Source organism: Mesorhizobium sp. M0618, from assembly GCF_040320765.1.
Lineage (GTDB): Bacteria > Pseudomonadota > Alphaproteobacteria > Rhizobiales > Rhizobiaceae > Mesorhizobium.
On record NZ_JAMYQH010000002.1, the window covers coordinates 173,015 to 285,525 of the forward strand.

104 protein-coding genes, 1 tRNA gene and 2 pseudogenes (2 of these 107 running past the window's edge) are annotated in these 112,511 nt (G+C 63.4%); 43 read left to right on the top strand and 64 right to left on the bottom strand.

The window, feature by feature from the left end; genetic code table 11:
- Positions 1 to 1,107: the 3' portion of an NADP-dependent malic enzyme gene (locus NKJ04_RS02940; RefSeq protein WP_023811643.1), read on the top strand. It extends 1,173 nt beyond the left edge of the window; the window shows 1,107 of its 2,280 coding nt (coding positions 1,174-2,280); its start codon lies off the left edge, out of view; the stop codon is at positions 1,105 to 1,107.
- A 33-nt stretch (positions 1,108 to 1,140) separates the two neighbouring features.
- Here the strand turns inward: NKJ04_RS02940 and NKJ04_RS02945 are convergent, their stop codons facing one another.
- Together NKJ04_RS02945 and NKJ04_RS02950 are read right to left on the bottom strand one after the other, a co-directional pair.
- A complete protein-coding gene (locus tag NKJ04_RS02945; RefSeq protein ID WP_352673429.1) occupies positions 1,141 to 1,842 on the bottom strand; it encodes an antitoxin Xre/MbcA/ParS-like domain-containing protein in 702 nt (233 codons plus the stop codon).
- A 337-nt stretch (positions 1,843 to 2,179) separates the two neighbouring features.
- Positions 2,180 to 3,172: an adenosine kinase gene (locus NKJ04_RS02950; protein ID WP_352673431.1), complete on the bottom strand. Its 993-nt coding sequence runs from the start codon at positions 3,170 to 3,172 to the stop codon at positions 2,180 to 2,182.
- 228 nt (positions 3,173 to 3,400) lie between these two features.
- Between NKJ04_RS02950 and NKJ04_RS02955 the strand changes: the two genes are divergently transcribed.
- Entirely contained in the window at positions 3,401 to 4,333 is a 933-nt protein-coding gene (locus NKJ04_RS02955) for a DMT family transporter (protein WP_352551090.1), read from the top strand.
- Positions 4,334 to 4,503: 170 nt separating this feature from the next.
- Positions 4,504 to 5,214 carry a sulfate transporter family protein gene (locus NKJ04_RS02960; RefSeq protein ID WP_352673434.1) on the top strand — a complete coding sequence of 237 codons (711 nt, stop codon included), beginning with the start codon at positions 4,504 to 4,506 and terminating at the stop codon, positions 5,212 to 5,214.
- Between the two features lie 9 nt (positions 5,215 to 5,223).
- Here NKJ04_RS02960 and NKJ04_RS02965 read toward each other — a convergent pair whose 3' ends face one another.
- The 6 genes from NKJ04_RS02965 to NKJ04_RS02990 all read right to left on the bottom strand — a co-directional run bounded on the left by NKJ04_RS02965 (position 5,224) and on the right by NKJ04_RS02990 (position 9,949).
- Positions 5,224 to 6,222 (bottom strand): proline racemase family protein, encoded by a 999-nt coding sequence (locus NKJ04_RS02965; RefSeq protein WP_352673436.1) that lies wholly within the window; start codon positions 6,220 to 6,222, stop codon positions 5,224 to 5,226.
- The gene (locus NKJ04_RS02970; protein ID WP_128304822.1) at positions 6,219 to 7,022 is read right to left on the bottom strand and encodes an isocitrate lyase/PEP mutase family protein; all 804 of its coding nucleotides are present in this window, start codon (positions 7,020 to 7,022) and stop codon (positions 6,219 to 6,221) included. Before NKJ04_RS02970 ends, NKJ04_RS02965 begins: the two co-directional genes overlap by 4 nt.
- Before the next feature lie 80 nt (positions 7,023 to 7,102).
- Positions 7,103 to 7,957 carry a hypothetical protein gene (locus tag NKJ04_RS02975; RefSeq protein ID WP_352673439.1) on the bottom strand — a complete coding sequence of 285 codons (855 nt, stop codon included), beginning with the start codon at positions 7,955 to 7,957 and terminating at the stop codon, positions 7,103 to 7,105.
- A gap of 72 nt (positions 7,958 to 8,029) precedes the next feature.
- A complete protein-coding gene (locus tag NKJ04_RS02980) occupies positions 8,030 to 8,692 on the bottom strand; it encodes an HAD family hydrolase (protein WP_352673442.1) in 663 nt (220 codons plus the stop codon).
- The gene (gene dut / locus NKJ04_RS02985; protein ID WP_352673445.1) at positions 8,692 to 9,177 is read right to left on the bottom strand and encodes a dUTP diphosphatase; all 486 of its coding nucleotides are present in this window, start codon (positions 9,175 to 9,177) and stop codon (positions 8,692 to 8,694) included. The genes NKJ04_RS02980 and dut overlap by 1 nt, the downstream gene beginning before the upstream one ends.
- Before the next feature lie 301 nt (positions 9,178 to 9,478).
- A complete protein-coding gene (locus NKJ04_RS02990; RefSeq protein WP_023811653.1) occupies positions 9,479 to 9,949 on the bottom strand; it encodes an Lrp/AsnC family transcriptional regulator in 471 nt (156 codons plus the stop codon).
- Positions 9,950 to 10,063: 114 nt separating this feature from the next.
- On the opposite strand from NKJ04_RS02990, the gene NKJ04_RS02995 reads away from it, so the two are divergent.
- The 3 genes from NKJ04_RS02995 (at position 10,064) to NKJ04_RS03005 (ending at position 12,829) form a co-directional block, all read left to right on the top strand.
- Entirely contained in the window at positions 10,064 to 10,312 is a 249-nt protein-coding gene (locus NKJ04_RS02995) for a DUF6356 family protein (protein WP_023811654.1), read from the top strand.
- A gap of 15 nt (positions 10,313 to 10,327) precedes the next feature.
- Positions 10,328 to 11,128, top strand: a complete 801-nt coding sequence (locus NKJ04_RS03000; protein ID WP_023811655.1) for a class II glutamine amidotransferase — start codon at positions 10,328 to 10,330, stop codon at positions 11,126 to 11,128.
- Positions 11,129 to 11,455: 327 nt separating this feature from the next.
- Positions 11,456 to 12,829: an amidase gene (locus NKJ04_RS03005; RefSeq protein ID WP_352673449.1), complete on the top strand. Its 1,374-nt coding sequence runs from the start codon at positions 11,456 to 11,458 to the stop codon at positions 12,827 to 12,829.
- On the opposite strand, the pseudogene NKJ04_RS03010 reads toward NKJ04_RS03005, so the two are convergent.
- A pseudogene (locus NKJ04_RS03010) lies at positions 12,823 to 13,895 on the bottom strand (NAD(P)/FAD-dependent oxidoreductase). The gene NKJ04_RS03005 and the pseudogene NKJ04_RS03010 sit on opposite strands and share 7 nt — an antisense overlap.
- Before the next feature lie 236 nt (positions 13,896 to 14,131).
- Here NKJ04_RS03010 and NKJ04_RS03015 point away from each other — a divergent pair.
- Entirely contained in the window at positions 14,132 to 15,724 is a 1,593-nt protein-coding gene (locus NKJ04_RS03015; protein WP_023811658.1) for a peptide chain release factor 3, read from the top strand.
- A gap of 83 nt (positions 15,725 to 15,807) precedes the next feature.
- Here NKJ04_RS03015 and NKJ04_RS03020 read toward each other — a convergent pair whose 3' ends face one another.
- From NKJ04_RS03020 to NKJ04_RS03030, 3 genes are all read right to left on the bottom strand, one after another.
- Entirely contained in the window at positions 15,808 to 16,278 is a 471-nt protein-coding gene (locus tag NKJ04_RS03020) for a VOC family protein (protein WP_352673451.1), read from the bottom strand.
- A gap of 33 nt (positions 16,279 to 16,311) precedes the next feature.
- Positions 16,312 to 16,839 carry an SRPBCC family protein gene (locus NKJ04_RS03025; protein ID WP_352673454.1) on the bottom strand — a complete coding sequence of 176 codons (528 nt, stop codon included), beginning with the start codon at positions 16,837 to 16,839 and terminating at the stop codon, positions 16,312 to 16,314.
- Positions 16,840 to 16,911: 72 nt separating this feature from the next.
- Positions 16,912 to 17,256: an ArsR/SmtB family transcription factor gene (locus tag NKJ04_RS03030; protein ID WP_352673456.1), complete on the bottom strand. Its 345-nt coding sequence runs from the start codon at positions 17,254 to 17,256 to the stop codon at positions 16,912 to 16,914.
- Between the two features lie 197 nt (positions 17,257 to 17,453).
- Here NKJ04_RS03030 and ilvD point away from each other — a divergent pair, with 197 nt between their 5' ends.
- On the top strand, positions 17,454 to 19,298 hold the full coding sequence (ilvD, locus tag NKJ04_RS03035; protein WP_023811662.1) for a dihydroxy-acid dehydratase: 1,845 nt from the start codon (positions 17,454 to 17,456) through the stop codon (positions 19,296 to 19,298).
- A gap of 158 nt (positions 19,299 to 19,456) precedes the next feature.
- On the opposite strand, the gene NKJ04_RS03040 is transcribed toward ilvD, so the two are convergent.
- Positions 19,457 to 21,211, bottom strand: coding sequence for an ABC transporter ATP-binding protein (locus NKJ04_RS03040; protein ID WP_128363991.1), 1,755 nt, complete (start codon positions 21,209 to 21,211; stop codon positions 19,457 to 19,459).
- A 169-nt stretch (positions 21,212 to 21,380) separates the two neighbouring features.
- On the opposite strand from NKJ04_RS03040, the gene NKJ04_RS03045 reads away from it, so the two are divergent.
- On the top strand, positions 21,381 to 22,661 hold the full coding sequence (locus NKJ04_RS03045) for an amidohydrolase family protein (RefSeq protein ID WP_352673458.1): 1,281 nt from the start codon (positions 21,381 to 21,383) through the stop codon (positions 22,659 to 22,661).
- A 106-nt stretch (positions 22,662 to 22,767) separates the two neighbouring features.
- Entirely contained in the window at positions 22,768 to 23,691 is a 924-nt protein-coding gene (locus NKJ04_RS03050) for a DMT family transporter (protein ID WP_023811665.1), read from the top strand.
- Positions 23,692 to 23,696: 5 nt separating this feature from the next.
- Here NKJ04_RS03050 and NKJ04_RS03055 read toward each other — a convergent pair.
- Positions 23,697 to 24,599, bottom strand: a pseudogene (locus NKJ04_RS03055) (phosphotransferase).
- Positions 24,600 to 24,700: 101 nt separating this feature from the next.
- Here NKJ04_RS03055 and NKJ04_RS03060 point away from each other — a divergent pair.
- Positions 24,701 to 25,333, top strand: coding sequence for a class I SAM-dependent DNA methyltransferase (locus NKJ04_RS03060; protein ID WP_164893001.1), 633 nt, complete (start codon positions 24,701 to 24,703; stop codon positions 25,331 to 25,333).
- Between the two features lies 1 nt (position 25,334).
- Here the strand turns inward: NKJ04_RS03060 and NKJ04_RS03065 are convergent, their stop codons facing one another.
- Complete coding sequence (locus NKJ04_RS03065; protein ID WP_352673461.1) at positions 25,335 to 27,788, bottom strand: GcvT family protein; 2,454 nt, start codon at positions 27,786 to 27,788, stop codon at positions 25,335 to 25,337.
- Complete coding sequence (locus NKJ04_RS03070) at positions 27,785 to 28,672, bottom strand: phosphotransferase family protein (protein ID WP_128304831.1); 888 nt, start codon at positions 28,670 to 28,672, stop codon at positions 27,785 to 27,787. Before NKJ04_RS03070 ends, NKJ04_RS03065 begins: the two co-directional genes overlap by 4 nt.
- Positions 28,673 to 29,075: 403 nt before the next feature.
- Here NKJ04_RS03070 and NKJ04_RS03075 point away from each other — a divergent pair, with 403 nt between their 5' ends.
- Positions 29,076 to 29,852 (top strand): DeoR/GlpR family DNA-binding transcription regulator, encoded by a 777-nt coding sequence (locus NKJ04_RS03075; RefSeq protein WP_127290028.1) that lies wholly within the window; start codon positions 29,076 to 29,078, stop codon positions 29,850 to 29,852.
- On the opposite strand, the gene NKJ04_RS03080 is transcribed toward NKJ04_RS03075, so the two are convergent.
- Positions 29,849 to 30,748, bottom strand: coding sequence for an NAD(P)/FAD-dependent oxidoreductase (locus NKJ04_RS03080; protein ID WP_352673463.1), 900 nt, complete (start codon positions 30,746 to 30,748; stop codon positions 29,849 to 29,851). The genes NKJ04_RS03075 and NKJ04_RS03080 overlap by 4 nt on opposite strands.
- Positions 30,738 to 31,187, bottom strand: a complete 450-nt coding sequence (locus tag NKJ04_RS03085; RefSeq protein WP_352580147.1) for an RrF2 family transcriptional regulator — start codon at positions 31,185 to 31,187, stop codon at positions 30,738 to 30,740. The genes NKJ04_RS03080 and NKJ04_RS03085 overlap by 11 nt, the downstream gene beginning before the upstream one ends.
- Positions 31,188 to 31,275: 88 nt before the next feature.
- Here NKJ04_RS03085 and NKJ04_RS03090 point away from each other — a divergent pair, with 88 nt between their 5' ends.
- The 6 genes from NKJ04_RS03090 to NKJ04_RS03115 all read left to right on the top strand — a co-directional run bounded on the left by NKJ04_RS03090 (position 31,276) and on the right by NKJ04_RS03115 (position 38,284).
- Entirely contained in the window at positions 31,276 to 32,187 is a 912-nt protein-coding gene (locus NKJ04_RS03090) for a LysR family transcriptional regulator (RefSeq protein ID WP_023811673.1), read from the top strand.
- Between the two features lie 219 nt (positions 32,188 to 32,406).
- Positions 32,407 to 33,561, top strand: a complete 1,155-nt coding sequence (locus tag NKJ04_RS03095; protein ID WP_352673466.1) for an ABC transporter substrate-binding protein — start codon at positions 32,407 to 32,409, stop codon at positions 33,559 to 33,561.
- A 172-nt stretch (positions 33,562 to 33,733) separates the two neighbouring features.
- Positions 33,734 to 34,744 carry an ABC transporter ATP-binding protein gene (locus NKJ04_RS03100; RefSeq protein WP_352673468.1) on the top strand — a complete coding sequence of 337 codons (1,011 nt, stop codon included), beginning with the start codon at positions 33,734 to 33,736 and terminating at the stop codon, positions 34,742 to 34,744.
- A 223-nt stretch (positions 34,745 to 34,967) separates the two neighbouring features.
- Entirely contained in the window at positions 34,968 to 35,933 is a 966-nt protein-coding gene (locus tag NKJ04_RS03105) for an ABC transporter permease (protein ID WP_023811677.1), read from the top strand.
- Positions 35,923 to 36,738, top strand: a complete 816-nt coding sequence (locus NKJ04_RS03110) for an ABC transporter permease (RefSeq protein WP_352673471.1) — start codon at positions 35,923 to 35,925, stop codon at positions 36,736 to 36,738. Before NKJ04_RS03105 ends, NKJ04_RS03110 begins: the two co-directional genes overlap by 11 nt.
- A 118-nt stretch (positions 36,739 to 36,856) precedes the next feature.
- Positions 36,857 to 38,284: a gamma-aminobutyraldehyde dehydrogenase gene (locus NKJ04_RS03115; RefSeq protein WP_352673473.1), complete on the top strand. Its 1,428-nt coding sequence runs from the start codon at positions 36,857 to 36,859 to the stop codon at positions 38,282 to 38,284.
- A gap of 124 nt (positions 38,285 to 38,408) precedes the next feature.
- Here the strand turns inward: NKJ04_RS03115 and NKJ04_RS03120 are convergent, their stop codons facing one another.
- The 11 genes from NKJ04_RS03120 to NKJ04_RS03170 all read right to left on the bottom strand — a co-directional run bounded on the left by NKJ04_RS03120 (position 38,409) and on the right by NKJ04_RS03170 (position 48,930).
- The gene (locus tag NKJ04_RS03120) at positions 38,409 to 38,723 is read right to left on the bottom strand and encodes a hypothetical protein (RefSeq protein ID WP_352551054.1); all 315 of its coding nucleotides are present in this window, start codon (positions 38,721 to 38,723) and stop codon (positions 38,409 to 38,411) included.
- 54 nt (positions 38,724 to 38,777) lie between these two features.
- Positions 38,778 to 39,140 carry a nuclear transport factor 2 family protein gene (locus NKJ04_RS03125; protein WP_352610811.1) on the bottom strand — a complete coding sequence of 121 codons (363 nt, stop codon included), beginning with the start codon at positions 39,138 to 39,140 and terminating at the stop codon, positions 38,778 to 38,780.
- Between the two features lie 77 nt (positions 39,141 to 39,217).
- On the bottom strand, positions 39,218 to 39,697 hold the full coding sequence (locus NKJ04_RS03130; protein WP_352673476.1) for a carboxymuconolactone decarboxylase family protein: 480 nt from the start codon (positions 39,695 to 39,697) through the stop codon (positions 39,218 to 39,220).
- A 108-nt stretch (positions 39,698 to 39,805) separates the two neighbouring features.
- Positions 39,806 to 41,359, bottom strand: coding sequence for an alpha/beta fold hydrolase (locus tag NKJ04_RS03135; protein ID WP_352673478.1), 1,554 nt, complete (start codon positions 41,357 to 41,359; stop codon positions 39,806 to 39,808).
- 112 nt (positions 41,360 to 41,471) lie between these two features.
- A complete protein-coding gene (locus NKJ04_RS03140; protein ID WP_023811684.1) occupies positions 41,472 to 41,783 on the bottom strand; it encodes a formate dehydrogenase subunit delta in 312 nt (103 codons plus the stop codon).
- A complete protein-coding gene (gene fdhD / locus NKJ04_RS03145) occupies positions 41,773 to 42,600 on the bottom strand; it encodes a formate dehydrogenase accessory sulfurtransferase FdhD (protein ID WP_352673481.1) in 828 nt (275 codons plus the stop codon). The genes NKJ04_RS03140 and fdhD overlap by 11 nt, the downstream gene beginning before the upstream one ends.
- Positions 42,600 to 42,800: a thioredoxin domain-containing protein gene (locus NKJ04_RS03150; RefSeq protein ID WP_155930580.1), complete on the bottom strand. Its 201-nt coding sequence runs from the start codon at positions 42,798 to 42,800 to the stop codon at positions 42,600 to 42,602. The genes fdhD and NKJ04_RS03150 overlap by 1 nt, the downstream gene beginning before the upstream one ends.
- Before the next feature lie 84 nt (positions 42,801 to 42,884).
- Complete coding sequence (gene fdhF, locus NKJ04_RS03155) at positions 42,885 to 45,797, bottom strand: formate dehydrogenase subunit alpha (RefSeq protein ID WP_352673483.1); 2,913 nt, start codon at positions 45,795 to 45,797, stop codon at positions 42,885 to 42,887.
- Between the two features lie 10 nt (positions 45,798 to 45,807).
- Positions 45,808 to 47,364, bottom strand: coding sequence for a formate dehydrogenase beta subunit (locus NKJ04_RS03160; RefSeq protein WP_352673485.1), 1,557 nt, complete (start codon positions 47,362 to 47,364; stop codon positions 45,808 to 45,810).
- Positions 47,361 to 47,840: a formate dehydrogenase subunit gamma gene (locus tag NKJ04_RS03165; RefSeq protein WP_023811689.1), complete on the bottom strand. Its 480-nt coding sequence runs from the start codon at positions 47,838 to 47,840 to the stop codon at positions 47,361 to 47,363. Before NKJ04_RS03165 ends, NKJ04_RS03160 begins: the two co-directional genes overlap by 4 nt.
- A gap of 175 nt (positions 47,841 to 48,015) precedes the next feature.
- Positions 48,016 to 48,930: a LysR family transcriptional regulator gene (locus NKJ04_RS03170; protein ID WP_023811690.1), complete on the bottom strand. Its 915-nt coding sequence runs from the start codon at positions 48,928 to 48,930 to the stop codon at positions 48,016 to 48,018.
- Positions 48,931 to 49,081: 151 nt separating this feature from the next.
- Between NKJ04_RS03170 and NKJ04_RS03175 the strand changes: the two genes are divergently transcribed.
- Together NKJ04_RS03175 and NKJ04_RS03180 are read left to right on the top strand one after the other, a co-directional pair.
- On the top strand, positions 49,082 to 49,723 hold the full coding sequence (locus NKJ04_RS03175) for a DUF47 domain-containing protein (RefSeq protein ID WP_023811691.1): 642 nt from the start codon (positions 49,082 to 49,084) through the stop codon (positions 49,721 to 49,723).
- 3 nt (positions 49,724 to 49,726) lie between these two features.
- Positions 49,727 to 50,731: an inorganic phosphate transporter gene (locus tag NKJ04_RS03180; RefSeq protein WP_023811692.1), complete on the top strand. Its 1,005-nt coding sequence runs from the start codon at positions 49,727 to 49,729 to the stop codon at positions 50,729 to 50,731.
- A gap of 11 nt (positions 50,732 to 50,742) precedes the next feature.
- Here the strand turns inward: NKJ04_RS03180 and NKJ04_RS03185 are convergent, their stop codons facing one another.
- On the bottom strand, positions 50,743 to 51,120 hold the full coding sequence (locus NKJ04_RS03185) for a VOC family protein (RefSeq protein ID WP_023811693.1): 378 nt from the start codon (positions 51,118 to 51,120) through the stop codon (positions 50,743 to 50,745).
- Positions 51,121 to 51,388: 268 nt separating this feature from the next.
- Here NKJ04_RS03185 and NKJ04_RS03190 point away from each other — a divergent pair, with 268 nt between their 5' ends.
- Positions 51,389 to 52,570 carry an Mrp/NBP35 family ATP-binding protein gene (locus NKJ04_RS03190; protein ID WP_128304844.1) on the top strand — a complete coding sequence of 394 codons (1,182 nt, stop codon included), beginning with the start codon at positions 51,389 to 51,391 and terminating at the stop codon, positions 52,568 to 52,570.
- A gap of 15 nt (positions 52,571 to 52,585) precedes the next feature.
- Here NKJ04_RS03190 and NKJ04_RS03195 read toward each other — a convergent pair whose 3' ends face one another.
- On the bottom strand, positions 52,586 to 53,035 hold the full coding sequence (locus tag NKJ04_RS03195; RefSeq protein WP_352673489.1) for an SRPBCC family protein: 450 nt from the start codon (positions 53,033 to 53,035) through the stop codon (positions 52,586 to 52,588).
- Positions 53,036 to 53,181: 146 nt separating this feature from the next.
- Here NKJ04_RS03195 and NKJ04_RS03200 point away from each other — a divergent pair, with 146 nt between their 5' ends.
- The 4 genes from NKJ04_RS03200 (at position 53,182) to NKJ04_RS03215 (ending at position 57,882) form a co-directional block, all read left to right on the top strand.
- On the top strand, positions 53,182 to 54,987 hold the full coding sequence (locus NKJ04_RS03200) for an IlvD/Edd family dehydratase (RefSeq protein ID WP_023811496.1): 1,806 nt from the start codon (positions 53,182 to 53,184) through the stop codon (positions 54,985 to 54,987).
- 228 nt (positions 54,988 to 55,215) lie between these two features.
- Complete coding sequence (locus tag NKJ04_RS03205; RefSeq protein ID WP_127290063.1) at positions 55,216 to 56,034, top strand: chromate resistance protein ChrB domain-containing protein; 819 nt, start codon at positions 55,216 to 55,218, stop codon at positions 56,032 to 56,034.
- Positions 56,031 to 57,419 (top strand): chromate efflux transporter, encoded by a 1,389-nt coding sequence (gene chrA / locus NKJ04_RS03210; RefSeq protein WP_352673491.1) that lies wholly within the window; start codon positions 56,031 to 56,033, stop codon positions 57,417 to 57,419. The genes NKJ04_RS03205 and chrA overlap by 4 nt, the downstream gene beginning before the upstream one ends.
- Positions 57,420 to 57,483: 64 nt before the next feature.
- On the top strand, positions 57,484 to 57,882 hold the full coding sequence (locus tag NKJ04_RS03215) for a hypothetical protein (RefSeq protein WP_352673493.1): 399 nt from the start codon (positions 57,484 to 57,486) through the stop codon (positions 57,880 to 57,882).
- A 46-nt stretch (positions 57,883 to 57,928) separates the two neighbouring features.
- Here the strand turns inward: NKJ04_RS03215 and NKJ04_RS03220 are convergent, their stop codons facing one another.
- The 3 genes from NKJ04_RS03220 to pdxR all read right to left on the bottom strand — a co-directional run bounded on the left by NKJ04_RS03220 (position 57,929) and on the right by pdxR (position 62,545).
- The gene (locus tag NKJ04_RS03220; protein WP_352673495.1) at positions 57,929 to 59,158 is read right to left on the bottom strand and encodes an aromatic ring-hydroxylating oxygenase subunit alpha; all 1,230 of its coding nucleotides are present in this window, start codon (positions 59,156 to 59,158) and stop codon (positions 57,929 to 57,931) included.
- A gap of 115 nt (positions 59,159 to 59,273) precedes the next feature.
- Positions 59,274 to 60,863, bottom strand: coding sequence for a trimethylamine methyltransferase family protein (locus tag NKJ04_RS03225; protein ID WP_128287521.1), 1,590 nt, complete (start codon positions 60,861 to 60,863; stop codon positions 59,274 to 59,276).
- 188 nt (positions 60,864 to 61,051) lie between these two features.
- The gene (pdxR, locus tag NKJ04_RS03230; RefSeq protein ID WP_023811490.1) at positions 61,052 to 62,545 is read right to left on the bottom strand and encodes a MocR-like pyridoxine biosynthesis transcription factor PdxR; all 1,494 of its coding nucleotides are present in this window, start codon (positions 62,543 to 62,545) and stop codon (positions 61,052 to 61,054) included.
- Between the two features lie 270 nt (positions 62,546 to 62,815).
- On the opposite strand from pdxR, the gene pgi reads away from it, so the two are divergent.
- The 4 genes from pgi (at position 62,816) to NKJ04_RS03250 (ending at position 67,236) form a co-directional block, all read left to right on the top strand.
- Entirely contained in the window at positions 62,816 to 64,465 is a 1,650-nt protein-coding gene (gene pgi / locus NKJ04_RS03235) for a glucose-6-phosphate isomerase (RefSeq protein WP_502897884.1), read from the top strand.
- A gap of 5 nt (positions 64,466 to 64,470) precedes the next feature.
- On the top strand, positions 64,471 to 65,193 hold the full coding sequence (locus NKJ04_RS03240; protein ID WP_352551039.1) for an HAD family hydrolase: 723 nt from the start codon (positions 64,471 to 64,473) through the stop codon (positions 65,191 to 65,193).
- A 197-nt stretch (positions 65,194 to 65,390) separates the two neighbouring features.
- Positions 65,391 to 66,146, top strand: coding sequence for a DUF8608 domain-containing protein (locus NKJ04_RS03245; protein ID WP_352673499.1), 756 nt, complete (start codon positions 65,391 to 65,393; stop codon positions 66,144 to 66,146).
- 1 nt (position 66,147) lies between these two features.
- Positions 66,148 to 67,236, top strand: a complete 1,089-nt coding sequence (locus NKJ04_RS03250; protein WP_352673501.1) for a DUF4062 domain-containing protein — start codon at positions 66,148 to 66,150, stop codon at positions 67,234 to 67,236.
- 108 nt (positions 67,237 to 67,344) lie between these two features.
- Here the strand turns inward: NKJ04_RS03250 and NKJ04_RS03255 are convergent, their stop codons facing one another.
- The gene (locus tag NKJ04_RS03255; RefSeq protein WP_352673503.1) at positions 67,345 to 68,013 is read right to left on the bottom strand and encodes a class I SAM-dependent methyltransferase; all 669 of its coding nucleotides are present in this window, start codon (positions 68,011 to 68,013) and stop codon (positions 67,345 to 67,347) included.
- Between the two features lie 85 nt (positions 68,014 to 68,098).
- Positions 68,099 to 70,105 (bottom strand): long-chain fatty acid--CoA ligase, encoded by a 2,007-nt coding sequence (locus NKJ04_RS03260; protein WP_352673505.1) that lies wholly within the window; start codon positions 70,103 to 70,105, stop codon positions 68,099 to 68,101.
- Positions 70,106 to 70,559: 454 nt separating this feature from the next.
- Between NKJ04_RS03260 and NKJ04_RS03265 the strand changes: the two genes are divergently transcribed.
- From NKJ04_RS03265 to NKJ04_RS03285, 5 genes are all read left to right on the top strand, one after another.
- On the top strand, positions 70,560 to 72,152 hold the full coding sequence (locus tag NKJ04_RS03265; RefSeq protein WP_027039653.1) for an ABC transporter substrate-binding protein: 1,593 nt from the start codon (positions 70,560 to 70,562) through the stop codon (positions 72,150 to 72,152).
- A 50-nt stretch (positions 72,153 to 72,202) separates the two neighbouring features.
- The gene (locus tag NKJ04_RS03270; protein WP_023811485.1) at positions 72,203 to 73,210 is read left to right on the top strand and encodes an ABC transporter permease subunit; all 1,008 of its coding nucleotides are present in this window, start codon (positions 72,203 to 72,205) and stop codon (positions 73,208 to 73,210) included.
- A 70-nt stretch (positions 73,211 to 73,280) separates the two neighbouring features.
- Positions 73,281 to 74,135, top strand: coding sequence for an ABC transporter permease subunit (locus NKJ04_RS03275; RefSeq protein ID WP_224618710.1), 855 nt, complete (start codon positions 73,281 to 73,283; stop codon positions 74,133 to 74,135).
- 2 nt (positions 74,136 to 74,137) lie between these two features.
- Complete coding sequence (locus tag NKJ04_RS03280; protein ID WP_352673619.1) at positions 74,138 to 74,992, top strand: ABC transporter ATP-binding protein; 855 nt, start codon at positions 74,138 to 74,140, stop codon at positions 74,990 to 74,992.
- Positions 74,992 to 75,822, top strand: coding sequence for a dipeptide ABC transporter ATP-binding protein (locus NKJ04_RS03285; RefSeq protein ID WP_352673507.1), 831 nt, complete (start codon positions 74,992 to 74,994; stop codon positions 75,820 to 75,822). Before NKJ04_RS03280 ends, NKJ04_RS03285 begins: the two co-directional genes overlap by 1 nt.
- A 33-nt stretch (positions 75,823 to 75,855) precedes the next feature.
- Here NKJ04_RS03285 and NKJ04_RS03290 read toward each other — a convergent pair whose 3' ends face one another.
- From NKJ04_RS03290 to NKJ04_RS03305, 4 genes are all read right to left on the bottom strand, one after another.
- Positions 75,856 to 77,130, bottom strand: a complete 1,275-nt coding sequence (locus tag NKJ04_RS03290; RefSeq protein ID WP_352673509.1) for a cysteine desulfurase-like protein — start codon at positions 77,128 to 77,130, stop codon at positions 75,856 to 75,858.
- Between the two features lie 46 nt (positions 77,131 to 77,176).
- Positions 77,177 to 77,851 carry an amino acid ABC transporter permease gene (locus NKJ04_RS03295; RefSeq protein ID WP_023811481.1) on the bottom strand — a complete coding sequence of 225 codons (675 nt, stop codon included), beginning with the start codon at positions 77,849 to 77,851 and terminating at the stop codon, positions 77,177 to 77,179.
- 152 nt (positions 77,852 to 78,003) lie between these two features.
- Positions 78,004 to 78,801 (bottom strand): ABC transporter substrate-binding protein, encoded by a 798-nt coding sequence (locus tag NKJ04_RS03300; RefSeq protein WP_023811480.1) that lies wholly within the window; start codon positions 78,799 to 78,801, stop codon positions 78,004 to 78,006.
- Between the two features lie 78 nt (positions 78,802 to 78,879).
- Positions 78,880 to 79,197, bottom strand: coding sequence for a hypothetical protein (locus NKJ04_RS03305; protein ID WP_164893002.1), 318 nt, complete (start codon positions 79,195 to 79,197; stop codon positions 78,880 to 78,882).
- A 112-nt stretch (positions 79,198 to 79,309) separates the two neighbouring features.
- On the opposite strand from NKJ04_RS03305, the gene NKJ04_RS03310 reads away from it, so the two are divergent.
- On the top strand, positions 79,310 to 80,401 hold the full coding sequence (locus NKJ04_RS03310; RefSeq protein WP_023811479.1) for an LLM class flavin-dependent oxidoreductase: 1,092 nt from the start codon (positions 79,310 to 79,312) through the stop codon (positions 80,399 to 80,401).
- A 284-nt stretch (positions 80,402 to 80,685) separates the two neighbouring features.
- Here NKJ04_RS03310 and NKJ04_RS03315 read toward each other — a convergent pair whose 3' ends face one another.
- The 13 genes from NKJ04_RS03315 to NKJ04_RS03375 all read right to left on the bottom strand — a co-directional run bounded on the left by NKJ04_RS03315 (position 80,686) and on the right by NKJ04_RS03375 (position 94,834).
- Positions 80,686 to 81,081, bottom strand: coding sequence for a RidA family protein (locus NKJ04_RS03315; RefSeq protein WP_023811478.1), 396 nt, complete (start codon positions 81,079 to 81,081; stop codon positions 80,686 to 80,688).
- Positions 81,082 to 81,145: 64 nt separating this feature from the next.
- Complete coding sequence (locus NKJ04_RS03320) at positions 81,146 to 82,294, bottom strand: acyl-CoA dehydrogenase family protein (protein ID WP_352673511.1); 1,149 nt, start codon at positions 82,292 to 82,294, stop codon at positions 81,146 to 81,148.
- A 210-nt stretch (positions 82,295 to 82,504) separates the two neighbouring features.
- A complete protein-coding gene (locus tag NKJ04_RS03325) occupies positions 82,505 to 83,317 on the bottom strand; it encodes an enoyl-CoA hydratase family protein (RefSeq protein WP_352439696.1) in 813 nt (270 codons plus the stop codon).
- The gene (locus NKJ04_RS03330; protein ID WP_023811475.1) at positions 83,314 to 83,784 is read right to left on the bottom strand and encodes a MarR family winged helix-turn-helix transcriptional regulator; all 471 of its coding nucleotides are present in this window, start codon (positions 83,782 to 83,784) and stop codon (positions 83,314 to 83,316) included. The genes NKJ04_RS03325 and NKJ04_RS03330 overlap by 4 nt, the downstream gene beginning before the upstream one ends.
- Positions 83,778 to 84,536: an SDR family NAD(P)-dependent oxidoreductase gene (locus NKJ04_RS03335; protein ID WP_352439695.1), complete on the bottom strand. Its 759-nt coding sequence runs from the start codon at positions 84,534 to 84,536 to the stop codon at positions 83,778 to 83,780. The genes NKJ04_RS03330 and NKJ04_RS03335 overlap by 7 nt, the downstream gene beginning before the upstream one ends.
- Before the next feature lie 196 nt (positions 84,537 to 84,732).
- Positions 84,733 to 87,027, bottom strand: a complete 2,295-nt coding sequence (locus NKJ04_RS03340) for a bifunctional salicylyl-CoA 5-hydroxylase/oxidoreductase (RefSeq protein WP_352631101.1) — start codon at positions 87,025 to 87,027, stop codon at positions 84,733 to 84,735.
- 141 nt (positions 87,028 to 87,168) lie between these two features.
- Positions 87,169 to 87,768: a VOC family protein gene (locus NKJ04_RS03345; RefSeq protein WP_352551021.1), complete on the bottom strand. Its 600-nt coding sequence runs from the start codon at positions 87,766 to 87,768 to the stop codon at positions 87,169 to 87,171.
- Positions 87,769 to 87,845: 77 nt separating this feature from the next.
- Positions 87,846 to 88,682 (bottom strand): ATP-binding cassette domain-containing protein, encoded by an 837-nt coding sequence (locus NKJ04_RS03350; RefSeq protein WP_128305666.1) that lies wholly within the window; start codon positions 88,680 to 88,682, stop codon positions 87,846 to 87,848.
- The gene (locus NKJ04_RS03355; RefSeq protein WP_352551017.1) at positions 88,675 to 89,553 is read right to left on the bottom strand and encodes an ABC transporter ATP-binding protein; all 879 of its coding nucleotides are present in this window, start codon (positions 89,551 to 89,553) and stop codon (positions 88,675 to 88,677) included. The genes NKJ04_RS03350 and NKJ04_RS03355 overlap by 8 nt, the downstream gene beginning before the upstream one ends.
- Positions 89,550 to 90,398 carry an ABC transporter permease gene (locus NKJ04_RS03360; RefSeq protein WP_352673512.1) on the bottom strand — a complete coding sequence of 283 codons (849 nt, stop codon included), beginning with the start codon at positions 90,396 to 90,398 and terminating at the stop codon, positions 89,550 to 89,552. Before NKJ04_RS03360 ends, NKJ04_RS03355 begins: the two co-directional genes overlap by 4 nt.
- The gene (locus tag NKJ04_RS03365) at positions 90,391 to 91,398 is read right to left on the bottom strand and encodes an ABC transporter permease (RefSeq protein WP_352673513.1); all 1,008 of its coding nucleotides are present in this window, start codon (positions 91,396 to 91,398) and stop codon (positions 90,391 to 90,393) included. The genes NKJ04_RS03360 and NKJ04_RS03365 overlap by 8 nt, the downstream gene beginning before the upstream one ends.
- Before the next feature lie 220 nt (positions 91,399 to 91,618).
- A complete protein-coding gene (locus NKJ04_RS03370) occupies positions 91,619 to 93,148 on the bottom strand; it encodes an ABC transporter substrate-binding protein (RefSeq protein ID WP_352673514.1) in 1,530 nt (509 codons plus the stop codon).
- Between the two features lie 111 nt (positions 93,149 to 93,259).
- Positions 93,260 to 94,834, bottom strand: coding sequence for a phytoene desaturase family protein (locus NKJ04_RS03375; RefSeq protein WP_352673515.1), 1,575 nt, complete (start codon positions 94,832 to 94,834; stop codon positions 93,260 to 93,262).
- Between the two features lie 119 nt (positions 94,835 to 94,953).
- On the opposite strand from NKJ04_RS03375, the gene NKJ04_RS03380 reads away from it, so the two are divergent.
- From NKJ04_RS03380 to NKJ04_RS03400, 5 genes are read left to right on the top strand one after another with little or no spacing between them, the layout of a single operon-like run.
- Positions 94,954 to 95,745 (top strand): cyclase family protein, encoded by a 792-nt coding sequence (locus NKJ04_RS03380; RefSeq protein ID WP_256745904.1) that lies wholly within the window; start codon positions 94,954 to 94,956, stop codon positions 95,743 to 95,745.
- Positions 95,746 to 95,760: 15 nt separating this feature from the next.
- Positions 95,761 to 97,332: a phytoene desaturase family protein gene (locus NKJ04_RS03385; RefSeq protein ID WP_352673517.1), complete on the top strand. Its 1,572-nt coding sequence runs from the start codon at positions 95,761 to 95,763 to the stop codon at positions 97,330 to 97,332.
- Positions 97,332 to 97,814, top strand: a complete 483-nt coding sequence (locus NKJ04_RS03390; RefSeq protein WP_023811464.1) for a MarR family winged helix-turn-helix transcriptional regulator — start codon at positions 97,332 to 97,334, stop codon at positions 97,812 to 97,814. Before NKJ04_RS03385 ends, NKJ04_RS03390 begins: the two co-directional genes overlap by 1 nt.
- A gap of 44 nt (positions 97,815 to 97,858) precedes the next feature.
- Positions 97,859 to 100,012: a thiamine pyrophosphate-dependent enzyme gene (locus NKJ04_RS03395; RefSeq protein WP_352673518.1), complete on the top strand. Its 2,154-nt coding sequence runs from the start codon at positions 97,859 to 97,861 to the stop codon at positions 100,010 to 100,012.
- The gene (locus NKJ04_RS03400) at positions 100,005 to 101,585 is read left to right on the top strand and encodes an indolepyruvate oxidoreductase subunit beta family protein (protein ID WP_352673520.1); all 1,581 of its coding nucleotides are present in this window, start codon (positions 100,005 to 100,007) and stop codon (positions 101,583 to 101,585) included. Before NKJ04_RS03395 ends, NKJ04_RS03400 begins: the two co-directional genes overlap by 8 nt.
- A 4-nt stretch (positions 101,586 to 101,589) precedes the next feature.
- Here NKJ04_RS03400 and NKJ04_RS03405 read toward each other — a convergent pair whose 3' ends face one another.
- The 9 genes from NKJ04_RS03405 to NKJ04_RS03445 all read right to left on the bottom strand — a co-directional run bounded on the left by NKJ04_RS03405 (position 101,590) and on the right by NKJ04_RS03445 (position 106,463).
- The gene (locus NKJ04_RS03405) at positions 101,590 to 103,194 is read right to left on the bottom strand and encodes a sulfatase-like hydrolase/transferase (protein ID WP_352673521.1); all 1,605 of its coding nucleotides are present in this window, start codon (positions 103,192 to 103,194) and stop codon (positions 101,590 to 101,592) included.
- 9 nt (positions 103,195 to 103,203) lie between these two features.
- The gene (locus NKJ04_RS03410) at positions 103,204 to 103,326 is read right to left on the bottom strand and encodes a hypothetical protein (RefSeq protein WP_352673522.1); all 123 of its coding nucleotides are present in this window, start codon (positions 103,324 to 103,326) and stop codon (positions 103,204 to 103,206) included.
- 161 nt (positions 103,327 to 103,487) lie between these two features.
- Entirely contained in the window at positions 103,488 to 103,775 is a 288-nt protein-coding gene (locus tag NKJ04_RS03415) for a GCG_CRPN prefix-to-repeats domain-containing protein (protein ID WP_023811460.1), read from the bottom strand.
- 112 nt (positions 103,776 to 103,887) lie between these two features.
- Positions 103,888 to 104,349, bottom strand: coding sequence for a periplasmic heavy metal sensor (locus NKJ04_RS03420; RefSeq protein ID WP_023811459.1), 462 nt, complete (start codon positions 104,347 to 104,349; stop codon positions 103,888 to 103,890).
- Positions 104,346 to 104,798 (bottom strand): hypothetical protein, encoded by a 453-nt coding sequence (locus tag NKJ04_RS03425; RefSeq protein WP_352673524.1) that lies wholly within the window; start codon positions 104,796 to 104,798, stop codon positions 104,346 to 104,348. Before NKJ04_RS03425 ends, NKJ04_RS03420 begins: the two co-directional genes overlap by 4 nt.
- Positions 104,799 to 104,884: 86 nt before the next feature.
- Positions 104,885 to 105,427, bottom strand: a complete 543-nt coding sequence (locus tag NKJ04_RS03430; RefSeq protein ID WP_352673525.1) for an RNA polymerase sigma factor — start codon at positions 105,425 to 105,427, stop codon at positions 104,885 to 104,887.
- 45 nt (positions 105,428 to 105,472) lie between these two features.
- Positions 105,473 to 105,904 carry an EF-hand domain-containing protein gene (locus NKJ04_RS03435; RefSeq protein WP_023811456.1) on the bottom strand — a complete coding sequence of 144 codons (432 nt, stop codon included), beginning with the start codon at positions 105,902 to 105,904 and terminating at the stop codon, positions 105,473 to 105,475.
- 163 nt (positions 105,905 to 106,067) lie between these two features.
- Positions 106,068 to 106,256: a YodC family protein gene (locus NKJ04_RS03440; RefSeq protein ID WP_023811455.1), complete on the bottom strand. Its 189-nt coding sequence runs from the start codon at positions 106,254 to 106,256 to the stop codon at positions 106,068 to 106,070.
- Positions 106,257 to 106,387: 131 nt separating this feature from the next.
- Positions 106,388 to 106,463, bottom strand: a tRNA-Thr gene (locus NKJ04_RS03445).
- 330 nt (positions 106,464 to 106,793) lie between these two features.
- On the opposite strand from NKJ04_RS03445, the gene NKJ04_RS03450 reads away from it, so the two are divergent.
- Positions 106,794 to 107,933, top strand: coding sequence for a hypothetical protein (locus NKJ04_RS03450; RefSeq protein ID WP_352673526.1), 1,140 nt, complete (start codon positions 106,794 to 106,796; stop codon positions 107,931 to 107,933).
- 14 nt (positions 107,934 to 107,947) lie between these two features.
- Here the strand turns inward: NKJ04_RS03450 and NKJ04_RS03455 are convergent, their stop codons facing one another.
- Both NKJ04_RS03455 and NKJ04_RS03460 read right to left on the bottom strand, forming a co-directional pair.
- Positions 107,948 to 109,549 carry a cisplatin damage response ATP-dependent DNA ligase gene (locus NKJ04_RS03455; protein ID WP_352673527.1) on the bottom strand — a complete coding sequence of 534 codons (1,602 nt, stop codon included), beginning with the start codon at positions 109,547 to 109,549 and terminating at the stop codon, positions 107,948 to 107,950.
- A 235-nt stretch (positions 109,550 to 109,784) separates the two neighbouring features.
- The gene (locus NKJ04_RS03460) at positions 109,785 to 110,795 is read right to left on the bottom strand and encodes a ligase-associated DNA damage response exonuclease (RefSeq protein WP_352673528.1); all 1,011 of its coding nucleotides are present in this window, start codon (positions 110,793 to 110,795) and stop codon (positions 109,785 to 109,787) included.
- 106 nt (positions 110,796 to 110,901) lie between these two features.
- On the opposite strand from NKJ04_RS03460, the gene NKJ04_RS03465 reads away from it, so the two are divergent.
- The gene (locus NKJ04_RS03465) at positions 110,902 to 111,819 is read left to right on the top strand and encodes a class I SAM-dependent DNA methyltransferase (RefSeq protein WP_352673529.1); all 918 of its coding nucleotides are present in this window, start codon (positions 110,902 to 110,904) and stop codon (positions 111,817 to 111,819) included.
- Between the two features lie 364 nt (positions 111,820 to 112,183).
- Positions 112,184 to 112,511 carry the 5' portion of a hypothetical protein gene (locus NKJ04_RS03470; protein ID WP_023811449.1) on the top strand. It continues 35 nt past the right edge of the window, so 328 of the gene's 363 nt are visible here — the first part of the coding sequence; it begins with the start codon at positions 112,184 to 112,186; its stop codon lies beyond the right edge, outside the window.

A 112,511-nucleotide genomic window follows, 5' to 3' on the forward strand; every position in this document is an offset into this window, starting at 1 on the left:
GACCCGCGCCTGATCTCGGCCATCCCGATTGCGGTGGCCAAGGCGGCGATGGATTCCGGCGTCGCCCGCAAGCCGATCCTCGATCTCGACCGTTATGCGCAGGAGCTGTCGGCCCGCCGCGACCCGATCGCCTCGACCCTGCAGCGCATCTACGACCGCGTGCGGCGCCAGCCCAAGCGCATCGTCTTCGCCGAGGGCGAAGAGGAGCAGGTCATGCGCGCCGCCGTCTCCTATGTGAATCAGCGGCTCGGCACCGCCATCCTGCTCGGACGCGACGACGTCATCAAGGAAAACGCCAAGCACGCCGGCATCGACCTCAACAAGCAAGGCATCGAGATCATCAATGCAAGGCTGTCGCGCCGCAACGGCATCTACACCGACTATCTCTACGAGCGCATGCAGCGCAAAGGCTTCCTGTTCCGCGACTGCCAGCGGCTGATCAACAACGACCGCAACCATTTTGCCGCCTGCATGGTGGCGCTGGGCGACGCCGACGGCATCGTGACGGGTGTGACCCGCAACTATTCGACCGCACTCGACGACATCCGCCGCGTCATCGACGCCAAGCCCGGCCACCGCGTCATCGGCGTGTCGATCGTGCTGGCGCGAGGCAAGACCGTGCTGGTCGCCGACACCGCCGTGCACGACATGCCCAATGCCGAGCAGATCGCCGACATCGCCGAGGAGGCCGCAGGCTTTGCCCGCCGCATGGGCTATGAGCCACGCCTTGCCATGCTCGCCTATTCCACCTTCGGCCATCCGCAGGGCGAGCGCTCCGAACGCGTCCAGGAAGCCGTGCGTATCCTCGACAAGCGCCGCGTCGATTTCGAATATGACGGCGAAATGGCCGCCGACGTGGCGCTCAATGCGCGGGCCATGGCGCAATATCCGTTCATAAGGCTGACCGGCCCGGCCAATGTGCTGATCATGCCGGCGTTCCACTCGGCTTCGATCTCGACCAAGATGCTGCAGGAACTCGGCGGCTCCACAGTCATCGGTCCTCTGCTGGTCGGCCTGAACAAGCCGGTTCAGATCGTGTCGCTCAACGCCAAGGACAGCGATATCGTCAACATGGCGGCGATCGCGGCGTATACGGCGGGGACTTGAGGGGCGAGCCTGAGCGGTGAGGTCGCAAGGCGTTCAGCGCGGCGCGAATACGCGCGCGGCCTCAACGACCTCGTCGACCTGATCCTGCCGCAGCAAGTCGATAGGGACGCGTCCGTCGAGCTGCGCCGAGGGCCGCGTCAGCCACAGCCATGCGAGCCTTGGATTGGTGATCAGCGACAGCACGTCGCGAATGCCTGCAACCGGCCGGCCGTCGACGAACTGCGCCAGCGGGAAGACATGTTTGCGGCCGCCCTTGCGCAAGGCGATGACCTCACCCCGTCTCTGCCAACGGTGCAGGGTCGAGCGGGCGATGCGCAAATGCTCTTCCAGATAGGTCGAGCCGGCGACGCGGCCCGCCCAGTCCTCGATCAGCATCGATTCGAGATCGTCGGACTTTGGCAGCGAGGGGGGCTCGACATCGGTCAACGGGGTCATCGGCGGATTGATCACGCCGGCAATACCGGCTTCGCTGCGGCGCGCGGCTTCCGCCGCCAGCGCGCGCACGAATTTCGAGGCCAGGCCGGGCAGGTCGGCATGGATGGCGTCGATGGCGCGCTGGTGCTTCGGCGACAGCAAGGTGACGGCGGACGCTATGCTGCCGGCGATCTTGCCGACCGAGACCATGGTTGGCTTGTTGATGGCCTCATCATAGTGGGCAAGCGCGCGTTCGACCTCCTCCGCGACCATCTCCGCGAAGTCGTCCTGCCTGAGGGCCTGGATCTGAAATCTGTTCATGCATCTGTCTTCCGGGCCGCGCTCCCCTCAGCTGCGGCCGATTGTTGAATCTCTAGAGCGGAAAGCGGAAATCGCGGCGGCAACGAATCCGGCCGCCCGACAGCATGCTGTCTAGCATTTCTTGACACCCCAACGGACTGAGGGCGCACCGAAATGTCAGTCGCGGGACGCCCGGATTGCGTGTAGGTGCGATGTATGACAGCCGCGCGACGGTGAGAAGCGGTCCGCGCAGCGGACGAAAAGCCAATTGCTTGGCTTTTCGAGCTTCGAACGCCCTGAGCCTGCGAAGGGCAGCGGCGCGACCGGCCGCCTACGGCACAAGCGCCGGGCTTTAGGGTTACAGTAACCCCGCCTGCTCGGCCTCGCGACGCAAATTCTGCCGCGGCCTGGGGCCGATCTGCTGGATCACCAATCCGGCCGCCAGTGAGCCAAGGTCGCCGCAGGTCTGCAGGTCGCGGCCTTGCGTGTAACCATGCAGGAAGCCGGCGGCATAGAGATCGCCGGCGCCTGTCGTGTCGACCAGTTCCTTGATGGCGGTCGCCTTGATGACCACGGTCTCGTCGCCGCGCACGATCACCGAGCCTTTTTCCGAGCGGGTGACGGCGGCGATCCTGCAATCCTTGCGGATTTGCGCCAGCGCCTCGTCGAACGACGACGTCTGGTAGAGCGACTTGATCTCGTGGCTGTTGGCAAATACGATGTCGACCGTGCCCGAACGCATCAGGTCGAGGAATTCGTCGCGGTAGCGGTCGACGCAGAACGAATCCGACAGCGTCATCGACACTTCGCGACCTGCCGCGTGCGCCAGCCTCGCCGTCTGGCGGATTGCTTCCTTGGCGCGCGGCGGGTCCCACAGATAGCCTTCGAAATAGGTGACCTTGGCGCCGGAGGCCTTGTCGGCCTCGACGTCCTCCGGTCCAAGCTCGACGCAGGCGCCGAGATAGGTGTTCATCGAGCGCTCGCCGTCGGGGGTGACGAAGATCATCGAGCGCGCCGTCGGCGGCTCGCCCTTGAGCGGCCTGGTGTCGAAGGCGACGCCCTGCGCATGGATGTCGTGGGCATAGATTTCGCCCAGCGCATCGTTGGAGACCTTGCCGAAGAAGGCGGCGCGGCCGCCGAAGCTGGCGACACCGGCCGCCGTGTTGCCGGCACTGCCGCCGGACGCCTCGATCGCCGGACCCATGCGGCTGTAGAGCAGTTCGGCGCGTTGTGTGTCGATGAGGTTCATCGCGCCCTTGATGATGCCGTTGGTCTCGAGGAATTCCTCGTCGCACTGGGCGATGATGTCGACAATGGCATTGCCGATGCAAAGCACGTCATAATCCGGCATCAAAATCTCCGCCAAAACCCGAGCCGGCTTCTTGCCACGCCGGTCCGGCGCGGGTCTAGCGATTTGAAACCGGTTTGCCTAGGGCGTGAGACGCAACTTTGGCGGAACAGGCAAAAGGCGCATCAGCCGGGAGGCGCTATGACAATTCGACCGTGGCCGAAGCATTTCGTCGCCGCACCGCCTACAAGCCTGGTTCAGCCGATCCCGTTTCGAAGGCGAGCCAGCCCCATGTCTACAAAGAAGATCTCGACAAAGAACGAGCCTGCAAAGAACGACATGACCACCGACCTGACACTGCTCGTCGTGCTGGCAGTGCTCTGGGGCGCCTCCTACACCTTCATCAAGATCGGCGTCGAAACCATCCCGCCGGTCACCTTCATAGCCGCCCGCACCCTGATCGCCGGCGGTATCCTGTTCGCCATCATCCGCTGGCGCGGGCTCGCCATGCCGGGCGATGCGGCAAGCTGGCGCCGCTTTGCCTTCCAGGCATGCCTCAACAGCGTCATACCATTCACCCTGATCGCCGCCGCCGAACGTTCGGTCGACGCCGGCCTCGCCACGATCCTGAATGCAACTTCGCCGATCTTCACCTTCCTTTTGACCGCGCTCATCACCCGCCACGAGCCGGTCACCCTACGCAAACTGATTGGCGTCGGCGCCGGCATTGCCGGCATCTGCCTCATCATCGGCACCGAGGCGCTGGGTGGCCTCGGTCACGAGCTGTGGGCGCAGTTGGCAATCGTCGCGGCAACAATCTGCTATGCGGGTGCGGCCATTTTCGGCCGTGGTTTCAAGGGCCTCGACCCAATGCTGCCTGCCGCCGGTTCCATGCTGTGCGGCGCCGTCATACTCGTGCCCCTCAGCCTTGTGTTCGACCAGCCATGGACGCTGGCGCCCTCGACCGCGTCGATCCTGGCCCTGCTCGGCCTGTCGGTGTTTTCGACGGCGCTGGCCTTCGTCATCTATTTCCGCCTCATCCACACGCTGGGTTCGGTCGGCACCACCTCGCAGGCCTATCTGCGCGTACCGATCGGCGTCGGCATCGGCGCTCTCTTCCTCGGCGAAAGCCTTGGTTCGACGGCATGGCTGGGCATGGGTTTCGTCGTGGCCGGGGTCGCTGCCATGACCATCCCGATTCGAAAGCCGGCGTTTGCGCGGTAGAGCAATTCCAGGAAAAGTGTGAAGCGGTTTTCCCGGGAAAAGCGCATAGCGCTTTCCCTTGGGAATTGCGTCAAAGCAAAGAACCAGCCCGCTTGTGCTCATGGCCTGCGCTGCCTATCTCGGAAGCATCCGCCTTTTAGGCGGCGTCCGCTAACCGGGGGTGTGACAAGGTGATTTTCGACGCTGCCCGCACTGCGGCCCTCGAGCTGCTCTCGCCTCCCTTTCGGGCCGTGTTCCTCAAGACATTGGGTCTGACGCTGCTGGCGCTTGTCGCCTTGTGGTTCGGCCTGACCAGCCTCGTCGAGTGGCTCGCCCTGCCGTGGCTGCAGACGCTGTTGCCCGGCATACCGTCCTGGGCCGGCTGGCTGGGTGGCATCATCGCCGCGATAGCGCTTGCCTTCGGCATGGCGCTGCTCATCGCGCCGGTGACGGCTGTTGTCGCCGGCCTGTTCCTCGACGATATCGCCGAAGTGGTCGAGCGCACCGACTATCCCGGCGATCCGACCGGCCGCGCCATGCCGGCGCTGCGCTCGCTGGTGCTGTCGGCGCGATTCCTCGGCGTCGTCATTCTTGGCAACATCGTCGCCCTGCTGCTTCTCTTGGTGCCGGGCGTCAACATCGCCGCCTTCTTCATCGTCAATGGCTATCTGCTCGGGCGCGAGTTTTTCGAATTCGCCGCCATGCGCTTTCGCGGGGAAGACGAGGCCAGGGTCTTGCGCAGGCACTATGCCGGCACGGTGTTTCTCGCCGGGCTGCTCATCGCGGCTTTCCTCGCCGTGCCGTTGCTCAACCTGCTGACGCCGCTGTTCGCCGCCGCCATGATGGTGCATCTGCACAAGGCGATCTCGATGCGGGAAGCGGCTCGCTCCTCGCGCCACTGAGCATTTTCTTCAGAGCAACAGGAATCCGCGTCCGAGCTCGTCGTCCGCTTCGACGATAAACTCAGTCCTGCCACTATAATAGGCGCGGCCGCCGACGCGGGCGATGATCGCCTCATGCGGGCCAGCCTTCGCCGTCCGCACCACGGCTCCCGAAAAACGCGAGCCGGCAATGCTTTCGAATGTGCGCGTCTGTCCGATCGCGATCTCGCCCTTGGCATGCATGGCCGCCAACCGCGCGGTGACGCCCGAGCCGGTCGGCGAGCGGTCGACTTCGGCTTCGGCGAAGACGCAGATGTTCTTGGTCACCTCGCCGGAAAACGCGTCGCGGCCGTCCGTCAGGATGGTGCCGTAGAGGAAGGCGAGGTCGGCATGGTCGGGATGCGACAGCGGCAACTTGGCCTTGAGCCTGTTCGTCAGCGTCGTCGCCGCATCGACGAAATCGCGCACCCGACTGCTGCCGAATTCAAGCCCGAACTGGTGGCAATCGGCCAGAGCGTAGAAGGCACCGCCATAGGCGATGTCGAAGCCGATCCTGCCATAGCCCGGCAGCTCTATCGTCTGGCCGCCGGCGAACAGGAAGGCTGGCACGCTTTCGAACGACACCGCGCCGGCCTTGCCGTCCCTGACCTCGACCGAGGCGACGACCAGCCCGCACGGGGCCTCGATGTTGACTGTCGTGATTGGTTCCTGTTTCGCCACCAATCCCTCATCTACGGCGTAGCGGCCGAGCGCGACGATGGCGTGCCCGCACATCGTCGAGTAACCCTCATTGTGCATGAACAGCACGGCGAGGTCGGCGCCGGGCAGGTCCGGCTCGACCAGCAAGGCGCCATACATGTCGTAATGGCCGCGCGGCTCGAACATCAGGATTTTCCTGAGATGATCGAGATGGTCGCGCACATAGGCGCGCTTTTCCAGGATCGTGCCCTTGGGAATACCGGGATAGCCGCCGGTGACGATCCTCAGCGGCTCGCCGCCGGTATGCATATCGACCACGGCCAGCGTCATGCGACGGGCTTCGTGAAGAGGGCCTGCAATTTGCCGAACGGCATGGCGGCGCGGGTGAAGCCGAAGGTGCCGTCCTGCTGGATCTCGCGTGCCGCCGTTTCCAGCATGCCATAGGCGAAATTGGTCAGCCACGGCCCGAGCGAGATGCGCTTGACGCCGGCCATGGCGAGGTCGGCGATGGTGAAGCCAGGCTTTGCCATGACATTGACCGGCTTGCTGACCGCCGAGCAGAGCGTGCGGATCATCTCGACGTCGCCGATGCCTGGCGCATAGAGCACGTCGGCGCCGGCCTTCTCGAACGCCTGCAGCCGCTTGATGGTGTCGTCGAGGTCGGACTTGCCCCACAGGAAATTCTCAGCCCGTGCCGTGAAGACGAAATCGCGCTTCAGCGCCCGCGCCGCCTCCACCGCCGCCGCAACGCGCTCGACGGCATGCGCGAAATCATAGATCGGCTTGTCGGGATCGCCGGTGTGGTCTTCGATCGAGCAGCCGGCAAGACCGGCCGCTTCGGCCGCGAAGATGGTTTCGGCGGCCTGCTCGGCGCTGTCGCCCTTGCCTTTCTCGAGGTCGGCCGAGACCGGCAGGCTGGTCGCCCCCGACACCTCGCGGCAATGGTGGATCATCTGGTCGAAGGTCACCGCGCCGTCCGGCAAGCCGCGCGAAAAGGCAAAGCCGGCGCTGGTTGTCGCCAGCGCCGTGAAGCCGAACGAGCCGAGCAGCTTCGTCGTGCCGATATCCCAGGGATTGGGCATGACGAAGGTCGAGGCATGCAGGTCGCGGAAGATCTTGCCCTTGTCCATGGTAGTACCCCCATCATATGCGGTGTGGCTAAGTGGATTTTATCCTGCCCCATTTGGCCGGGCAAACGAATGCGGTTGGTTCAGAAGCGTTTGGCGTTCTCTCCTGCCAATTTGTCCAGCGTGTCGGAATCCTTGATGTAGTGCGATGTCTTCTTGTCCCAGTGATAGATGACGGAAATCGCGTGGGACTCTGGTCGGGGCGGAGTGTCGTCGCAGCTTTCGCCGTTGAGCACCGTGGCATCGGTCACCGTCACTTTGATGGCAGCATAGGACTTCCCCTCCGCGATGGCCTGAAAAGCTACATCCTGCTTGCGGCTGTAGGCGCACAGGTTTTCGTCGAACGTATAGATCATGTCGATCAGTTCGAATTTGTCGTCGCGGACCATGATCAGCGGCGTGATCACATAGTTCTGGCTCGAGTTGAAATGCGCGCTCATGGTGATCAGGACGTCATCGTTGGCGCTGACCGAAAGCTTGCCCGGTTCGCGGAAGTAGGTGCCGCGGTCGAGCGCGACATTGACGGCGTCGAGCAATTTTGGCTTGGCCGTGACGTCGTAGAGCGCCAGCATCGCATAGCCTTCGGCGCTGTCGGGAGAGTCACCGAGGTCGAACAGCATGGCCAGCCGGTCCTTGCCGCCGGCCTTGATCGCAAGCACCGCGGCATTGGAAAAGCCCGAAGTTTCGGGCGGCGAACCGCCGCCGTCTGGTCGCTCGATATGTCGCATCTCGATCGGTAACCCGCCCCTGTAGAAGCCGTCCTGGTCCGCGGCGAGATCTGGAATGACCATCCTCGCGAGGTCGAGATAGGTGGCATCCGTGCGGCCGGGCAAAGCACTGCCGAGTTCCGGGAAGCCGACGGCTTGCGCGCCGGCCGCAGTCCACAAAAACGGCAGCAGCGTCAAGGTAAGGAAGAAGCGGAACAGGGCGGGTTTCATGCGTGGCCTCGAATTGGCGGGGCCAAGCTAGCACGGACGATCGAGGCGTACAGCCGCGGGCTGAAGATCAGCTTAGTGGATCGGCACCAGCCCGGCCAGCTCGCGCATGTCGTCGAACAGGATGCCGCCGGCCTGGATCAGGCCAGCGCGGTCGGAATAGGGATCGGCATGATAGGAAAACACCCGCATGCCGGCGGCGATCCCGGCCTGCGTGCCGGCGACGCTGTCCTCGATGACGATGCAGTCGGCGGGCGCGAAGCCCATGGTCTTGGCCGCATGCAGGAACAGGTCCGGGAACGGCTTGCCACGGCTGACCATGGTCGAGGAAAACATCGCGTGCTCGAACAGCGGCAACAGCCCGGTCTGGCCGAGCGTGATGTGCATCTTCGACACCCGGGCCGAAGTGGCGACGCAATAGGCGATGCCGGCTGAACGCACGGCTTCGACAAACTCGCGGACGTAAGGGATCGCCTCGACGCCATGGGCGAACAGGTCCGGCAGGCCGGCATTCCAGCGATCGACGAAATCGACGCCGAGCCTGACGCTGGTCTCTGCTTCGATCTCTTTCTGCACCGACGCCATGCTGCGGCCGGAGAAATTCTTGCGGCAATATTCGAAGCTTGTCGGATAGCCGGCAGCGGTCAGCCATTCGGCGAGGCGCCGATTGGCGAGGTTCTCGGTGTCGACCAGGATCCCGTCGCAGTCGAAGATGACAAGTTTAGGCAGTTCAGGCATCAGGCGGTGCCGGTCGACCCGAACCCGCCCGCGCCGCGCGCCGTGCCGCCAGCTAGGTTGCGCTCTTCCACGGCGGCTTGCGTCACCGCGGCAAAAACGATCTGGGCGATGCGCATGCCGCGCGTCACCGCGAAGTCCTCGTCGCCGAGATTGATCAGCAGCACCTTGACTTCGCCGCGATAATCGCTGTCGATGGTGCCGGGCGTGTTGAGGACGGTCAGGCCGTGCTTGAAAGCAAGTCCGGAGCGTGGCCGCACCTGGCCCTCCATGCCTTCGGGAATTTCCAGGATCAGCCCGGTCGGCACCAAAGTTCGCTTGCCAGGCAGGATCAGCAGCGGCCGGTCGTCGGGCACGGCGGCGCGCAGATCCATGCCGGCAGCACCGGTGCTTTCATAAGCAGGAAGGGGAAGTCCTTCAGCATGCGGCAACCTGACGAAGCCGACGGCCGGACCGATGACGGAGGGAGTTTGAAGGGCTGCGCGCATAAAATCGATCCTATCGGCGCGAACGGCGATTCGGTCAACTCGACTGTACCGCTATCAACGGCTTTCTTTTGGGCGGCACTGTGACCACCCAACGCTTCGTCATCCACGGGCGAAGCAAGGAGCGAAGCGACGCAGCGCAGACCATAGGATCCATGCCGCGACTTTAAAGCGTTGCTGCGGTGCAGAATTCTGCTCCGCTGCACTCCTCGGCCAAGGTCACGGCATGGATCCTCGGGTCTTCGCGACGGAGCTTCGCTCCTGCTCCGCCCGTGGATGACGAAGTTGGGAGGCTTCAGCTAATCTACCTCAGTTCCATCGGAACGACGGTGGTCTCCTTGATCTCCTCCATCACGAAGGAAGCGGAGACATCAGACAGCGCTACCTTGGCGATCAGTCGCTGGTAGAGCCGGTCGTAGGCCTTCACGTCGGCGACGCGGGCGCGCAAGACATAGTCGAGGTCGCCCGACATGCGGTAGACGCCGGTGATCTCGGGAAAGCCGGTCACTGCCGCGCGGAATTTCTGCAGCCACTCCGGGTCGTGGTTGGACGTGCGGATCAGGATGAAGACGGAAAGGCCAAGTCCGAGCTTTTCGGCATCGACCAGCGCCACGCGGCCGGTGATGACGCCATCCTCCTCCAGCCGCTTCACCCGGCGCCAGCAGGCATTGCGCGACAGCGCCACCCGTTCCGACAGCTGGTCGACCGACAGCGTGCCGTCGCGTTGCAATTCGGCAAGCAATTTCCGGTCGATTTCGTCGATTTCCAACGCCATGTGGGATGTTTGTCCCATCAACGGGTCAAATACAAGGATATTTTGAGACCGATGAACCGGCGAAGCGTGTCAGGATACTCATATCAGGAACTTCAAGCGCTGAAGGGGACCAGCATGTCGGTCGCAAGGATTTTCACCTCTCATCCGGCCAAGGTCGGCGAAACCTATTTCACTCATATGGCCTTTGCCGGCTGGTTCTCGTCGCGGCTGCTGATGGCGGCTGGCGCCGCGCTCGTTCACGCTTTCTTGCCATTTCTGTTTGAGACTACCGCCAGCCGAATCGTTCGTGAGCTTTACGAGCGGACGCACAACAGAGGCACACACGCGATCAAGGAGCCTGCGGCTCTTATGGATCGCGCCTAGAGGGCGACAGAAGCGATGTGCCGGTGGGCGGCCTATCTCGGTGAAGCAGTCTTTCTCGAAGACATGCTCACCGCGCCCTGTCACTCGCTGATCGCCCAGAGCCATTGCGCACAGGAAGCGAAATCGCCGACCAATGGTGACGGTTTTGGCCTTGCCTGGTATGGCGACCGCCCGGAGCCGGGTCTCTACCGAGACATCCTGCCGGCATGGTCGGATCCCAATCTGAAGAGCCTGTGCCGGCAGATCAAATCCGGCCTGTTCCTCGCCCATGTGCGGGCGTCCACCGGCGGCGCCACCAGCCGCATGAATTGCCATCCGTTCATCTCCAGCTCTTGGTCGTTCATGCACAACGGCCAGATCGGCGGCTTCGAAAAAATCCGCCGCGCGCTGGAGAATTCGCTGTCCGACGCTGTCTTCGACCAGCGCGAAGGCACCACCGATTCCGAATTGTTTTTCCTGCTGATGATCGACGAGGGATTGACCGGCGATCCGCAAGGCGCCGTCTCCCGCGCCACCAGCCGCGTGCTCGAAGCCTCGCGCCGCGCCGGCCTCGAACCGGCGCTGAAACTCACCGCCGCCTTCTCCGACGGGCAGGCGCTGCATGCGGTGCGCTACGCCACCGACGCTCACGCACCGACGCTCTACACGTCTGTCCTGCGCAAGGGCGGCGGCCGCTGCATCGTTTCCGAGCCGTTCGACCGCGAGGGCGGCGACTGGCAGGCGATCCCGCCGTCGAGTTTTGTGACGATCACTGGCGATGGCATGGTCATTCGCCCTTTCGCACCCGCATCGGCCAGGCTGGCACTGGCCGTCTAGTTGCAAAAGTGCGGCAACGCCGCGGGACAGCCCCCCTCTGTCCTGCCGGACATCTCCCCCACACGGGGGGAGATTGGCACCTGCGACTGCCGCGCTATTCCTTGCAACGTCCGAGATTGGCGAAAGCTGTCGTGACATCCAATCTCCCCACCTGTGGGGGAGATGTCCGGCAGGACAGAGGGGGGCGCCGTAGAGTGCAGACTTGGACAGTCCAGTCTGCACAATTTCGATCAAACGCAGCCAATCCTCGAATGCTCAACTCCATTTGAAGCAGCGCCGCTGTCCGCCATCCGATCAGGCGAACGCGGCCAAGCCGGAGCATTGTCAATGGACCTCGTCTTTTCCTCAACCATCGAGCTGGCCACTGCCATCGCCGCGCGGAAGATCTCCGCCGTCGAGGCACTCGACGCGCATCTGGCGCAGATCGATGCGCACAACGATGCGGTCAACGCCGTCATCTCGCTCGACAGGGAAGGGGCTCGCGAGTGCGCCAAGAAGGCCGACGCGGCCCAGGCGCGCGGCGAGGCCCTCGGCCCGTTGCACGGCGTACCGTTCACGCTGAAGGACACGCACGAAACAGCAGGCATGAAGACCACGGTCGGCTTTCCGCCCTTTGCCGACTATGTCGCCAAACAGAACAGTCCGGTCGTCGCCCGCTTGCGTGCGGCTGGCGGCGTGCTGATGGCCAAGACCAATGTCGCGACCATGCTTTCGGACTGGCAGTCGAACAATCCGCTGTTTGGTCGCACCAGCAATCCCTGGAATCTCCAGCGCACGGCGGGCGGTTCCAGCGGCGGCGCGGCGGCTGCACTTTGCTCGGGGATGACGCCGTTCGATGTCGGCACCGACATGCAGGACTCAATCCGGCTGCCGGCCAGTTTCTGCGGTGTCTATGGCCTGAAGCCGACGGAGCACCGCGTCTCGCTGGCCGGCGTCTTTCCCGATCCCGGCGGTACTGCGCGCAGCGTGCGGCTGATGTCCTGCCTTGGGCCGCTGGCGCGCAGTGTGGAAGATTTGGCGCTGATCTATCAAATCATTGCCGGTCCTAATGGAAGCGACACCGATCTTGCGCCGGTGCCGGTCGAGGATATGCCAAGCCTCGACCTCAAGACATTGCGCATTGCCTTCGCGCCGTTCTTTCCCGGGTTTCCAGTGGCGGGCGACGTCAGCGCCGCGGTCGAAAGTCTCGCAAGGCAGTTACAATCCGCAGGAGCGGTCGTCGAAGAAGCAAAACTGCCGAAACTCGACCTGCATGACGATCTGGAGCAGGGCGGCGCGCTGATCGGCATGATGCTGGAGGCCGCTCAGCCTGAGCCGCCGGAGGAACCGACACCGGTCTCGCGCTGGTTCGAGGCACTCGCCCGCCGCGACAAATCCATTCTCGCCTGGGACCGGTTTTTCGAGGCCTACGACGCGTTGATCTGCCCGGTCGCCATGACCACCGCCTTCCCGCATTGCGAGCCGGGCACGCCGATCAAGGTCGACGGCAAGGAGCAGAGCTACTGGATGCTGCCGGCCTATGGCGCCGTGTTCAACTACAGCGGCCATCCAGCGCTTTCCATGCCGTGCGGACTGGACAGCACCGGCCTGCCGATCGGCCTGCAACTGGTCGGCAAACGCTGGTCGGAGTCACGGCTGCTCGGCATCGCCAAGGCAATCGAACCCCTGACCGGCGGCTTTCGCCGTCCGCCCGCCTATTGAGCGAAGCGCGACAATCCATAAGGCGCAAGCAGCAGGTCGCGCTCGCCGTCGAGGATTTCCCGGGCGGCGAACAGGCCGACGGCCGGCGCCAGCGTGATGCCGGAATGCATGACCGCGACATAGACACCGTCCATGCCCACCGCGCGGCCGATGATCGGAAAGCCGTCGATCGGCGTCGGCCGGTAGCCGACCGTGTGGAAATCGAGTTCCAACCCGTCGCTGTCGCGCAGCATGGCTTTCATGGCCGCAAACAGCGCGTGGGCGGTGGCTTCGGCATTCATACCGGATCGGCGCCGCCAAAATCCGAGCCGGCGATGATGCGGCCTTCCGCCGTCTGGCGCATGTGCAGCCGCTCGGCCAGAACCAGACCGTTGAGCAGCTTTTTGTAAGGCCGTGAGTGGACGATCAGGCCGGGCGGCGTTTCGATCGGCAGGTTGATCCCGGCGGTCGCGGCGATCTCCGGCGAGCCGACGCCGGCCGCGACCACCACCTCGTCTGATGCAATCAATCCGTGCGAAGTGTCGACACCGGTGATCCTGCCGCCGGTCTGGACCAGGGCCGTCACCGTGCTGGAGATGGTCTTCGCGCCATGTCGCTTCGCGTCTGCCAATAGGGCATGGGCGGCGGCCACGGGCTCTGCGACACCTTCCTCAGCCACATGCAGGGCAAAGTCGGGAAGCTCGGCGAGATTGGGCTCGATGCGCGCGGCACCGGCGCGGTCGACGCGTTCGATGCCGTAGCCCCAGGCGGAATGCTCCGTGGCGTAGATTTCCATGTCGGTGGCCGACAGATCCCAGCACAGGCCACCGCACCAGCTGAGCGGCAGGCCGGGTAGGTCCTGCGCCAGCCGCGACCATTCGGCCATCGCGCGGGTGCGCAGCCGGAAATAGGGCTCCGGATTGCCCCAGCTGGCATTGATCCAGGCAAACGAGTTTGGGGTGGCGATTCCACCGACGGGGCTGTCGGAAATGACCGTGACCTGTGCTCCCGCCTTGCTCAGATGCCAGGCGATGCAGGCGCCGATGATGCCGGCGCCGATGACGATCACTTGTTTCGCCGCAGTCATGCTTGCTCCTCTGCCTCGCCATCCGGAGGGATGTTCGTCCAGTGCCATCCCGGCAGCCGCTTGCCAACATCGCGCAGCGCAAAATATGCGGCAATGCACTGGCCGGAGCCACAGCACGGCTGAGCTGTATGCTCTGACGGTGAGGCGGCGATCAGCAGCTTCCGAGCCGCCGGACCGGTCGACAGGCCGGCACTGCGCTGCTAGAAGCCCGGCCTGTCACACGGAAATCCCAGAGAATGCCCGAAGCAATAGAAGAAGAAGTGGCGCGCCGCCGCACCTTCGCGATCATCGCGCACCCGGACGCCGGCAAGACGACGCTCACCGAAAAGCTGCTGCTGTTCGGCGGCGCTATCCAGCTTGCCGGCGAGGTCAAAGCCAAGAAGGACAAGATCCAGACCCGCTCCGACTGGATGAAGATCGAGCGTGAGCGCGGCATCTCGGTCGTCACCTCGGTGATGACCTTCGAGTATGAAGACAATGTCTTCAACCTGCTCGACACGCCCGGCCACGAGGATTTCGCCGACGACACCTACCGCACGCTGTCGGCGGTCGACTCGGCGGTCATGGTCATCGATGCCGCCAAGGGCATCGAGCCGCGCACACTGAAGCTGTTCGAAGTCTGCCGGCTGCGCGACATTCCGATCATCACCTTCATCAACAAGATGGACCGCGAAAGCCGCGATCCGTTCGAGATTTTGGACGAGATCGAGCAGAAGCTGGCGCTGGATACTGCCCCCGTCACCTGGCCGATCGGCCGCGGCAAGAATTTTGCCGGCACCTATCATCTGGCGCTGAATGCCGTGCGCAGGGGCGACGCGGAGAAAGAACGCACGCCGGTTAATGGTCCCGATTCCAACCGCGTTGCTGGCCTTTTGCCAGAAAACGAACGCGAAGCCTTCATCGAGGAACTGGAGCTCGCGCGGGAAGCGTGCAGACCCCTTGATATAGAAGCCTTCCGAGAGGGCCATCTGACGCCGGTCTATTTCGGCTCGGCGCTGCGCAATTATGGCGTGCGCGACCTGATCGAGGCGCTTGGCGCTTTTGGACCGCCGCCGCGCGCGCAGGAGGCCGACACCCGCAAGGTCGAGGCAACCGAGGAGAAGATGACGTCCTTCGTCTTCAAGATACAGGCCAACATGGATCCCAACCACCGCGACCGCATTGCCTTCGTCCGCGTCTGTTCGGGCAAGCTCGAGCGCGGCATGAAGGCCAAGCTGGTGCGTACGGGAAAGCCTATGTCGCTGTCGGCGCCGCAATTCTTCTTTGCCCGCACCCGCGTCACCGCCGACGAGGCGTTCGCCGGCGATGTCGTCGGCATTCCCAACCACGGCACGCTGCGTATTGGCGATACGCTGACCGAGGGCGAGGAAATCCTGTTCCGCGGCGTGCCGAATTTCGCACCGGAAATCCTGCGCCGCGTTCGCCTCGGCGACGCGATGAAAGCGAAAAAACTCAAGGAAGCGCTGCACCAGATGGCCGAAGAGGGCGTCGTGCAGCTGTTTTCGCCGGAGGACGGCTCGCCTGCCATCGTCGGCGTCGTCGGCGCCCTGCAGCTCGACGTGTTGAAGGAGCGGCTGAACTTCGAATACACGCTGCCGGTCGAATTCGAGATGTCGCGGTTTTCGGTCTGCCGCTGGATCTCGGCCGACGACAAGGCCGAGGTCCTGCGCTTCATCGAGGCGCATCGCGGCGACATCGCCCGCGACCTCGACAACGATCCGGTGTTCCTGGCCCAGCACGCCTTTTCGCTGAACTACGAAGCGGAACGCTGGAAGGCGATCAAGTTTGCCACGATCAAGGATTATCAGGTCCGCGACAAGGCGGCGTAAGTCGCGCTTTTTCCTTCTCCCCGTTTACGGGGAGAAGATGCCCGAAGGGCGGATGAGGGCGGCGCCGGCGTTGAAGGTTTCGCTCAGCCTTTGGCCGCTTCTTCGATCTTGGCGATGTCGATCTTGCCCATCTGCATCATCGCCGACATCACCCGGCCGGCCTTCGCCCGGTCCGCATCCCCGAGCAGCCTGGGCAATTGCTCCGGCACGACCTGCCAGGAAACGCCGAATCTGTCCTTCAGCCAGCTGCAACGGCCGGGTTCGCCACCGCCTTCGGTGAGTTTGCTCCAGAAATGGTCGACTTCAGCCTGCGTCTTGCAGTCGATCGACAGCGACATGGCCTCTGTGAATTTGTATTGGGGGCCGCCATTGAGCGCCTGGAACTGCACGCCGTCGAGTTCGAATGAGGCCACCAACACCTTGCCTTCCTGGGCGTGGCCCTGTGGCCAGCGCGTGACGCTCAACACCTTGGAATTCTTGAAGATCGATACGTAGTGGTTCATGGCCTCTTCGGCCTGGCCGCCGAACCACAGGAAGGTGGTGATCTTTTGCATTGTCTGTCTCCTTGGCATTTCTTTGGGGAAGGGTCAGGCGGCGCCCTTAGCGGCGTCCTGGAGTGAAAAAAGATAGGCGTCGAGCTGGGCGTAGCTGTTGGCCATGCCGCTGGTCATGCCGGTGCCGAGAGCGCCGTCACGGGCTGTTTGCGAAGCGTAGAGCACCGTCTGCGTTAAAAGGGTTTTGCCGGTCTGATCGGTAAAGGTCACCGTTCCGATCGTTTCGCCACCGGTCCAGTCCTCGTCGAACAGTTCGGTTGCGACGATCCGGCTCGGCCGTACGATTTCGCGATTGGCGCCGCTCATACCCATACTGCGACCGTCGCGGTGCTGCCAGACATAACGCGTCGCGCCGCCGACTCTGAGGTCGATCTCGCAGACCGTCAGACGCCAGCCGTCCGGGCCGTGCAGCCAGCCCTTCAGCAGCTCCGGCACCGTCCAGCAGTCGAAGACCATCGGCCGTGGCGCCGCGAAGAGGCGGGTGATCTGGATCTCACGGTCGCTGGGCGTGGTCACTGTCAAGGTGGCGACGGTTGAGCCGGGAAGAATTGTGGTGCTCACGATGATCCTCCTTATGTTGTCCAAGGATGGCCGGCCGGCCGGCGATCCGACACAGGTCCCGATTTTTTCCGGCTATTGGTCTGCCTCGCCGGGAGCTTTTTCGGCTTGCATGGCGCCCAACAGGGCGTCGAGGCGCTGGAAATTGCCTTCCCAGATTTTGCGATAACGCTCCAGCCAGTCATTGGCCTCGGCCAGCGGCTCGACTTCCAGCCGGCATGGCCGGCGCTGCGCGTCGCGGCCACGAGAGATCAGCCCAGCGTTTTCCAGCACCTTGAGATGCTTGGAAATCGACGGTTGGCTCATCGCGAAGGGTTCGGCGAGCTCCATGACCGAAGCTTCGCCCTGGATGAGCCGCGCAAGGATGGCGCGCCGTGTTGGATCGGCGAGCGCGGCAAAGGTAGCGTCCAGCTGGTTCATCTGTCATCCATAGCCAATAAGGTATATACCCATTTGGCTATATACAGGTGAATGACCCTCGTCAACCAAGTTGCGCCTTGCGTTCTGGCGCATTGCAAAATTGTGGCCAGACCGGGCTTGCACGTCTATAACGCCTGCGGTCCGAATTCAGCTCCGCCGCGCCATGCCTGGCTGTGGCCAGCCACCAAGGAAAAAACATGCCTGCCTATCGCTCCCGCACCACCACCCATGGCCGCAACATGGCCGGCGCTCGCGGCCTCTGGCGCGCCACCGGCATGAAGGACAGCGATTTCGGCAAGCCGATCATCGCGGTGGTCAACTCCTTCACCCAGTTCGTGCCGGGCCATGTCCATCTCAAGGATCTCGGCCAGTTGGTCGCGCGCGAGATCGAGAAGGCCGGCGGCGTCGCCAAGGAATTCAACACCATCGCCGTCGACGACGGCATCGCCATGGGCCATGACGGCATGCTCTATTCGCTACCGTCGCGCGAGCTGATCGCCGATTCCGTCGAATACATGGTCAACGCTCACTGTGCCGACGCCATGGTCTGCATCTCCAATTGCGACAAGATCACGCCCGGCATGCTGATGGCATCGTTGCGCCTCAACATCCCTACCGTCTTCGTTTCCGGCGGTCCGATGGAAGCTGGCAAGGTGGTGCTCGCCGGCAAGACGCAGGCTCTCGACCTGGTCGATGCCATGGTGGCGGCGGCCGACGACAGAATTTCCGACGAGGACGTCAAGGTCATCGAGCGCTCGGCCTGCCCGACCTGCGGCTCCTGCTCGGGCATGTTCACCGCCAATTCGATGAATTGCCTGACCGAGGCGCTGGGCCTTTCATTGCCCGGCAACGGCTCGACGCTGGCCACGCATGCCGACCGCAAGCGGCTGTTCGTCGAGGCCGGCCACCTGATCGTCGATCTCGCCCAGCGCTATTACGAGCAGGACGACGAAACCGCGCTGCCACGCAACATCGCCTCCAAAGGTGCGTTCGAGAACGCCATGACGCTCGACATCGCCATGGGTGGCTCGACCAACACCGTGCTGCACATTCTCGCCGCCGCGCATGAGGGCGAAATCGATTTCGATCAGGACGACATCGACGCGCTGTCGCGCAAGGTGCCGGTGCTGTGCAAGGTTGCTCCGGCCAAGTCCGACGTGCACATGGAAGACGTGCACCGCGCCGGCGGCATCATGGCCATCCTCGGCCAGCTCGACAATGCCGGCCTGCTCAACCGCGACCTGCCGACGGTGCACACGCGAACGCTGGGCGAAGCGCTCGACCATTGGGATATTTCCCGCACGACCAGCCAGAGTGTGCGCGATTTCTTCCTCGCCGCCCCTGGTGGCGTGCCGACACAGGTCGCTTTCAGCCAGGACCGCCGCTGGGACGAACTCGATCTCGACCGCGAGAAAGGCGTCATCCGCTCGACCGAACATCCCTTTTCCAAGGATGGCGGCCTCGCCGTGCTGAAAGGCAATCTGGCTCTCGACGGCTGCATCGTGAAGACGGCCGGCGTCGATGAATCGATCCTGAAGTTCACCGGCCCGGCCCGCGTGTTCGAGAGCCAGGATTCGAGCGTGAAGGCGATCCTCTCCAACGAGATCAAGGCCGGCGACGTCGTCGTCATCCGCTATGAGGGACCGCGCGGCGGCCCAGGCATGCAGGAAATGCTCTACCCGACCAGCTATCTGAAGTCGAAAGGGCTCGGCAAGGCCTGCGCTCTGGTCACCGACGGCCGCTTCTCCGGCGGCACGTCGGGCCTGTCGATCGGCCACGCATCGCCGGAAGCCGCCGAAGGCGGGCTAATCGGGCTGGTGCAGGAGGGCGATACGATCGAGATCGACATCCCGAACCGCAGCATCCGCCTTGCTGTCGATGACGCGGAGCTCGCTGCGCGCCGGGCGGCGATGGAGGCCAGGGGCGCCCTGGCCTGGAAGCCAGAGGAAAAGCGCAAGCGCAAGGTGACGACCGCCTTGCGCGCCTATGCCGCGATGGCGACCAGCGCGGCCAAGGGGGCTGTCAGGTTCGTGCCGGAATAAGGTTCGCGCCCAGGCCCCCTCATCCGGCCGCTACGCGGCCTCTTCTCCCCGCTAGGGAGAAGAGGCTGGCGCCGGCGCTGACGATCTCTTCTCCCCTCGGGGAGAAGGTGGCCCGAAGGGCCGGATGAGGGCGCCTGGCTCCAACATCCGGAACACCATCAGGGCATCAACTGATACTCATAAAGCTTCTGGTAGAGCCCGCCCTGCTTGAGCAAGGTCTTGTGCGGGCCGCTTTCCACCACCTTGCCGGCTTCGAGCACCACGATCGTGTCAGCCTGGTGCACGGTCGACAGACGGTGCGCGATAACGATCGTCGTGCGGCCTTCCGTCAATTGCTGCAGCGCGTCGCGGAACAGTGCTTCCGATTCGGCGTCGAGCGCGCTGGTCGCTTCGTCCAGAAGCAGGATCTCGGCATTGCGCAGCATGGCGCGTGCGATCGAGATCCGTTGGCGTTGGCCGCCCGATAGCAGGCCGCCATTCTCGCCGACATCCGTCTCGTAGCCTTTCGCCTGCGCGCTGATGAAGTCATGGGCGTTGGCCGCCTTGGCGGCGGCGATCACCTCTTCGTCGGTCGCACCCTCGCGCCCAAGCCGGATGTTGTGCATGATGGTGCCGGCAAACAGGAACGTGTCCTGGCTGACATAGGCGATCTTTTCCCGCAGCGATGCGAGCGTCGCATGGGAAATATCCTGACCATCGAACAGCACCTTGCCGCTCTTCGGGTCGTACATGCGCATGATCAGGTTTAGAATCGTCGACTTGCCGCCGCCGGAAGGCCCGACCAGCGCCGTCATCTTGCCGGGCGCAAGCGTCAGATCGAACCTGTCCAGCACCGGCGGCCCGTTCTGATAAGCGAAGTCGACGGCGTCGAACCGGATCTCGCCCGGTCCGGCCAGAAGCGGCTTCGCGTCCGGCTTCTCGACCAGAGTCAGCGGCTGGTCGGCGAGCTCGAACATCATGCGCACGCCGACAATGCCGCTTTCCAGCGATATGCGCACGCGCGCAAGGCGCTTTGCCGGCTCATAGGCGAACAGGAGCGCCCCGATGAAGGCCATGATGTTTCCAGGCATCTGGCCGCCTTGCAAGACCAGGAAGCCGCTGACGAAGATGGCCCCGGCAATTGCCAGTCCGGCCAGCGTCTCCATCACCGGGCTTGTCGCAGCCTCCAGCGTCGCGATGTTGTTGGCCCGGTTCTCGACGTCCGACACGGCCTTGTACATGCGGTTGCGCATTGCGCCTTCGAGGTTGAAGGATTTGACGACGCGCACGCCGATTGCCGTTTCCTGCATCACCTGCACGATCTGGCCGACCGAGCGAAACTCCATCGCGGCGAACTTGCGAACACGTTTGAGGATGCGGTTGACCCCGTAGATAGCCAAGGGGCCGACGACAAAGCAGATTATGGACAAGGCTGGCTGCTGCCAGACCATGACTCCTACCAGGACAACCAGCGACAACAGGTCGCGCACATAGGACGTGACAACGAGGTCGAGCACGTTGCGCGCAGCCTGCGCATTGTTGGTCATGCGTGTGATCAGGTCGGACGACGAGGTCGAATGGTAGAATTCGATGCCTTGCGCCAGGATGCGGTCGTAGATCTTGCGCTGGCGATCGGCGATAATGGCGTTGCCGACCCGGCTCATGAAATAAGCCTGGATGAAGTTGGCGAGACCCTTGAGAATGAAGATCGTGGCGACCCCCGCCGCAATCAGGTTGACGCGGTCAATCCGCTTGAAGACCACGAATTCGTCGGTGATCTCTTTGAGAATCCAGGCGCTGGCGCCGGTCGTGGCGGCCACCACAAGCATCGACAAGATCGCGGCGCCGTAGCCAAACCTGTGCTGGTAAAAGGATTCCCGGATCAACCTCGCAACGAGGCGCTGGTTTTCCGTCGAGCGGAAGAAACGAAACAAACGGCGGATCCTTGAAACCGGGACAACGAAGGCGGCTTATAGAGGGAGTTGCGGCCGGATGGAACCATCCGCGGCCGCCGCGGACAAACCGCTGTTGCAAGCGGCATCGACGGGATGCGATTTTCAGCCTCGGCTATATCAGATGATTCTTTTGACGGGATGACGACAGATGGATTTCGACCTTATCGTTCGCGGCGGCACGCTGCCTGATGGCAGGGTTGCCGACATAGGCATCAGCGGTGAGACGATCGCGGCGATCGAGCCCGTTATGCAGGGTTCCGCGCGAACCGAGATCGACGCCCGTGGCAATCTGGTCTCGCCGCCCTTCGTCGATCCGCATTTCCACATGGACGCGACGCTCTCATACGGCATTCCGCGCATCAACGCGTCGGGTACGCTGCTCGAAGGCATTTCGCTATGGGGCGAGTTGAAGCCGCTTTTGACGCATGAGGCGGTGCGTGATCGCGCATTGGCCTATTGCGACTGGGCGGTGTCGATGGGCCTGCTCGCAATCCGCACCCATGTCGATGTCTGCGATGACAGGCTGCTGGCGGTCGAGGCGCTGCTCGAGGTCAAGAAGACGGTCGCCCCCTATATCGACCTGCAACTGGTCGCCTTCCCGCAGGACGGGTTCTACCGCTCGCCGACGGCACGTGAGAACACCATCCGCGCATTGGACATGGGCGTCGACATTGTCGGCGGCATCCCCCATTTCGAGCGCACCATGGCCGACGGCACGCGTTCGGTAACGGAGCTGTGCGAGATCGCGGCCAAACGCGGCCTGATGGTCGACCTGCATTGCGACGAGACCGACGACCCGCTGTCGCGTCACATCGAACAGCTTGCCTATGAGACGCAGCGCCTTGGTCTGCAAAACAGGGTGGCCGGCTCGCATCTCACATCGATGCATTCGATGGACAATTACTACGTCTCGAAGCTGCTGCCGCTGATCGCCGAGGCCGGCGTCTCGGTCATTCCCAATCCGCTGATCAACATCATGCTGCAGGGCCGCCACGACACCTTCCCGAAGCGCCGCGGCCTGACTCGGGTCAAGGAGATGCTGGCGCTCGGCATTCGCGTCGGCTGGGGCCAGGATTGCGTGCTCGATCCCTGGTATTCGCTTGGCACCGCCGACATGCTCGATGTCGCCTTCATGGGTCTGCACGTTGCTCAGATGTCGAGCCCGGCCGAGATGGCGCGCTGCTTCGACATGGTCACCAACGTCAATGCCGCGATCATGGGCCTCGATCATCTCGGCCTGGCGGTCGGCAAGCGCGCCAGCCTTGTCGTCCTCGATGCCGGCAATCCGGTCGAAGCCCTGCGCTTGCGCGCCGAGCGCCTGTGCGTCATCGCCAGGGGCAAGGTGGTGGCGGAGCGGACGAAGCAGGAGACCAGGCTGTCCATCGACGGAAGGCCGGGAATGGTGAACCGGCGGCACATATCCGCCTAGATACAGCCGATTCCTGGCACTGGTCTTACCCATTGCCCGAATTCTCCTCGTCAAAGCCGCCGCTTCCGTCTACGACGCGGCTTACTAGGGAGGAATCGGGATCGGCATGACGCAGCCCGTGGCGCAGAATTCGACGATCAGGAATGTGCTTCTGGCCGGCATTCTGCTGATGCTGGCCGGCGACTTCCTGTTTGCGCTGAACGACGCCATGGGCAAGTGGCTGGTCGCCAGCTTCTCCGTCGGTCAGGTGGTGCTGATCCGCTCCATCGGCGCCTTTTTCGTGCTTGGCCCGATGATTGCCCATCAAGGCACGGCCAAGCTGTTTCGCATGGAACGCCTGGAGCTGCAGCTGCTGCGCGTTGTCATGACCACGCTCGACACCGCGCTCTTTTATGCCGCCGTGGTCTATCTGCCGCTTGCCGATGTCATGAGTTTCTACATGGCCGGGCCGATCTACGTTGCGGCGCTCTCGCACCTCTTGCTTGGCGAAAAGGTCGGTTGGCGCCGCTGGATGGCGATCCTGCTCGGCTTCTGCGGCGTTTTGATCATGCTGAAACCGTCCTCGGCGGCGTTCTCGCTGTCGTCGGGCTTTGCGCTGGTGGGCAGCATCTCCTTCGCCTTCGCCATCATCCTCAACCGCCGGCTGCGCGGCACCAGCGACACCAATCTGGTGACATGGCAGACTATCGGCACGCTGCTGGTCGGGGGTGTGCTGACCATCGGCGCCTGGCAGACGCCGTCGGCGCTCGATCTCGGCGCCATGCTGCTGCTCGGCATCGTCTCCTGCGGCGCGCATCTGATGATCACCAGGGCGCTCAAGCTGGCGCCGGCTTCGACATTGGCGCCGCTGCACTACACGCTGCTGCTGTGGGCGGTGGTGTTCGGACTGGCATTCTTCGGCGACGTGCCAGGCCCGCGCATACTGATCGGCTCGGGCATCGTCGTTCTGGCCGGCCTGTTCATCTTCCACCGCCAGAAAGTGGTCGAGACTGCGGTGCCGCCCGAAAACGTGCCGAAGGGCGTGAATTAGTAGGCTCAGCCCTGACGTATCGCCGCCAGGTGCCGTGAAAACTCCGTCGTCTCCATCAGCGCCTTGCAGCGCGCGAACCGACCGTCGGCATAGGCGCGAAAATCATCGACCGGATTGTTGTTGGCGAGCTGGATCAGCCCCCACAGCGTCCACAACAGGTCGCACATCGCCTTGTAGATGACGACGCGGCCGCGCTCCGCCGGCTTGGCCTCGCCGCCGAAATAGGCGCGCATCATCTCCTCATCCTGCCCCGTGTCGAATTTGCCTTCCACGCTGAGGTCGCCAAGGTCCCAGAGTGGGTCATTCATGCCCGAATACTCCCAGTCGACGATCCACATCCGCTCGCCGGTATCGAGAAAGTTCTCGCACAGCGGATCGCAGTGGCAGGCAACGAGCGGCAGCGGATAGGCGGCCAGCGCCGAGCGCACGCTCTCGGCGTCGCGCACCACGTCATGATAACCGGCGGGCAGGGCGACCTCCTTGGTGGACAGCACCTTGAGGTAATCGTCGATCATCGCGAACAATTCGAAGCGGAAGGGAAACACCGCGCCTGAATCGTGCAGCTTGCGAAAGGCCTCGCCGGCGCGGGCCGGACTGCCCGGACGTGTCCGGAATTTCTCCGGCGACACCGTTTCGGCGCCGGCGATGTAGCGTGTCACCATCACCCCGGTGCCGGGGTCGACATGCAGCACCTCGGGACTGACCCCTGCCTTTGCCGCTTCGCGTGCAGCCACTGCTTCGTTGGCCCGGTTGATCTATTCCTCGGTGCCCTTGCCGGGAATGCGCAGGCAGAAGTCGCCGGCCTTGAAGACGAGGTTGGTGAGGCCGCCCAGCCGTTCCAGCGGCCCGCTGTAGCCGGCCAGCATGGGAATGGCGTCCAGTGCCGCACGCGCCTCGTCAGTCACCATGCCTGCGCCCCCACGCCGTTATTTGTCGCAGCGACGGTTCCACAATTTTCGCGCTTTGGCTATCATCACTGCGAGATCAAAAATTGGCGGACTGGATAAAAGTGGCGGACAGCAAACATCATGGCGCGCTCGGCGCGGCCTACGCGGCAAAGCGGCCCGAAGAGGTGGCCGCACTCTATGATCGCTGGTCGGAAACCTATGACGCCGACATGTCGGCCGCCGGCTATCGCCATCCGACGATCTGCCTTGCCTTGCTGGCCCGCCATCTGCCGCGCGGTTCAGCACCGCTGCTCGATGCCGGGGCCGGCACCGGGCTCATCGGCGAATGGCTTGATATTGCTGGTTACCCGCAAGTCGAGGCACTCGATATTTCACAAGGCATGCTGGATCAGGCGGCCCGCAAGGGCGTCTATTCCGCGCTCCATTGCCTGGCGCTCGGCGGTCATCTGCCCTTTGCCGATGATGCCTATGCCGGGATCATCTCGGCCGGCGTCTTCACCTCGGGCCATGTCGGCGTCGAGGGGCTGGACGAGCTAATCCGCATCTGCCGCCCGGGCGGCGTGATCGTGCTGACGGTCAAGAACACGCTGTGGGATGCCGGCTTTGCCACGCGTGTCGGCGAGATCGAGGCGCAAGGCCTCGTCACCCGCGTCGAGGAAACGCGCCCTTACGTCTCCATGCCGGGCGAAGCCGACACCGTGCCCAGCCGCGGTCTCGCACTGCGCGTGACCTGACCTACGCTTTGACCCTGGCGCCTGCCGGGTCGTACATCGGCTCGAGATGGATCTTGGCCGGTGTCCTCTCCATCGCAACCACCAGTTCATAGTCGCCCGAGACCAGAAAATCGTCGCTCACCCCGTCGGCGTTGCGCACATAGCCGTAGCCGATGGTCTTGCCCAGCGTGTAGCCATAACCACCGCTGCTGAGATAACCGACCGGATCGCCATTGCGCAGTATGGTTTCGCGACCGAGCAGCACGATCTCGGGGTCGTCGACCGTGAAGCTGGCAAAGCGTTTCTTCAGTGCCGCGCCGCTGGTCTTCTCCAGCGCGCGCCGTCCAACGAAATCGGTGTTCTTGCGCAGCTTGACCGCCCAACCGAGCCCGGCTTCCTGCGGCGTGTCGTTGGGGGTGATGTCGGAGCCCCAGGCGCGATAGCCTTTTTCCAGCCTTAGCGATTCCAGCGCCCGATAGCCGACCGGGCGGATGTCATGCTTCTCGCCTGCCGCCAGCAGCGCGTCGAAGACTTCGCCGGTGGCCGCGATCGGCACATGCAGTTCCCAGCCGAGTTCGCCGACATAGGTGACGCGCAGCGCCCGAACCGTGTGGCCGGCGATGGCAATCTCATGCACATGGCCGAACGGGAAGCCGGCATTCGACACGTCGGCTCCGGTCGCCGCCGAGAGCACGTCGCGCGCCCGAGGACCCATCAGCGACAGCGTGCCGAAATCCTCGGTGACGTCGACAAGCCTGGCGTCGAGCCCTTCGCCGATATGATCGCTGATCCATGAGAAATCATGCGTGCGGAAACCTGTGCCGGTGACGATGTAGAATTTCTCCTCGGCCAGCCTCGCCACAGTGAGATCAGCCTCGATACCGCCGCGCGTGTTGAGAAGCTGCGTGTAGGTCAGCCGGCCGACCGGTTTGCTGACGTCGTTGGCGCAGATCCAGTCCAGCGCCTTCAGCGCATCGGGCCCGCTCAACTCGTATTTGGCGAAAGACGATTGATCGAATATGCCAACCTTTTCGCGCACATGACGGTGTTCGTCGCCGACCGCCGCGAACCAGTTCTGCTGGCCCATCGAATAGATGTCCTGCGGCTCGACGCCTTCGGGCGCGAACCAGTTCGGCCGCTCCCAGCCGAGCTTCGAGCCGAACACAGCATTTTGCTGTTTCAGCCTGTCGTAGAGCGGCGAGAGGATACGGGGCCTCCCGCTGGCATACTCCTCATGCGGGAAGCCGATCGTATAGTGCTTGCCATAGGCCTCCAGCGTGCGGTCGCGGACCCACTGACGGTCGCGGTGCAGGTTGGAAAAGCGCCTGATGTCGACCACCCAAAGGTCGAGCGGTGCTTCGCCGTCGACCACCCACTGCGCCAGCACCCAGCCGGCGCCGCCGCCCGAGGCGATGCCGAAGGCGTTGAAGCCGGCGCCGACGAACATGTTGGCACATTCGGGCGCTGTGCCGAGAATGAAATTGCCGTCCGGCGTAAAACTCTCCGGCCCGTTGATCATCTGCTTGACGCCGACGGTTTCCAGCGCCGGCACGCGCGCGATCGCTTGGCTCATGTGCTGCTCGAAATGGTCGTAGTCGTCGTCGAACAGCCTGAACTCCCAATCATTGGGTACGTCGCCGCCGGGGAGACCAGTCGCCCAGGCCTGCGGGTTCGGCTCATAGCCGCCCATCACCAGCCCGCCGACTTCCTCCTTGAAATAGGTGCGTCGGTCAGGGTCGCGGATGGTCGGCGCGTCGGTCGCCAGACCGTCGATCTTCTCGGTGATGATGTACTGGTGCTTCACCGGCTGAAGCGGCACGTTGATGCCGGCCATGGCCCCCACTTGCCGCGCCCATTGGCCCGCACAGTTGACCACCTTGTCGCAGGCGATGTCGCCCTTGCTGGTCTTCACCGCCGTGATGCGGCCGTCCTTCATTTCGAAGCCGGTGACACGGACATCCTCGAACAGTTTGGCGCCATGCATGCGCGCGCCCTTGGCCAGCGACTGCGTGATGTCGGAGGGGCTCGCCTGGCCATCGGTCGGCAGCCAGGAGGCGCCGACGAGATCGCCGGTCTCCAGCAGCGGCCACATTCTTTTCACCTCGTCCGGCGACAGCAATTGCATGTCCATGCCGAAGCTTTTTGCTGTTGTCGCCAGCCTTTTGTACTCCGTCCAGCGGTCGGCATTGGTGGCGAGCCTGAGGCAGCCGGTCATCTTCCAGCCGGTGGCGAGACCGGTCTCGGCCTCCAGTCCCTTGTAGAGGTCGACGGAGTATTTCAGCACGCGGGTGATAGACGCCGACGAGCGCAATTGCCCGACAAGGCCGGCCGCATGCCAGGTCGAACCCGAGGTCAGCTTGCCCTGCTCCAGCAGCACCACGTCAGCCTTATGGTCGCGCGCCAGATGATAGGCCGTCGAACAGCCGATGATGCCGCCGCCGATGACGACGATGGCGGCCTGGCTCGGCAATGTCATGATTTCTGTATCCCGTATTTTGTCCGGTAGTTTTCAAGTGCCGCGTCGAGCCGGACGAGGTTTTCCTCGGTGTAGGCGACGTAGTCGATGCCTGGCGCGTCGAGATAGAGCTCGGAGACCATGCTCCACATCGCCTCGCGCAGCAGCGAGGCGCATTGCATGGCCGCGTGCGAACGGCGGATCGCATCGTCCGGCTCCTTCATGAAGTAGGCTGTCAGGAAGGCGAAGGATTCCTCGTCGCTCATGCCGGCGTTGGAGGCGGCGCCTGCGAGGTCGAACATCGCCGTGTTGAAACCGGCATATTCGAAGTCGATCAGCCACAGCCTGTTGCCGTCATCGAGAATGTTGGCCGGCAGCAGATCATTGTGGCCAAAGACGATCGGCAGCAGCTTCTGCGCGCGCTCCAGTTCGTCGGCCAGTGTCAAAAGGCGCGGCAAGTCGCTGCGCTTGCGGCTCCCGCCCTCTTCAAGCGTGCGCGCATAGTCGCGGATGACATGGAACACCCAGAACATGAAGCCGGCGCCGGAAACGTGATTGGGCATCTCCCGGTGGAAGGCGCGCATCAGAGCCGCGACGCGGCCGAGATTGGCGCGCACGTCTTCCGCCAGATAGGTTTTCGCACCGAGAAATTCCGTTACCAGTATGCCCGGTTCGGCATGGTGGACGGCTGGCGCGAAACCGGCGGCATGCGCCGCCCGCGCGGTCATAACCTCGCGCTCGCGAAAGACATGGTGGAACGGATAGTCCTTGCCGAAGCGCACGACATGTCGTCCGGCCGCGTCCGTGACCACATAATTCGCGTTGCTCAGGCCGCCGGGCAGCGGTGCGATCTCGATGCCACCGGTCCAGCAGGGCAGGGCGCGGATGCGATCTTCGGCGGTCACGGAATCATCCCTGGTTTGCTGGGCTTCGACAAGGCGCCGTGAACAGCGCAACGACGGCGGGGAGAAACGTAAATACTCTCGTCGGTGCGGGACGCCAGGATCGGTATCCCGCACCGCACCGACGAGCCCCTTGGCCAGGTTTTTGAGCCCGGCATCCGCCCCCGCGGATCTGAAAATTCCTTGTACAGGCACGTTCCAAACGGCCTGACCACTGAGTTGCGTCTCTGCCCCCAGTCGCAGATCTAAAGCCTGTTGATGTCTTTGATTTCACGCCCCGGTTGCCCGCTTGTCAATCAAAAGGTGTGACTTTTTTTGGGTATTTTGCCCGAAAGCATAAGGTAGTTCCTTTAAAAGCACTTGAATTACCTTAGAATCGGTCAGGAGCATCAGTTCGGGAAACCAGATGGCCCAGTCCAAACGACACGGCGAGATCCTGCGTCTCCTGCAGGAAGAGGGCACCGTCACCATCGCCAGTCTGGCCGACCGGCTGGGCGTGTCGCTCGAGACAGTGCGCCGCGACGTCAAGCCACTGACTGGTGATGGCTCTGTCCTCAAGATGCATGGCGCCATCGGCCTGCCGTCGATGATCGGCGAAGCGCCGTTCGAGCGGCGTATGCGTGAGAACGCCGACGCCAAGCGCGTCATTGCCCGCATGGTCGCCGCCACCATACGCGACGGCGAATCGATCATGCTCGACACCGGCACGACGACCTCGTTCCTTGCGCGTGAACTGCTTGGCCACCGGCGCCTGACGGTCGTCACCAATTCCTCGGATATTGCCCGCACCCTGGCCACCATCAACGGCAACAAGGTCTATATGGCGGGCGGCGAGCTGCGCAGCGATTCCGGCGCTGCTTTCGGCGCCTCGGCAATCGATTTTGTCAGTCGTTTTTCGGTCAGCCACGCCATCATTTCCACCGGCGGCGTCGACGCGGTGATGGGCGTCATGGATTTTGATCTGGATGAGGCCGAGTTCGCCCGCATGGTGCTGTCGCGCGGCCAGCGGTCCCTGGTTATCACCGATCACTCGAAATTCGGCCGTCTTGGTCTGGTCCAGGTCTGCGGCTTCGACAGCTTTTCCGAACTCGCCACCGATCGCTCGCCGCCGCACGACCTGGCCGCCGCCCTTGCGCAGGCCGGCGCGCGGCTTAGCATCGCCGACGAGGAAGCCGGGTTTTAGCCAAACACCAGCGACTGGTGGGCGCAGACGCCCGCAAAGGTGCCAGCCGATACCGCAAAGGCGATGTTGTGCATCGAACGTGCCGCGTCGCCGGCGGCGTAGACGCCGGGCACGGTCGTCTGCTGCCTGTCATCGACGGTGATTATCGGACCGAGAAGGCCTTCGGTGAAGCCGCAGCCGAGCTGTTCAGCCAGCGGGCTGGCCATGGTGTTGCGCGGCGCGGTGAACATCGCCCTGACGCCGGCCTTTCGGCTATCGTCGAGGTGGACGATCAACCCGCCGGAGCCGTCTTCCCGCAGCTCGGCAACGCTGGTGGGCTCAAACCGCACCTTTCGGCTCTCCAGCGCGCGCATCTGCTCTGTGTCAGGCTCGAACAGGCCGTTGCCGAACAGCGTGACATCGCCCCAATCGGCGATCAATTGCGCCTGATGCAGGGACATCGGGCCGGTTGCGAGCACGCCGAGCGGCCCGCCGGAAACCTCGTAGCCGTGGCAATAGGGGCAGTGCAGCACTTTTCTGCCCCAGAGCTCGGCAAGACCGGCAACCGCCGGCAGGATATCGCGCACCCCGGTGGCCAGCACCAGCCGTGTGGCGCCGAATGTCTCGCCGCCGTCGGTGGCGATTTCGAAATCGCTGCTGTCAGCAGCAACGGCCTTGTCCGCACGCCTGTCGACAACCCTGGCTGTCGGATAGGCCAGCAGCTGCCGCCTTGCGTCATCCAGGATTGCGCCGGGCGCGCGCCCGTCATGTCCGAGGAAGCCGTGCGAATGCTCGGCAAAGCGGTTGCGCGGCTGGCCGGCGTCGATCACCAGCACCTTGCGTCCTGCGCGCGCCACCTGGATGGCGGCGGACAGGCCGGCAAAGCTGCCGCCGACGACGGCAAGATCATACTGCATGGCTGGAGACTCCAATGAGGTCAAAACGGCGGCGGAAATCGGCGGTCAGGTCGGCCAGCGTGATGCGGCTCAGTTTCTCCGCCAGCAGCTTTTCGGCGGCGATGCGAAAATCGTCGAGCACGGCGATCACCGCCTGCTCGACGAGGCAGCCGGGGCTTTCCGGCTCGGTGCTGAACGGCAGCAGCGTCTCGCCAAGGGCGACGCTGATCTCGGCCAAGGATATTTTCTCGGGCGCCCGCCCGAGCAGCCAGCCGCCACCGTGCCCGCGCGACGAGATGACGATGCCGGCATCGCGCAAGCCTGCGATGGTGCGACGGACCACAACCGGATTGGTGTGGATGAAGGTGGCAAGCTGCTCGGAGGTCAGCGCCTGTTCGGGCTTCTCGGCCATGTGGACGAGAATGTGCAAGGTCGAGGACAGTCGGCTGTTGCGCTTCATGTAACTTAGTTAGTTACGATTGGCGAAGCCGTCAAGTGTTCGCCGGTTGCCACTTCCCAGCATCGCGTCCGCCGTGTTTAGTCCGGCCATGGCTTTCACCATCCGCCAGTTGCAGTTCTTCATCGCCGTCGCCGAGCAAGGCACGGTCTCGGGCGCCGCGCAGAACCTGTCGATCTCGCAATCGTCGGTCACCGAAGCGATCAAGGAGCTCGAAAGCGATCTCGGCGTCGAACTGTTCGAACGCCATCCGCGTGGCCTCAACATCACCCACAAGGGCCACCAGTTCCTGCGCCACGCGACGAAGATTCTCGCGGACGTTTCCGACGCGCGCCGCTCTTTCTCGGGCGAGCAGACGGTGGCGGCCGGCCGGCTGCAGCTCGGCGTCACCTCACTGGTCGCCGGCTATGTGCTGTCGGATCTGCTCGCCCGCTACCGCCGCGCCTATCCCGGCGTCGAGGTCTCTGCCATCGAGGACAATGGCGATTATCTCGAACACCTCCTGATCGGCGGCAAGCTCGACATTGCCGTCATGGTCACCTCCAATTTGCGCGACCGCACCGCGTTGCAGTCGGAAATCCTCGAAGTCTCGGCCTATCGGCTGTGGCTGCCGCTCGGTCATCCGCTCGTCGGCGCCGACATCATCGGCATTGGCGACATTGCCTCCGAAACGCTGATCATGCTGACCGTCGACGAGATCGAGGAGAATACCGGCAAGCTGCTGACGGCGATCGGCGCCAAGCCGCATGTCGCCTTCCGCACCCGTTCCGTGGAGGCCGTGCGCAGTCTGGTCGCCACCGGCGCCGGTGTGGCGCTGCTGCCCGACCTCGTCTACCGGCCCTGGTCGCTGGAAGGCGACCGCATCGAATCGCGCGACATTTCCGGCTCCTTGCCGGTGGTCCAGGTCGGCATGGTCTGGCGGCGCGGCTCCGGTCTGCCGCAGGCGGCGCGCGATTTCATCGGCCTTGCCCAGTCGCAACGGACGGTCCGCCAGCGTCCCTGAGAGATCGACTGCCCACCTATCGGAAAAACCGATATCGCCCTTCTGATAAATGAATTTGCGAAACCGGAGTTTTCAAAGCACTTTCGGTCCAGGGACCAAAGCCGCCATCAGAGCGGCATCAAGCCCAACGGACGAACTGACAGTTTTCAGTCCGCGCGTGACCCCTAGCGAAGACCGAAACCGGCTTTCAGGGTCAGGCGCCTAAATGGGAGATCGACAATGAATTCATTCCTGAAGTCATGCACTGCTCTGACGGTCGCGCTGACCTTTTCCGGTCAGGCCGTCGCTCAGGTCAAGGAACTTGGCAAGGGCGAAGGCCAGGTCAACATCGTTGCCTGGCCGGGCTATATCGAGCGCGGCGAAACCGACAAGGGCTATGACTGGGTGACCTCCTTCGAGAAGGAGACCGGCTGCAAGGTCAACGTCAAGACCGCCAACACCTCCGACGAGATGGTCTCGCTGATGAATGAGGGCGGCTTCGACCTCGTCACCGCTTCGGGCGATGCCTCGCTGCGCCTCGTTGCCGGCAAGCGCGTGCAGCCGATCAACACCGATCTCATCCCGAGCTGGAAGACCGTCGACGAGCGCCTCAAGGACGCGCCGTGGTTCACCGTTGGCGGCGCCCACTACGGCGTTCCCTACCAGTGGGGTCCGAACGTCCTCATGTACAACACCGACGTGTTCAAGGAGGCTCCCAAGAGCTGGAACATCGTCTTCGAGGAAATGAAGCTGCCGGACGGCAAGTCCAACAAGGGCCGCGTCCAGGCCTATGACGGGCCGATCCACATTGCGGACGCTGCCAACTATCTGATGTTCCACAAGCCGGAACTCGGCATCAAGGACCCTTATGAACTGAACGAGGACCAGTACAAGGCGGCACTCGACCTGCTGCGCGTCCAGCGCACGCTGGTCGGCCGCTACTGGCATGATGCCGCCATTCAGGTCGATGATTTCCAGAATGAAGGCGTCGTCGCTTCCGGCTCGTGGCCTTTCCAGGTCAACACGCTGGTCGCCGCCAAGAAGCCGATCGCTTCCACCATCCCGGAGGAGGGCGCGACCGGTTGGGCCGACACCACGATGATGGAAGCCGACTCGGCCAATCCCAACTGCGCCTATATGTGGATGGAACATTCGCTGTCGCCCAAGGTGCAGGGCGATGTATCGGCCTGGTTCGGTTCGCTGCCGGTCGTGCCTGCCGCCTGCAAGGGCAACGAGCTGTTGACCGACGAAGGCTGCAAGACCAACGGCTACGAGAATTTCGACAAGATCAAGTTCTGGAAGACGCCGGTGTCGAAATGCGCCACCCAGAACGACCAGTGCGTGCCCTACTACCGCTGGGTGTCGGACTATATCGGCGTCATCGGCGGGCGGTGATTTTTCTTACCCTCCCTCTCGTGGGGAGGGTCGACGCATAGCGTCGGGGTGGGGTCGGCTCGGCGTTTTTCGAGGCACCCCCACCCGCGGCTTCGCCGCGACCTCTCCATAAGGGGGGAGGTAGGACGTCGCGCGACATCAGCACACCAAACCGGCAACGGACTGACAGCCCATGACCTCCGCCGTCTCCTTCCAGAAAGCCTCGCGCCATTTCGGCAGCGTGCGCGCCGTCGACGCGGTCGATCTCGATATCGCGCCGGGGGAATTCTTCGCCATGCTCGGGCCGTCCGGTTCCGGCAAGACCACTTGCCTGCGCCTCATCGCCGGCTTCGAGCAGCCGACATCGGGCTCGATCTCGATCTTCGGCGAACGCGCCGAGGGCGTTCCGCCCTATCGTCGCAACGTCAACACCGTGTTCCAGGACTATGCGCTGTTCCCGCATCTGAACGTGCTCGACAATGTTGCCTATGGTCTCATGGTCAAGGGCGTGGGCAAGGCTCAGCGGCACAAGGCGGCGGAAGAGGCGCTGTCGCTGGTGCGGCTGCCCGGCTATGGCGCTCGCCGTCCCGGCCAGCTTTCCGGCGGCCAGCGCCAGCGCGTGGCACTGGCCCGTGCGCTGGTCAACCAGCCAAAGGTGCTGTTGCTCGACGAGCCGCTCGGCGCGCTCGACCTCAAATTGCGCGAGAACATGCAGGAGGAGCTGAAGTCGCTGCAGAAGGCGCTCGGCATCACCTTCGTCTTCGTCACCCACGACCAGGGCGAAGCGCTGTCGATGGCCGACCGCGTCGCCGTCTTCAACGACGGCAAGATCATGCAGATCGGCACGCCGGAGGATATCTACCAGCGGCCGAAGACGCGTTTTGTTGCCGATTTCGTCGGCTCCTCCAACGTGCTGCCGCCGGATTTCGTCCAACGCTATTCCGGCCAGAATCGTTGGGGCAGTCTGCGCCCTGAATCCATTCGCGTCGGCCGCGCGGCCAGCGGGGGCACAAGTGGTGAAGGCGTGTCCGCCCGCCTCGTCTCGACCAACTATCTCGGCGCCACGACAAAATTGGCGCTCGACGCCGACGGCCTGCGACTGCACGCCATCGTGCCGGCCGGCACGGCCTTGCCGGCAGAAGGCGAGGCGGTGGTGCTGACCTTCAACCGCGAGCATCTGCACCTGATGGATGAGCCTGCATGATGGAGGTTTGCGCATTGCACCCCCCTCTGTCCTGCCGGACATCTCCCCCGCAAGGGGGGAGATTGGCTGTTACCACTGGCTTCGCCAGCTTCCAACGCTGCAGAGCCGGTGAGGCGGACAAGCTGCTGATCTCCCCCCTTGCGGGGGAGATGTCCGGCAGGACAGAGGGGGGTGTGAAGGATCTCGGCCTCTCATACATCCTCCATGAGTACAGAGCTCCATCATGACGACCGCCGCGCTCAGCTCCAATCCCGCGCCCGCCATCCTGCCGGGCAGCGGCGGCCTGCGTGGCGCGCTGTCGGACCTTTTCTGGCGCAAGCCGAAGGTCCTGCTGTTGCTCATGCTGCTGCCGCCGGTGCTTTGGCTGGGCATCGTCTATATCGGCTCGCTGTTTGCGCTCCTGGCGCAGAGCTTTTTCTCCATCGACGAGTTTTCCGGTCTCATCAACCGTGAGTTCACGCTCAAGACCTATGGTGACCTGTTCCAGGCCGCCAATCTCGATATCATCCTGCGCACGGTGACGATGGCGGCTCTGGTCACGCTGGCCTCGGCCGTCATCGCTTTCCCCATCGCCTACTACGCGGCGCGCTATGCGCGCGGTCGCTGGAAGGCCTTGTTCTATCTCGGCATCATGCTGCCGCTGTGGTCGAGCTATCTGGTCAAGATCTACGCCTGGAAGCTCATCCTGGCCAAGGAAGGCATCCTCACCTGGCTCCTCGCCAAGCTGCATTTATTGTGGGTGCTCGACGCCTGGCTGTCGCTGCCGATCGTCGGCGGCAATTCGCTGTCGGTATCGTTCACCGGCACCTTCATCGTCTTCGTCTATGTCTGGCTACCGTTCATGATCCTGCCGGTACAGGCGGCGCTCGAGCGCGTGCCCGGCAATCTCGTCGAGGCCTCGTCCGATTTGGGCGCTTCGCCCGGCCAGACCTTCCGCAACGTGCTGTTCCCGCTGGCGCTGCCCGGCATCGTCGCCGGTTCGATCTTCACCTTCTCGCTGACGCTCGGCGACTATATCATTCCGCAGATCATCGGCACCTCGCGGCTGTTCATCGGCCAAGCCGTCTATTCGCAGCAAGGCACCGCCGGCAACATCCCGCTCGCCGCCGCCTTCACCGTGGTGCCGATCGTCATCATGGGCTTCTATCTCTGGGGCGCCAAGCGCATGGGGGCCTTCGATGCGCTCTGATGGTTCCCAGTCGGCGCCGCTCGGCCTGAAGATCGCCGCCGCCTGCGGCCTGCTGTTCCTGCATCTGCCGATCCTGCTGATCTTCGTCTATGCCTTCACCACCGAGGAGAAGAGCTTTGTCTGGCCACCCCCCGGCCTGACGACGCAATGGTTCGCCGTCACCTGGAACCGGCCGGATGTCTGGCAGGCATTGTCGCTGTCGGTCAGGGTTGCCGCGATCTCGACGGCGATCGCGCTCGTCCTCGGCACGCTCTGTTCGGCGGCGGTTTCGCGGACAAAATTCTTCGGCCGCGAAACCATCTCGCTGCTGGTCATCCTGCCGATCGCGCTGCCCGGCATCATCACCGGCATCGCGCTGCGCTCGGCCTTTTCGCTGGCAGATATCCCGTTCTCGTTCTGGACGATCGTGCTCGGCCACGCCACCTTCTGCGTCGTCGTCGTCTACAACAATGCCGTCGCCCGCTTTCGCCGCACCTCCGGATCGATGATCGAGGCGTCGATGGATCTCGGCGCCGACGGTTTTCAGACCTTCCGGCATGTCGTGCTGCCCAACATCGCCACGGCACTCCTTGCCGGCGGCATGCTGGCCTTCGCTTTGTCCTTCGACGAGGTCATCGTCACCACCTTCACCGCCGGCCAGCAGCAGACGCTGCCGATCTGGATGCTGGAAGAGCTTATCCGTCCGCGCCAGCGCCCGGTCACCAATGTCGTGGCCATGGTCGTGGTGCTGGCGACGCTGCTGCCGATCCTTGCCGCCTATTACCTGACCCGCGACGGCGACCAGATCGCTGGAAGCGGCAAATGAGAGTGGTGAATAGTGAATAGTGAATAGCGAATAGTGAATAGAAAAACACACGGAGGAGATCACTCCCTGCCGTTGCCTAGCACCACTCACCATTCACCATCTGACCAAGGAGAACCCAATGGACACCCAGATGCTGATCGGCTCGAAATTCGAGAAGGGCACCGAAACCGAGGAACCGATCCTCAATCCAAAGACCGGGGCGACCATCCTCAACCTGCCCGAAGCCAGCCCGGCACAGATCGAGGCGGCGGTGGCCGCCGCCGAACAAGCGTTCGTCTTGTGGTCGCGCACCACGCCGGCGCAGCGCTCGGGCTATCTCCTGAAGATCGCCGACCGCATCGAGGCATCCGCGAAGGAGTTTGCCACGCTCGAGGCGCTGAATTGCGGCAAGCCGATCAATGCCGTGCTCAATGACGAGATTCCGGCCATCGTCGATTGTTACCGCTTCTTTGCCGGTGCGGTCCGCTCAATGCCGGGCGTCGTCGCGGGCGAATATCTGCCCGGCCACACCTCGATGGTCCGCCGAGACGCGATCGGCATCGTTGCGTCCATCGCGCCGTGGAACTATCCGCTGATGATGATGGCCTGGAAGTTGGCGCCGGCAATCGCCGGCGGCAACACCGTCGTCTTCAAGCCTTCCGAGCAGACACCGCTGACGGCGCTGAAGCTGGCAAAAATCCTTGCGGAAATCCTGCCGGAAGGCGTGGTCAATGTCGTGCTCGGCCGCGGCGACAGCGTCGGCAACACGCTGATCAACCATCCCAGGGTCAACATGATTTCGATCACCGGCGATGTCGCCACCGGCAAGAAGGTGCTGCAGGCAGCTGCCAAGTCGGTCAAGCGCACGCATCTCGAACTCGGCGGCAAGGCGCCGGTGATCGTCTTCGACGACGCCGATCTTGGCGCCGTGGTCAACGGGCTGCGCGCCTTCGGCTATTACAATGCCGGCCAGGACTGCACCGCCGCCTGCCGCATCTACGCCGGCAGGAAGATCTACGACAAGCTCGTCGCCGATCTCTCCTCGGCCGTCTCGACCATCAAGTACAACCGTCCCGACGACACCGAAAACGAGATCGGCCCGCTGATCTCCCGCCGCCAGCGCGACCGCGTCTCCAGCTTCGTCGAGCGCGCCTCGGAACTGAACCACATCGAGATCACCACCGGCGGCAAGCCGGGCGAGGGTTCCGGCTTCTACTACCAGCCGACAGTCGTTGCCGGCGCGCTGCAGGAAGACGAAATCGTGCGCCGCGAAGTGTTCGGCCCGGTCGTCTCGGTTACTCGTTTTTCGGAGGTCGACGAGGCGGTGAACTGGGCCAATGACAGCGACTACGGCCTCGCATCCTCAGTATGGACCAAGGATGTCTCGCGCGCCATGGCGACGGCCGCCCGCCTGCAATATGGCTGCACCTGGATCAACACCCACTTCATGCTGACCAACGAGATGCCGCATGGCGGGCTGAAGCAGTCCGGCTACGGCAAGGACATGTCGCTCTATGCGCTGGAGGACTACACCGCCGTGCGGCATGTGATGGTGGCGCATGGTTGAGAAGTGGTCCGCGTAGCAAACGAAAAGCCAATTGCTTGGCTTTTCGAGCTTCGAACGCCCTGCGCCTGCGAAGGGCCGGGCGTGGCTATTTTCTCTTCTCCCCGTTTTACGGGGAGAAGAGTCGCTACTCCACAACGCGATAAATATTCCATAGGCTGGTGCCCGACACGACATAGGGCTCGATCTCCTTGCCCCATTTCGCGTGCGCGTCGATCTTGCCGATCTTGGCGAAGAACGCCTCCAACTGGGCCAGGTTTTCGACCTGGTGATGGGACTCGACCGTCGCCTCCCGCGCGCCGATAGAACCGGTCATGATCTGGAACTCCAGCTCGGCGAGGCCGACCTGCGAGCCGATCTCGCGTTCCCATTTCTTCAACAGGTCGAGCACGGTCTGCTTGTGTCCGAATTTGGCGTCGATCTGCCATCTGGCGCTGAACATCGTCTTCTCCTCCAGCTTTGCGGCCCAGGCCGCGGTTGATCCACCGGCTGTTGCCTACTCGTCCCAGGCCTGCACGACGGTCTGCCTTGCGATCCGCCCGTCCTTCAGCTCCAGCATCGCCGCGCAGAACACCTTGGTGCCGTCCGGATAGGCGCAGGCCTGGGTGAAGGCGAGACTGTCGCCGTCGGCGATGGTGGTATCGACCTTGTGGGTCATCGCGCGGCTGCAGATGTCGTCCCAGAATGTGGTGATCGCGGCGCGTCCGCGGATCTCGCGCGGCTTGCTCGGCGGGTTGTTGCGGTCGATCACCCGCACCAGCGCGTCTTCGGCATAAAAGCTCGACAGCATCTTGCCGTCACGGGTTTCGATGGCCTTCTTGATCGCCGCGCCATCCACTGTTTGGGTCTTGGTCAGCATGTCATTCTCCATTGGCCCGTCTTCCGGGCGGTTGATGGTCGAAGTGCTGCCCGGCGCTTGTCGCCAGGCAGTGGTTTTTACTGCGACTTCGCCTTGACGGCCGCGAACACGTCGTCGGCCTGCTTCTTGAAGGTCGTCAGATCGACCTGGCTGCCGTTGAGCATCGTCGACCAGTGGCGCACGATCGCGGACATCGCCACCGCCTCCTTGATCTCCTCGTCGCTGGCGCCGTTGAGCTTGGCCGCCTCGGTGTGGAAGTAGATGCAATACTGGCACGGGATCTGCGCCGCGACGGCGAGGCCCAAAAGTTCCTTGGTCTTGCCGTCAAGCGCCGTCTTCGGGTTGAGCTGCACGCCCTTGATCTCGGCCCAGGCGCCGGCGACGGCCACATCCGGCAACGTCTTGAACATGTCCGGCACCGAGCCGAGCGTCGCCTCAATGTCCTTGTAGGTCGCCGCCGCGGACGCATCCTCGGCCTTTGCCGGAGCGATGGCGAACAGCGCTCCAATGCCTGCCGCTATCACAAGCGATTTGAGTGTTTGGTTCGACGTCAGCATTTCCTCCTCCGTTCGCAGCACCTTTCCGGCGACATCCGCCTGGCCTGCATGGGAGAATTGATAGCGCCTAGCCGCCCTTGGCCGCTTCGCCCGAAAGCGCCATGGCTCTCATGGCCCGTGCGGGCCAGGGTGCCTGACTGAGAACGCCGCCGCCGCCGCCCGCGACGGCAGGTCCAGCTTGAGCAGTATGTTGGCGACATGGCGCTTGACCGTATGTTCGCTCAGCCTCAATTCGGCGGCGATCGCGGCATTGCTCTTGCCATCGGCGACGAGGCTCACCACCTGGCTTTCGCGCGCCGTTAATGCGGCCGGCTCGGCAGCCTTGGGTTTGGGCCGGCCGGCGGGTTCCAGATGTTGTTCGGACGTCGCATGGACCAGCGCCAGCGGCTCCTCCAACTCGTCGACGCTGACGCGCCCGGCGTCGGTGAAATGCAGGCCCGACCCAGCCGCCAGGTCGGCGATCAGACGCGACGCGATAATGTCGCCGCGGCCGGCATGGGCGGCCAGTTGCATCGCCACCCGCGCCGTCATCCCAACGGGCGGACCGCGCACTTCGATCTCGCCGACATGCGCCCCTTGCGCGCTTGCCACGCCGATTTCCTGCGCCGCCTCGCGCAGCGCCGCCGCGCAGCGTATGGCGCGTGCCGGGCCGTCGAAGCGCGAAATCATCAACTCGCCATGCAGGCCCGCCGAACGCCCGCCATGGCGCCCGACCAGCAGCCGCCAGGTTTCCTGGAAGCGCTGGCTGCGTTCGCTCCACATGCGGTCGCCGAGTCGAGCCGTGTCGTAGATACGTGTCACCAGAAGTGCCGCCAGCACGCGGTCCACTTCGCCCACGGCGCGCTCGCCGGTCAGGAATTCCTCTATCAGGTCGGCCACCCCTTCGACATCGCCGGTCCAGATCGGATGGTCGCGTCCGGGAATCTCGACGAGCCGGGCACCGGGGATCTTCTGTGCAAGGAAGCGGCTGGCATCGGGGTCGACCCGCGCATCGTTGCGGCGATGTATCACAAGCGTCGGCGCGCTGATCACGCTCAGGATATGGCGGATGTCGACGTCGGCGTTCATGCGCGCCAGCGCCGCCGCCGAAGTCGGGCTCGCCGATAATCGTTCGAAACGTGCCCACCACTGAGCGAAATGCGCGTCGTCGACCCGGCTCGGCGCGAAATGGGGCAGCGTGGCGCCGGTGCCCCAGGCTGTCTCCGCCATCTCGATGAAAGCGTCGAGGCGTTCGCGCGACATCACCCATTTGCGGAAATGCGCATAGCCGCCATAGAGCGCCAGAGCTCGCGTCCGCTCCGGATAGGTGGCGGCGAACAGCATCGCCATCGGCGCGCCTTCGGAGGAGCCGAGCAGCGCTGCACGGCCGCTGCCGGCGGCGTCCATAACCGCGCGCACATCGTCCATCCGCGTTTCGAGACTGGGCAGGTTATGCGCGTCGACGCGGTCGGAAAGACCGGTGCCGCGCTTGTCGAACAGGATCAGCCGCGAGAATGCCGAAAGCCGCTTCAAGAGCCTGGTATAGCCCTCGTCTTCCCAGTGCAGGTCGAGGTTGGAAATGAAACCCGGCACGAAGACGAGATCGAACGATCCCTGCCCGACCACCTGATAGGCGATCCGCACATCGCCGCTACGGGCGTATCGCGTCTCGATCGGCCTCACGAGATTTCCACCCCGGCCTGACGATTTCTGGTCGTCAAACCATAGCAGAACAGCGCAGATTGCGGCAGCTAAACTTTAGCGATGGAGAATATAAGCCGGCGCGGCTTGGCGACTATTCCTGCGAGGCGGCGACATCGGCAGGGGAGGGCTCGAGTCCGAGTTTGAGGTCGGCCGCAGCCGGCGTGATCGGCCGCCTGATCCTGGCGGAGGCGGCCACCACCAACTCGTTGAAGTTCCCGGTGCCGTCGTCCAGCATTTCGAAGAACTGCCGCCGCATCCTCGGCTCCCAGAACTTGTTGATGTGCTCGGCGACGCCGGCAATGCCTTCCTCGCGCGGCTTGGAATGGAAGAAATCGGCGATCTGGTTTGCCATGCGCACCAGCTTCTCGGCGGTGCTCATAATGTGTTCTTCGTCATGCGACATGCTTGGCAACTCCGCAAACCACCCGGTCGGGGTGGGTGAAAATATCAAAATCGTCGCCGCGAACCAGCGCCACCAGCGTCATGCCGGCCTCTTGCGCCGTGCGGATGGCAAGTGCGGTCGGCGCCGAGACGGCGATGATGAAGGCCGAGCCGATAGAAGCCGTCTTCTGCACCATTTCAACCGAAACCCTGGATGTCACCACGACAGCACCGGATGCGCCGTCGATGCGGGCTTTGGCCAGCGCGCCGGCCAGCTTGTCGAGCGCATTGTGACGGCCGACATCTTCGCGCGCCATGACGATGCCCTTGCCAGGTACATAGAAGCCGGCGGCGTGCACGGCTCCGGTCTCGGTGTGCAGCGGCTGCACTTTCGACAGAAGCTTGACCGAACGGACAATGTCGTCGGCATCAAGCGTAAGCTTTGAAGCACCAACCGCATCGAGCGAGCGCATTGCTTCCTCGATCGATTCGATGCCGCAGAGCCCGCAGCCGACCGGGCCGGCGAGCCTTCGCCGCCGCGCTTCAAAACGAGTGTTGGCTCGGTCCTTCAGCCGGATCTGGATGTCGATGCCGGCGCCATGGTCCTCGACCTCGATCGCTTCGATCTCATCCGGTAACGAGATGATGCCTTCGGTCAGCGAGAAGCCGAGCGCGAAATCCTCGAAGTCGGCCGGGCTCGCCATCATCACGGCGTGGGTGGTGCCGGCAAAGGAGAACGCCACCGGCGTCTCTTCCGGCACCATGCGGTCGGCAGCAGCCGTGCCGCTGGCGCGATGCGCCAAGCGGGAAATTTGGCTGAGAGGCTGGCGGGTACGCATCAGGTTCGCTTCATCCAAACAGGCGCCAATTCGGGAACATCATGGGCAATGGCTTCAAACGCCTCGTAGTGTCCGTTGCCCATTATCTTGCCGACGATGCTCCGAAGCTTTTCGAAATCCTCTTTGGCAGCATGTCCCTGAATATCACTTAGGAAGCGATCCAGATCGGCGCCTTGCTTCTCACAAAGGCGAAGGAGCATTTCGTAGGCTTCCTTTCGAGTCACCTTTGTTCCTCCGTCATTGCAACGTCGCCTTCATTTTATCGAAAGCGAGGTTCCCAAAAGCTATTCCGCCGCTTCCAGCTTCGCGATGCGCCGGCTCTGCTTGGCCTGCTCGTCATAGTCGCGCTGCCATTCCGACGGTCCGTTGGAGGCGCCGACCTGCACCGCCGTCACCTTGTATTCCGGACAGTTCGTCGCCCAGTCCGAGAAGTCGGTGGTGATGACGTTGGCCTGCGTGTCCGGATGGTGGAACGTCGTGTAGACCACACCGGGCGACACCCGGTCGGTGATCAGCGCGCGCAGCGTCGTTTCGCCCGAGCGGCTCGTCAGCCGGACCCAGTCGCCGTCGCGCAAGCCGCGGTTCTCGGCATCGTGCGGGTGGATCTCTAGCCGGTCCTCCGAGTGCCACATGCTGTTGTCGGTGCGCCTGGTCTGCGCGCCGACATTGTACTGGCTGAGGATGCGGCCGGTGGTGAGCAGCAGCGGGAAGCGTGGCCCGGTCCGTTCGTCCGTCGCCACATATTCGGTGCGGATGAACTTGCCCTTGCCGCGCACGAACCCGTCGATATGCATGATCGGGGTGCCGAGCGGCGCCTTCTCGTTGCAGGGCCATTGCACGGATCCGACGCGGTCGAGCAACTCGAAGGAGACGCCGGCAAAGCTCGGCGTCGTCATCGCGATCTCGTCCATGATCTGCGAGGGATGCTCATAGTTCCAGTCCAGCCCGATGGCGCGGGCAAGCTCCTGCGTCGCCTCCCAATCGGCGTAGCGCGCCTTCGGCTCAAGAACCTTGCGCACCATGTTGATGCGGCGCTCGGCGTTGGTGAAGGTGCCGTCTTTCTCCAGGAAGGTCGAGCCCGGCAGGAAGACATGCGCATAGTTCGCGGTCTCGTTGAGGAACAGGTCGTGCACGACGACGCATTCCATCGCGGCAAGGCCGGCGGCGACATGCTTGGTGTCGGGATCGGACTGAAGAATGTCCTCGCCCTGGATGTAGATGCCCTTGAAGCTGCCGTCGACGGCGGCGTCCAGCATGTTGGGGATGCGCAGGCCGGGTTCGTCGTCCAGCTTCACGCCCCACAAGGTCTCATAGATATCGCGCACGGCTTCGCCGGAGATGTGGCGGTATCCCGGCAGTTCGTGCGGGAAGGAGCCCATGTCGCACGAGCCCTGCACATTGTTCTGGCCGCGCAGCGGATTCACGCCGACGCCGGGCCGGCCGATATTGCCGGTGGCCATGGCGAGATTGGCGATTGCCATCACAGTGGTCGAACCCTGGCTGTGTTCCGTCACGCCGAGGCCGTAATAGATCGCACCGTTGCCACCGGTGGCGTAGAGGCGGGCGGCCCCCCGGATCAGCTCGGGATCGACGCCGGACAATTTGCCGACGGTTTCGGGGCTGTTTTCCGGCAAGGCGACGAACGATGCCCAATCCTGGAACTCCGTCCAGTCGCAGCGTTCGCGGATGAAGGCTTCGTCGAACAGGCCCTCGGTGACGATCACATGCGCCAGCGCCGTCAGCACAGCCACATTGGTGCCGGGCTTCAGCGGCAGGTGGTAATCCGCTTCGATATGGGCCGACTTGACCATCTCGGTGCGGCGCGGATCGAGCACGATCAGCTTGGCGCCCTGGCGCAGCCGCTTCTTCAGCCGCGAGGCGAACACCGGGTGGGCGGAAGCCGGATTGGCGCCGATGATGACGGCGACGTCGGTGAAGTCGACGGAATCGAAATCCTGCGTGCCGGCCGAGGTGCCATAGGTCTGGCCGAGCCCGTAGCCCGTCGGCGAATGGCAGACGCGTGCGCAGGTGTCGACATTGTTGTTGCGGAAACCTTGCCGCACCATCTTCTGGACTAGGTAAGTTTCCTCATTGGTGCAGCGCGACGAGGTTATGCCGCCGATCGAGGTGCGTCCATACTGGTACTGGATGCGGCGGAATTCCTTGGCCGTATGGGCGATCGCCTCTTCCCAGCTCACCTCGCGCCACGGGTCGGTGACCTTTTCCCGGATCATCGGCGACAGGATGCGGTCCTTGTGGGTGGCATAGCCATAGGCGAAACGGCCCTTGACGCAGGAATGGCCGTGGTTCGCCTTGCCCTCCTTATAGGGCATCATGCGAACGACTTCGTCACCCTTCACCTCGGCCTTGAATGAGCAGCCGACGCCGCAATAGGCACAGGTGGTGACGGCGGAGCGCTCCGGCAGGCCCTTGGCAAGCACCGTCTTCTCACGCAGCGCATCGGTTGGACAGGCCTGGACGCAGGCGCCGCAGGACACGCATTCCGAATCGATGAACGCCTCGTGCATCCCCGCCGAAACCCGGGATTCGAAGCCTCGTCCCTCGATGGTCAGCGCGAAGGTGCCCTGCACCTCTTCGCAGGCCCGCACGCAGCGCGAGCAGACGATGCATTGCGAGGCATCATAGGTGAAATAGGGGTTGGACTCGTCGCGGGCGATGTAGTCGACCGCCAGCGAGCCATGGCCGGGCGCCACGCCACCTTCCGGCTTGACGTGGTTGCGACCTTCGATGCCGTAGCGGTTCTCGATCAGGCCGATCGACTTCGCCACTGCATCGAACTCGCTGGCGCCGGTTCCGGCCTGTTCGTTCCAGCCGGTCGGATGGTCGGAGACGTAGAGTTCCATGACGCCGCGGCGAATGGCGTCGAGTCGCTCGGTCTGCGTGCGCACGATCATGCCTTCGCCGACGGGCGTCGTGCAGGAAGCCGGCGTGCCGCCACGTCCTTCGATCTCGACAAGGCAGACACGGCACGACCCGAAGGAGTCCAGCATGTCGGTGGCGCAAAGCTTCGGGATCTCGACCCCGCCCTCCATGGCCGCACGCATGATCGAGGTGCCTTCCGGCACGGTGATGCTGCGCCCGTCGACGTTCAGCGTGACCTGCTTCTGCGCCTTCGATTGGGGGGTTCCGTAGTCGATCTCTTCGACGAGGGAGGGGAAGTCGGCCTTGATGTTCATCTGCCAGCTCCTATTCGGCAGCCACGCGCACGGGCGCTGGCTTGAAGTCGTCGGGGAAATGGGTGATCGAGCTCATCACGGGATAGGGCGTGAAGCCGCCCAGCGCGCAGAGCGAACCAAACTTCATCGTGTTGCAGAGATCGGTGACCAGAGCGAGGTTCTTCTCCGGCTCAATGCCCGCAACTATTCTGTCGATGGTCTCAACCCCGCGCGTCGAGCCGATGCGGCAGGGCGTGCATTTGCCACAGCTTTCGATGGCGCAGAACTCCATGGCGAAGCGCGCCTGTTTCAGCATGTCGGCGGTGTCGTCGAACACCACGACGCCGGCATGGCCGATCAGCCCGTCCTTGGCCGCGAAGGCTTCATAATCGAATGGCGTGTCGAACAGCGCGCGCGGGAAATAGGCGCCGAGCGGCCCGCCGACCTGCACGGCCTTGACCGGGCGCCCCGTGGCAGTGCCGCCGCCGATCTCGTCGACGATCTCGCCCAGCGTCATGCCGAAAGCGGCTTCGAACAGACCGGCATATTTGACGTTGCCGGCGATCTGGATCGGGATCGTGCCGCGCGAGCGGCCCATGCCGAAATCCTTGTAGTAGGCCGCACCCTTGTCCATGATGACAGGCACCGAGGCCAGCGAGATGACGTTGTTGATCACCGTCGGCTTGCCGAACAGCCCCTTATGCGCCGGCAGTGGCGGCTTTGCCCGAACCATGCCGCGTTTGCCCTCGAGCGAATCGAGCAGCGCCGTCTCCTCGCCGCAGACATAGGCGCCGGCGCCGACCCGGATCTCCATGTCGAAAGCGTAGGGTGAGCCCAGCACGCTGGCGCCAAGAACGCCAGCCTTGCGGGCGATCTCGACGGCCTTGTTCATCACCGCCACCGCATGCGGATATTCCGAGCGGACATAGACGAAGCCCTTCGTCGCGCCCGTGGCTATACCGGCGATCGTCATGCCTTCGATCAGCACGAAGGGATCGCCCTCCATGATCATGCGATCGGCGAAGGTACCCGAATCGCCTTCGTCGGCGTTGCAGACGATGTATTTGCGGTCGCCTGCGGTATCGAGCACCGTTTTCCACTTGATGCCGGTCGGGAAGCCTGCGCCGCCGCGCCCGCGCAGGCCCGACTCGGTAACCTGGGCGACGGTGGCGGCAGACGTCAGCGCCAGCGCGTTCGTCAGTCCGTTCAACCCGCCATGCTTCTTGTAGGATTCGAGCGAAAGCGGATCCGTGACGCCGCAGCGCGCGAAGGTCAGCCGCGTCTGCTTGGCCAGGAAGGGGATCTTGTCCGGCGTGCCCAGCCAGCGCTTGTGGTGGCCGCCGGTGAGGAAGCCGCTGTCGAACAGGCTTTTGACGTCGGACGGCTTGACCGGCCCGTAGGCGATGCGGCCATTGGCTGTCGCGACTTCGACCATAGGCTCGAGGAAATAGGCGCCGCGCGACCCGTTGCGCACGATCTTGGCTTCGATGCCGCGCTCGGCGAGTTCGCCGGCGATCGCCTTGGCGACCTTTTCGGCGCCAAGCGCCAGCGCACCGGAATCGCCGGGAATGTAGATACGCGGGATCATGAGCGCACCTCTGCAACGATCTCGTCGAGCTTCTCGTCATCGAGCCGCCCGATCACCTCGCCATCCAGCATTGCGGCGGGCGAACAGGCGCACAGGCCGAGACAATAGACCGGCTCCAGCGTCACCGAACCGTCGCGGGTCGTCTCATGGAAGCCGATGCCCAGCAATTGCTTCAGCTTGGCGGCGATGGCGTCCGAACCCATCGACTGGCAGGATTCCGCCTGGCAGAGCTTCAGCACATGCCTGCCTGCCGGGTGGCTGCGGTAATCATGATAAAAGCTGACGACGCCGTGCACCTCGGCCCTGGAAATGTTCAGCGCCTCGGCGATGACCGGCAGCGCATCCTTGGGCACATGGCCGAACTCTTCCTGGATGCCGTGAAGGATCGGCAGCAATGGGCCTTCGAGGCCCTTCATCTCCTGGATGATCGCGGCCGTGCGCGACGTAATCTCGGTACTTGCAGGCTGCATTGTCATGCAGCGCCCTCCCTATCGTAGCGACCCATACTATCGGCCAAGAGCATCAAGCTGTTTTGGAACAACGACATGCGCGTGCCGCTTTATCGCTAAGTGCTTAAGAAACCAGAGAAAACCTCTGAAATCAATAAAGCGGTTTCGTTGTACGATAGAAATTTTCTATCGTTCCGTTTGGCTAACTCTGTCTAGCGGAACGGTTGGCGTGGAAATCGTCCGCCAGCGCCATTGCCTCGTCCAGCAGCGCCGAGACCAAAGGTGTGTGCGGTTCGCGCGGTGTCGCCACCAGGCCAACCGTGTGGCTGGCATCTGGCTCGATGATCGGAATGGCCCGGATCGGCTCGGCAAAGCCGAATGTTTCCGCAAGGTTGAGCGGCATGATCGACGACCATTTGCCGGTGCGGATGTGCGAAAACAGCACGATCATCGAATTGGATTCCAGCGTCGGTCGCACCTGCACGCCGGCTTCGGCCAGATGCTGATCGATGATGCGGCGGTTCTGCATGTCCGGCGTCAACAGACACAGCGGCAGGCTTGAGAGCTCCGCCCATGTCACTTTGTCGCGGTCGGAATAGGGATTCCCCATCGCGGTGATCAGTTGGTAGCGCTCGTCATAGAGCGGCACGCTGGTCACCCGCCCCAGCGGCTCGTTGTCGAGATAGGTGATCCCGGCATCGATGTCGAAATTGCCGAGCAGCGACAGCACCTCGATCGAGGTCCGCGACAGCACCGAAAAGGTGACGCCGGGATGCTTTTCGCGAAACGGCGTCGTCAGCCGCGGCAGCATGGCGAGCGCCGTCGGGATGGCGGCGATGCGGATACGGCCGGAAAGTCCGTGGCGCGCCGCGCGCATTTCCTCGCGCATGGTTCTGGTGTCGCCGACGATGCGGCGTGCCCACACCAGCACCTGTTTTCCCTCCGGCGTCAGCCCCTGGAAGCGTGAGCCGCGCAGAACCAGCATGACGCCAAGCTGGCCTTCCAACTGCTTGATGCCGGCCGAGAGCGTCGGTTGGGTGACGCCGCATACCTCCGCCGCCCGGCCGAAATGCTCCTCCCTGGCGAGCGCGATGAAGAATTCCAGCTTGTCGATCATGCGATCTTTCCGGTCGTTCGCTGCAAGGTCGGGGAAATTGTGCTCTACCGCAAGCACCACGCACAATTGCCCGGCATCCACACCTTTAAGCCGGCTAGCTGTTTCCCGCGGCGCGATGCGGCGCTATGTGGATGAAACTGGGAGATCGACCATGCTGGGCTGGTTCCGCAAGCTTTTGCCGCGCGAAGATCGCTTCTTCGACCTGTTCGAACGACATTCCCGCACCGTGGTCGGCGGCGCCGAGGCGCTGGAGCAGCTTCTCCAGGGCAGGGATATCGACCTATGGTGCCAGAAAATCATCGATCTCGAAGATGAGGCCGACCACATCACCGCGGAAGTCCTGCTGGCGGTGCGGCGCTCCTTCATCACGCCTTTCGATCGCGGCGACATCAAGGACCTGATCCAGTCGATGGATGATGCCATCGACATGATGCACAAGACGGTCAAGACGGTGAAGCTGTTCGAGCGCAAGGAGTTCGATCCGCTGATGCAGGAAATGGGTGGCGTCATCGTCGCCGCCGCCAAGCTGGTGGCCGAGGCGATCCCGCTGCTCAGCAAGGTCGCGACGCATACTGTGCGCCTCAACGCCATCGCCGAAGAGGTAATGCGCGTCGAAAGCCGGGCCGACGACCTGCATGAGCAAGGGCTGAAGGATCTCTTCAGGAAGCACGGCAGCAGCGATCCGATGGCCTATATGATCGGCTCAGAGATTTATGGCCAGCTGGAAAAGGTGGTCGACCGCTTCGAGGACGTCGCCAACGAGATCAGCGGCATCGTCATTGAGAATGTCTAGGTGATGGAAGCCACCATTGCCTTTCCCGTGCTGGCCGGCCTCGTCGCCGTCGCACTGTTCTTCGACTTTCTCAACGGCCTGCACGATGCCGCCAATTCCATCGCCACCATCGTTTCCACCCGCGTGCTGCGGCCGCAATATGCGGTGCTGTGGGCGGCATTCTTCAATTTCATCGCCTTCATGTTCTTCGGCCTCCACGTTGCCGAGACCGTGGGCAAGGGTATCATCGACGTCAGCATCGTCACCCCGGCGGTGATCTTTGCAGCGCTCGTCGGCGCCATCGTCTGGAACATCGTCACCTGGATCGCCGGCATCCCGTCGAGCAGCTCGCACGCGCTGATTGGCGGTCTGGTCGGCGCCGGTGTGGCAAAGGCAGGCGTGGGCGCCATCGTCTGGACAGGGCTTGGCAAGACGGTTGCGGCAATCGTCTTGTCGCCAGCGACCGGCTTTATCCTGGCTCTTGTCCTGATCCTTGCCGTTTCCTGGCTCTTCGTGCGCCAGACACCGTTTGCGGTCGACAGCACCTTCCGCGTCATGCAGTTCTTTTCCGCCTCGCTCTATTCCCTCGGGCACGGCGGCAATGACGCCCAGAAGACCATGGGCATCATTGCCGTGCTGCTCTATTCGCAAGGCATGCTCGGCGCGACTTTCTATGTGCCGCTGTGGGTCGTGCTCACCTGTCAGACGGCGCTGGCGCTCGGTACGTTGTTCGGCGGCTGGCGCATCGTCCACACCATGGGCTCGAAGATCACCCGGCTGAACCCGATGCAGGGTTTTTGCGCCGAGACCGGTGGGGCGATCACGCTGTTTGCCGCGACCTGGCTCGGCGTTCCCGTATCGACCACGCACACGATCACCGGCGCCATCATCGGCGTCGGCGCCGCCCGCCGCGTCTCGGCCGTGCGCTGGGGCATTGCCGGCAATATCGTCATTGCCTGGATCGTCACCCTGCCGGCCACCGCTTTGATTTCGGCGCTCACCTACCTCGCGGTTGGCCTGGCGAGGTGAGGTGAGGAAATCTACCTGTCCACAAGGTTCAGGATGTTGCCGTCTGGATCCTTGAACCAGGCGACCTTCATTCCGTAACCGACGTGGATATCGCCCTCCAGTGTCAGGCCCGGCATCTGATAGTGCTCGAAGGCGACGCCCTTCGACTTCAGCGCCTTGACGATATCGCCGATCCCGTCGCCAACCATCCAGGTCACCGCTGTCGCCTTATTGGTTCCGGCAAATTGGGAATGATAGACGTTGAGGGTGGTATCGCCACTTTTGTAGACGATCAGTTCGCCGCCCTCATCGTGCACCTGTTGCAGGCCAAGCGTTCCCTCGTAGAAAGCCTTGGCCTTTGCCAGGTCGCTTACCGCCAGATTTGCCGTTGCGTTGCTGTTTGCGAGCATGATGGTCTCCTTTCCTGGTTGTCGGCCCGTGCTGGTCACCGAAATAGGTCGCCGCGATCGTTTGACGACTGTCGCTTGACCTGATTGTTGGCCGCATCGGCGCTCGATTATCTGGAAGACGTTTGGCGCGGATGAAATCCGACAGGACCCGCCGCTTTTTCAGGCACGCCAAGACAGCCATTGCTCCACGGCTTGGTTCTGTCCGGAAACTGCATTATCTCAGGTGCAAGCTGCATCTCAGGCGCAAGCTGCGTAAGGAAAAACTGCCATGTCCGTCACCAAGGAAATCGTCACCGAGCGTCTGAAGACGGTCAACGGGCCGGATTTCACCGGCAACATCGTCGACCTCGGCATGGTTTCGGAAATTTTCATCGCCGACGGGAAGGTCTTCTTCTCGATTACCGTTCCCGCCGCCCGCGCCCAGGAGATGGAGCCGCTGCGCGCTGCCGCCGAGCGTGTCGTCAAGGCGATCCCCGGTGTCGCCGGCGCCGTCGTCGCGCTGACGGCCGAAAAGAAGGGCGGCGGCATGGAGGCGCCGGTTCCCTCGCGCCCCGCACCCAGGCCCGCGCCGCCGGCTCAGCCCGCTGCCGCCGCGGCGCGCGCGACTCCGCACGCACCGGCCTCGCACAGCTCGGGCAAGCGTGGCGTGCCCGGTATCGAGGCGATCATTGCCGTTGCCTCCGGCAAGGGCGGCGTCGGCAAGTCGACCACCGCCGTCAACATCGCGCTCGGCCTCGCCGCCAACGGCTTGCGCGTCGGCGTGCTGGATGCCGACATCTACGGACCGTCCATGCCCAGGCTGCTCAACATCCACGGACGGCCGCAGACCGTCGACGGCAAGATCCTGAAACCGATGGAGAATTACGGCCTGAAGGTGATGTCGATGGGCTTCCTCGTCGACGAGGAAACGCCGATGATCTGGCGCGGCCCGATGGTGATGTCGGCGCTGACGCAGATGCTGCGCGAGGTCGAATGGGGCCGTCTCGACGTGCTCGTCGTCGACATGCCGCCCGGTACCGGCGACGCGCAACTGACCATGGCCCAGCAGGTGCCGCTGGCTGGTGCTGTCATCGTCTCGACGCCACAGGATCTGGCCCTGATCGACGCGCGAAAAGGCCTCAACATGTTCAAGAAGGTCGACGTCCCGTTGCTCGGCATCGTCGAGAACATGAGCTATTTCATCGCCCCGGACACCGGCAAGCGCTACGACATCTTTGGCCATGGCGGCGCGCGCCGCGAGGCCGAGCGCCTCGGCGTCACCTTCCTTGGCGAAGTGCCGCTCGAGATGGGCATCCGCGAAAGTTCGGATGCCGGCACGCCGGTTGTCGTCTCGAAGCCTGACGGCGCCGAGGCGAAAATCTATCGCGACATCGCTTCGAAGGTCTGGGACCGGGTCAATGAAGAGCGTGGCGCGGCGGCAGCGGCGGTGCCGAGTATTGTGTTCGAGTGACGCCCGCTTGAGGGCTCAGCCGCCGACCTTTTCGCCGAGCGACGAAAAAAACTGTCCGGCCAGTTTCTTCGAGGTCGATTCGATCAGCCGGCTGCCGAGTTGGGCGATCTTGCCGCCGACATCGGCCTTGGCCGCGTAGTTCAATATCGTGGCGTCAGGTCCATCTGCCGTCAGCGTCACGTCGGCACCACCCTTGGCGAAGCCGGCAATGCCGCCCTTGCCTTCGCCCTGGATGGTGTAGGAGTGCGGCGGCTTCAGGTTCTTCAGCGTCACTTCGCCGTTGAATGTCGCCTTGATCGGTCCGATCTTCACCACCACGGTTGCCGCCATCTCGGTCGGCGACTTCATCTCCAGGCTCTGGCAGCCGGGAATGGTCGCCTTCAAGACCTCGGGATCGTTCAGCGCTTCCCACACTTTTTGCAGCGGTGCGGCAATGCGCTCCTCGCCTTCGATCACCAAAGCCATGAAAACCTCCCGGACAAGACTGTCGGAACCCGTAACGCACGGCTTGGTGCGTGTCTATCGCACCAAAGTCCGGTTGCGACCGCACGCCCTCTTGCCTGCTCCCGCGCGTTGCCATATCGATTTGTCTTACAAATACGGAGACCATGATGGCAGGCGCCCCCACCCACAAGAAAAAATTTCGCTCGCAGGAGTGGTTCGACAATCCCGACAATCCGGGCATGACGGCGCTCTATCTCGAGCGCTATCTCAATTACGGCCTGACGCGCGCCGAACTGATGTCCGGCAAGCCGCTGATCGGCATCGCACAGACCGGCTCGGATCTGTCGCCTTGCAACCGTCACCATATCGAACTCGCTAAGCGTGTGCGCGAAGGCATCGTCTCGATGGGCGGCATTCCTTTCGAATTCCCCTGCCATCCGATCCAGGAGACCGGCAAGCGCCCGACCGCGGCACTTGACCGCAACCTTGCCTATCTCAGCCTTGTCGAAGTGCTCTACGGCTATCCGCTCGATGGCGTCGTGCTCACCATCGGTTGCGACAAGACGACGCCGGCGCTGCTGATGGCGGCGGCCACCGTCAACATCCCGGCGATCGCGCTGTCGGTCGGGCCGATGCTCAATGGCTGGCACAAGGGCAAGCGCACCGGCTCCGGCACCATCGTCTGGGAATCGCGCCAGCGCCTGTCGGCCGGCGAGATCGATTATGACGAGTTCATGGACATCGTCGCCTCGTCGGCGCCGTCCACCGGTTATTGCAACACCATGGGCACCGCCACCACGATGAACTCGCTGGCCGAAGCGCTTGGCATGCAGTTGCCGGGCTCGGCCGCGATTCCCGCGCCCTACCGCGAGCGCGGCCAGATTTCCTATGAGACCGGAAAGCGCATCGTCGAGATGGTGCATGAGGATCTGAAGCCGTCCGACATCATGACGAGAGAGGCTTTCGAGAATGCCATCGTCGTCAATTCGGCCATTGGCGGCTCGACCAACGCGCCGATCCATCTCAACGCCATCGCGCGCCACCTCGGAGTCAAGCTCGACAATGACGACTGGCAGACGGTCGGCCTCAATGTGCCGCTACTGGTCAATTTGCAGCCGACGGGCGAATACCTTGGCGAGGACTACCACCATGCCGGCGGCGTGCCGGCGGTCATCGCCGAACTGATGAAGGGCGGGCTGTTGCCGCATCCCGGCGCGCGCACCGTCAACGGCAAGTCGATCGGTGAGAATAGCGAGGGCGTCGCCAACGAAAATCCCGACGTCATCCGCTCTGTCGCCAAGCCGCTGAAGGCCAATGCCGGCTTCATCAATCTTCGGGGCAATCTGTTCGATTCGGCGATCATGAAGACCAGCGGCATCTCGCCGGAATTCCGCGAACGCTATCTCTCCAACCCCAAGGATCCCGAGGCTTTCGAAGGCAACGCCATGGTTTTCGATGGGCCGGAGGATTACCACGCCCGCATCGACGACCCGGCGCAAGGCATCGACGAACACACCATCCTGTTCATGCGCGGCGCTGGCCCGGTCGGCTATCCAGGCGGTGCCGAAGTCGTCAACATGCAGCCGCCGGCCTATCTCATCAAGAAGGGCATCCACGCGCTCGCTTGCATCGGGGACGGCCGCCAGTCGGGTACGTCGGGTTCGCCATCGATCCTCAACGCCTCGCCGGAAGCGGCGATCGGCGGCGGACTGGCGCTGCTCAAGACGGGCGACAGGGTCCGCATCGACTTGCGCAAGGGCACGGCCGACATCCTCGTTACCGACGACGAGATCACCCGGCGCCGCGCCGAACTGCAGAACAATGGTGGCTTCCACTATCCCAAGCACCAGACACCCTGGCAGGAGATCCAGCGCGGCATGGTCGCGCAGTTCTCGGAGGGAATGGTGCTGAAGCCGGCGGTGAAGTATCAGGACGTCGCGCACACCAGCGGCGTTCCCAGAGACAATCACTGATTGCTCCGGGGACAATCATTGATTCTGGATCGACGGATGGCGGCTTGATCAAATCAAGCCGCCGTCGGTTTTCCGGTCAGCGTGTTGCCGGGTAGGTCGAGAACGGTCACCGTCCTTGACAAGCGCGCCCAACAAATCCACCATCATGACAAGGGGTGCATCGCGACGACCCCGTGAGGCGTCAGCCCAACGTTCGCGTCCAAGCTTCTCTTCCAGGAGGTGGACGCCATGCCGTCAACAACCGCTATCACTGTATCGCAACTGTCCCGGCTCATCGGTCTGCCGGGCGCGCCTGTCATTATCGATGTTCGCATCGATGACGATTTCGACGCCGACCCGCGCCTGTTGCCGGCTTCGTGCCGGCGCGATTTCAAAACCGTTTCGACCTGGGCGGCCGCATTCGCCGGCAAGCCGGTGGCCGTCGTATGCCAGAAGGGGCAAAAGCTCTCGCAAGGCGTCGTTGCATGGCTGCGCCATGAGGGGATATCAGCCGAATCCCTTGAAAGCGGGTTTGAGGCCTGGCGCGATGCCGGGGGACTTCTGGTCCGCACCGCCAAAATGCCGCCGCGCAATGAAAAGGGCGCCACCGTCTGGGTGACGCGATCGCGCCCGAAGGTCGACCGCATCGCTTGCCCATGGCTGATCCGGCGTTTCCTCGACCCCGACGCGGTGTTCCTGTTTGTCGAGCCCGCTGAAGTATTGGCTGTTGCCGACCGCTTTCAGGCCGTGCCGTTCGACATCGACAATGTGTTCTGGAGCCATCGTGGCGAACGCTGCACCTTCGACACGATGATCGAGGAGTTCGGGTTGGAATCCGAGGCGCTCGATCGCCTCGCCGTAATCGTGCGCGCGGCCGACACCGCAAGCCTCGACTTGGTGCCCCAGGCGGCCGGTTTTCTGGCTGCCTCGCTGGGTCTGTCGCGTATGTACCGCGACGATCTGGAACAACTGGAAGCAGGCATGCTGCTCTACGACGCGTTCTTCCGCTGGTGTCGCGACGCCACCGAAGAAACGCACAACTGGCCCGCTGCGGGTAAGCCGTCATGACCATTCTTGTCCCCGACAACAAGGCGGTGGCCGTCGAGCCGCCGGCTGCGCCGACCTTCGCGGAAGCCACGAAGGTCTGGGCGAGGATCGGATTGCTCAGCTTCGGCGGACCTGCCGGGCAGATCGCGCTGATGCACAAGGAGCTGGTCGAGGACCGGCGCTGGATCGGTGAACAGCGCTTCCTGCATGCGTTGAACTACTGCATGTTGCTGCCTGGCCCGGAAGCCCAGCAACTCGCCATCTATGTCGGCTGGCTGCTGCACAGGACGATCGGCGGCCTTGTCGCCGGCATCCTGTTCGTCGTGCCGGGCGCGCTCGTCATGCTCGCCTTGAGCAGCCTGTACGTCCTCTATGGCGACATGCCGCTCGTCGCGGCGCTATTTTTCGGGGTCAAGGCGGCGGTACTCGCCATCGTCATCGAGGCGGTGATCCGGATCGGGCGACGCGCCCTGAAAAACCCGGTCATGGTGTCAATCGCGGTCGCGGCGTTCATCGCCATCTATGCGTTGAATGTGCCGTTTCCGCTCATCGTCCTTCTCGCTGGCCTGACGGGATGGCTGGGGGATCGCATTGCTCCCGGCCTGTTTTCCGGCTCGGCCCATGGCAAGGACGGTGTTGCCGACTTCAAGGGAGCGGTCGACCTGATGTTCGAGCGTGGCGAACTCGCCCATGTCAAACCGACCAGATGGCATGCACCGCGCACCGTCGCCATCTGGCTGCCGATCTGGCTCGGGCCTGTACTTTTGATCTGGTGGTTCACCGGCTCCGCAAGCGTCTGGACCGAGATAGGCCGGTTCTTCAGCCTGATGGCTGTCGTCACCTTCGGTGGCGCCTATGCGGTCCTCGCCTATGTCGCGCAGGCAGCCGTCCAGTCCTTCGGCTGGCTGGCGCCGGGTGAAATGGTCGACGGTCTTGGACTTGCAGAAACGACGCCGGGTCCGCTCATCCTGGTGTTGCAGTTCGTCGGCTTCATCGCCGCGTTCCGCCATTCCGGCTCGCTGGACCCGTTGCTTGCCGGATCGCTGGGGGCGTTGCTCACCTTGTGGGTGACGTTCACACCCTGCTTCTTCTGGATATTCCTCGGGGCGCCCTACATTGAGGCCTTGCGCGGCAACAAGGCACTGTCGGCCGCACTGGGCGCGATCACCGCCGCCGTTGTCGGGGTGATCATGAATCTGGCCCTATGGTTTGCTTTGCATGTCATTTTCCGTGAGGTGCACGCGACGGGGCTTGGCATGAACGTGCCGGTGTTTTCGTCCATCGACTGGCGTGCGGCCTTGCTATCCGTGGCCGCCATGGTCGCCATCCTGAAGCTGAAAGTCGGCATGCTGCCGACACTCGCGCTATCCGCCCTTGCAGGAGTCTTGCTGGCGGCGGCTGGTTAGACAGCACCGCCTTTGTAATCCGCTTGCCCACCACCTAAGTGGGCTGGAAACGGAAGGAAACATCATGGCCGGACGGCGCTCTTCCCTCGGCTTCCTCGGAATGTTCGGCCGTTCGGGCGACTTGAGGCAGCTCGACGATGCCTTGCGCGGCGCCGATCTGCATCCAGCCCTTGTGCCGGAGGGCGTGAAGCTTACCATCGTCAACCTGATGAAGGATCGCTGGCCCGACGAGCCGCCGCCGGGCACCTATGCGTCGGTGGCGCAATTATGCAGCTATTGCATTGCGGGTCCCGAAACCTTCGAGCAAGCCAATGGCCATGAGCGGACGCTGGAAGCCGAGCGCCGCATCGAGGCGGCGCTTGAAACCGGCGACAGCCTCGACGCGCAGATCGTGCTGATGACGCTGCATGCCAAGCTGATCAACCCCGAAGTCGTCGACCGATACGGGCTCAGCGCGGAATGACGCGAAAGGCAAGATCTGCCTGATTCTCCCAAGGCAGCCGAACCGTTCAGGCCCGGCTGATCTCCTCGAGATACCAGCCGATGTAGCGCAGTTCGTTGTATTCCATCGGCGCGATAGGTCCGGGCACGAAATAGTGCGAGCGCACGCCGCGCGCGGTGTGCTCGATGATCTTCTTGTCTTCGTCGGTGGTGACCTTCCATAGCCAGGTCAGCTTCTCCAGATCGTAATCCTGACCCTCGACCGCGTCGCCGCGCACCAGCCAGATCAGTTCCACCTCGCATGTACCAGCCGTTTTCGGGATGAATCGGTAGATCATGCCGTGATCGGGATAGCAGACGAGAAAGGTCGTACCGCCGAGATGGATGGAGGTGACGCCACCGTCGTAGTCGGTGAAGCGGCCCATCAGCGGCGCGACCGGAGAGCCGTCCTGGCTGCCGCTCGAAACGCCGTCGTAGAGCGCGTAGCGGAAGGTGTGGATTGCTTCCTGACCGGCCGCCGAGTTCTGCCAGCGGTTGGCGCTGCCGATCTCGATGCCGAGCGCGCAGGTGCGCTGCTCCATCGCCGCATTGAGCTGCTCGATCATCTCGGCCGGTTTTTCCAGCGCATGCGTCTGCGAATATTCCGGATGCGCCGGTCCGCAATGGTAACATTCTACATAGTTCTCGACGGCGAGCTTCCAGTTGGCGTCGAGCGGATAGGACTGACGATACGCCACCTTGGCGTCGCCCCAGCCATATTGGCCGCAGCTCGTGCGCAGCGACTGTTCGATCGGATCGAAATCGAGCGGCGTCTCGGCGAAGGAAATGAAAACCAGCCCGGAGGCGACGCGGACATGAAGCTTCTTCAGCCCGTGCGCCGAGCGGTCGAAATCCTTCGGCATCAGGCGGGCAGCGCGCAATGAGCCGTCATTGGAATAGCTCCAGGCGTGGTAGGGGCACACGAACATCTTCGCGTTGCCCTTTTCCTTGGTGCAGACCTCGGCGCCGCGGTGGCGGCAGACATTGAGCATGGCATGCACGGTGCCATCCATGCCGCGTGTCAGGATGACCGCCTCGTCGCCCAGTTTGAACAGCTCGAAATCGCCCGGGTTCGCGATGACGCTGGCATGGGCCAGGCAGTGCCAGTGGCGGCGAAAGACACGTTCCATGTCGCGCTCGAAGATTGCCTGGTCATGATAGAAGGCACGCACCAGGCCGTGACCTGGCCGATGAGATGCCACCAGCCGATCGATCGCGTCGCCGTCTGTGTGGGCTTGCTGGATAGGATGCACACTCATTTGTCGTTCTGCCCGATGGTTGTCCCCAGAGCAATTTCAGGAAAGGTGTGAAGCGGTTTTCCGTCCTGAATTGGCTCCGGGTGGTGGCTGTATGGCTGCACGAACTCGTCTCCGGTCAGCCGCCCATTTGCGTGCGCGGCAGGTGGATCAGGTTGCCGAAGCGGGCACGCAATCTGTCGTCGACTTGTTTTGGCACGTGGCGCGGAAACCGTTCGGCAAGAATGCGTTTCTTCTCGGTGATCGCACGCAGCAATATATCAGGCCGGCCTTTTTCGTTCCATTCCTTCGGCGAGGAACGATCGCCGAGGGCGGGATAGAAGTGCTCGGTCTGCATCAGCTTGAGCGTCTGTTCGTTGTCGAGATAGTGGCCCGGGCCCTTGAGGCAGACCTCGGCGATGCTGTCGATCGACAGGGCCTCGTCAGTCACGTCGATGCCACGCGCGCAGCCCAGGCAATGACCGAGCATGTCGTTGTCGATGACCAGGCTCTCCAGGCAGAAGCCGAGCAGCGAGGCATGCATGCCGGCCGCCTCGTAGACGAGGTTGAGGCCGGAGAGGCCGGCCATCACATTGGTGATACCCTTTTCGTAGCCGGACTGAATATCGGGCAATTTCGAATCCGTCATGCCGGCGGCGGAGCCGCCGGGCAGGTCGTAGAATTGCGCCATCTGGGCACAGGCCGCCGTTGCCACCGACTGCTCGGCCGACCCGCCCGCCATGGCGCCGGTGCGCAGGTCCGACATGAACGGCCAGGCGCCGAAGATCGCCGGATGGCCGGGCTTGAGCGCGTTGACATAGACCAGGCCGGCCAGCACTTCGGCCACTGCCTGCACGACGGCGCCGGCCATCGCCGCGGGTGCCGTGGTGCCGGACTGGCCGGTCGACAGCAGCAGGATCGGGATGCCGCCTTCGACGCAGGCCTCAAGCACGCCGCAGGCATCCTCGGCGAACTTCATTGGCGGCACGACGAATGAGTTGGAGTTGGAAACGAACGGCCGGGCACGGAAATTCTCCTCGCCGCCGGCGATGGCGTACAGCATTTCAAGCGCAGGCTTCACGTTCTCACGCACGGTGAAGGATGTTCCGACGTGCTTCGATGTTCCCATCACACAGGCATAAAGCGTGTTGAAATCCATCTCGAGCGGATCGGCGATGTCGCGCGCCACCATCGGCCGCTGGAAGAAATGGATATTGTCCAGCCCATCGACGATGCGGGCCGCATCATAAATATCCTGCAGCTTGGATTCGCGGTACTCGCGCTTCTCCAGATCCACCAGGTGCACGGCGATGCCTGCCGTGCCGTAGTGCACGCGCTTGCCCTGGACCACCATGTCGTGCCTGGGGTCCTGGCCATGAAGCGTGAAATGTCGTGCCGCCCGCTTGATGGTGTCGAGCACGAGCGCGCGCGGAAAGCGGACACGGCCATCGTCGCCGTGGACCGCCCCCACCTTGGTCAGCACCTTTATGCAGGAAGGAATGGCGTTGGCGAAACCCACCGTCTCCAGAAGCGTCAGCACGCCCTCGTGGATACGCTCGCGGTCATCCCCGCGCAGCGGCCCGTAGCCGCCGCCCTCGATGGCCTTGTGCTGTGGTCTGGTATCCTCCACCAGGGGAGATGATCGCATGGCATGTCCTGTTTCGCGAAGACCGGAGCGCTGCGGACGACGGTTCGCCGGCGTGTCCTGCTGTTCGACAGCCACTGGCATGGAAGCACTCCACCTTCGTCGGCAGGAACACGTGGCGGTTGGTCCACCATCGGCCTGCTTCTTCCCATGACGCCGACTATGCCGCTGGCACTGGCCCATCCTATGGTCCAGCTGGCCCAGTTCCATGTGCCAGAACTAAAATACCGGAGCCGCTGCGAGCGGCTCCGGCACGAGAGATCGACGATGGATCAGGCGGCCGCGGGTCTGCGTCCGGCGGCCGTGGCCAGTTCGCGGATGCCTGGCTCGATGTGCTGCAGTGCGATCGACGAGATGCCCAGCCGCATGAAACGCGAAGGCTTTTCAGTGCGATCGAAGAAACGGTCGCCTGGCTCGATGATGACGCTGCGCGAGGCCGCGGCCTCGGCCAGGCCGCGCGAATCGGTACCGCGCGGCCCTTCGAGCCACAGCGACGTGCCGCCGGCCGAATCGGTCGAGCGCCATTCCGGCAGGAAGGCGGAAATCGCATGGACCAGCCGCTTGCGCCGCTCGTCGAAGGCTGAAGACAGCCGCCGCACCAGCGCCTCGTGGTGGCCGAGCGACAGGAACAGTGCGACGGCGCGCTGATTGTTCGCCGGCGGATGACGCAGCATGAAGCGGCGCAGCGCCCTGAGTTCCGCGATGAGTCCGGCGGACGCCACGATGTAGCCGAGCCGCAGGCCCGGAGCCAGCGTCTTGGACATCGAGCCGACATAGACCACGCGGCCGGAGCGATCGAGGCTCTTCAGTGCCTGTTGCGGTGCCTCGTCGAGAAGCTGGCTGTCATAGCCGTCCTCGATGATGATTTGGTTGTAGCGGTTGGCGCGCGCCAGAAGATCCTGCCGCCGTTCCGCCGACAGCGGCACCATGGTCGGGCAATGATGGCTTGGCGTGACGAAGACGAAGCCGGAATCATTGGGAATAGAAGCGGTTACGATGCCGGACTGGTCGACCGGCACCGGCTGTATCTCCGCGCCCGCAAGGCGGAAGATCGAGCGGGCGTCGGGGTAGCCGGGGTCCTCCATCGCCACCTTGGAGCCTTTGGACATCAGCAGCGTCGCAAGCATGTAGAGCGCGTTCTGGGCGCCCAGCGTGACGATGATCTCGTCGGGATTGGCGAAGATGCCGCGCCGGGGCAGGAGCCGCGCCTGGATTTGCTCGATCAGCAGCGGATCGTCACGGTCGACCATGTCGGACGCCCAGTTGCGGATTTCCAACACCGCCAGCGCCATGCGGTTGCACTCGCGCCATTCGGCGGTCGGGAACAGCGCCGGATCGAACTGGCCGTAGACGAAGGGGTAGGACGACTTGATCCAGTTCTCGTGCTTGGCCGGCGGCGGCATGTCGCTGGCGAAGATCTTGCGGCGTGCCTTCCAGTCGATCTCGTTGGCCTGGTCGGGCGCCTTCTGGTGCGGCTTGGCGGGCGTCGCCAGCACATCGGGATTGACGAAATGGCCACGCCGCTCGCGCGCCACCAGGAAACCCTGGTCGACGAGCTGCTGGAACGCCAGCACCACGGTTCCGCGCGCCACGCCGAGTTTTTCGGCCAGGATCCGGCAGGAAGGAAGCGGCATCGAAGCGGCGATCTGGCGGTCGAGAATGGCGGCTACGATGGCCTGGCGGATCTGCGCCTGAAGGGTTTGGCCGGATTCAGCCGAAATCCGGAACAGGCCGGACCATATCGCCGTGTCGTTTCGCTGTGGCATGGGAGATTTCCTCGATGGCCAGCCTTTTTCGTTTGGCTGGACCAGCCGAACGTAACCGTGGCACAAGGGGTTGCGCCAATCAATTTTTCTGATCGTTGGGATTTATGCCAGTGATCCTTCACGCCATTTTGATGCTGCGCCGCGGCATAGCTGCGTGACTCCGTGCGTCATCGCTGCGCATTGAAACGGGTGGAGTTCGGCCCGATAGATTGTCGCGACGACACGCGCCGGAAACATCCGGTCCGTAATGATGGCTCGAGGTCTCGGAGTTTGGCAGTGGATCAATCGTCCTTTCAAAAACAGCTCGCCGCCTTGCGCGATCACCGCGCGGCAGCGCCCGCCAGCATGCGCCAGGCCTTCGCCGCCGATCCCAAGCGGTTCGTGGAATTCTCCGCCACCGATGGCGATCTGCTGCTCGACTGGTCGAAATGCGCGGTCGATGCGACCGCCATGGAACTGCTGGAAAAGCTCGCCCTGGCCGCCGATCTCGAAGGTCGTCGCGCCGCCATGTTCGCCGGCAAGAAGATCAACGTCACCGAGGACCGTGCCGTGCTGCACACGGCGCTGCGCAACCTGACCGGCAAGGGCGTCACCGTCGATGGCCAGGACGTCAAGGCCGACGTCATCGCCGTGCTCGACGCCATGGGCGCCTTTGCCGATGCCGTGCGCTCGGGCAAGGCGGCCGGCGCCACCGGCAAGAAGATCACCGACATCGTCAACATCGGCATCGGCGGTTCCGATCTCGGCCCGGCCATGGCGACGCTGGCGCTGGCGCCCTATCATGACGGGCCGCGCGCCCACTACGTCTCCAACATCGATGGCGCCCATATCCACGACACGCTGAAGGGGCTGTCCGCCGAGACCACGCTTTTCGTCATCGCTTCCAAGACCTTCACCACCGTCGAGACGATGACCAATGCGCAGACGGCGCGCGATTGGGTGCAGAAGGCGCTCGGCAAGGAAGCGGTCGGCAAGCACTTCGCCGCCGTGTCCACCGCGCTCGATCTGGTCGCCAAGTTCGGCATCGCGCCCGATCGCGTCTTCGGCTTCTGGGACTGGGTCGGCGGCCGCTATTCGCTCTGGGGCGCCATCGGCCTGCCGGTGATGATCGCTGTCGGCCCGCGGAATTTTCGCGCCTTCCTCGACGGCGCGCATGAGATGGACGAGCATTTCCGCACCGCGCCGGTGCAGGAGAACCTGCCGGCGCTGCTTGGATTGGTCGGCTGGTGGCATCGCGTGATCTGCGGTTACCCGGCGCGCGCCGTCATCCCTTACGACCAGCGCCTGTCCAGGCTGCCGGCATATCTGCAGCAGCTCGACATGGAATCGAACGGCAAGAGCGTCACCCTCGAAGGCACAGAGGTGACGACGCCGACCGGACCGCTGGTCTGGGGTGAGCCCGGCACCAACGGCCAGCATGCCTTCTTCCAGCTGCTGCACCAGGGCACCGATTTCATCCCGGTCGAGTTCCTCGCCGCCGCCGTCGGCCACGAGCCCGATCTCAAGCATCAGCACGATCTGCTGCTCGCCAACTGCCTGGCGCAGTCGGAAGCGCTGATGAAGGGCCGCACGCTGGACGAAGCCCGCGCCCAGATGCTGGCCAAGGGCATGAAGCCGGCCGAGGTCGACAAGATAGCCCCGCACCGCGTCTTCTCCGGCAATCGCCCCTCGGTCACCATCCTCTACCGCAAACTCGACCCGCGAACCTTCGGCCGGCTGATCGCGCTCTACGAGCACCGCGTCTTCGTCGAGGGCACGCTGTTCAACATCAACTCCTTCGACCAGTGGGGCGTCGAACTCGGCAAGGAACTGGCCACCGGCCTTCTGCCTGTCGTGGAGGGCAAGGAAAGTGCCGCCAAGCGGGACGCATCGACCGCTGGCCTCGTGGGATTCATCCACCATTTGCGTGGCTCGGAGTGAAAAGCTTGGCAGACATCAAGGGAATATTGTTCGACAAGGACGGCACGCTTGTCGACTTCAACGCCACCTGGCTCGGCGTTGCCGACTTCATGGCCATGGATGCGTCCGAAGGCGATCGCTGGAAAGCCGACAGGCTGCTGGCCGCCGCCGGCTTCGATTTCGCCAACAAGCGCTTTAAGCCTGACTCGATATTTGCCTCCGGCACCAATCTCGACGTCGTCGAATTGTGGTTTCCGCGCCTGTCCAACGAGGACCAGATGCTGGCGGTCGCCCGCTTCAACGAGATCACCTCGGTGCAAGGCTCGGCGATGGCCGTGGCGCTGCCGGGCATCGTCGACACGCTGACGGCACTGCACAGGAAGTCCTACCGGCTTGGCGTCGCCACCAACGATTCGACCAGCGGCGCGGAAAAGACGCTTGTCACGCTCGGCGTCGCCCAATTGTTCGACGCGGCCTATGGCTACGACGCGGTGGCCAATCCGAAGCCGGCGCCCGACACCATCCTGGCCTTCAGCGATCTCACTGGGCTGAAGCCGGCGGAGATCGCCATGGTCGGCGACAACCGCCATGATCTCGAAATGGCGCGGGCCGGCGGCTGCGGGCTGGCGGTCGGCGTGCTCTCCGGCACCGGCACCCGCGAATCGCTGGCCGGGATTGCCGACATTGTTCTTGATTCGGTTGCCGATCTGCCCGACTTCCTCTCGGCACGGGTCAAGGAGACGATCTGACCGGGCTAGGCTCGGCAAATCAACTTGGACTTTCCCGCCAACGGCTGAGATTGGTGGAAAGCGGTCGCACCGGTTGTAAATAGTTAACAGCAGCTAAGCGAAAAAAGCGGACTCTTGGGTCTGTGCGCCCCATCGCGGGCGTTGAAACTTTTGTCTGATCAATCCACACTGAGCCATACTCCACGACGAGGACAACCATGACACTATCGGTTTCCGCTCCGAAGTATTTTTCAGACGCGCCGGATTTTGAGTACCTATGCCGCCAATGCGGCGTGGGCTTTCTTGTACCGGATCAGGACACGTTCAAATCAACAGAGCCTGCATACTCACGGAGCGCTCATTCGCATGAGGCGTGGGACCCTGACTGGATTACTTACCGCTTCACCGTCACATGTGTCTGCACGAAGAAGGATTGCGGCGAGTTGGCTTTTGTGTCGGGAGCCGGATCTGTCGATCAAAGATATGGCGATGACGGGCAGCCTGAATATTACGATCACTTCTCTATTAGGTCATTTTTTCCAGCCCCACGGTTATGTCATATCCCAGCAGACACACCCGCGAAAGTAGCGGAATGTCTGGAAAAGAGCTTTTCACTATACTGGGTCGATACCGCTGCGGCGGCAAACGCGTTGCGAGCAAGCCTTGAGGCATTGCTGGACGAACTCAAAATTCCAAGTCACAAAAAGAACGGCAAAGGCGAAACCGTTTATATCGCCCTACATACCAGGTTGGAATCATGGTCGGCATCGGACAAGGACCATGCTGAGCTTTGCTTTGCGCTTAAGGAAGTTGGAAATCTCGGATCGCATGGCGATTCGGTGAAACCACAACATTACTTTGGTTCCTTGGAAATATACTCTCATGTTTTAAAAGAGCTGTTCGAGAATAACGCGAAGAAAATGAAAGATCTGGCGCAAAGCATTCGCGACGAGATCAAGGCGAAGAAACCCTGACATGCACGACAAGCGATATTCCGTCTTTATCAGCTCGACCTTTGAGGACCTCAAGGCCGAACGGCAGGCGGTTCAGGATGTGGTGATCAGCGCAGGTGATTTTCCTGTACAGATGGAGTCTTTCCCTGCCGCCGACGAGGATCAGTTTGAGTTTATTAAGGCGCTAATAGACAAGTGCGATTATTATGTGCTGATCGTCGCGGGTCGCTATGGAACCCCCGCCGAAGACGGCTTGAGCTACACCGAAAAGGAATATTGCTATGCGGTATCCAAGGGCATTCCGATTCTGGTGATGCTGCACGGCGATCGGGGCAGCATTTCGGCAAAGAAGAGTGAAGGTTCGGTGGAGGGCAAAAAGCGCCTAGATGCATTCGTTGCGGCAGTTGAAACAAACCGCCTACGGAAGACTTGGATAACCGCAGATGGCCTAAAGCTCGCTGTCCGCGAGGCACTGGAACATGCCAAGGCAACGAAACCGGCCGTGGGCTGGGTACGGGGTGACGCCGTTGCCAGTATGGAAGCTCTGGAAGAGCTAAACGAAGTCCGCAAAGAAAACGTCAAGTTTCGTGATGCAATTGGCAGTTTGGAAATAGCACTTGCGCTACCCCCGATCCCGGCGGCGGACGATCCAATTACTATTGATCTTTTGCCGAATACCCGCGGGCGGGGTTACGGCTCTCCGTACGGCAGCACTGCATCCGTTCACACCACATGGATTTCCACTTTTCCTATATTTTTCAACAACCTTCAATGGAGTACGAGTGACTGGAACAACGAATACTCCTATTACATCGAGGATGACGAATCTTGTGTTGAAATAGGGTCTGCCATCGCAGGTGTGGTGGAGTCGGTTGATACCTCAAAGGCGTTCAAAATCAGCAAATCGACGTTGGACCGCCTCATGAGCTATTATATCGAAGCCGGACTAATGAACGCGGTAGGGGCGGAACAGGCGTTCACCGAGACAGCGCGGAGGGTGGCTAGGCGTCACAGTATAGCGGGCGGCAGCCCGTTTGCATTCAAGGTATTTAGAGGAAAGATCGCGGTGACCCCCACGGCGTCGGACTTGAGCGACGAAATACCCTTCTAGCTGCCCCGCGTCGGGCTACGGCAGCTACGGGCTGGTCATTTCGGAAGCGTCGCGCTGGCGACCGCAATGGGGTCGAACTCGGTCATTCCGAGTGACTGGGTTTTGATCTCAGCGACAGCGGTCAACCGCTTCAAAGGAAAACACCCCGCTCGGTTTAGTCGCGACACCCTTCGCGTCGCCGAAATCCGGCACCTGGTACTCGGCGAGCAACCGCAGCCGTGACAGCGGCAGATCGGTGCGACGGGGATCGCCGACCAGAACCTCGATGCCGGCGGCCAGGCAGCGGTCGAGAAATGGAGTAACGCGTAAGGCAACCTCATGGCCGTAAAAAACATCGCCTGCGAGCACAAGGTCGACGGCCGGTGGCGGGCCAGTGGTGATATCCTTGTCGACAACGGTGATCGTGACGCCGTTGGCGGCGGCATTGAGGCCGATCGCTGCAACGCCGTTACGGTCGATCTCGGCCGCAAGCACCGCGCGGGCGCCAGCCTTGGCGGCGGCGATACCGACGAGGCCTGAACCGGCGCCGAGGTCGAGCACGCGCTGCCCGGCTACCGTCTGCGGTCGGTCGAGTATGAAGCGGGCAAGCACCGCGCCGCCGGCCCAGGCATAGGCCCAGTAGGGCGGCTGCGCTTCGGGCACGTCCTCGTCGGCCTCGATGCTGTCTTCCGGCTCGACGCCATGGTCACGCCACTCGGCCAGCCGCCTGAGACCGCTTGCAGGATGGGCCGTGTAGAGCAGGATTTGGGGAAGTGCCGGAACAGGCACAAGGCGCATATTCGCTTTGATGAACGTGGCCGCGTCGGGACGTCGGCCATCGTCCGCGAACCCGCCATTGCCAGGGCCATCCTTCAAATCGCGTCTATTCCCGCAACGCTCGGCGCAGGATCTTGCCGACCGGTGTCTTCGGCAGTTCGGTTCGGAATTCGATGTATCTGGGCCGCTTGTAGCCGGTCAGGTTCTCGCGGCAAAAGGCGGTCAGTGCCTCGGCGGTCAGCGCCGGATCCTTCTTGACCACGAACAGTTTCGGCACCTCGCCCGAATGCTCGTCCGGCACGCCGACCGCCGCCACTTCGAGCACGCCCGGATGCATCGCCACGACTTCCTCGAGCTCGTTGGGATAGACGTTGAAGCCCGAAACAAGGATCATGTCCTTCTTGCGGTCGACGATCTTGGTGTAGCCGCGTTCGTCCATGAAGCCCATGTCGCCGGATTTGAAGTAGCCGTCCTTGGTCATCACCTTGGCGGTCTCATCGGGCCGGTTCCAGTAGCCCGCCATCACTTGCGGCCCCCGGATGCAGACCTCGCCGACCTCGCCGAGCGGCAAATTGTTGCCGTCGTCGTCGCGGATGGCGATCTCGGTCGAGGGCAGCGGCAAGCCTATCGTGCCGGTGAAGTCGCCGGCGGTGAACTTGTTGGCGGTGGCCACCGGCGAAGTTTCCGAGAGGCCGTAGCCTTCGGTGACCGAACAACCGGTCAGCGCCTTCCAGCGCTCGGCGACGCCCTTCTGCACCGCCATGCCGCCGCCAAGCGTCAGCACCAGCGGCTTGAAGTCGAGCTTGCGGAAATCCTCGTTGTTGAGCAGCGCGTTGAACAGCGTGTTGAGGCCGGGAAAGATGTGCACCGGATATTTCTGCAGTTCCTTGACGAAGCCGGGAATGTCGCGCGGATTGGGAATGAGCACATTGCGGGCGCCCTGCTGCATGCCCATCAGCGCGTTCACCGTCAGCGCGAAAATATGATAGAGCGGCAGCGCGCAGATAAAGTTGGGGTGCGCCGGTTTCGGCTTGATCGTGTAGGCGTCCTCCATCCACTGCGCGTTCTGCGCGACGTTGGCGAGCACGTTTCTGTGCAGCAGTGTGGCGCCCTTCGACACGCCCGTGGTGCCGCCCGTATATTGCAGGAAGGCGACATCGCCGGCTGCCACATTGGCCGGCTTGAAGCCCATGCCGGCGCCGGCCTTCATTGAGGCATTGAACTTGACATGGCCGGGCAGCGACCATGCCGGCACCATCTTCTTCACGCGGCGCACGACGAAATTGACGATGGTGCCCTTCAGGCCGCCGAGCATGTCGCCCATCGCGGCGACCACCACATGCTTGACCGCGGTCCTGGCGATTACCGCCTGCAAGGTGTTGGCGAAGTTCTCCAGGATGACGATGGCTTGCGCACCGGAATCCTTCAGCTGATGTTCGAGCTCGCGCGGCGTGTAGAGCGGATTGATGTTCACCACGACATAGCCGGCGCGCAAGACGGCCATCATCGCCACCGGATATTGCAGCACGTTCGGCATCATCAGCGCGACGCGCGCGCCTTTCTGCAGGCCCTTCGATTGCAGGTAGGCGCCGAAGGCCGCCGACAGCCGCTCGACATCGGTGTAGCTGATGGACTTGTCCATGCAGGTGAAGGCCGGCTGCGCGGAAAACTGCTTGCAGGCGGCGACGAGGAAATCGCCGATCGAGCTGTAGGGCAGGGCACCGATCTCCGCCTGCACGTTTTTCGGATAGCTCTTGAGCCAAGGCTTTTCCGGCAAGCCGGCGGCCAGTGCCGTCAGCGCTTTCGGCAATCGGTTGGCGGTGGCGTCGGCCGGCTTTGCCGCTGGTGGGGTCTTCACCGCCGCCGCGGCCTTCGACGCCGGCCTGGCAGCGGGCTTTGCCGCCCCCGCTTTATTCCCCGGCGCCGTCTTTCCGGCGGCAGCCTTGGCCGGGGCTTTCACCGCCGGCTTGGTGTTTGCCCTTACAGGCGCCGCGGCCGCCTTCGGCGTGGCGGCTTTGGCAACGGGTGTTTTAGGCTTGGCAGTACCGGCTGCTTTCGACGGCGCCTTGGCTCCCGCTTTCACCGGCGTCGTCGTCCTTGATGCTTTTGCCACCCGTTCCTCCCTGGACAAGTCTTGTTCATCCGCGCCGCGCTCGCCCCTGAATTGACAAGGACGCCCTCCGCTGCGGCCGCTACACCCTATGTATTGCCTCCGTTGGTGACCGTGCAAGTCTTGCCCTTGCGGCAACATGGCGAAAGATTTGCCGTCGAAAGTCTTTGCCGCCGCCAGCGCTCCCAGGCGGTGTCATGGCGCATCCCTCGGCCGCTCGGAAGCGCGGGGAACATTTATATCGTCAGCTTGGCGATCAATAAAAAAATTCGGTTGTTAATAATCTCGTGACTGAAAGAAACTGCTAATTCTTTCTGCAATTTGGCAAAATAGCGGATTTTTTTCCTGCTTCCCGCGGGGTAAGCAAACGGGGTGTTCCAAAGCCGGAAAAACGGTGCTTATATGCGCGCTTCGCGAGCCTGATAGAGGGGCTTGGAAGAACATCAGGGAGTGCTCAATGAATAAGAAGCTGACTTTTGCAGCCGCGTTGCTGGCTGCAAGCGTCCTGGGCGGCATGGCCAATGCGAAAACTCTGGTCTACTGCGCGGAAGCTTCGCCGGAAGGTTTCGACCCGGCGCCGTATACCGCAGGCCAGACGTTCGACGCGTCATCGCGCACCGTCTTCAACCGCCTTGTCGAATTCGATCACGGCAAGACGACGACCTCGCCGGGCCTGGCCGAGAGCTGGACGATCTCCGACGATGGCAAGGAATATGTCTTCAAGCTGCGCAAGGGCGTCAAGTTCGCCGCGACCGACTATTTCACCCCGACGCGCGACTTCAACGCCGACGACGTGGTGTTCTCGTTCGAGCGTCAGGTCGACAAGAATGGCCCCTGGTTCCAGTACATTCCGGGCATCGCCTACCAGTATTACAATGACCAGTTCGGCGACAACATCACCAAGGTCGAGAAGGTCGATGACCTGACGGTGAAGTTCACCCTCAAGGAGCCGGCGATCACCTTCATTCCGACGCTGGGCATGGATTTCGCCTCGGTCGTCTCCAAGGAATATGCCGACAAGCTGCAGGCCGACAAGACGCCTGAGCTGTTCAACCAGAAGCCGATCGGCACCGGCCCGTTCATCTTCGTCGACTACCAGACCGACGCCGCCATCCGCTACAAGGCCAACCCGGACTATTGGGGCGGCAAGCAGAAGATCGACGATCTGGTCTTCGCCATCACCACCGATCCGGCGGTGCGCGCGCAGAAGCTCAAGGCCGGCGAATGCAACATCATGTCGTACCCGGCACCGGCCGACATCGCCGGCCTGCAGGCCGATGCGAACCTGAAGGTCGAGGAGCAGGAAGGCCTCAATGTCGGCGCGCTGATGTACAACACCCAGCAGAAGCCGTTCGACGACGTGCGCGTTCGCAAGGCGCTCAACATGGCCATCAACAAGAAGGCCATCATCGATGCCGTCTTCCAGGGCGCCGGCCAGGTGGCGATCAATCCGATCCCGCCGACCATGTGGTCCTACAACAAGGAAGTGAAGGACGATCCTTACGATCCGGATGCAGCCAAGAAGCTGCTTGAAGAAGCCGGCGTCAAGGACCTCAAGATGAACGTCTGGGCCATGCCGGTGTCGCGCCCCTACATGCCGAATGCGCGTCGCACCGCCGAGCTGATCCAGGCGGACTTCGCCAAGGTCGGCGTCACCGTCGAGATCGTCAGCTACGATTGGGGTGAATACCTTAAGCGCGCTTCCGCGGTCGATCACGACGGCGCCGTCATCGTCGGCTGGACCGGCGACAATGGCGATCCGGACAACTTCCTCGGCGTGCTCCTGAGCTGCGCTTCCGTCGGTTCGAACAACCGCGCGGAATGGTGCAACAAGGACTTCGATGCGCTCATCAACAAGGCTAAGACCGTTTCGGACCAGGCCGAGCGCACCAAGCTCTATGAACAGGCACAGGTCATCTTCAAGGAACAGGCACCCTGGGCGACGCTCGCTCACTCCAAGGTGTTCATGCCGATGCAGAAGACCGTCACCGGCTTTGCGATGGATCCGCTCGGTATCCACCGCTTCGACGGCGTCGATATCGCCGAATAAGGTTGCGAAACGGGGGCGCCACCATGTGGTGACGCCCCCACTCGCCCGCCATGCTGCGTTATATCCTCGGCAAGCTCGCCCTCATCATCCCGACCTTCATCGGGATAACCATCCTCGCCTTTGGCTTCGTGCGCATCCTGCCCGGTGATCCGGTGCTGGTGCTTGCGGGCGAACGCGGCCTGTCGCCCGAACGCCACACGGCGCTGATGCACCAGTTCGGTTTCGATCTGCCGATTTGGCAACAATACCTGACCTATCTGACGAATGTCCTGAGCGGCGATTTCGGCACCTCGTTTTCAACCAAGACGCCGGTGCTCAAGGATTTCCTGGTGCGCTTCCCGGCAACGGTCGAACTCGCCATCTTCGCCATGATCTTTGCCGTTGTCCTGGGTGTCGCCGCCGGCATCTTCGCCGCCATCCGCCGCGGCTCCTGGTTCGATCAGCTGACGATGGGCACGGCGCTGGCGGGCTATTCCATGCCGATCTTCTGGTGGGGCCTGCTGCTGATCATCGTCTTCTCCGGCACGCTGCACTGGACGCCGGTTTCCGGCCGCATCGACCTTCTCTATTTCTTCAAGCCGGTGACCGGCTTCATGACCATCGATTCGCTGATCTCGGGGCAGAAGGGCGCATTCCGCTCGGCGCTGTCGCACCTGATCTTGCCGACCATCGTGCTCGGCACTATCCCGCTCGCAGTCATCGCCAGGCAGACACGCTCGGCGATGCTCGAAGTGCTGGGTGAGGACTATGTCCGCACCGCGCGCGCCAAGGGCCTGGCGCCGCGCCGCGTCATCGGCCTGCATGCCTTCCGCAACGCGCTGATCCCGGTCGTCACCACCATCGGTCTGCAGGTCGGCACGCTTTTGACCGGCGCCATCCTGACCGAGAGCATCTTCTCCTGGCCCGGAATCGGCAAATGGATGATCGACGCCATCTCCAAGCGCGACTATTTCACCGTGCAGGGCGGCTTGCTTTTGATCGCGCTGATCGTCATGTCGGTCAACCTCATCGTCGACGTGCTCTACGCCGTCATCAACCCACGCATCCGGGCCAACTGACATGAGCAATGAAGGCCCAGCCACCATCGAAGCCGCGACCGTCGTCAAGCCGCAGGATGCCAGGCTGCAGATGTTCGGCGAGTTCTGGCACTACTTCTCCGTCAACAAGGGCGCGGTGATCGGGCTCTTCGTCTTTGCGCTGCTGATCCTGATCGCCATCTTCGCGCCGCTGCTGGCGCCGCATTCGCCGGACGATCAGTTCCGCGACTTCTTCCTGACGCCGCCGGCCTGGCAGGAGGGCGGCAACGCGCAGTTCCTGCTCGGCACCGACGCTGTCGGCCGCGATATGCTGTCGCGCCTGATCTACGGCTCGCGGTTCTCGCTCGCCATCGGCTTCGTCGTCGTCACGTCAGCGCTGATTTCAGGCGTCATTCTCGGCCTACTCGCCGGCTACTGCCGCGGCTGGGTCGACACGCTGATCATGCGCATCATGGACATCATCCTGGCCTTCCCGTCGCTGCTATTGGCCCTGGTGCTGGTCGCGGTGCTTGGCCCCGGCCTCGTCAACGCCATGATCGCCATCGCCTTCGTGCTGCAGCCGCATTTCGCCCGGCTCACCCGCGCCGCCGTGATGGCCGAGAAGACCCGCGAATATGTCGTCTCCGCCAAGGTCGCCGGCGCCAGTCATCTCAGGCTGATGCTGGTCACCATCCTGCCCAACTGCATCGCGCCGTTGATCGTGCAGGCGACGCTGTCCTTCTCCAACGCCATCCTCGAGGCGGCGGCCCTTGGCTTCCTCGGCATGGGCGCGCAGCCGCCGACGCCGGAGTGGGGCACCATGCTGGCCGAGGCGCGCGAGTTCATCCTGCGTGCCTGGTGGGTGGTTACTTTCCCGGGTCTCGCCATCCTGATCACCGTCTTCGCCATCAACCTGATCGGCGACGGCCTGCGCGACGCGCTCGACCCCAAGCTGAAGAGGTCGTGAGCATGCCTCTGCTCGAGATCAAGAACCTCACCGTTTCCTTCGACACCGCGGCCGGACCGTTCATGGCCGTGCAAGGCATCGACCTCTCGATCGAGCCGCGCGAAGTGCTGGCGATCGTCGGCGAGTCCGGTTCCGGCAAGTCTGTGGCGATGCTCGCGGTAATGGGCCTGTTGCCCAACACCGCAACCGTCAAGGCAGACCGCATGGCCTTCGACGGCGTCGATCTCCTGAAGCTCAGCCCGTCCGAACGCCGCAAGATCGTCGGCAAGGACATCTCGATGATCTTCCAGGAGCCGATCGCCAGCCTCAATCCGTGCTTCACCGTCGGCTTCCAGATCGAGGAGGTGCTGCGCTTCCATATGGGTATGGATCGCGCTCAGCGGCGCGCGCGGGCCATCGAGTTGATGAAGCTGGTCGGCATCGCCGATCCGGAAGAACGGCTTAGCTCGTTTCCGCACCAGATGTCGGGCGGCCAATGCCAGCGCGTCATGATCGCCATCGCCATCGCCTGCAATCCGAAGCTGCTGATCGCCGACGAGCCGACGACGGCGCTCGACGTCACCATCCAGAAGCAGATCCTCGATCTGCTGGTTTCGCTGCAGGCCAAATACGGTATGGGCCTGATCATGATCACCCACAATATGGGCGTGGTGGCCGAGACCGCCGACCGTGTCATCGTCCAGTACAAGGGCCGCAAGATGGAAGAGGCCGAGGTGCTGTCGCTGTTTGAATCGCCGAAGAGCAATTACACGCGGGCGCTTTTGTCGGCGCTGCCGGAGAACGCCGTCGGCGACCGGCTGCCTACCGTTTCCGACATGATGTTCGAGCCGGCGCCTTCGGCAGTTGGAGCCGCCTGATGAGCACCACGGTCCTCGAAGGCAAGAACATCGTCCGCGACTACCATATCGGTGGTGGCCTGTTCACCGGGCCGCGCACAGTGCACGCGGTCAAGGGCGTCTCGTTCAAGGTCGACAAGGGCAAGACGCTGGCCATCGTCGGCGAAAGCGGCTGCGGCAAGTCCACGCTCGCCCGCATCATCACGCTGATCGATCCGGCGACGTCAGGCGACCTGTTCATCGACGGCAACAAGGTCGACATCGCCAAGGGCGGATTGACCAAAGAGATGCGCCGCAAGGTGCAGATCGTCTTCCAGAACCCCTATGGATCGCTCAATCCGCGCCAGAAGATCGGCGACGTGCTGGGCGAGCCCCTGCTGATCAACACCGACAAGCCGGCGGCCGAGCGGCGCGACCTAGCGATGAAGATGCTGAAGAAGGTCGGCCTCGGTCACGAGCACTACAACCGCTACCCGCACATGTTCTCGGGCGGCCAGCGCCAGCGCATTGCCATTGCCCGTGCGCTGATGCTCAACCCAAGCCTGCTGGTGCTGGACGAGCCGGTCTCGGCGCTCGATCTTTCCGTGCAGGCACAGGTGCTCAACCTGCTCGCCGACCTGCAGGACGAGTTCCAGCTGACCTATGTCTTCATCAGCCACGATCTGTCCGTGGTGCGCTACATCGCCGACGATGTGATGGTGATGTGTTTCGGCGAAGCGGTCGAATACGGCTCGCGCGACGAGGTCTTCGCCGACCCCAAGCACAGCTACACCAGGACGCTGTTCGCGGCGACCCCGCGCGCCGACGTCGCCTCGATCAAGGCGAGGCTAGCGAAGAAGAAAGCCGCCTGACGCCGCGGCGTCAGGCCGTAGCATTCAGCTCGCTCAGGACAGCTTGGCGATGATGCTGCGTAGCGCTTCGCCGAAGCGCCGGACTTCCTCGACTGTGTTGTAGTGGACCAGTGAGGCGCGGATGGCGCCGCTGTCCATCGATAGGTTGAGGCGCTTCATCAGCCGCGGCGCATACATGTGGCCGTCGCGGATGCCGATCTGCATCTCGGCCATCTCTTCGACGATCCGCTGCGGCGACAGTGTGCCGATGTTGAAGCAGAACGTCGGCACGCGTTCGGTGATGCGGGCCTCGTCTGCGACGCCATAGATGGTCGCGCCGCAACCTTTCAGCACCGCAAGCATCTCGCGCGCCAGCACCAATTCGTAGTCGCGGATGGCGCCCATGCCGGCAACGATGTTGTCGCGCCGCGAGCGGTTGTTGGAGGGTGCGAGATTGCGGCCGATCAGTTCCAGGTACTGCACGGCGGCATCCATGCCGGAGACGTTCTCGTAGATGAACGTGCCTGCCTCGACCTTGTAGGGCGGCTCGTTGGGGATGAAATCCTCGCGGAAGGTCGGCAGCCGTTTCAGCGTTTCGAAACGACCCCAGAGGAAGCCCATATGCGGCGAGAAATTCTTGTAGCCGGAGCAGACGAGATAGTCGCAGTCCCAGGCCTGCACGTCGATCAGCCCGTGCGGTCCGTAATGCACGCAGTCGAGGAACACTTCGGCGCCGGCCGCGTGCGCGATCTTGGCCACCGCGGCGACATCGACGATCGAGCCGATCGAGTGCGCGGTGACCGTGCAGGCGACGAGACGGGTGCGGTCGGAAACCAGCGGGCGCAGATCGTCGACATGCAGATTACCGTCCTCGCGCATCCGCCACCATTTGAATTTCGCACCGGCGGATTCCAGCGCCAGCCAGGTCGCGATGTTGGCGTCGTGGTCCATGTCGGTGATGACGATCTCGTCACGCTCCTCAAGCATCTGACCGATACCGAGGCTGACCAGGCGGATGAACGAGGTGGCGTTCATGCCGAAGCAGATTTCCGCCGGGCTATAGGCGTTGATGAGCAGCGCTACGCTTGTCCGAGCATCGGCGACCGACTGGTCGACGGTGACGCTGCGGCCATAGCGGCCGCCGCGCTGCACATTGTGCGAAACCAGATGGTTGGTCACCGCGTCGAGCACGCTTTGCGGGATCTGCGCGCCGGCGGCGTTGTCCAAAAAGATGAAGTCGCCAGCCCGCTGCAAGGCTGGAAACATGGCGCGGATGGCGTCGACGGGGAACGCGGTGGCGTTTGCATTGTCGGTTTGATGCTTGTTCACGGGTAGGCTCCTGCAAAGGACTTGAGCGGGGATCAGGTAGTGGAGGTCAGCGCTTCTTTTCGGTCTTGAAGCGCTCTTCAAGCAGGCTGACGAGGCGGACCATCGGCCAGAGGAAGATGAGGTAGACAAGCGCTGCGCCGATCAGCGGCGAGGGGTTGGCGTAGAGCGACTGCGCGTTGGTCGCTTCCTTCAAGAGTTCCGGCAGCGCCACGGTGGAGGCGAGCGAAGTGTCCTTGAACATCGAGACGCAGTTGCTGGTCATCGGCGGGATGACGACGCGGATCGCTTGCGGCAGCACCACCTTGCGCAAGGTCAGCAGGAACGGCAGGCCAAGCGCCTGCGACGCCTCGAACTGGCCGCGCGGGATGCTCTCGATGCCGGAGCGGAACACCTCCGCCGAGTAGGCCGACATGATGAAGGCGAAAGCAGTCACGGCGGAGGCCCAGGACGACAGGCGTATGCCGAGGAACGGCAGTGCATAGTAGATCAGGATCAGCACGACCAGCACCGGCAGGGCGCGGAAGATGTCGGTGTAGCCGACCGCCAGCCACCGCAGCGGCTTCGGCGCATAGAGCCGCACCAGGCTGATCCCCAGGCCGATGGGGATGCCGATGCCGATGCTCAAAATGCCGAGCAGCAGCGTGTTCAGGAAGCCGCGCAGCAGCGCCGGCAGGCTGGACATGATGACATCGGGATTGAAGAAGGTATCCAGCAGCGACATGGGAGCGTTCCCGAACCCGAGAGCAAGGATGCTCAGGTTAAAACCAATCGACCTCGCCAATGGCGAGACGGTCTGCGCGGAAGCCGGCGCTGGCGCATGAAATGAATCGTGCCGGCCTGGAAAGCCGGCACGATGTCAGCGCAGCTTTCAGCTCAGGCCTTCGGCAGCGGCATTTCCTTCATGGTCGAAGAGTCGGCGGGCGCGTCGCTGCCGAACCACTTCTTGTGGATGGCGGCCAGCGTGCCGTCCTTCTTCATAGCGCTCAGCGCGTCGTTCAGCTTGCCGAGCAGCGGGTGGTCCTTGCTCATCATCAGGCCGTATTGTTCGCCGGTCTTGATGCGCTCCTTGACGACCAGGTCCTTCATCTTGGTGAAGGAATACTCCATGCCTGGAATGTCGCTGACGGCGGCATCGACGCGGCCGGCGCTGAGGTCGAGCAGCAAATTCTGCTGCGTGTCGTAACCCTTCACGTCGCTGAAGCCGCCGGCTTCCTGATGTGCCTTGACCCAGGTTTCACCGGTCGAGCCGGACAGCACGCCGACGATCTTGCCCTTGAGGTCGGCCTCGGCCTTGATCGGGCTGTCGGCCTTGGTGGCAATGCCCATGTCGGAATCATAATAGGGCTGCGTGAACGACTGCGACTTCAGCCGCTCGGCCGTGATGGTGATCGACGAGATGGCGACGTCGATGCGCTTCGACGTGGTGGCGGCAAACAGCGCCTGGAAGCCGAGATCGGCGATGTCGGTGGTCATGCCGATGCGCTTGGCGGCTTCGTTGACGATGTCGACTTCAAAGCCTTCGAAGGTGCCGCTCTCGTTCTTGAATTCGAAGGGCGGGTTGGTCGGATAGGCGCCGACATTGAGCACATCGGCGGCATAGGCGGTGGCGGGGCCGGCGGCGATGCCGACGGCGGCGGCAAGAAGAAGCAATTTGCGGCGCGTGAAGCTCATTTGTGTTCCCTCTGTTGTTGATCGGGCGGGTTGCTCCCGCACGGTTTTTTGCCGCCCCGCTTCACGCAGGACGTCAATTCATGGCAGCGACCATGCGGTCATGGTTGGCGACGTTTTGTGTTGCAGATCGCGGATCTGCGCGCGCACTTCATCGAAGGCATGGCGCGCATTGGATGATGACTGGGGCAGTATGAACGACAAGAACTGAGACTCCCACCCGGAGCACCCACGATGGACTGGCCGGCACGATGAACTGGTCTGCACGATGGACTGGCCGGCAAGCCCGTCCGGCACGGCAATCGCCATCGACTCTGGAATGCTTATCCAAAGTGCGGCGCTTTTCAAGGCGAAAGTTTTAAGCTTAAAAAGCTGCGGTGTCCGTTGCGTGGCCGACACGGTGCGGCCCGCTGGAACCGATACCCGCGAGCGATGGCGACGCGAAGCTATTTCAGGCTTGAAATATCTCCGCGCGGGCCTAGCGTGTGCTCTCTCGCCGGGAGGTCGCGACATGAACAAACCACACCCCTTGCACGGCCCGAACAGATTGAAGCTGGGGGTCTTTTCGACCAATGCCGATGGCGGGCTGGCCATAACCGATGTGCCTGAACGCTGGACGGCAAGCTGGCAGGACAATCTGACCGCAGCCCAGATCGCCGACCGTGCCGGGCTGGAGTTCATGCTGCCGATCGCCCGCTGGCGCGGTTTTGGCGGCCGCAACAAGGTGCGGGAATGGTCGTTCGAGACCTTCACCTGGGCGGCGGCCCTTGCCATGGCCACCGAGCAGATCGGCCTGTTCATGACCGTGCATGTGCCGCTGGTGCATCCGCTCTATGCCGCCAAGGCGCTGGCGACGGTCGACCACATCAGCCAGGGTCGCGCCGGCCTGAATATCGTCTGCGGCTGGAATCCGAAGGAATTCGGCATGTTCGGCACGCCTCTGGTCGAGAAGGGCTACGACCAGGCAGCGGAATGGATCGAAATCCTCGAAAAGCTTTATGCCTCGCCCGACCCGCTCGACTATGAGGGCACCTACTACCGCCTCAAGGAAGCCGTCAGCCGTCCGGCCAGTCTGCAGGTGCCGCGCCCGGTGACCATGAACGCCGCTTTCGGCGGGCCCGGCCGCGATTTCGCCGCCGCGAGATGCGACTATCTGTTCACGACCTTTTCCGAAATGGGCGATGCCGGCAAACATGTCGCCGACATCAGCGAGCGGGCAGACAAGGTGGGCCGTGATGTCGGCGTCTACACCGTGGCGCATGTCGTCTGCCGCCCGACGATGGAAGAGGCGCGGGCATATTACACGCGCTATGCGGTCCATATGGCCGACCACGACGCCGTCGATGCCCACATGGCCGGCAAGAAGGAATTCTCGCAGTCGCACGACCCGCACGCCTATGACCGCTACCGGCAGCGTTTCGCCGGCGGCGCCGGCACCTACCCGCTGATCGGAACGCCGGAAACGATCGCCGCCGACATGGTCGCCATTGCCGGGCATGGCTACCAGGGCATCGCGCTGTCCTTCGTCAATTACACCAGGGAGTTGCCCTATTTCTGCGATCACGTGCTGCCGATTTTGCGGAAGGCGGGGCTTCGCGCATAGTAGTGGTGATCAGTTGCGGTGGATCATCGCGGATATTCGGAATTAGCCGAAGCCCTCCCCAACGTCGTCATCCCTGGGCGAAGCAGGAGCGCAGCTCCGTCGCGGAGACCCTGGGATCCATGCCGCGACTTCGGCCGTGGAGTGTGCAGCGGTGCAGAATTCTGGACCGTGGTGACGCTTTGGAGTCCCGGCATGGATCCTCGGGTCTGCGCCGCGTCGCTTCGCTCCTTGCTTCGCCCGTGGATGACGAAGTAATGGGCGTTTACTCCGGACGAACGAATTCCCTATTCCGGAATAACGGCAGTCGCCTGGATCTCCACCTTGGCCCGGTCTTCGACCAGCGCCACCACCTGCATGGCGGCCATCGCCGGAAAATGCCGGCCGATGACCTCGCGATAGGCCTCGCCGATGCCCCTGAGGTTGGCTAGGTATTCGGCCTTGTCGGTAAAATACCAGGTCATCGAGGTGATGTGCTGCGGTCCGGCACCGGCCTCGGCCAGCACCGCCACGATGTTCTGAAGCGTTTGCCGCACCTGGCCGACAAAATCGTCGGTCTCGAACTGGCATTGCCCGTTCCAGCCGACCTGTCCGCCGACGAAGACGAGCTGCCCGCGCGCGGCGACGCCATTGGCGTAGCCGACAGGTTTTGCCCAGCCTTCGGGCTGCAGAATCCTGTGCATTCAAAACCTCCCGGTATTCCAAAACCCAATTTTCAAAATCGAACGCTCGTCAAAATCTCTGCCGTCAGGCCGCGCCCATCACCTGCCGCGCGATCACCACCTTCTGCACGTCGGAGGCACCCTCGTAGATGCGCAGCGCGCGGATCTCGCGATACAGGCTTTCGATGATGTGGCCCTTGCGGACACCGTCGCCGCCATGCAGCTGCACAGCCTTGTCGATCACCTCTTGCGCCTTGTCGGTGGCAAACAGCTTGGCCATCGCCGCCTCGCGTGTGACCCGCGCGGCCCCCATGTCCTTGGTCCACGCAGCGCGGTAGACCAGAAGCGCCGCCGCATCGACGTCGAGCGCCATATCGGCGATATGCCCCTGCACCATCTGCAATTCGGCCATCGGGGCGCCGAACAGTTTGCGCTCCGCCACGCGTTTGATGCTCTCGTCCAGTGCGCGGCGGGCAAAGCCAAGCGCCGCCGCGCCGACGGTCGAACGGAACACGTCGAGCACCGACATGGCGATGCGGAAGCCATCGCCCGGTTTGCCGATCAGTGCGGCGGCCGGCAGGCGGACCTGGTCGAAAGACAGCCGCGCCAGCGGATGCGGCGCGATTACTTCCAGCCGTTCGGCGATGCCAAGGCCCCTGGCGTCGCCAGGCACGAGGAAGGCGGAAAGCCCCTTGGCGCCCGGCGCCTCGCCGGTGCGGGCAAAGACGACATAGAGGTCGGCGATGCCGCCATTGGAGATCCACGTCTTCTCGCCGGACAAGACGTAGCTGTCGCCGTCGCGGATCGCCGTCATCTCCGTGTTGGCCACATCCGATCCCGAGCGCGGCTCCGACAGGGCAAAGGCTGATATCGCCTTGCCAGCGCGCGTCTTCGAAAGCCATTGCTGCTGTTGCGGCGTGCCGAACAGGCTGAGCGCGCCGGTGCCGAGCCCCTGCATGGCGAAGGCGAAATCGGCCAACCCGTCATGACGGGCGAGTGTCTCGCGCGTGATGCACAAAGTGCGGACGTCGAGGGGGCCAGGATTGTCCGTGTCGAGCGCCGTCGGCTTCAGCCAGCCGTCCCTGCCGAGCTTGCTGACCAGCTCGCGGCAGGCGGCGTCGACATCATGGTGATCGACTGGCAGGTTTTTAGCGCACCATGCCTCGAGGCGCTCGGCAAGCTGGCGGTGGTGGTCTTCGAAGAACGGCCAGGAGAGGAAGGAACGGTCAGGCATGGGCGCCTCCTTCCGCGCAGCGATCCTTCACACCCCCCTCTGCCCTGCCGGGCATCTCCCCCGCAAGGGGGGAGATCGGACGTTGTTTTGGCTTTCGCCAATCTCCAAAATTGCAGTATGGGCGCTGCCAACGAAGCCGCTGATCTCCCCCCTTGCGGGGGAGATGCCCGGCAGGGCAGAGGGGGGTGCCTGGGCGCAAACCGCTCATCCTCAATCCCCCTCGAACACCGGCTTTTCCTTGGCCACGAACGCCTTGTAGGCGCGCTCGAAGTCGCGGGTCTGCATGCAGATCGCTTGCGCCTGCGCTTCCGCCTCGATCGCCTGGTCGAGACCCATCGACCATTCCTGGTTGAGCTGCGTCTTGGTGATGCCGTGCGCAAAGGTCGGGCCGGAGACGATGCGCGCCGCCATATCGAGCGCGTCGGCCTCCAGCGAGGCGGCATCGACCAGCCGGTTGTAGAAACCCCAGCGTTCGCCTTCCGCCGCCGTCATGGTGCGGCCGGTGTAGAGCAGTTCGGCGGCGCGGCCCTGGCCGATGATGCGCGGCAGGATCGCGCAGGCGCCCATGTCGCAGCCGGCGAGGCCGACGCGGGTGAACAGGAACGCGGTCTTGGCTTCCGGCGTGGCGATGCGGATATCGGAGCTCATCGCAATGATGGCGCCGGCGCCGACCGCGACGCCGTCGACCGCCGCAATGATCGGCTTGCCGCAATTCAGCATCGCCTTGACGAAATCGCCGGTCATGCGGGTGAAGGCGAGAAGCTGCTTCATGTCCATCTTGACCAGCGGGCCGATGATGTCGTGGACATCGCCGCCGGAGCAGAAATTGCCGCCATTGGACAGGAACACCACGGCGTCGACGTCATCGGCATAGACGAGGTCGCGGAATGTGTCGCGGAGTTCCGCATAGCTGTCGAAGGTCAGCGGGTTCTTGCGCTCGGGCCGGTCGAGCCGGATCTTTGCGATCCTGCCCTCGACCTCCCAGAGGAAATGCTTCGGCTTGCGTCCGGCCATTGCGGTCATTCGCGTCCCTCCCAGTTGCTGCGGAACGAGGTCAGCATGCCGGTCAGCCGGCGCGCGTCGTCCTCGCTGACCTTGCCCAGCAATTCACCGATCCAGCCTTCATGCGCCGCGGCGATGGTGGCGAAGGCCTGCGTGCCTTCCTCGGTCAGCCGCACCATCGACGTGCGGCGGTCGCCATTGCGCCTCGCGCGGGCGACAAGTCCTTCCGAAACCAGCCGGTCGACGATGCCCGTGACATTGCCGTTGGAGACCAGCAGGAAACGCGACAGGTCGCTCATCAGCATGCCTTCCGGCGCGCGATAGAGGGCGGCCATCACGTCGAAGCGCGGCAGCGTGGTGTTGAACTCCTTCTTCAGCCGCTCGCGCAACTCGGCCTCGATCGTGCGTGAGGCGCGCAGCAGCCTGATCCACAGACGCAAGCGGTCCTTGCCGGGTCCCGACGGCGCGGGCAGGGGGCCGGCTACCATGTTTCGCCTCCTGAGATGGAAATCGCCTGTCCCGTTATCGACTGGGCGGCGTCGCCGCAGAGCCACAGCACAGCCGCGGCGACCTCATCCGGCTGGATGAAGCGGCCTTGCGGGTTGGTCGAGGCGAGGCTTGACCGCGCTTGCTCGACCGAGCGGCCGGTCTTCTCGATGATGCGCTGGATGGACTCTTCCAGCATTTCGGTTTCCACAAAGCCTGGGCACACCGCGTTGACGGTGACGCCGGATTTCACTGTTTCGGCGGCAAGAGCCCGCATCAGGCCGATGACGCCATGCTTGGCGGCGACGTAAGACGCGACGTAGGCGTAGCCTTTCAGGCCGGCGGTCGAGGCGATGAAAACAATTCGTCCCGTTTTCCGCGCGGCCATGCCGGCCAGCGCCGGCTTCACCGTCAGGAAGGCGCCGGTCAAATTGACGTCGAGTGTTCGCTGCCAGTCGGTAAGGGTGGTTTTGTGCGCCGGGGCGCTGCCGGCCATGCCGGCATTGGCGACGACGATGTCGAAGGGGCCACGCGCGGCTTGCGCCCTCTCGTAGAGCGCCGCCATTGCCGCCTCGTCGGTGACATCGGCGACAATGCCGAAGATGCGGTCGTTCTCGCCGGCCACCTCAGTGAGCTCCGGTTCCCGGCGGCCGCAGATGGTCACGTCGATGCCGGCAGCAGCCAGCGCCAGCGCGATGGCCCGGCCGACGCCGGAGCCGCCGCCTGTGACCAGCGCATGCTTGCCCGCGATCATGCGCCAATCCTCGAAACTTGGCGCCAAGTACCCCCACCCCTAACCCTCCGCACAAGGGGGAGGGAGAAGGCAGCGGCAGCACCCATCCGTTGTAAACTTCTGCGGTTCCAGAGCCGACGGTGACTTGGTCCCCCTCCCCCTTGTGGGGAGGGGTTAGGGGTGGGGGTATAGCGCTGACGTGGCAAACGAAAAACACTCATACTTTCAGCCCCGCTGCGGCGTCGCGCTCGGCCAGCCGGTAGAGCTGGTCGCGTCCGGGCAGATAGGGGTCCGGCCATTTGACACCGCGGTCGCCGAGCGTCACCGCCGCATGCAGCGTCCAGTAGGGATCGGCGAGATGCGGCCGTGCCAGCGCCACCAGATCGGCGCGGCCGGCCATCAGGATCGAGTTGACATGGTCCGGCTCGTAGATGTTGCCGACCGCCATGGTGGCCATGCCGACCTCGTTGCGGATGCGGTCGGAAAACGGCGTCTGGAACATGCGGCCATAGACCGGCTTCGCCAGTGCCGAGGTCTGGCCGGCCGAGACGTCGCAAATGTCGACGCCGGCCTCATGCAGCAGCCGGGCGATCTCGACCGCATCGGCTGGCGTCACACCTTCGATGCCGACCCAGTCATTGGCCGAAATGCGCATCGAGATCGGTTTTTCCGCCGGCCAGGCGGCGCGCACCGCGCGGAAGATTTCGAGGGGATAGCGCATGCGGTTCTCCAGCGAACCGCCATAGGCATCCGTGCGCCGGTTGGTGACCGGGGTGATGAAGGACGACAAGAGATAGCCGTGCGCGGCGTGGATCTCGAGCATGTCGAAGCCGCAGCGACCGGCCATTTCCGCCGAAGCCACGAATTCGTCACGCACCCGGTCCATGTCGGCACGGTCCATCGCCCTCGGCACCTGGTTCTCAGGCGACCAGGCAACGGCCGAGGCCGCCATGATAGGCCAGTTGCCGGAGGTCAGCGGCACGTCGGTGCCCTCCCAGCCAAGCCGGGTCGAGCCCTTGGCGCCGGAATGGCCGATCTGGGCGCAGATCTTCGCTTCGGTCTCGGTGTGGACGAAGTCGACCAGCCGCTTCCACGCCACCTCATGTTCGGGCGCGTAGAAACCGGGACAACCGGGCGTGATCCGCCCTTCCGGACTGACGCAGGTCATCTCGATATAGATGAGCCCGGCGCCGCCCTTGGCCCGCTCGGCATAGTGGGTGAAATGCCAGTCGGTCGGACAGCCGTCGACGGCCTTGTACTGCGCCATCGGCGAGACGACGACGCGGTTCTGCAGCCTCATGTCGCGCAGCTTGAACGGGGCGAACATCGGCGCGCGGCGCAGGCTGTTGCCGCCGGCGCCTGCCTGGCGCTGGAACCATTCTTCCGCGCTTTCAAGCCATTCGGCATCGCGCAGCCGCAAATTCTCGTGGCTGATGCGCTGCGAGCGGGTCAATAGCGAATAGTTGAACTGCACCGGATCGAGGCCGAGATAGCGCTCGACCTCCTCGAACCATTCCAGCGAATTGCGCGCCGCCGATTGCAGCTTCAGCACCTCGGTGCGGCGGGCATCCTCATATCTACGGAAGGCGGCGTCCAGGTCCGGCTCGGTTTCGACATATTCGGCCAGCGCCACAGCACTTTCCAGTGCCAGCTTGGTGCCGGAGCCGATCGAGAAATGCGCGGATGCCGCCGCATCGCCCATCAGTGCCAGATTCTTGTAGGACCAGCGCTCGCACAGCACGCGCGGAAAATTGATCCAGGCGGAACCACGGATGTGGTTGGCGTTGGTCATCAGCGCGTGGCCGCCGAGATGTTTTTCGAAGATCCGCTCACAAACGGCGATCGATTCCTGCTGCGACATCGCACCGAAGCCGAAGGCAGCCCAGGTCTGTTCGCTGCACTCGACGATGAACGTCGCGGTGTCGCTGTCGAACTGGTAGGCGTGCGCCCACACCCAGCCATGCTCGGTCTTCTCGAAGATGAAGGTGAAGGCGTCGTCGAACTTCTGGTTGGTGCCGAGCCAGACGAACTTGCATTTGCGGGTGTCGATGTCGGGCTTGAAGATGTCGACGAAACTGTTGCGCGCCCTGGAGTTCAGGCCGTCGGCCGCGACGACCAGATCATGCGTCGCCATGTAGGGCTTGGGATCTGCGATGTCGGTCTCGAACATCAGCTTGACGCCGAGTTCGCGCGCCCGGCGCTGCAGCAGGACCAGCAGCCGCTTGCGGCCGATGCCGCAGAAACCATGACCTGACGAGACCGTGCGCACGCCGTCATGGATGACGGCGATGTCGTCCCAGTAGGCAAAGTGCTTCTTGATCCAGACGGCGCTGACCGGGTCGTTTTTCGACAGATTGTCGAGCGTCTCGGCCGAAAGCACGACGCCCCAGCCGAACGTGTCGTCGGCGCGGTTGCGCTCGAACACCGTCACATCATGCGCGGCGTCCCTCAGCTTCATCGAAATGGCAAAGTAGAGGCCGGCTGGTCCGCCGCCGAGAACCGCAACCTTCATGTCTGCGATCTCCTCTTCGCTTGCTGGAGTTCAGTATCGCGCCGGCGACAAGATATTTCAAGCTTAAAGTTTTATATCAAAACGATTGTCCTGACATGGCGAAAGCGCGCCTGCGTGTCATCACGCAAGCGCGCTGCCGGATCAATTTTCCGGGTTCTTCGGGCTCCACAGCACCGTCTCGGCGTCCTTCTCATAGGCCATTCCGTCGGGATAACTGATCGCTTCCAGTTGCAGCCCCCACGGCGCCTGGAAATAGAGGATGGTCTGGCCGGCAGCCGGCCCTTCCTTGACCGGCAGCGGCCCCATCCGCGTCTTGACGCCCTTGCCTTCGAGATAGGCTTTGGCGGCAGCGACGTCGTCGACATAGAAGGCTATGTGGAAGCCGCCAATGTCGCTGTTCTTCGGCGTCAGGTCCTTCTGGTCCGGTGCTGTGTATTTGAACAGCTCTATGTTCGATCCATAGCCGCAGCGGACCATGGTGACCTCTTCGATCACCGCCTTCGGGTCGACGCCCAGGAGATCCTGCATGAAGGTGCCCTTGTCGTCGGCGAACGGACCGAACGACATCGCCTTCTTGCAGCCGACCACTTCGGTGAAGAAGTCGACCGCTTGCTTCATGTCGGGAACGGTGATGCCGGTGTGGTCGTGGCCGCGCATGCCCGGGATCGAATCCGCCGAGGCCATGCCGGCGCTGCCGAGCATCGCGGCGGCCAGCGTTGCAATTGCGATAGTGGTCTTCATGTCAGTCCTCTCCATTTGGCGGGACTTGGGTCTTTTGGTCGCACGCCCGAGGCCCGCTCTTCGGCGTGCGTATGCATTCATGTCGGCGCCTTGGCGGCGGAAGGAATGTCCAGCCAGCTCGCATCGATCTCGGGCAGCGGAATGGCCGCGATGAGATCGCGCGTGTAGGCCTGCTGCGGCTTGTCGAACAAGGCGTCGGTGGCGCTCGCTTCGACGATCACGCCTTCGCGCATGACGATCACTTGCCGGCACAGCCGCCGGATGACCGACAGATCGTGGCTGATGAAAGCGACGGTCAGCCCCATTTCCGCCGCCAGCTTTTCCAGCAGCGTCAGGATCTGCGCTTGCGTCGACACGTCGAGCCCTGAGACGATCTCGTCGGCCAGCACGAATTTCGGCGACAGCGCCAGCGCCCGCGCAATGCCGACGCGCTGGCGCTGGCCGCCCGACAATTCGTGGCGATAGCGGCTGGCGAAACTTTGCGGCAGGCCGACACGCTGCAGCGCCTCAGCGACGCGCGCCTTGAGATTGTCGCCGAGGCCATTTTGCTTGAGTGGCGCGGCGATAATGCTTGCAATGGTGCGGCGCGGGTTGAGCGACGACATCGGATCTTGGAAAATCATCTGCAGATTGCGCCGCAGTGGCCGCAGTTCCGCCTCCGGCAGATGCGTGATGTCGCGGCCCTCGAAAGTTATGCTGCCGGCGCTGGGCTCCAGCAGGCGCACCAGCGCGCGGCCGAGCGTCGACTTGCCCGAACCGGATTCGCCGACAATGCCGGTCACCGAGCCCCTGGGAAGGTCAAAATCCAGGCCCTTCAGAATTTCGACCAAGGGCGCGCGGCCGATCAGTGGCTTGCGCGTCATGTCGGGCAGCGCGACCTTCAGCCCGCGCACGGAGAACAACGGTTCAACCATGCGACCGCCTCCAGGCTTGGTCGGCGGCAGCGATCTCCGAAGCAAGCCCGGCCAGAACCGCCTCGTCCACCGGCTTCAGCGAGGCGAAAGGATCGGTGTAGCGCGGCGTCGCCGCCATCAGCGCTCGTGTATAGGGGTGCTGCGGCGCGGCGAAGAGCGCTGCGGTCTCGGCCTCCTCCACCACCTTGCCGGCATAGAGCACCGATACCTTCTGGCTGATCTTGGCGACGACGCCGAGGTCATGGGTGACGAACAGGATCGCCGTGCCGTGCTCGCGCTGCAACTGCACGATCAGCCGCAGGATCTGTTTTTGTACGGTCACATCGAGAGCCGTGGTCGGCTCGTCGGCGACGATCAGCCTTGGCTCCGCGGCGAAGGCGGCGGCGATCAGCACGCGCTGGCGCATGCCGCCTGACAGTTCGTGCGGATAGCTTTTCAGCACACGGTCGGGATCGCGGATTTGCACCTCGTCCAGCAATTGCCGAATGCGGGTATCGGCCCTCTCGCCACTCCAGCCGAGGATGCGCACCAGCCGGTCAGTCATCTGCGAGCCGACGCGGCGCGACGGGTTAAGCGCTGTCAGCGGGTCCTGCGGGATCAGCGCCGTGCGTGCCCCGATCAGCGTGCGCCGTGCCTTGGGCGGAAGCTTGCCGAGGTCTTCGCCTTCAAGCCGCATGTCGCCTTCGACAATGCGCACACTCGAAGGCAGGACGCCGAGCACCGCCTTGCCGATCATCGTCTTGCCGGCGCCGCTTTCGCCGACCAGCGCGCGGACTTCACCGGGCTGGACCGCAAGCGACACCGATCGCAGCACGCGCTGGCCGTTGGGCAGCACCGCGCTCAGATCCCTGATGTCGAGACAGCCGCTCATCGCAGCACCGGATCGAAACGCGTCTTCAGCGCCTCGCCGAACTGGCTGAACGACAGCACGGTCAGGATCAGCGTGATCAGCGGGAACACCAGCACCCACCAGGCCTGATGGATCGACAGCCGGCCCTCGGCGATGATGCCGCCCCAGGTCGGATCGTCGGTCGAGATCGACAGATTGACGAAGGACAGGATCGCCTCGACGATGACGGCGATGCCCATTTCCAGCGACAGCAATGCGACGATCGACGGCACCACATTGGGCAGCACTTCGCGCAGCATGATGCCGATGCGGCCATAGCCGGCGATGCGGGCGTTCTCGACATAGTCCATGCGCGACTGACCCATCGTCTCGGCACGGATCACCCGGCAAAAACGCGTCCAGTCGATGATGGCGATGGCCAGGATGACGGAACTCAAACCCGTGCCAAGCACCGCCACGAGCAATATGGCGAACAGCACCGGCGGAAACGCCATCCAGACATCGACGACGCGCGAGATGATGCGGTCGGCCCAACCGCCGAAATAGCCTGCGATCAGGCCGAGCGTCGAACCGACCAGGCACGCAGCGATGGCTGCGGAAAAGGCGACGATGAAGGCGATGCGGCCGCCGAAGATCAGCCTCGACAACAGATCGCGGCCGAGGCTGTCGGTGCCGAGCCAATAGCCGGGTTCGGCGCCATTCATCCAGAATGGCGGCAGCCGTTCCAGCATCAAATCCTGCGCCAGTGGGTCCTGCGGCCCGACCAGCGGTGCGAAGATCGCGGCCAGCAGCGCCAGCAGCAGCCAGCAGCCGGCAAGCCACAAACGTGGCGACACACCTCGCCTTTGAGCACGACCCTCATCCATGGCGTAGCCTCGGATTGAGCAGCGCGTACATCATGTCGACGCTGAGGTTGATCAGCACGAACAGCAGCGCGAAGACCAGCACGATGCCTTGAATCAAAGGCAGGTCGCGGTTGATGACGGCGTCGATCGCCATGTTGCCGAGGCCTTCATAAGAAAACAGCCGTTCGACGATGACCGTGCCGCCAATGAGAAAGGTGAACTGCACACCGACCAGCGTCAGCGTTGGCAGCGCGGCGTTCTTCAGCGCCTCGCGCAGGATGACCTGCGTTTCCGAGAACCCCTTCACCCGAGCCAGCACGACATAGTCGAGGTCGAGCACTTCCTTCAGCGACTGTTTCAACAGCTGCGAGATGATTGCCGCCAGCGGCAGCGCCAGCGCCACCGCCGGCATCAGCATGTGCTTCAGGAGGTCCCAGGTCAGGTCGAGGCGCAGGCGCAACAGGCTCTCGAACAGATAGAACTGGGTGACGAAAGGCAGGTCGAGCTGCGGCGACACCCGGCCGGAAATGTCGAAGATCGGCACCAGCACGCCGAACAGCAGGATCAGCACCAGGCCCCACAGGAAGTCGGGAATGGAGAGCGCCGCGCCGCTGGCGATGTCGATGCCGGCCTCGACCGCCGTGCCGCGCTCGCGCGCGCCGATGATTGCCGTCGTGCCGCCGAGCGCCACCGCCATCACAAGCGCGACGATGGCGAGTTCCAGCGTCGCCGGCAGCCGGTTGAAGACGAGGCCGAGCACATCTTGCCTGAGCGAGATCGAGGTGCCGAAATCGCCCCTGGCGACGCCCGACAGCCAAATGAAGAATTGTTGCACGATGGTCTTGTCGAGCCCATAGAGCGCCCGCAGCCGGGCGAGGTCGGCATCCGTCGCGCCGGGCGGCAGCATCATGGCGATAGGATCGCCGGGCGCGACGCGGATCACGACAAAGACGACGACGGCCACGCCGAACAGCGTGATCAGCATCGTCAGCAGACGGATCAGGAATCTTTGTAGGAGCATTCCGGCGTAGGCCTACTGCGTTCGGTGGCTGATGGAACGAACAGCCCCCTCATCCGGCCGCTTCGCGGCCACCTTCTCCCCGAGGGGAGAAGAGGTCGCCGACGGCTGAGCCAAGTCTCTTCTCCCCAGCGGGGAGAAGGTGGCCCGAAGGGCCGGATGAGAGGGCCTGCGTCGTTAAAGAAGACACGCTACCTCACGACAGCGTGCCTTCCCATATCGGTCAGGCCGGGGTCATCAGGGCCGGCAGCAGCGCGCCGGACACATGCTGCACCACATTGACGCCCTTGGCATGCACGATCGGCTGCGCATACTGCATCAGCGGCAGCACATAGGCCTGCTCGGCGATGTATTTGTCGACCGCCTTCCAGCCGGCGATGCGCTTGGCCTCGTCCTTTTCGCCCCACAGCGGATTGATCATGTCGATCAAATCCTGGCTGTCCCACACCGAATGCGGGCTCGGGCCGTACATGGCAAAGCCGGTCGAGGTGGTCGGATCGCCGATGGCATTGCCCCAATTGTAGAAGGCCGCCGGCGCCAGCTTGTCGGCGGCGCGCAGTTCGTAGTGCTTGGCGATCTCGTAGACTTCGATCGTCGCCTCAATGCCAACCTTGCGCCACATGCCGACGATCGCCTGGACCATCTCATAGTCCTTGGGTTTGAAGCCCTTGGTCGTCTGGATGGTGAACTTGACCGGCTTTTCCGGCGAATAGCCGGAAGCGGCCAGCAATTCCTTGGCCTTTTCCGGATTGTGCTCGACCTTGATCGACGCGTCGTAGGATGCGTATTCCGGCGTTTCCAGCGTATCGATCGGCTGGCCGTAGCCGCGCAGCAGGCGATCGACCAGCAGCTTCTTGTCGACGGCCATCACGGCGGCCTGGCGGACGTTCTTGTCCAGCATCGCCTCGATGTCGTTGAAGAAGATCATGCCGATGTCGGAAACGTTCTTGCACGAGCCGGCCAGCCCGTCCTTGGCGATCAGCCGGTCATACTCCTCATAGGGGATTTCGAGCGTCACCTGCGAGGAGCCGGATTCGATCTCGGCGACGCGGCTTGCCGCATCGGCGACGAACTTGATCGTGACATTCTCGAAGGCCGGCTTGCCGCCCCAATAGTTCGGGTTTGCCTTGAGCCGCAGGAAGGCGTTGCGCTCGAACTTTTCCACCATGTAGGGGCCGGTGCCGATCGGCGCCTTCTCGAAACCTTCGGCGCCGACCTTTTCGTAGTAGGCTTTCGGCATGATGTAGCCGGTCAGGAACGACATCCATTTGAAATAGACCGGGTCGAACTGCACGACGTCGCCGGTGATCTTGTTGCCGTCGATCTTGAAATTGTTGACGTTCTTCCAGACGAACTGGATAGGGTTGCCGGTCTTTTCGTCGCCTGCCCGCTGCAGCGACCAGACAACGTCCTCTGGCGTGAACGGCGAGCCGTCATGCCAGGTCACGCCTTCGCGCACCGTCATCGTGATCTTGGTGCGGTCGTCGTTCCAGCCCCATTCGGTCAGCAGGCCCGGCGCGAAGGACAAATCGGGCTTCTGCGGAATGAACTGGTCGAACACCGACTGGTAAAGCCCCTGGATGGTCGGGTTGACGGCCGAGGGGCCGGTGGTTGGATCCCAGGATGGCAGGTTGACGTTGTAGGCGATGGTCAGTTCGCCGGCAGCCGCCTTGGCGATCGGCGGCAGGCCGACGGCGGCCACCCCGAGTGCCGCGGCGCTGTATCCCAGCAATTCACGTCTGTTGATTGTCATGGTCGTTCCCCTTGTTGGTTTTGTTTCTGCGCGCGGCGTCTTAGGTCATTGGTTCAGGCTTCTTGGGCAGCAGCGCCTTGCCCCTCGTAGCCTTAAGGAAATCTCCGGCTCCTACCTCCCGCCAAGCTGTTGTGCGAGCATGAAGCCCGACGCCGCACCGGTGCCGGCGCCCGGCCATGTAGCGGCTCCGGTGAGGTGCAGATGCGCCACCGGCGTGTTCCAGCCGGCATAGCCGCGCGCCGGGCGGAATAAAAAGTTCTGCGCCAGATGATGGCTGCCGCAGACCTGGTCGCCACCGACGAGGTTCGGGTTCTCGCGCTCGAGATCGATGGGCGAGAAGACGGCGCGGTCGAGGATCTTGTTGCGCAGGCCGGGCGCATAGGTCTCGATGATGTCGAGCACACGCTCGGCATAGGTTTCCTTCACCTTGTCCCAATGGTCCGGTGCGATCTTGCCGGCGGCATCGCCCAGGATTTCGGCGGGCAACATGCGCACTTGCACCCACAGCACATGCTTTCCCTCAGGCGCTCGCGAGGGGTCGATCGCCGTCGGCTGGCCGACGACCAGCACCGGCTCGTCCGGCAGCATGCCCGCCATTGCCTGCTGATAGGTGCGCGACATGGCTTCGAGCGAGGGCGACAGATGCACATAGGCGAACTGCCGAAGCTCCGCTCCGGCACGCCAGTCCGGCAGATCGTCGAGCGCCAGATGGATCATCATCGTGCCCGGCGCGTGGCGGAACTTTTGCATCGCCGTGTCGAAGCCGGCGTTACCCGAACCATTGGGCAGCAGCTTGCCGGTCAGCGCCTTGGGCGCGACGCTGGCAATGACCGCTTTGGTGGCGGTATGCGTCTCGCCCGAAGCGAGCCGCACGCCGGTCGCCTTGCCGGCGGAAACCGTGATCTCGGCCACTTCGGCATCGGTGACGACCTTGCCGCCGGCGGAGGTCACCATGCCCGAGATGGCCCGGATGATGGTGTCGGCGCCGCCCTTGCCCAGCACCATGCCGAAACTCTGGTTGGCCATCGATTCCAGATAGGGGAACACGGCGCCGCCGGCGATGTCGGGTGCGAAGTCGAGATGCATGCCCCAGGTGGCGAGCGTTGCCCTGATATGCGGCGACTCGAAATTCTCCTCCAGCCAGGCGCGGGGCGAGGACAACAGCAGGCGGCCCGTATCGAGCGCCCCAGACATGCCCTTCTTGCGCCACAGGTTCCACGCCGTGCCGGCAAGCGCGCGGGCGCTCATCGGCGAACCCAGCAGCCGGAACAGATGTTCGGCCTCCGCCGGGAAGGCGGCGACCAGCCTGCGCCATGTCGTGGCGTCAGTGGCGGAGAAGGCGGCCATGCGCGCAGTGGTCTTTTCCATATCGTTGCTGACGCCGAACCAGCGTCCGTCCGGGAACGCGCTGGCAAAACAGTCGGCAACGGGCGCGAACTCCAGCCCCTGCGCTTTCAATTCATTTGCATATTTCCGGTGGAAGGCCGAGCCGGCGAACAGGCTCAGATTCATCGCGCCGAAATCGTGGCGGAAGCCGGGAAGGGTGAATTCGCGCGTCTGGACGGCGCCGCCGATCGCTGCGTTACGCTCGAAAATCCCGGTTTTCCAGCCTTTGAGCGCCAAATGCGCGGCGCATGCCAGACTGTTGTGGCCCGCCCCGACAAAGATGGCGTCGAACTCGCTCACGCCTCGTCCCCATTTCCTTTATGCTTAAAGATAATTGCAGATGCATATGTTTTCGTCTAGTAGGATATTAAGGGCCGAGACGAGCCTTGATCATCACACGAAAGAGGGAACTTCAGACCATGGACACGCAAAAACTCCTCGGCGAGGTCGCCGGCCAGCTTCTTTCAGGAGCCATCAAGGTGGTCGACCTGTCGGCGCCGCTCGGGCCGGACACGCCGTTGATCAAGCTGCCGCCGGAACTCGCCGTCGACACGCCGAAGGTCGAGATCCACAACATTTCCCGTTACGACAAGAACGGTCCGTGGTGGGCCTGGAACTGGCTGAAGCTCGGCGAGCATTCGGGCACGCATTTCGACGCACCGCAGCATTGGATCTCCGGCAAGGATTATCCGGACGGCGCCACCGACACCATTCCGGCGCAGAATTTCGTCGGCCCGGTCAATGTCATCGACTGTTCGAAGGAAGCCGCCGCCGACCACGATTTCCTGCTCACCGTCGACCACATCAAGGCCTGGGAAGCCGAGCATGGCGCGATCAATGCCGGCGAATGGGTGGTGATGCGGACCGACTGGTACAAGCGCAACGGCTCGGAAGCCGAGTTCCTCAACGCCAACGAGACCGGCCCGCACACGCCCGGCCCGACGGCCGAAGCCATCCAGTTCCTGATCAGCAAGGACATCAAGGGCTGGGGCTCGGAGACGATCGGCACCGATGCCGGCAAGGCCGGCGGCATGGAGCCGCCATTCCCGGCGCACACGCTGATGCACAAGGCCAACCGCTACGGTCTCGCCAGCCTCTGCAACCTCGACCAGCTGCCGCCGAAGGGCGCCATCCTGATCGCGGCGCCGCTCAAGATCGAACATGGCACCGGCAGCCCGATCCGCGCGCTGGCGCTGGTGTCGAAGGGCTAAGCGAAAGCGTTTGCCGTGACCCAGCCGGATCACATCATCGTCGGCAGCGGCATCAACGCGCTGGTCTGCGCGGCGATGCTCGGCGGCAAAGGGGCGCGTGTGCTCGTCCTGGAGCGCAACGACCGCATTGGCGGTTGCATGCGCACCGAGGAGATCACCGCGCCCGGCTTCATCCATGATGTGATGGCGACGACCTTCGTGCTGTTCATCACCTCGCCGGCCTTTGCGGCGCTGGGCGCCGACCTTGCACGGCACGGGCTGGAGTTCTGCCACACGGGCACGCCGACCGGCGTGCTGCGGCCGGACGGCAGCCATGCCGTGCTCAGCACCGACCGTGCCGCCAACGTCGCGGCCCTCAATGCGATCGCGGCAGGCGACGGTGACCGGCACGCGGATGATGTCGGCGGCATCGAGCGCAATGCCGGCCTGCTGTTCGGCCTGCTCGGCGGCAGCTTGTGGTCCTATCCGACCGCCAGGCTGCTGGCCGGCGATGCCTGGCGCCGTGGCCCGCGTGGCCTTGCCGCCTTTCTCGGCGAGGCACTGGTGCCGGCGCGCGGCTGGCTGGAAAGCACCTACCAGTCCGAAACCATTCGCGCGCTGTGGGCGCCCTGGGTGCTGCATGCCGGGCTCGGCCCCGAAGACGCCTTTTCCGGCCAGATCGCCAGGGTTATCGCCTTCGCGCTTGAGGCGGCGGGCGCGCCGATCGTCAAGGGCGGGGCAAAAAACCTGCTGGCGGCCTTCGAGGCTTTGATCCGGGAACGCGGCGGCGACATCCGCACCGGCGCCGACGTCACTTCGATCGTTCAAAGCAATGGCCGGGCAAGCGGCGTGCGGCTGGCCTCGGGCGAGACAATCACGGCCAACAAGGGCGTCATCTGCTCGGTTACACCGACGCAGCTCTATGGCAGGCTGCTTGGCGCGGATGCACCCAAAGCCGATGTTGAGGCGACGCAAAAGTACCGTTATGGGAAAGGCAATTTCCAGATCCACTACGCCTTGGACAAACCGCCCGCATGGCGGGGCGAAGGCCTGGACAAGGTGGCGCTGCTGCATCTGACGCCGGGACTGGATGGCGTCTCGAAAGCCTGCAACGAGGCGGCGCGCGGCATGCTGCCGGAGGTGCCGACCATCTGTGCCGGCCAGCCGCATGCGCTCGATCCGTCGCGCTGCCCCGAAGGCAAGGCGATCCTGTGGCTGCAACTGCCCGAGGCGCCTCGCCACATCAAGGGTGACGCAGCCGGCAAGCTGCAGGCACCTGCAGACGGGCAGTGGACCGTTGCGCTACGCGAAGCCTATGCCGATCGCGCCGAGGCCATCCTCGCCGGCCATATCGAGGGCTTCAAGGCCAGCGTGATCGCGCGCCGTGCCTATTCGCCGGCCGATCTCGAGGCGATGAACATCAACCTGGTCGGTGGCGACCCCTATGGCGGTTCCTCGACCATCGACCAGTCGTTCCTGTGGCGGCCGTTCAAGAGCAGCCGCAACCATCAGACCGGCATCAAGGGCCTCTACCATATCGGCGCCTCGACCCACCCGGGGGCCGGCCTTGGCGGCGGTTCCGGCTTTCTCCTTGCGGGGAGGCTGTGATGGAAGAGAAGGTCACCGAGAAGCGCCAGCGCATTTCGACCCTGGGGCAGATCGGCCTGCAGCAATTCGCGCCCTATCTGATGAACCGCATCATGGGCCGCTACAACGCCACCTTGCGCGACGATTTCCGCAAGCAGGGCCTGACCATTCCGCAGGTGCGCACGCTGGCCGTGCTGTCGGTCACCGACGGCATCACCGTCAACGACCTCTCGGTCTATACGGTCATCGAGCAGTCGACCTTGAGCCGGACGCTCGACTCGCTGGAGGGCCAGGGCCTGGTACGACGCGAACAGGGCGTCACCGACAGCCGCATCCGCCACGTGTTCCTGACCGACGACGGCCGCGCCGAGTTCGCGCGCGCCTGGCCGGCCATGCATGACGCGTTCGAGGCGATGTTCGACGATATCGACGACGCCGAATATTCCGCACTTATCGCCACGCTTTTGAAGATGCTGAAGAACATTCGCAAGCACGACATCTAGACCTACGCGTCGCCAGCCTCGGGCGGTACCGGAAGGAGAAAAAAATGGCCGAACGCTCTTTTGCCAAGGAAGTCGAGAAGCTTCGGCTGGGTGGCGGCGAGGAATTTGCCGGCGAAGGCATCCTCGCCATCACTAAAGCGCTGCTGCAATGCGGCGTCGGCTATGTCGGCGGCTACCAGGGCGCGCCGATCAGCCATCTGATGGACGTGCTGGCCGACGCACAGGACATTCTGGGCGAACTCGGCGTGCACTTCGAAGCCAGCGCTTCCGAAGCCACCGCCACCGCCATGCTGGCCGCCTCGGTGCATTACCCGATCCGCGGTGCGGCGACCTTCAAGTCGACGGTCGGCACCAATGTCGCCTCCGACGCGCTGGCCAACCTCGCCTCCGGCGGCGTCACCGGCGGCGCGCTGATCATCGTCGGCGAGGACTATGGCGAAGGCTCCTCGATCATGCAGGAGCGCAGCCATGCCTTCGCCATGAAAAGTCAGGTCTGGCTGCTCGACCCGCGCCCCAACCTGCCGTCGATTGTCAAGGCGGTGGAGGACGGTTTCGAACTGTCGGAGATTTCCAACACGCCGGTCATGCTGCAGGTTCGCATCCGCTGCTGCCACGTGCATGGCCATTTCATCGCCAAGGACAACAAGCGGCCGCCGATGACGGTCGCCGATGCGCTCGACGCGCCCCGCCGCGACACCGGCCGCATCGTGCTGCCGCCCGCTTCCTTCCTGCATGAGAAGGAGAAGGTGCAGAAGCGCTGGCCGGCGGCGGTCGATTTCATCCGCAAGAACAAGATCAACGAATTCTTCGGGTCGGATCATGGCTCGGTCGGCATCGTCATGCAGGGCGGCATGTACAATTCGGTCATCCGCGCGCTGCAGCGGCTCGGCCTCGCCGATATTTATGGCGACACCGATGTGCCGCTTTATGTGCTCAACGCCGTCTATCCCTTGATCGATGACGAGTTCCTGTCGTTCTGCGAGGGCAAGCAGTCGGTGCTGGTCGTCGAGGAGGGCCAGCCCAACTATATCGAGCAGGCCTTCGCTTCGATGCTGCACAAGGCCGGTCGCGGCACCAGGCTGGTCGGCAAGGAGCATTTGCCGATGGCCGGCGAATACACCGGCCAGGTCATGATGGACGGCATCGGCGCCTTCCTGCGCGCCGAGGCGCCTCATCTGCTGCCGGGCGAGGTGCGTGCCCCCAACAAGGTCGGCGACGGCGTCGATGCCGCCGACCTGATCAACGTCGTGCCGGGCCGTCCGCCGGGCTTCTGCATCGGCTGCCCGGAGCGGCCGATCTTTGCCGCGACAAAACTGGTCGAGCAGGAACTTGGCAAGCACCACATCGCCTCCGACATAGGCTGCCATCTGTTCTCGATCATGCCGCCTTTCGAACTCGGCGCCACCACCATGGGCTACGGTCTGGGACCGGCCTCGGCCTCTGCGTTCAATTCACCCGATGCCAAGCGCCGCTCCATCTCCTTCGTCGGCGATGGCGGCTTCTGGCACAACGGCCTGACCTCCTCGATCGGCAATGCGGTGTTCAACAAGAACGACGGCGTGATCGTCATCGTCGACAATTTCTATTCGGCGGCCACCGGCGGGCAGGACATTCTGTCGTCCCGCGCCGGCAACAAGACTAAGTCGACCAAGCATCCGATCACCGAGGCGGTGAAAGGCATGGGCGTCAAATGGCTGCGCCATGTCGACCGCACCTATGACGTCACCAAGATGCAGGACACGCTGCGCGAGGCGCTGACGACGGACGAGAAGGGGCCGAAGGTCATCGTCGCCTCGTCCGAATGCATGCTCAACCGGCAGCGCCGCGAAAAGCCATTGGTCGACAAGGCGATCAAGGGTGGCGAGCGTGTGGTGAAACCGAAGTTCGGCGTCGATGAGGACATCTGCACCGGCGACCATGCCTGCATGCGGCTGTCCGGCTGTCCCTCGCTGTCGGTGAAGTCGCTCGACGATCCGCTGCGCGACGATCCGGTCGCGCATATCGACCAGAGCTGCGTCGGCTGCGGCAATTGCGGCGAGGTCGCCGATGCGGCGGTGCTGTGCCCATCCTTCTATCGCGCCGACGTCGTACACAATCCGAGCCGCTGGGATCGCTTCCTGGAAGCCGCGCGCCGTGCCACCATCAGCCTGTTGCAGCGACGCCGCGAAAGCCGGCGCCTGACCTTCGCCGATGCTTGACGCTGTCCCGCCATTTCGCGCCCGCGCCGGCGCTCAGGATAGCGAGCGTGTCATCAAGCTCGCCGTGCTGGCGGTCGGCGGCCAAGGCGGTGGCGTGCTCGCCGACTGGATCACCGATGTCGCCGAGCGCAACGGCTTTGTTGCGCAATCGACCTCGGTCGCCGGCGTCGCCCAGCGTACCGGCGCCACCATTTACTATGTGGAGATGGCCCGCGACACCGGCCGGCTGCCGGTCTTCGCGCTGTCGCCGTCGCAGGGCGACGTCGACATCCTGATCGCCGCCGAATTGATGGAAGCCGGCCGTGCCATCATTCGCGGCTTCGTCACGCCCGAGCGGACCACGCTGATCGCCTCCTCGCACCGCATCGCCGCCGTGTCGGAAAAGATCGAGCCGGGCGATGGCCGGGCCTCGTCCTCCAAGGTTCATGCGACGGCGGAAGCAGCATCGAAGCGCTTCATCGCTTTCGACATGGAAAAGATCGCCGCCGACAATGGTTCGATGATCTCGGCCAGCCTGCTTGGCGCGCTGGCGGGGTCCGATGCGCTGCCCTTCACCCGCGAGAGCTACGAACAGGCGATCGGTGCCGGCGGCCGGGGCGTCAAGGCCAGCCTCGCTGCCTTCGGCGCTGCGTTTGACCGCGCGCGCGGCACGGCAGCACCGGCGCCGAAGCCGGCCGAGCCCGCGATAGTCGAATCTGCCCTGGGCACAGGACAGGTGAGTGGCCCGCAAAACCTGCTGCAGGGCTGGCAGACCTTGGCTGCCCGCATCGACCTGTTGCCGGTGGCCGTACGCGACATGGCACTTCGGGGCTTGAGAAAGGTCGTCGACTATCAGGACATCGCTTACGGGCGCGAGTATCTCGACTGGCTGGACCAGGCCGTCGCGCTGGACGGGCCGAACCGCGGCTATGGCCTGTCCATCGCTGCCGCAAAGCATCTGGCCAACGCCCTATGCTACGACGACATGATCCGCGTTGCCGATCTCAAGACGCGCTCGACGCGTGACAAACGCGTGCGCCGCGAGATCGGCGTCAAGGACGGCTCGATCCTGCAGGTCACCGAATATTTCCATCCGCGCATCGAGGAGTTCTGCGGCACGCTGCCGGCGGGACTGGGCAGCTACATCGAAAGCCGGCCGAAGCTCGCCGCCTTTCTCGACCGCCGCATCAATCATGGCCGCCGCATCCGCACCGACAGTTTTGCCGGCTTTGCAGCACTGTGGTTCATCGGCGGCCTGCGCCGTTGGCGCCGTAGTCTGCTGCGCCACAAGGTCGAGGTCGCGCATCTTGATCGCTGGTACGCGCTGGCGCTCGACCATGTGCCTAGGGATTATGCGCTGGCGGTCGAAATCCTCAACTGCCGCCGCCTGATCAAGGGCTACAGCGACACCCATGTCCGTGCGCAATCGAAATTCGACCGGGTGCTGTCGGCGCTCGATCTGGTCAAGGGCCGCACGGACGCCGCCGACTGGATCCGCCGCCTGCGCGAGATGGCGCTGAAAGACGAGAAGGGCGACATGCTGGATGGTGCGCTGAAGACGGTGGCGACGCTGGGACCGGATAAAATCGACTGAATATCTAGCGGGCGTCTACCGATTGGAGCGGCGCCAGCGAACGCAACGGCACCGCCTCCGGGAACAGATGCAGCAGCCCTGAATCGACGCGCCGGCGCAGATGCGCGTCCACTTCTGCCCTGTCCTTGCAGCCATGGAACCTGCCGCCGCAATGGTCGCGCAGGCGCACGAGATCGGCCATGACAGGCGACATCGGCAGGCCCGCCGCGTCGAGCAGGCTTGCACTGAGGAAGCCGACGTCGAGCGGCGCCAGGTCAGGCATCGGATGGCGCAAAGGATGGTTGAAGGTGGTGAGCGTGTAGAAGGTGCGGTAGGCAAGCGAGCCAGGGGTCGCCAAGGCGTCGTCCCCGGCGATCGCGTCGACGAACGGCTTGGTCGCCGACGACTGGTGATCGCCGAACTCGAGCACCACGGCGCCGCGTTCACCGGCATCCGCTTCCCTCTTGTCGAGGAAATGCTGGAAATCGCCGCGCGCTACCGCCATCCGGCGCAGATACTCATTGGCCTGGAAATCGCCCGAGAAAGGCTCGCCCTCGACCTTCAACTCGGGCTCCATCCGCCCCTCATAGGGGGAGTGCGGAAACATGGTCTGGATTTCGAGGAACAGCGGCCGGCCGTCTTCCTTGCGGTGCCTGGCGATGAATGCCTCGGCCGCCTGGTAATAAAAGATATCGCGCAGGTGGTAGAAGGGCGCGGCGATGTCCTTGATGTCGAGCACGGTCTCGAAACCGATCGATTTCAGGAACGGCCCTTCATTGACGAACGAAAAGTCCATGGGCGTCATCACGACAGTTCGATAGCCGCAGCGCGCCAGCACCTCCGGCAAGGCGCCGGCGACCTTGTCCTGCAGGGTGATGGTCAGATAGGGGCTTCGCCAGCCGAAATCGGTGGCCGACAGGCCGGTCATCAGCGACAGATTGGTGATCCAGGTGCCGCCGCCAAATGTCTCGACCTGCATCGGATGCGGCGTGCCGGCCCCCGGTGCGAACCTCTGCAGGAATCCCGCGCCATTGCCGACCTGCGGAAAATAGCCGGGATCGGATTGGCTTTCGCTGAGCACGAAAAAGACGTCGGGAAGATCAGCCCGGTCGCCGCAATCGACCGTGTCGGCAAAAGGCTGCTGCGGCGCGACGGCTTGCAGCCGCTTTTCGAAGCCCGATTCAACAACGAGGTTGTGCAAATCCAGCAGCGAGACGAAGAAGGCCGACATGTGCCGGCCCTGCATGTAGTAGAAATAGCGGTCCTTCGAGGCCTCGGCCGGAAAGGTCAGCGGCACCAGGACGACGAGCGCCGACATCACCAGAACGCGTGCCGACACCGACCAGCCGATTTTTCGATCGATCCGGAACAGAAGGATCGCAGCCCCGATGCCGAGCACCAGGGCAACAACGACCGGCGCGATCAGATGGAGGTAGGAGCCGAGCAGGAAGCGGTACACTTCCGGATCCTTCGACACGAAGACCGTGTCGTAGAAGTGCAGCGAAAACCCCTTCATCCTGAATTTAATCGCTGACACCACTGTGATGAAAGCGATGCCCATCCAGGCGAGATAGACGGAAAAGACAAGGCGCCCCGAAGCCAGGAAGAGAAGTCCGGCAAGGGCAGCCACCAGCGCCAGCTAGAACGGCACCGACAGCCATTCGTGCTCGGCCCGTCCGGCGGCGAAGACACCGGCTAGGCTGACCACGACCAGCGTCAGCGGATGACAGAGCACCCGCCCAAGGATTTGAAGCTGAGCCACAGATTTTCCCATGAATATGCCTGAGCATAGTTTCGGGAAACTCTTCGATTATTTGCGGGCTGAGAACAAATCTATAGTGAATTTAACCTTAATTCCGGGGATCGCGCTGTCCGCAACGGCGGGACCAGGTTTCACAAGCGCCTGGCCCTACCGTGCTTCGATCAGTAGTGGTGCCAGCGATGCCAGCGATGGTGCGGATGCCAGACGTGGACCGGAGCGTGCCAGTAATGGTAGCGCGGGCGCACGATGACGACGCCGCTCGGCACGCAACGTCCCCATCTGTTCGGATGCCAGCCGATGCCGCAGCCCCAGCGGACATGCTCGACCGATGCCTGGGCGGCCGGCTGGGCAACGGACACGATGGGCATTGCGCTGGACGCGGTGGCTGTCACGACCGTTCCGCTGAGGGCCAGCATAGCGGCTGCTGCGTAGTTTTTCAGGCGACTCATAATTGGACTCCGAGTGCTTTCGAGTTTGAAGATGGCCGCCCTGCATGGTGCGATCGGGCAGGCTTGTCCCTTCGCATCGTTAAACGGCGTCTCCGGCCTTTTCCGTCGATCGTCATGGCGATTTTTTCGGCGCAACGGCGGCGCGGCGTTCCATATGGCGCAGCAATGCCTGTGCCAGCACGCTCCGGTTTTCGTGTGACGTGTTCGCCGCGAAGTCGACAATGGCCTGTTCAAGCCGGCTGCGGACCGTCACATCGGCATTGCGTGCCCGCTCCAGCGCGGCGGACAAGGCGGCCTTGTCCATGACAGGCTGCTGCAACAGGTCCGCTGCCTCCTGCCTCGCCTGCTGGCCATCGAGAATGATCTGCCGAGACTCCACGCGAACCTGGCGCAACGCCAGGCGGAACGCCTTGCGGTCCTGGTTGGGAAGCTGTCGGCCAGCCGATTCCAGCGAGACACCCGCGCCCGCTTTGGCATTTCTCAGCCAGACCGCACCGCCGGCAAATGCGCCTGCAAGAAAGACGTTCAGCACCACGGAAGCAATGACCAGACCACGGATCCAGCGCGGGCTCATAGGCTTTCCTCACCGTTCTCGGCATCCGGGCCGGCATCGCCAAACGCCGTCACATTGGCATCCAGCACATAATGGTCCGGCTGGACCTCCGGCGTGACGATGGTCACCAGGGCCAGTCCTGCCACGGCACCGGCCAGACCAATGCCGGCAAGTCCAAGTCCCAGCCACCAGAACCACTGACGCCGGCGCTGGACGAGGTGCCGGCCGGCAGCCTGCAGAATGCTGCTGTGCAGTGCCTTGTCCGGGGCGTCGACGCGGTAGCTGTCGAGCAGCGCGTCAAGTGTCCCGGCCTGCCTCAAGATGGCCTTGCCCGCGCCGCTCGCGGCAAAGGCCGTGCCGGCCATTCGCCCAGCCTCGGGCCATCGCCGCAAGTCGCCGCCATAGGCCTGGGCCAAGGCGGCGAAGCGGCTGGCATCCATTGCGGGTTCGTTTCTGGACCCTTCAGCCATGTGTCTCCTCCTTGCCGGTCGGCGCCGAGCGCCAGGCGGCACCAGCAAGGCGCAATGGCCGTAGTGCGTTGGTGCTTGCCCGGTACTTACTCATCGGCGCCATCCCCCGTCAGGATCGCCTGCAGCGACCGCCGGCCGCGCGCAAGCAGGCTCTCCAGGGCATCGACGCTGACCTGCAAGGTCGCTGCCGCCTCGATATTGGACATCTCCTGATAGTAGACCAGAACGATCGCTTCGCGCTGGCGCGGCGCTATGGCTTGCAGTGCCCGTTCGACCCGAAGCGCGTCCTCTTGGCGAGGGGCGTCGGGAAGTACCGCAGGGTCGACCACGTCCGGCAGGTCGCCGGTCACCCACTCGCGCCTGCGACGCAGCCGGTCGTAGCAAAGGTTGAGCGTCACCCGGTGGATCCAGCTGTCGAAGCGCGCATTGCCGCGCCGCCAGCTCGCGGCATGGCGCCAGATCCGCACGAAGGTTTCCTGCGCGACATCCTCGGCCTCCGCCGCATCGCCGAGCATGCGCACGGCAAGCGCCAGTATACGTGGCAGCTTGCGCGCGACGAGCGTTTGCACGGCTGCGGGCTCGCCGGCGCCAACACGGCGAACCAGCTCCTCGTCCGGATCCGCAGCCATCAGTCTGCGCACTCCCGATGTTCATCGCGCGTCATTGCCTCTTGGTCATTGTTCCTGCTTGGGAGCGGTTTTGTGGCCCGGCAGTTCGTCGGCCGTTAAAATGCCGTCGGCATTCTTGTCCAGCCGGGCGAAGCGCCTGGCGAAGAATGCATCGAGTTCGGCGCGATCGATGAAGCCGTCATGGTTGGAATCGATCCGCGCGAAGGATTTGGCGGCGTCGCCTTTGGCGTTGCGCTTCGTCTGAAAGGCCTCCCACTCCAGCAGGCTGATCTTGCCGTCGCCGTCGGTATCGGCCGCCATAATCGCCTTTTCGCGCCGCTTCTGGAATTTGGCCAGCGTGATGTCGGACCTGGTCCCCGAAGCGCCTGGCGCGGCAAGTGGCGCGGCCGTTGGCGGTGCAGGCGGCGTCGCTGCCTGGGCGAAAGCCGCAACGGTCTGCAAACTCAAGGCAACGACTGATATCGAACGACTGATCATGTTGTGCGTCTCCAGGTTGGCGCGACGCAGACGGCTTGTGCCGCCATCGCGCTTCAACCGTTAAACGCCGCGACCCGGAAAATCCGTCGGTCGCGCGTGCTGATCCGTTCATGCCCGGACAACAGAGGGTGCCCATCCCGACCTGATCGGGATGGAAGAAACTCTAGTCCGACTGGTCGGCCGCAATCAGTTGTTCGGGCTTGAACCCGGCATGTTGCGGGGTCCACACCTCGCCCTCGCGATTGAACCAGTGGCACAGATACATGCCCGAGGCTGCGCCATCGCTGATCGTCATCCTGGGGCCTCCGGATTTCAGCCTGACGACGTCTCCGGTCTTGAAATTGTTGGGCATTTTTTGACCTCCCATGCTGAGGCCATGAGTTTCACACCAAACCGGGGTCTCGACAATGGCAGATCTGCCAGGCCGGCGTCGCAATCCTTTGCACCAACTGCGAAGGGGCAGACGACAAAACGGAGGAGGAATGGTGCCGCTTAGGTGACTCGAACACCTGACCCCCGCATTACGAATGCGGTGCTCTACCAACTGAGCTAAAGCGGCCCAGGAAGCCAAGGCCTCCAAGATGCGGCGGTGATAGACGCAACCGGGCGCGAATTCAAGATGCGACTTGGCAATTCCTGCGTCGGCGTCATGGCACCCTCGAAAGCCGGCCGCCGCTTTGTCCGCCAGTCAATCGCCAAGGGAATGCGGCGCACGGTGCGTGCGCTCCCTGTGCGCGAAATCGGCGAAACATGCTGATTTTGTTGCCGGAACAGCGCCGGAATGGACTTTGCACACCTCTGCGAGGCAGAATACGCCGCTCGCCCGTTGATTGATTGGTCGCCTGCGGCTAACGATCACGGCAAGGTTGGCAAAGACAGAGGGACCTGCTTGGACGCGATCGAAAAAGCGATCCGGAACGCCTTGGAGAAAGGCAATGCCGAGGACCGCGCGTTCCGCGAGAGGGTCTATCGCTCGGCTTTTGCCGCGCTCGATCGCGCGCTCCAGGCCAATCCCGGTGTGACCGTCGAGGTCGCCATCAAGCGCCGCAAGGCAATCCAGGCGAAAATCACCGAAATCGAATCCGAGTTCCTGCCGGCGGTGCCGGATGTCGGCCAGCAGGGCGATGCACCGGCGGTCGAACTCGGAGCGGACCCGGCGCCCGCGGTCGAAACCGGCCGACAGGCATCGTCCCCCGATGTCGTCGTCGACGGACCCGTGCAATCCGCTGCCGATGCGCCGCGCTCGCGCGTTCTGCCCGTCGTTCCCGACATCATGCCGGACGCCACGCTTCCCGATGCTCCGGCCATCGACATGTCGGTTCCGGCCTCGGCCGGCGCGACGACGGAAGTGGCGCCCGACCGCGATGAACGACGCATAAGGGGGCGTCGCCTGCCGCTGACCGCCATCTTCCTGACCGTGACACTGCTCGCCGCGGTTGGCATCGGCCTGTTCTTCGCCGTGCAGACCGGCGTGTTCAAGACATCCGCGCAACTCGACACCGCCCCGCCGCAGGCGCCGCCGACCGTCGAGGACGACGATTTCACACCGGCCGACGGCGGTCCGGCAAAACCCGGCGCCGCGGACCAGGCGCGCGACTGGATCAATGTGTTTTCGCCGGCCGATGCATCCCATGTCAGCGCGCCGTCTGACGCCAGGGCCGAGGTGATGAAGGACGATACCGGTTCGTTCCTGCGCATCCGTTCCGGCGCGTCCGGTTCGGCGATCAGTTTCGACGTCGGACAAGGCGTGCTGGAGAAGCTGGCCGGCAAACATGCCGTGTTCGACATCATTGCCCGCTCCGAAGAAGGCAAGGAGACGCAGATTTCGGTCGACTGCAATTTCGGCGAACTCGGCGACTGCGGCCGCAAGCGCTATGCGGTCGGCCAGCAGCAGAACGAATATCTGTTCGATGTGCGGTTTCCGGACAAGCATCCGGGCTCGGCCGGCACCATTGCCATCAATTCCGACTTCGACAAGCAGGGTAAGGCCGCGGACATCTACGAAATCCGCGTTTCGATCGAGCCGTAAGAGCGCTGAACGCTCTAGCGGTCGAGCAGCGCCTGCAGCGTCTCGATGCGGTCGGCCTCGTTGGCCGGCTTGTCCCAGCGCAGCCGCGAAATGCGGGGAAAGCGCATGGCGACGCCGGATTTGTGCCGGGTCGAGCGGTTCAGCCCTTCGAAGGCGACTTCCAGCACCAGGCCGTTGTCGCGGTCGGCCCGCACCGAGCGCACCGGCCCGAAACGCTCGATCGTGTTGTCGCGGACATATTTGTCGATCTGCTTCAACTCCTCGTCCGTGAAGCCGAAATAGGCCTTGCCGACCGGCACCAGTTCCTCTTCGCCTTCGGCACCTGTCCAGACACCGAACGTATAGTCGGAATAGAAGCTCGAGCGTTTGCCGTGGCCGCGCTGGGCATACATCAGCACCGCGTCCACTGTGTGCGGATCGCGTTTCCATTTGAACCATGGACCTTTCGGCCGGCCGGCGACATAGGCTGAGTCCCAGCGCTTCAGCATGACGCCTTCGATGATCGGATGCGGCGGCACCCGGCGCAGTTCCTCCAGCGTTTGCCAATCCGTGAAGTCGACGAATGGCGAAATATCGAAACGGCTCGGGTCGAGCGTTCCGACAAACGCTTCCAGCCGGCCGCGCCGCTCGCGAAACGACAGCGCGCGCAGATCCTCGCCGCCGACCTGGAGCAGATCGTAGCAGCGCATGAAGGCCGGGTATTGCTGCTGCATCTTCGGTGTCACCGTCTTGCGGTTAAGCCGTTGCTGCAGATCCGAGAAGGTTCCCGTCGCCTCTCGGGGATCGCCGACAAGCAGTTCGCCGTCCAGCGTTGCGGAAAAATGCATGGCATCGGCGAGGTCCGGAAAGGCACCCGAAACGTCGTCGCCGGTGCGCGAATAGAGCCGGCGGATGCCGCCCTCGGCCACCGCCTGGACACGGATGCCGTCCCATTTCCATTCGGCGGCATAATCCGCCGGATCGAGCTTTTCGAGGTCGCCGTCACCGACCGGGTTCGACAGCATCACCGGGCGAAACAATGCCAACGCCGTGTTCCTGGGCTTTTCGGCCTTGCCCTCCAGCCACGCGAACAGCGCTGTGTAAGGCGGCGTTAACCCGTGCCAGAGTTCCTCGATTTCGGCCACTTCGACGTTGCCGAAATCGGCCAGCGCCTGTTTGGCCAGACGCGCCGACACGCCGATGCGCAGCCCGCCGGTGACCAGCTTGATGATGGCAAAGCGCGCCGAGATGCCGGCGCTGTCAAGCAGCCCGGCCAGCACCTTCGGCCCGTCGGAGCGGCTCGCCGCCTGCAGTCTGGCGACGACCTCGCCAAGCGTCGGCTCGCGGTTCGCGATGTTTCCGGGCGTTTGCGGCCAGACCAGCGACACCGTTTCGGCGAGATCGCCGACATAGTCGTAGGAATAGCCGAACAGCACCGGATCCATGCGTTCGGTGACCAGCATGCGCAGCATCGCCGGCTTGACCGCGGCAATGTGGAGATCGCCGGTGATGGCAGCCAGCGCCAGCCCGCGGTCGGGATCCTCTACCGTGCGGAAATAGTCGGTCAGCAAGGTCAGCTTGCCGTTGCGCGACGGCGTCAGCACCAGGCGGTCGAGTAGTTCGGCGAAGCGGTTCATGGTGACACTACTGGATGGGCTTGGCACTTCGGCACACCCCCCTCTGTCCTGCCGGACATCTCCCCCGCAAGGGGGGAGATTGGCAGCTTCGATGCCAGCACTCTCCTTGCGCGGTTGGTGATTAGCGAAAGCGGCGGTGACATCTGATCTCCCCCCTTGCGGGGGAGATGGCCGGCAGGCCAGAGAGGGGTGTGAAGGATCGCGGCGCCGGTGATTGGTGGATCAGCAACTAGCATCAATCGCCCTCGTCCTCGTACCCCACCAGGTGCAGTGGTCGCGCCGCGATGCCTTCGAGCTCGCACCAGCGCACCAGCGCTTCCTCGCGGCCATGCGTCACCCAGATTTCCTCGGCTCCGGTCTCCTTGATGGTGGCGGTCAGCTCATCCCAGTCGGCATGGTCCGAGATGATCAGCGGCAGTTCGACGCCGCCTTGCTTGGCGCGCTGGCGAATGCGCATCCAGCCTGACGCGAAGCACGAGATCGGATCGGGAAAGCGCCGCGCCCAGCGGTCGGCGAAGGCCGATGGCGGGCCGACGACGATGGCGCCGGTAAAATCATCCTTGCCCCCGCTTTCGACGGTTGCCGGCTCCAGTTGCCCAAGGTCTATGCCTTGGCTCTGGTAATATTCACTGAGCTTGGCCAGCGCGCCATGGATGTAGAGCGGCCTGTCGTAGCCGGCGTCGCGCAACAGCCGCATCACCCTTTGCGCCTTGCCCAACGCATAGGCGCCGACCAGATGCGAGCGCTCGGGGAACTGCGCTGCCGATTTCAGCAGGCGGGCGATTTCTTCTGTGTCGGGGGGATGGCGAAACACCGGCAGGCCGAAGGTCGCTTCGGTGATGAACACATCGCACTGGATCGGCTCGAATGGCGCGCAGGTCGCGTCTCTCTGCCGCTTGTAGTCGCCGGAAGCGACGATGCGCGTGCCCTGATGCTCGACCAATATCTGCGCCGAGCCCAGCACATGGCCGGCTGGATGGAAGCTGACGCTGATGCCATTGAGTGCAATCGTCTCGCCGAGCTGTGCCGCTTGCGTCGTGCCAGCGAAATTCTCGCCGTAGCGCAGGCCCATAATGTCGAGCGTCTGCCGCGTCGCCAGCACCGAGCGGTGGCCGGAACGTGCGTGATCGGAATGGCCATGCGTGATCAGTGCCCGGTTGACCGGCCGCACCGGGTCGATGAAGAAATCGCCCGGCGGGCAATAGAGGCCCTCGGGCCGGGGATGAAGCAGGTCGCTGGCGCGCATGATCCCCAAGATAGGATATAATTCCGCGGCGGGAAGCCTGTTGTAACTCACTGCTGACTCCCGCATAGAGCACCGCCGGCTCGATCCGCCGGCAGGACCCATCGCCATGAAACCGCTTCAGGCCTCGTCCGGCGACTTGAACGCCGATCGTCGTGCCGATTATGCCGAGATGCTGCACGCGGATGGCGATCACGCAGCAGCGGCGGAATTGCTGCTCGGCGCGCTGGAAATGACACCGCAATGGGCGATGGGCTGGTTTCGCCTCGGCGAGATGCAGCAGGCGGCGGGCGCGGCGGATCTGGCCGCGCAGGCCTGGACGATGTCGCTGCAGCTCGACCCATTGGATCGTCAAGGCGCTGCACTGAACCTGCAATTGATCGGCAAGGCGCCGGCGCTCGACGCGCTCCCCAGCGCCTTCGTCGAGACACTGTTCGACCATTATGCCGAGAGCTTCGACGAGTCCCTGGTCGGCAGGCTAGGGTACCGGCTGCCTGAGATGCTCGACCAGGCCATTCGAACGGCAAGGCCGGGCCGCTTCGCGCTGGCGCTCGATCTCGGCTGCGGCACCGGCCTGATGGGGCAGAGACTGCGGCCAATCGTCGATCGGCTGGAGGGGTATGACATTTCGGCCAGGATGCTGAGAAAGGCGCAGGCCAAGGACGTCTACGATTTCCTTGATAAGGCCGATCTGCGGGATTTTGTCCATGCCGGTCCGAAAGCCGATCTGGTGACTGTGGCCGATGTTTTCATCTATGTCGGCGCGTTGGGCGGCGTGGTGAAGACGATTGCCGGGCTGCTGGCCACGGATGGCCTGTTCGCATTTTCCGTGGAGACGCTGGCTGGCGACGGCGATTTCATGCTGCTGCCGTCGCGCCGCTATGCGCATGCGCAACACTATGTGCGCGAGGTCCTGGCCGCCAACGGGCTTTCGGTCCTGTCACTGGAACCAACCGTGATCCGGCAGGATCGCGGGGAACACGTCAACGGGCTGATCGTTGTGGCCGGGGCTCCGAACTTAGCCTAGCAAAGACCTGGCGACAGCCAGTTCGGCGGTGTCCGCCGTTTTGCCGGGCAGCGCGATAGGAATTTTTTCTTGACATCCTGCCCTCAGCTATGGTAAATTTTCGCCCATGGTGCTGATTTGTGCCAGTCACCCGCCGCACAGGCGGTTTTTCGTTTGATGCTCCGTCAGCCACGCGCCGGCCAAGGCTCCGAAGGAACCCTTTGCCCCGAACTCGCAGCTCTGCCGTTGTGGCAGGCAAGCTGCCGGCGAAGGGGTCTATCGCCACCTCGCAAACATTCTTGCTGTGAAAAAGTCCGATTTGCATGCGCGACTGATATTTGCGATCTGCTCGCATCAGGGTGGGATATCAGGAGGAGCATAGTCGATGCGCTGGAACATGATGATCTTGGCCTCTTGCCTGCTGACCGCCGGCTGCGTCGGCGGCACTTCGATGTCGGAACAGCAGGATGCGAACGTCCAGTCCTCCCTGCAATATGACAACGTGCCCTGCGACCAGTTGCTGGCGCAGCGCAACGGCTTGGCGCAGCAATACAACCTTCCGACGAAGGCCAAGCCGACCTTCTCCAATCCGGCGATGGGCTTCGGCCCGTTCACGCCTGACATGCGCTCCAAGGCCAAACGCGATACCGACAAGGCGAGCGGCGAGATCGATGCCATGAACCGGTCGATCGATCGCCGCGAATGCGGCCAGC

What these genes read in the sequence shown, in the direction of transcription:
- NKJ04_RS02945 (WP_352673429.1), bottom strand. Translation starts at nt 1,842, where the DNA reads ATGAACAGATTTCAGATCCAGGCCCTCAGGCAGGACGACTTCGCGGAG.
- NKJ04_RS02950 (WP_352673431.1), bottom strand. Translation starts at nt 3,172, where the DNA reads ATGCCGGATTATGACGTGCTTTGCATCGGCAATGCCATTGTCGACATC.
- NKJ04_RS02955 (WP_352551090.1), top strand. Translation starts at nt 3,401, where the DNA reads ATGTCTACAAAGAAGATCTCGACAAAGAACGAGCCTGCAAAGAACGAC.
- NKJ04_RS02965 (WP_352673436.1), bottom strand. Translation starts at nt 6,222, where the DNA reads ATGACGCTGGCCGTGGTCGATATGCATACCGGCGGCGAGCCGCTGAGG.
- NKJ04_RS02970 (WP_128304822.1), bottom strand. Translation starts at nt 7,022, where the DNA reads ATGGACAAGGGCAAGATCTTCCGCGACCTGCATGCCTCGACCTTCGTC.
- NKJ04_RS02975 (WP_352673439.1), bottom strand. Translation starts at nt 7,957, where the DNA reads ATGAAACCCGCCCTGTTCCGCTTCTTCCTTACCTTGACGCTGCTGCCG.
- NKJ04_RS02980 (WP_352673442.1), bottom strand. Translation starts at nt 8,692, where the DNA reads ATGCCTGAACTGCCTAAACTTGTCATCTTCGACTGCGACGGGATCCTG.
- dut (WP_352673445.1), bottom strand. Translation starts at nt 9,177, where the DNA reads ATGCGCGCAGCCCTTCAAACTCCCTCCGTCATCGGTCCGGCCGTCGGC.
- NKJ04_RS02990 (WP_023811653.1), bottom strand. Translation starts at nt 9,949, where the DNA reads ATGGCGTTGGAAATCGACGAAATCGACCGGAAATTGCTTGCCGAATTG.
- NKJ04_RS02995 (WP_023811654.1), top strand. Translation starts at nt 10,064, where the DNA reads ATGTCGGTCGCAAGGATTTTCACCTCTCATCCGGCCAAGGTCGGCGAA.
- NKJ04_RS03000 (WP_023811655.1), top strand. Translation starts at nt 10,328, where the DNA reads ATGTGCCGGTGGGCGGCCTATCTCGGTGAAGCAGTCTTTCTCGAAGAC.
- NKJ04_RS03005 (WP_352673449.1), top strand. Translation starts at nt 11,456, where the DNA reads ATGGACCTCGTCTTTTCCTCAACCATCGAGCTGGCCACTGCCATCGCC.
- NKJ04_RS03015 (WP_023811658.1), top strand. Translation starts at nt 14,132, where the DNA reads ATGCCCGAAGCAATAGAAGAAGAAGTGGCGCGCCGCCGCACCTTCGCG.
- NKJ04_RS03020 (WP_352673451.1), bottom strand. Translation starts at nt 16,278, where the DNA reads ATGCAAAAGATCACCACCTTCCTGTGGTTCGGCGGCCAGGCCGAAGAG.
- NKJ04_RS03030 (WP_352673456.1), bottom strand. Translation starts at nt 17,256, where the DNA reads ATGAACCAGCTGGACGCTACCTTTGCCGCGCTCGCCGATCCAACACGG.
- ilvD (WP_023811662.1), top strand. Translation starts at nt 17,454, where the DNA reads ATGCCTGCCTATCGCTCCCGCACCACCACCCATGGCCGCAACATGGCC.
- NKJ04_RS03045 (WP_352673458.1), top strand. Translation starts at nt 21,381, where the DNA reads ATGGATTTCGACCTTATCGTTCGCGGCGGCACGCTGCCTGATGGCAGG.
- NKJ04_RS03050 (WP_023811665.1), top strand. Translation starts at nt 22,768, where the DNA reads ATGACGCAGCCCGTGGCGCAGAATTCGACGATCAGGAATGTGCTTCTG.
- NKJ04_RS03065 (WP_352673461.1), bottom strand. Translation starts at nt 27,788, where the DNA reads ATGACATTGCCGAGCCAGGCCGCCATCGTCGTCATCGGCGGCGGCATC.
- NKJ04_RS03075 (WP_127290028.1), top strand. Translation starts at nt 29,076, where the DNA reads ATGGCCCAGTCCAAACGACACGGCGAGATCCTGCGTCTCCTGCAGGAA.
- NKJ04_RS03080 (WP_352673463.1), bottom strand. Translation starts at nt 30,748, where the DNA reads ATGCAGTATGATCTTGCCGTCGTCGGCGGCAGCTTTGCCGGCCTGTCC.
- NKJ04_RS03085 (WP_352580147.1), bottom strand. Translation starts at nt 31,187, where the DNA reads ATGAAGCGCAACAGCCGACTGTCCTCGACCTTGCACATTCTCGTCCAC.
- NKJ04_RS03090 (WP_023811673.1), top strand. Translation starts at nt 31,276, where the DNA reads ATGGCTTTCACCATCCGCCAGTTGCAGTTCTTCATCGCCGTCGCCGAG.
- NKJ04_RS03095 (WP_352673466.1), top strand. Translation starts at nt 32,407, where the DNA reads ATGAATTCATTCCTGAAGTCATGCACTGCTCTGACGGTCGCGCTGACC.
- NKJ04_RS03100 (WP_352673468.1), top strand. Translation starts at nt 33,734, where the DNA reads ATGACCTCCGCCGTCTCCTTCCAGAAAGCCTCGCGCCATTTCGGCAGC.
- NKJ04_RS03105 (WP_023811677.1), top strand. Translation starts at nt 34,968, where the DNA reads ATGACGACCGCCGCGCTCAGCTCCAATCCCGCGCCCGCCATCCTGCCG.
- NKJ04_RS03110 (WP_352673471.1), top strand. Translation starts at nt 35,923, where the DNA reads ATGCGCTCTGATGGTTCCCAGTCGGCGCCGCTCGGCCTGAAGATCGCC.
- NKJ04_RS03115 (WP_352673473.1), top strand. Translation starts at nt 36,857, where the DNA reads ATGGACACCCAGATGCTGATCGGCTCGAAATTCGAGAAGGGCACCGAA.
- NKJ04_RS03120 (WP_352551054.1), bottom strand. Translation starts at nt 38,723, where the DNA reads ATGTTCAGCGCCAGATGGCAGATCGACGCCAAATTCGGACACAAGCAG.
- NKJ04_RS03125 (WP_352610811.1), bottom strand. Translation starts at nt 39,140, where the DNA reads ATGCTGACCAAGACCCAAACAGTGGATGGCGCGGCGATCAAGAAGGCC.
- NKJ04_RS03130 (WP_352673476.1), bottom strand. Translation starts at nt 39,697, where the DNA reads ATGCTGACGTCGAACCAAACACTCAAATCGCTTGTGATAGCGGCAGGC.
- NKJ04_RS03140 (WP_023811684.1), bottom strand. Translation starts at nt 41,783, where the DNA reads ATGTCGCATGACGAAGAACACATTATGAGCACCGCCGAGAAGCTGGTG.
- fdhD (WP_352673481.1), bottom strand. Translation starts at nt 42,600, where the DNA reads ATGCGTACCCGCCAGCCTCTCAGCCAAATTTCCCGCTTGGCGCATCGC.
- NKJ04_RS03150 (WP_155930580.1), bottom strand. Translation starts at nt 42,800, where the DNA reads ATGCTCCTTCGCCTTTGTGAGAAGCAAGGCGCCGATCTGGATCGCTTC.
- fdhF (WP_352673483.1), bottom strand. Translation starts at nt 45,797, where the DNA reads ATGAACATCAAGGCCGACTTCCCCTCCCTCGTCGAAGAGATCGACTAC.
- NKJ04_RS03160 (WP_352673485.1), bottom strand. Translation starts at nt 47,364, where the DNA reads ATGATCCCGCGTATCTACATTCCCGGCGATTCCGGTGCGCTGGCGCTT.
- NKJ04_RS03165 (WP_023811689.1), bottom strand. Translation starts at nt 47,840, where the DNA reads ATGACAATGCAGCCTGCAAGTACCGAGATTACGTCGCGCACGGCCGCG.
- NKJ04_RS03170 (WP_023811690.1), bottom strand. Translation starts at nt 48,930, where the DNA reads ATGATCGACAAGCTGGAATTCTTCATCGCGCTCGCCAGGGAGGAGCAT.
- NKJ04_RS03175 (WP_023811691.1), top strand. Translation starts at nt 49,082, where the DNA reads ATGCTGGGCTGGTTCCGCAAGCTTTTGCCGCGCGAAGATCGCTTCTTC.
- NKJ04_RS03180 (WP_023811692.1), top strand. Translation starts at nt 49,727, where the DNA reads ATGGAAGCCACCATTGCCTTTCCCGTGCTGGCCGGCCTCGTCGCCGTC.
- NKJ04_RS03185 (WP_023811693.1), bottom strand. Translation starts at nt 51,120, where the DNA reads ATGCTCGCAAACAGCAACGCAACGGCAAATCTGGCGGTAAGCGACCTG.
- NKJ04_RS03190 (WP_128304844.1), top strand. Translation starts at nt 51,389, where the DNA reads ATGTCCGTCACCAAGGAAATCGTCACCGAGCGTCTGAAGACGGTCAAC.
- NKJ04_RS03195 (WP_352673489.1), bottom strand. Translation starts at nt 53,035, where the DNA reads ATGGCTTTGGTGATCGAAGGCGAGGAGCGCATTGCCGCACCGCTGCAA.
- NKJ04_RS03200 (WP_023811496.1), top strand. Translation starts at nt 53,182, where the DNA reads ATGGCAGGCGCCCCCACCCACAAGAAAAAATTTCGCTCGCAGGAGTGG.
- NKJ04_RS03205 (WP_127290063.1), top strand. Translation starts at nt 55,216, where the DNA reads ATGCCGTCAACAACCGCTATCACTGTATCGCAACTGTCCCGGCTCATC.
- chrA (WP_352673491.1), top strand. Translation starts at nt 56,031, where the DNA reads ATGACCATTCTTGTCCCCGACAACAAGGCGGTGGCCGTCGAGCCGCCG.
- NKJ04_RS03215 (WP_352673493.1), top strand. Translation starts at nt 57,484, where the DNA reads ATGGCCGGACGGCGCTCTTCCCTCGGCTTCCTCGGAATGTTCGGCCGT.
- NKJ04_RS03220 (WP_352673495.1), bottom strand. Translation starts at nt 59,158, where the DNA reads ATGAGTGTGCATCCTATCCAGCAAGCCCACACAGACGGCGACGCGATC.
- NKJ04_RS03225 (WP_128287521.1), bottom strand. Translation starts at nt 60,863, where the DNA reads ATGCCAGTGGCTGTCGAACAGCAGGACACGCCGGCGAACCGTCGTCCG.
- pdxR (WP_023811490.1), bottom strand. Translation starts at nt 62,545, where the DNA reads ATGCCACAGCGAAACGACACGGCGATATGGTCCGGCCTGTTCCGGATT.
- NKJ04_RS03245 (WP_352673499.1), top strand. Translation starts at nt 65,391, where the DNA reads ATGACACTATCGGTTTCCGCTCCGAAGTATTTTTCAGACGCGCCGGAT.
- NKJ04_RS03250 (WP_352673501.1), top strand. Translation starts at nt 66,148, where the DNA reads ATGCACGACAAGCGATATTCCGTCTTTATCAGCTCGACCTTTGAGGAC.
- NKJ04_RS03255 (WP_352673503.1), bottom strand. Translation starts at nt 68,013, where the DNA reads ATGCGCCTTGTGCCTGTTCCGGCACTTCCCCAAATCCTGCTCTACACG.
- NKJ04_RS03265 (WP_027039653.1), top strand. Translation starts at nt 70,560, where the DNA reads ATGAATAAGAAGCTGACTTTTGCAGCCGCGTTGCTGGCTGCAAGCGTC.
- NKJ04_RS03270 (WP_023811485.1), top strand. Translation starts at nt 72,203, where the DNA reads ATGCTGCGTTATATCCTCGGCAAGCTCGCCCTCATCATCCCGACCTTC.
- NKJ04_RS03275 (WP_224618710.1), top strand. Translation starts at nt 73,281, where the DNA reads ATGTTCGGCGAGTTCTGGCACTACTTCTCCGTCAACAAGGGCGCGGTG.
- NKJ04_RS03280 (WP_352673619.1), top strand. Translation starts at nt 74,138, where the DNA reads ATGCCTCTGCTCGAGATCAAGAACCTCACCGTTTCCTTCGACACCGCG.
- NKJ04_RS03285 (WP_352673507.1), top strand. Translation starts at nt 74,992, where the DNA reads ATGAGCACCACGGTCCTCGAAGGCAAGAACATCGTCCGCGACTACCAT.
- NKJ04_RS03295 (WP_023811481.1), bottom strand. Translation starts at nt 77,851, where the DNA reads ATGTCGCTGCTGGATACCTTCTTCAATCCCGATGTCATCATGTCCAGC.
- NKJ04_RS03300 (WP_023811480.1), bottom strand. Translation starts at nt 78,801, where the DNA reads ATGAGCTTCACGCGCCGCAAATTGCTTCTTCTTGCCGCCGCCGTCGGC.
- NKJ04_RS03310 (WP_023811479.1), top strand. Translation starts at nt 79,310, where the DNA reads ATGAACAAACCACACCCCTTGCACGGCCCGAACAGATTGAAGCTGGGG.
- NKJ04_RS03315 (WP_023811478.1), bottom strand. Translation starts at nt 81,081, where the DNA reads ATGCACAGGATTCTGCAGCCCGAAGGCTGGGCAAAACCTGTCGGCTAC.
- NKJ04_RS03320 (WP_352673511.1), bottom strand. Translation starts at nt 82,294, where the DNA reads ATGCCTGACCGTTCCTTCCTCTCCTGGCCGTTCTTCGAAGACCACCAC.
- NKJ04_RS03325 (WP_352439696.1), bottom strand. Translation starts at nt 83,317, where the DNA reads ATGACCGCAATGGCCGGACGCAAGCCGAAGCATTTCCTCTGGGAGGTC.
- NKJ04_RS03330 (WP_023811475.1), bottom strand. Translation starts at nt 83,784, where the DNA reads ATGGTAGCCGGCCCCCTGCCCGCGCCGTCGGGACCCGGCAAGGACCGC.
- NKJ04_RS03335 (WP_352439695.1), bottom strand. Translation starts at nt 84,536, where the DNA reads ATGATCGCGGGCAAGCATGCGCTGGTCACAGGCGGCGGCTCCGGCGTC.
- NKJ04_RS03340 (WP_352631101.1), bottom strand. Translation starts at nt 87,027, where the DNA reads ATGAAGGTTGCGGTTCTCGGCGGCGGACCAGCCGGCCTCTACTTTGCC.
- NKJ04_RS03345 (WP_352551021.1), bottom strand. Translation starts at nt 87,768, where the DNA reads ATGAAGACCACTATCGCAATTGCAACGCTGGCCGCCGCGATGCTCGGC.
- NKJ04_RS03350 (WP_128305666.1), bottom strand. Translation starts at nt 88,682, where the DNA reads ATGGTTGAACCGTTGTTCTCCGTGCGCGGGCTGAAGGTCGCGCTGCCC.
- NKJ04_RS03355 (WP_352551017.1), bottom strand. Translation starts at nt 89,553, where the DNA reads ATGAGCGGCTGTCTCGACATCAGGGATCTGAGCGCGGTGCTGCCCAAC.
- NKJ04_RS03360 (WP_352673512.1), bottom strand. Translation starts at nt 90,398, where the DNA reads ATGGATGAGGGTCGTGCTCAAAGGCGAGGTGTGTCGCCACGTTTGTGG.
- NKJ04_RS03365 (WP_352673513.1), bottom strand. Translation starts at nt 91,398, where the DNA reads ATGCTCCTACAAAGATTCCTGATCCGTCTGCTGACGATGCTGATCACG.
- NKJ04_RS03370 (WP_352673514.1), bottom strand. Translation starts at nt 93,148, where the DNA reads ATGACAATCAACAGACGTGAATTGCTGGGATACAGCGCCGCGGCACTC.
- NKJ04_RS03380 (WP_256745904.1), top strand. Translation starts at nt 94,954, where the DNA reads ATGGACACGCAAAAACTCCTCGGCGAGGTCGCCGGCCAGCTTCTTTCA.
- NKJ04_RS03390 (WP_023811464.1), top strand. Translation starts at nt 97,332, where the DNA reads ATGGAAGAGAAGGTCACCGAGAAGCGCCAGCGCATTTCGACCCTGGGG.
- NKJ04_RS03395 (WP_352673518.1), top strand. Translation starts at nt 97,859, where the DNA reads ATGGCCGAACGCTCTTTTGCCAAGGAAGTCGAGAAGCTTCGGCTGGGT.
- NKJ04_RS03400 (WP_352673520.1), top strand. Translation starts at nt 100,005, where the DNA reads ATGCTTGACGCTGTCCCGCCATTTCGCGCCCGCGCCGGCGCTCAGGAT.
- NKJ04_RS03415 (WP_023811460.1), bottom strand. Translation starts at nt 103,775, where the DNA reads ATGAGTCGCCTGAAAAACTACGCAGCAGCCGCTATGCTGGCCCTCAGC.
- NKJ04_RS03420 (WP_023811459.1), bottom strand. Translation starts at nt 104,349, where the DNA reads ATGAGCCCGCGCTGGATCCGTGGTCTGGTCATTGCTTCCGTGGTGCTG.
- NKJ04_RS03425 (WP_352673524.1), bottom strand. Translation starts at nt 104,798, where the DNA reads ATGGCTGAAGGGTCCAGAAACGAACCCGCAATGGATGCCAGCCGCTTC.
- NKJ04_RS03430 (WP_352673525.1), bottom strand. Translation starts at nt 105,427, where the DNA reads ATGGCTGCGGATCCGGACGAGGAGCTGGTTCGCCGTGTTGGCGCCGGC.
- NKJ04_RS03435 (WP_023811456.1), bottom strand. Translation starts at nt 105,904, where the DNA reads ATGATCAGTCGTTCGATATCAGTCGTTGCCTTGAGTTTGCAGACCGTT.
- NKJ04_RS03440 (WP_023811455.1), bottom strand. Translation starts at nt 106,256, where the DNA reads ATGCCCAACAATTTCAAGACCGGAGACGTCGTCAGGCTGAAATCCGGA.
- NKJ04_RS03455 (WP_352673527.1), bottom strand. Translation starts at nt 109,549, where the DNA reads ATGAACCGCTTCGCCGAACTACTCGACCGCCTGGTGCTGACGCCGTCG.
- NKJ04_RS03460 (WP_352673528.1), bottom strand. Translation starts at nt 110,795, where the DNA reads ATGCGCGCCAGCGACCTGCTTCATCCCCGGCCCGAGGGCCTCTATTGC.
- NKJ04_RS03465 (WP_352673529.1), top strand. Translation starts at nt 110,902, where the DNA reads ATGAAACCGCTTCAGGCCTCGTCCGGCGACTTGAACGCCGATCGTCGT.